Annotated in this window: 98 protein-coding genes, 2 tRNA genes and 2 pseudogenes (1 of these 102 only partly in view); 44 read left to right on the top strand and 58 right to left on the bottom strand. The window is 73.9% G+C overall.

Going from position 1 to position 113,841, the window contains the following annotated elements:
- The 7 genes from ACFZCD_RS08955 to ACFZCD_RS08925 all read left to right on the top strand — a co-directional run.
- On the top strand, positions 1-1,044 hold the 3' portion of the coding sequence (locus tag ACFZCD_RS08955) for an MFS transporter (protein WP_391829122.1). It extends 249 nt beyond the left edge of the window; the window shows 1,044 of its 1,293 coding nt (coding positions 250-1,293); its start codon lies beyond the left edge, outside the window; its stop codon occupies positions 1,042-1,044.
- Entirely contained in the window at positions 1,031-1,225 is a 195-nt protein-coding gene (gene iscX, locus ACFZCD_RS08950) for a Fe-S cluster assembly protein IscX (protein ID WP_391829121.1), read from the top strand. The genes ACFZCD_RS08955 and iscX overlap by 14 nt, the downstream gene beginning before the upstream one ends.
- 267 nt (positions 1,226-1,492) lie before the next feature.
- Positions 1,493-3,103: a M4 family metallopeptidase gene (locus tag ACFZCD_RS08945; RefSeq protein ID WP_391829120.1), complete on the top strand. Its 1,611-nt coding sequence runs from the start codon at positions 1,493-1,495 to the stop codon at positions 3,101-3,103.
- A 261-nt stretch (positions 3,104-3,364) separates the two neighbouring features.
- Positions 3,365-3,748 (top strand): hypothetical protein, encoded by a 384-nt coding sequence (locus ACFZCD_RS08940; RefSeq protein WP_391829119.1) that lies wholly within the window; start codon positions 3,365-3,367, stop codon positions 3,746-3,748.
- Complete coding sequence (locus ACFZCD_RS08935; RefSeq protein WP_391829118.1) at positions 3,745-4,539, top strand: transcriptional regulator; 795 nt, start codon at positions 3,745-3,747, stop codon at positions 4,537-4,539. Before ACFZCD_RS08940 ends, ACFZCD_RS08935 begins: the two co-directional genes overlap by 4 nt.
- A 150-nt stretch (positions 4,540-4,689) precedes the next feature.
- Positions 4,690-5,238, top strand: coding sequence for a roadblock/LC7 domain-containing protein (locus ACFZCD_RS08930; RefSeq protein WP_391829117.1), 549 nt, complete (start codon positions 4,690-4,692; stop codon positions 5,236-5,238).
- Positions 5,235-5,609: a hypothetical protein gene (locus tag ACFZCD_RS08925; protein ID WP_391829116.1), complete on the top strand. Its 375-nt coding sequence runs from the start codon at positions 5,235-5,237 to the stop codon at positions 5,607-5,609. The genes ACFZCD_RS08930 and ACFZCD_RS08925 overlap by 4 nt, the downstream gene beginning before the upstream one ends.
- A 60-nt stretch (positions 5,610-5,669) precedes the next feature.
- Here ACFZCD_RS08925 and ACFZCD_RS08920 read toward each other — a convergent pair whose 3' ends face one another.
- The gene (locus ACFZCD_RS08920) at positions 5,670-6,065 is read right to left on the bottom strand and encodes a rodlin (RefSeq protein ID WP_391829115.1); all 396 of its coding nucleotides are present in this window, start codon (positions 6,063-6,065) and stop codon (positions 5,670-5,672) included.
- Positions 6,066-6,268: 203 nt separating this feature from the next.
- Here ACFZCD_RS08920 and ACFZCD_RS08915 point away from each other — a divergent pair, with 203 nt between their 5' ends.
- From ACFZCD_RS08915 to ACFZCD_RS08900, 4 genes are all read left to right on the top strand, one after another.
- A complete protein-coding gene (locus tag ACFZCD_RS08915; RefSeq protein WP_391829114.1) occupies positions 6,269-13,855 on the top strand; it encodes an SDR family NAD(P)-dependent oxidoreductase in 7,587 nt (2,528 codons plus the stop codon).
- A complete protein-coding gene (locus tag ACFZCD_RS08910) occupies positions 13,849-16,188 on the top strand; it encodes an MMPL family transporter (protein ID WP_391829113.1) in 2,340 nt (779 codons plus the stop codon). Before ACFZCD_RS08915 ends, ACFZCD_RS08910 begins: the two co-directional genes overlap by 7 nt.
- Positions 16,185-16,772, top strand: coding sequence for a hypothetical protein (locus ACFZCD_RS08905; protein WP_391829112.1), 588 nt, complete (start codon positions 16,185-16,187; stop codon positions 16,770-16,772). Before ACFZCD_RS08910 ends, ACFZCD_RS08905 begins: the two co-directional genes overlap by 4 nt.
- 124 nt (positions 16,773-16,896) lie before the next feature.
- Positions 16,897-17,475 (top strand): TerD family protein, encoded by a 579-nt coding sequence (locus tag ACFZCD_RS08900; protein WP_391829111.1) that lies wholly within the window; start codon positions 16,897-16,899, stop codon positions 17,473-17,475.
- On the opposite strand, the gene ACFZCD_RS08895 is transcribed toward ACFZCD_RS08900, so the two are convergent.
- The gene (locus tag ACFZCD_RS08895) at positions 17,472-18,689 is read right to left on the bottom strand and encodes a serine hydrolase domain-containing protein (RefSeq protein WP_391829110.1); all 1,218 of its coding nucleotides are present in this window, start codon (positions 18,687-18,689) and stop codon (positions 17,472-17,474) included. The genes ACFZCD_RS08900 and ACFZCD_RS08895 overlap by 4 nt on opposite strands.
- A gap of 125 nt (positions 18,690-18,814) precedes the next feature.
- Positions 18,815-20,719 carry an ABC transporter ATP-binding protein gene (locus ACFZCD_RS08890; RefSeq protein ID WP_391829109.1) on the bottom strand — a complete coding sequence of 635 codons (1,905 nt, stop codon included), beginning with the start codon at positions 20,717-20,719 and terminating at the stop codon, positions 18,815-18,817.
- A 348-nt stretch (positions 20,720-21,067) separates the two neighbouring features.
- On the opposite strand from ACFZCD_RS08890, the gene ACFZCD_RS08885 reads away from it, so the two are divergent.
- A complete protein-coding gene (locus ACFZCD_RS08885; protein WP_391829108.1) occupies positions 21,068-22,066 on the top strand; it encodes a trypsin-like serine peptidase in 999 nt (332 codons plus the stop codon).
- A gap of 54 nt (positions 22,067-22,120) precedes the next feature.
- Here the strand turns inward: ACFZCD_RS08885 and ACFZCD_RS08880 are convergent.
- From ACFZCD_RS08880 to ACFZCD_RS08870, 3 genes are all read right to left on the bottom strand, one after another.
- Positions 22,121-22,194, bottom strand: a tRNA-Lys gene (locus tag ACFZCD_RS08880).
- The gene (locus ACFZCD_RS08875; RefSeq protein WP_391829107.1) at positions 22,185-22,610 is read right to left on the bottom strand and encodes a septal ring lytic transglycosylase RlpA family protein; all 426 of its coding nucleotides are present in this window, start codon (positions 22,608-22,610) and stop codon (positions 22,185-22,187) included. Before ACFZCD_RS08875 ends, ACFZCD_RS08880 begins: the two co-directional genes overlap by 10 nt.
- A 168-nt stretch (positions 22,611-22,778) precedes the next feature.
- The gene (locus ACFZCD_RS08870; protein ID WP_391829106.1) at positions 22,779-23,147 is read right to left on the bottom strand and encodes a hypothetical protein; all 369 of its coding nucleotides are present in this window, start codon (positions 23,145-23,147) and stop codon (positions 22,779-22,781) included.
- 101 nt (positions 23,148-23,248) lie between these two features.
- Here ACFZCD_RS08870 and sigJ point away from each other — a divergent pair, with 101 nt between their 5' ends.
- Positions 23,249-24,142: an RNA polymerase sigma factor SigJ gene (gene sigJ, locus ACFZCD_RS08865; RefSeq protein WP_391829105.1), complete on the top strand. Its 894-nt coding sequence runs from the start codon at positions 23,249-23,251 to the stop codon at positions 24,140-24,142.
- Between the two features lie 200 nt (positions 24,143-24,342).
- Here sigJ and polX read toward each other — a convergent pair whose 3' ends face one another.
- Entirely contained in the window at positions 24,343-26,070 is a 1,728-nt protein-coding gene (gene polX, locus ACFZCD_RS08860; protein ID WP_391829104.1) for a DNA polymerase/3'-5' exonuclease PolX, read from the bottom strand.
- A gap of 119 nt (positions 26,071-26,189) precedes the next feature.
- Here polX and ACFZCD_RS08855 point away from each other — a divergent pair, with 119 nt between their 5' ends.
- From ACFZCD_RS08855 to ACFZCD_RS08840, 4 genes are all read left to right on the top strand, one after another.
- The gene (locus tag ACFZCD_RS08855) at positions 26,190-27,179 is read left to right on the top strand and encodes a CapA family protein (protein ID WP_391829103.1); all 990 of its coding nucleotides are present in this window, start codon (positions 26,190-26,192) and stop codon (positions 27,177-27,179) included.
- Positions 27,180-27,270: 91 nt separating this feature from the next.
- Positions 27,271-27,774: a hypothetical protein gene (locus tag ACFZCD_RS08850; RefSeq protein WP_391829102.1), complete on the top strand. Its 504-nt coding sequence runs from the start codon at positions 27,271-27,273 to the stop codon at positions 27,772-27,774.
- Between the two features lie 274 nt (positions 27,775-28,048).
- Positions 28,049-30,106, top strand: a complete 2,058-nt coding sequence (locus ACFZCD_RS08845) for a phosphocholine-specific phospholipase C (RefSeq protein ID WP_391829101.1) — start codon at positions 28,049-28,051, stop codon at positions 30,104-30,106.
- A 43-nt stretch (positions 30,107-30,149) separates the two neighbouring features.
- Positions 30,150-30,836 (top strand): 4'-phosphopantetheinyl transferase family protein, encoded by a 687-nt coding sequence (locus ACFZCD_RS08840; protein ID WP_391829100.1) that lies wholly within the window; start codon positions 30,150-30,152, stop codon positions 30,834-30,836.
- Here the strand turns inward: ACFZCD_RS08840 and ACFZCD_RS08835 are convergent.
- From ACFZCD_RS08835 to ACFZCD_RS08795, 9 genes are all read right to left on the bottom strand, one after another.
- Complete coding sequence (locus ACFZCD_RS08835; RefSeq protein WP_391829099.1) at positions 30,805-32,199, bottom strand: FAD-dependent oxidoreductase; 1,395 nt, start codon at positions 32,197-32,199, stop codon at positions 30,805-30,807. The genes ACFZCD_RS08840 and ACFZCD_RS08835 overlap by 32 nt on opposite strands.
- Positions 32,189-33,208, bottom strand: coding sequence for an alpha/beta fold hydrolase (locus ACFZCD_RS08830; RefSeq protein ID WP_391829098.1), 1,020 nt, complete (start codon positions 33,206-33,208; stop codon positions 32,189-32,191). Before ACFZCD_RS08830 ends, ACFZCD_RS08835 begins: the two co-directional genes overlap by 11 nt.
- 5 nt (positions 33,209-33,213) lie before the next feature.
- Positions 33,214-34,719, bottom strand: coding sequence for a coproporphyrinogen-III oxidase family protein (locus tag ACFZCD_RS08825; protein ID WP_391829097.1), 1,506 nt, complete (start codon positions 34,717-34,719; stop codon positions 33,214-33,216).
- Positions 34,707-35,717, bottom strand: coding sequence for a 3-oxoacyl-ACP synthase III family protein (locus tag ACFZCD_RS08820; RefSeq protein ID WP_391829096.1), 1,011 nt, complete (start codon positions 35,715-35,717; stop codon positions 34,707-34,709). The genes ACFZCD_RS08825 and ACFZCD_RS08820 overlap by 13 nt, the downstream gene beginning before the upstream one ends.
- Positions 35,714-36,868 (bottom strand): AfsA-related hotdog domain-containing protein, encoded by a 1,155-nt coding sequence (locus ACFZCD_RS08815; protein ID WP_391829095.1) that lies wholly within the window; start codon positions 36,866-36,868, stop codon positions 35,714-35,716. Before ACFZCD_RS08815 ends, ACFZCD_RS08820 begins: the two co-directional genes overlap by 4 nt.
- Positions 36,869-36,876: 8 nt before the next feature.
- Complete coding sequence (locus ACFZCD_RS08810; RefSeq protein ID WP_391829094.1) at positions 36,877-37,719, bottom strand: SDR family oxidoreductase; 843 nt, start codon at positions 37,717-37,719, stop codon at positions 36,877-36,879.
- Positions 37,716-38,939: a beta-ketoacyl-[acyl-carrier-protein] synthase family protein gene (locus ACFZCD_RS08805; protein WP_391829093.1), complete on the bottom strand. Its 1,224-nt coding sequence runs from the start codon at positions 38,937-38,939 to the stop codon at positions 37,716-37,718. Before ACFZCD_RS08805 ends, ACFZCD_RS08810 begins: the two co-directional genes overlap by 4 nt.
- Positions 38,939-39,193, bottom strand: a complete 255-nt coding sequence (locus ACFZCD_RS08800) for a phosphopantetheine-binding protein (RefSeq protein WP_391829092.1) — start codon at positions 39,191-39,193, stop codon at positions 38,939-38,941. Before ACFZCD_RS08800 ends, ACFZCD_RS08805 begins: the two co-directional genes overlap by 1 nt.
- A gap of 139 nt (positions 39,194-39,332) precedes the next feature.
- A complete protein-coding gene (locus ACFZCD_RS08795) occupies positions 39,333-40,076 on the bottom strand; it encodes an SDR family oxidoreductase (protein WP_391829091.1) in 744 nt (247 codons plus the stop codon).
- A 237-nt stretch (positions 40,077-40,313) separates the two neighbouring features.
- On the opposite strand from ACFZCD_RS08795, the gene ACFZCD_RS08790 reads away from it, so the two are divergent.
- On the top strand, positions 40,314-41,174 hold the full coding sequence (locus ACFZCD_RS08790) for an enoyl-CoA hydratase/isomerase family protein (protein WP_391829090.1): 861 nt from the start codon (positions 40,314-40,316) through the stop codon (positions 41,172-41,174).
- Here ACFZCD_RS08790 and ACFZCD_RS08785 read toward each other — a convergent pair.
- Positions 41,128-42,603, bottom strand: a complete 1,476-nt coding sequence (locus ACFZCD_RS08785) for an MFS transporter (RefSeq protein WP_391829089.1) — start codon at positions 42,601-42,603, stop codon at positions 41,128-41,130. The genes ACFZCD_RS08790 and ACFZCD_RS08785 overlap by 47 nt on opposite strands.
- A gap of 375 nt (positions 42,604-42,978) precedes the next feature.
- Here ACFZCD_RS08785 and ACFZCD_RS08780 point away from each other — a divergent pair, with 375 nt between their 5' ends.
- Positions 42,979-45,576 (top strand): SpoIIE family protein phosphatase, encoded by a 2,598-nt coding sequence (locus ACFZCD_RS08780; RefSeq protein WP_391829612.1) that lies wholly within the window; start codon positions 42,979-42,981, stop codon positions 45,574-45,576.
- A 71-nt stretch (positions 45,577-45,647) separates the two neighbouring features.
- Here ACFZCD_RS08780 and ACFZCD_RS08775 read toward each other — a convergent pair whose 3' ends face one another.
- Together ACFZCD_RS08775 and ACFZCD_RS08770 are read right to left on the bottom strand one after the other, a co-directional pair.
- Positions 45,648-45,815, bottom strand: a complete 168-nt coding sequence (locus ACFZCD_RS08775) for a CsbD family protein (RefSeq protein ID WP_391829088.1) — start codon at positions 45,813-45,815, stop codon at positions 45,648-45,650.
- A 125-nt stretch (positions 45,816-45,940) separates the two neighbouring features.
- Positions 45,941-46,699 carry a hypothetical protein gene (locus ACFZCD_RS08770; RefSeq protein WP_391829087.1) on the bottom strand — a complete coding sequence of 253 codons (759 nt, stop codon included), beginning with the start codon at positions 46,697-46,699 and terminating at the stop codon, positions 45,941-45,943.
- A 195-nt stretch (positions 46,700-46,894) separates the two neighbouring features.
- Between ACFZCD_RS08770 and ACFZCD_RS08765 the strand changes: the two genes are divergently transcribed.
- On the top strand, positions 46,895-48,121 hold the full coding sequence (locus ACFZCD_RS08765; RefSeq protein ID WP_391829086.1) for an MFS transporter: 1,227 nt from the start codon (positions 46,895-46,897) through the stop codon (positions 48,119-48,121).
- Between the two features lie 96 nt (positions 48,122-48,217).
- Here the strand turns inward: ACFZCD_RS08765 and ACFZCD_RS08760 are convergent, their stop codons facing one another.
- Positions 48,218-49,030 (bottom strand): maleylpyruvate isomerase family mycothiol-dependent enzyme, encoded by an 813-nt coding sequence (locus ACFZCD_RS08760; RefSeq protein ID WP_391829085.1) that lies wholly within the window; start codon positions 49,028-49,030, stop codon positions 48,218-48,220.
- A 246-nt stretch (positions 49,031-49,276) separates the two neighbouring features.
- On the opposite strand from ACFZCD_RS08760, the gene ACFZCD_RS08755 reads away from it, so the two are divergent.
- The 9 genes from ACFZCD_RS08755 to ACFZCD_RS08715 all read left to right on the top strand — a co-directional run bounded on the left by ACFZCD_RS08755 (position 49,277) and on the right by ACFZCD_RS08715 (position 53,557).
- Positions 49,277-49,966 carry an HAD family hydrolase gene (locus ACFZCD_RS08755; RefSeq protein WP_391829611.1) on the top strand — a complete coding sequence of 230 codons (690 nt, stop codon included), beginning with the start codon at positions 49,277-49,279 and terminating at the stop codon, positions 49,964-49,966.
- Between the two features lie 103 nt (positions 49,967-50,069).
- Positions 50,070-50,375, top strand: a complete 306-nt coding sequence (locus ACFZCD_RS08750) for a gas vesicle protein (RefSeq protein WP_391829084.1) — start codon at positions 50,070-50,072, stop codon at positions 50,373-50,375.
- A gap of 57 nt (positions 50,376-50,432) precedes the next feature.
- Complete coding sequence (locus ACFZCD_RS08745; protein WP_391829083.1) at positions 50,433-50,840, top strand: gas vesicle structural protein GvpA; 408 nt, start codon at positions 50,433-50,435, stop codon at positions 50,838-50,840.
- Positions 50,840-51,556: a GvpL/GvpF family gas vesicle protein gene (locus ACFZCD_RS08740; RefSeq protein ID WP_391829082.1), complete on the top strand. Its 717-nt coding sequence runs from the start codon at positions 50,840-50,842 to the stop codon at positions 51,554-51,556. Before ACFZCD_RS08745 ends, ACFZCD_RS08740 begins: the two co-directional genes overlap by 1 nt.
- On the top strand, positions 51,553-51,768 hold the full coding sequence (locus ACFZCD_RS08735; protein WP_391829081.1) for a gas vesicle protein GvpG: 216 nt from the start codon (positions 51,553-51,555) through the stop codon (positions 51,766-51,768). The genes ACFZCD_RS08740 and ACFZCD_RS08735 overlap by 4 nt, the downstream gene beginning before the upstream one ends.
- Positions 51,769-51,787: 19 nt before the next feature.
- Positions 51,788-52,219: a gas vesicle protein gene (locus ACFZCD_RS08730; RefSeq protein ID WP_391829080.1), complete on the top strand. Its 432-nt coding sequence runs from the start codon at positions 51,788-51,790 to the stop codon at positions 52,217-52,219.
- Complete coding sequence (locus tag ACFZCD_RS08725) at positions 52,216-53,100, top strand: GvpL/GvpF family gas vesicle protein (RefSeq protein ID WP_391829079.1); 885 nt, start codon at positions 52,216-52,218, stop codon at positions 53,098-53,100. Before ACFZCD_RS08730 ends, ACFZCD_RS08725 begins: the two co-directional genes overlap by 4 nt.
- Entirely contained in the window at positions 53,097-53,294 is a 198-nt protein-coding gene (locus ACFZCD_RS08720; protein ID WP_391829078.1) for a gas vesicle protein, read from the top strand. The genes ACFZCD_RS08725 and ACFZCD_RS08720 overlap by 4 nt, the downstream gene beginning before the upstream one ends.
- Positions 53,291-53,557, top strand: a complete 267-nt coding sequence (locus ACFZCD_RS08715) for a gas vesicle protein K (protein ID WP_391829077.1) — start codon at positions 53,291-53,293, stop codon at positions 53,555-53,557. Before ACFZCD_RS08720 ends, ACFZCD_RS08715 begins: the two co-directional genes overlap by 4 nt.
- 179 nt (positions 53,558-53,736) lie before the next feature.
- Here ACFZCD_RS08715 and ACFZCD_RS08710 read toward each other — a convergent pair whose 3' ends face one another.
- From ACFZCD_RS08710 to ACFZCD_RS08700, 3 genes are all read right to left on the bottom strand, one after another.
- Positions 53,737-53,922 (bottom strand): hypothetical protein, encoded by a 186-nt coding sequence (locus ACFZCD_RS08710; protein ID WP_391829076.1) that lies wholly within the window; start codon positions 53,920-53,922, stop codon positions 53,737-53,739.
- 145 nt (positions 53,923-54,067) lie between these two features.
- Entirely contained in the window at positions 54,068-54,886 is an 819-nt protein-coding gene (locus tag ACFZCD_RS08705; RefSeq protein ID WP_391829075.1) for a hypothetical protein, read from the bottom strand.
- A 120-nt stretch (positions 54,887-55,006) separates the two neighbouring features.
- A complete protein-coding gene (locus ACFZCD_RS08700) occupies positions 55,007-55,519 on the bottom strand; it encodes a DUF3515 family protein (protein WP_391829074.1) in 513 nt (170 codons plus the stop codon).
- A gap of 102 nt (positions 55,520-55,621) precedes the next feature.
- On the opposite strand from ACFZCD_RS08700, the pseudogene ACFZCD_RS08695 reads away from it, so the two are divergent.
- Positions 55,622-56,014, top strand: a pseudogene (locus ACFZCD_RS08695) (serine hydrolase); the annotation flags it as partial.
- A 66-nt stretch (positions 56,015-56,080) separates the two neighbouring features.
- On the opposite strand, the gene ACFZCD_RS08690 reads toward ACFZCD_RS08695, so the two are convergent.
- From ACFZCD_RS08690 to ACFZCD_RS08665, 6 genes are all read right to left on the bottom strand, one after another.
- Complete coding sequence (locus ACFZCD_RS08690; RefSeq protein WP_391829073.1) at positions 56,081-56,995, bottom strand: universal stress protein; 915 nt, start codon at positions 56,993-56,995, stop codon at positions 56,081-56,083.
- Between the two features lie 169 nt (positions 56,996-57,164).
- Positions 57,165-59,195 carry a M6 family metalloprotease domain-containing protein gene (locus tag ACFZCD_RS08685; protein WP_391829072.1) on the bottom strand — a complete coding sequence of 677 codons (2,031 nt, stop codon included), beginning with the start codon at positions 59,193-59,195 and terminating at the stop codon, positions 57,165-57,167.
- A gap of 248 nt (positions 59,196-59,443) precedes the next feature.
- Positions 59,444-59,920 (bottom strand): hypothetical protein, encoded by a 477-nt coding sequence (locus tag ACFZCD_RS08680; protein ID WP_391829071.1) that lies wholly within the window; start codon positions 59,918-59,920, stop codon positions 59,444-59,446.
- 136 nt (positions 59,921-60,056) lie between these two features.
- Entirely contained in the window at positions 60,057-61,157 is a 1,101-nt protein-coding gene (locus tag ACFZCD_RS08675) for a chitinase (RefSeq protein WP_391829070.1), read from the bottom strand.
- Between the two features lie 133 nt (positions 61,158-61,290).
- Positions 61,291-62,394: a calcium:proton antiporter gene (locus tag ACFZCD_RS08670; RefSeq protein ID WP_391829069.1), complete on the bottom strand. Its 1,104-nt coding sequence runs from the start codon at positions 62,392-62,394 to the stop codon at positions 61,291-61,293.
- Positions 62,395-62,479: 85 nt separating this feature from the next.
- Positions 62,480-62,552: transfer RNA gene (locus tag ACFZCD_RS08665), tRNA-Ala, on the bottom strand.
- 183 nt (positions 62,553-62,735) lie between these two features.
- Here ACFZCD_RS08665 and ACFZCD_RS08660 point away from each other — a divergent pair.
- Positions 62,736-63,854: a PP2C family protein-serine/threonine phosphatase gene (locus ACFZCD_RS08660; RefSeq protein ID WP_391829068.1), complete on the top strand. Its 1,119-nt coding sequence runs from the start codon at positions 62,736-62,738 to the stop codon at positions 63,852-63,854.
- Between the two features lie 228 nt (positions 63,855-64,082).
- On the opposite strand, the gene ACFZCD_RS08655 is transcribed toward ACFZCD_RS08660, so the two are convergent.
- Positions 64,083-64,769, bottom strand: a complete 687-nt coding sequence (locus tag ACFZCD_RS08655) for a response regulator (RefSeq protein WP_391829067.1) — start codon at positions 64,767-64,769, stop codon at positions 64,083-64,085.
- Positions 64,766-66,064: a sensor histidine kinase gene (locus tag ACFZCD_RS08650; protein ID WP_391829066.1), complete on the bottom strand. Its 1,299-nt coding sequence runs from the start codon at positions 66,062-66,064 to the stop codon at positions 64,766-64,768. The genes ACFZCD_RS08655 and ACFZCD_RS08650 overlap by 4 nt, the downstream gene beginning before the upstream one ends.
- A 194-nt stretch (positions 66,065-66,258) precedes the next feature.
- On the opposite strand from ACFZCD_RS08650, the gene ACFZCD_RS08645 reads away from it, so the two are divergent.
- Positions 66,259-67,155 (top strand): CPBP family intramembrane glutamic endopeptidase, encoded by an 897-nt coding sequence (locus ACFZCD_RS08645; RefSeq protein ID WP_391829065.1) that lies wholly within the window; start codon positions 66,259-66,261, stop codon positions 67,153-67,155.
- Between the two features lie 61 nt (positions 67,156-67,216).
- Positions 67,217-67,933, top strand: a complete 717-nt coding sequence (locus tag ACFZCD_RS08640) for a lipoprotein (RefSeq protein ID WP_391829064.1) — start codon at positions 67,217-67,219, stop codon at positions 67,931-67,933.
- Positions 67,934-67,971: 38 nt separating this feature from the next.
- On the opposite strand, the gene ACFZCD_RS08635 is transcribed toward ACFZCD_RS08640, so the two are convergent.
- The gene (locus ACFZCD_RS08635) at positions 67,972-69,105 is read right to left on the bottom strand and encodes a permease (protein ID WP_391829063.1); all 1,134 of its coding nucleotides are present in this window, start codon (positions 69,103-69,105) and stop codon (positions 67,972-67,974) included.
- A gap of 199 nt (positions 69,106-69,304) precedes the next feature.
- Here ACFZCD_RS08635 and ACFZCD_RS08630 point away from each other — a divergent pair, with 199 nt between their 5' ends.
- Positions 69,305-70,522 carry a beta-ketoacyl-[acyl-carrier-protein] synthase family protein gene (locus ACFZCD_RS08630; RefSeq protein ID WP_391829062.1) on the top strand — a complete coding sequence of 406 codons (1,218 nt, stop codon included), beginning with the start codon at positions 69,305-69,307 and terminating at the stop codon, positions 70,520-70,522.
- A 160-nt stretch (positions 70,523-70,682) separates the two neighbouring features.
- Here ACFZCD_RS08630 and ACFZCD_RS08625 read toward each other — a convergent pair whose 3' ends face one another.
- On the bottom strand, positions 70,683-71,876 hold the full coding sequence (locus tag ACFZCD_RS08625; RefSeq protein ID WP_391829610.1) for a saccharopine dehydrogenase family protein: 1,194 nt from the start codon (positions 71,874-71,876) through the stop codon (positions 70,683-70,685).
- Between the two features lie 333 nt (positions 71,877-72,209).
- On the opposite strand from ACFZCD_RS08625, the gene ACFZCD_RS08620 reads away from it, so the two are divergent.
- Entirely contained in the window at positions 72,210-72,746 is a 537-nt protein-coding gene (locus ACFZCD_RS08620) for an RICIN domain-containing protein (RefSeq protein ID WP_391829061.1), read from the top strand.
- Positions 72,747-72,795: 49 nt separating this feature from the next.
- Here ACFZCD_RS08620 and ACFZCD_RS08615 read toward each other — a convergent pair whose 3' ends face one another.
- Complete coding sequence (locus ACFZCD_RS08615) at positions 72,796-73,509, bottom strand: MOSC domain-containing protein (protein ID WP_391829060.1); 714 nt, start codon at positions 73,507-73,509, stop codon at positions 72,796-72,798.
- Positions 73,510-73,592: 83 nt separating this feature from the next.
- On the opposite strand from ACFZCD_RS08615, the gene ACFZCD_RS08610 reads away from it, so the two are divergent.
- Positions 73,593-74,249, top strand: a complete 657-nt coding sequence (locus ACFZCD_RS08610; RefSeq protein WP_391829059.1) for a LysE family translocator — start codon at positions 73,593-73,595, stop codon at positions 74,247-74,249.
- Between the two features lie 15 nt (positions 74,250-74,264).
- Here the strand turns inward: ACFZCD_RS08610 and ACFZCD_RS08605 are convergent, their stop codons facing one another.
- The gene (locus ACFZCD_RS08605) at positions 74,265-75,875 is read right to left on the bottom strand and encodes an alpha/beta fold hydrolase (protein ID WP_391829058.1); all 1,611 of its coding nucleotides are present in this window, start codon (positions 75,873-75,875) and stop codon (positions 74,265-74,267) included.
- Positions 75,876-75,961: 86 nt separating this feature from the next.
- Between ACFZCD_RS08605 and ACFZCD_RS08600 the strand changes: the two genes are divergently transcribed.
- Positions 75,962-77,338, top strand: a complete 1,377-nt coding sequence (locus ACFZCD_RS08600; RefSeq protein WP_391829057.1) for an erythromycin esterase family protein — start codon at positions 75,962-75,964, stop codon at positions 77,336-77,338.
- A gap of 19 nt (positions 77,339-77,357) precedes the next feature.
- On the opposite strand, the gene ACFZCD_RS08595 is transcribed toward ACFZCD_RS08600, so the two are convergent.
- A complete protein-coding gene (locus tag ACFZCD_RS08595; protein WP_391829056.1) occupies positions 77,358-77,834 on the bottom strand; it encodes a hypothetical protein in 477 nt (158 codons plus the stop codon).
- A gap of 279 nt (positions 77,835-78,113) precedes the next feature.
- On the opposite strand from ACFZCD_RS08595, the gene ACFZCD_RS08590 reads away from it, so the two are divergent.
- Positions 78,114-80,564, top strand: a complete 2,451-nt coding sequence (locus tag ACFZCD_RS08590) for an Orn/Lys/Arg decarboxylase N-terminal domain-containing protein (protein WP_391829055.1) — start codon at positions 78,114-78,116, stop codon at positions 80,562-80,564.
- Between the two features lie 59 nt (positions 80,565-80,623).
- Here ACFZCD_RS08590 and ACFZCD_RS08585 read toward each other — a convergent pair whose 3' ends face one another.
- Entirely contained in the window at positions 80,624-80,797 is a 174-nt protein-coding gene (locus tag ACFZCD_RS08585) for a hypothetical protein (RefSeq protein WP_391829054.1), read from the bottom strand.
- Positions 80,798-81,042: 245 nt separating this feature from the next.
- On the opposite strand from ACFZCD_RS08585, the gene ACFZCD_RS08580 reads away from it, so the two are divergent.
- Positions 81,043-82,446 carry a hypothetical protein gene (locus ACFZCD_RS08580; protein WP_391829053.1) on the top strand — a complete coding sequence of 468 codons (1,404 nt, stop codon included), beginning with the start codon at positions 81,043-81,045 and terminating at the stop codon, positions 82,444-82,446.
- Between the two features lie 56 nt (positions 82,447-82,502).
- Here the strand turns inward: ACFZCD_RS08580 and ACFZCD_RS08575 are convergent, their stop codons facing one another.
- Positions 82,503-82,892, bottom strand: coding sequence for a hypothetical protein (locus tag ACFZCD_RS08575; protein WP_391829609.1), 390 nt, complete (start codon positions 82,890-82,892; stop codon positions 82,503-82,505).
- Between the two features lie 1,162 nt (positions 82,893-84,054).
- On the opposite strand from ACFZCD_RS08575, the gene ACFZCD_RS08570 reads away from it, so the two are divergent.
- Entirely contained in the window at positions 84,055-85,287 is a 1,233-nt protein-coding gene (locus ACFZCD_RS08570; protein ID WP_391829052.1) for an MFS transporter, read from the top strand.
- 143 nt (positions 85,288-85,430) lie between these two features.
- On the top strand, positions 85,431-86,372 hold the full coding sequence (locus tag ACFZCD_RS08565; RefSeq protein ID WP_391829051.1) for an SMP-30/gluconolactonase/LRE family protein: 942 nt from the start codon (positions 85,431-85,433) through the stop codon (positions 86,370-86,372).
- Positions 86,373-86,390: 18 nt separating this feature from the next.
- On the opposite strand, the gene ACFZCD_RS08560 is transcribed toward ACFZCD_RS08565, so the two are convergent.
- The 20 genes from ACFZCD_RS08560 to ACFZCD_RS08465 all read right to left on the bottom strand — a co-directional run bounded on the left by ACFZCD_RS08560 (position 86,391) and on the right by ACFZCD_RS08465 (position 110,851).
- On the bottom strand, positions 86,391-87,830 hold the full coding sequence (locus ACFZCD_RS08560; protein WP_391829050.1) for a DUF6519 domain-containing protein: 1,440 nt from the start codon (positions 87,828-87,830) through the stop codon (positions 86,391-86,393).
- Positions 87,831-87,885: 55 nt separating this feature from the next.
- Entirely contained in the window at positions 87,886-90,135 is a 2,250-nt protein-coding gene (locus tag ACFZCD_RS08555) for a hypothetical protein (protein ID WP_391829049.1), read from the bottom strand.
- Positions 90,132-93,365 (bottom strand): putative baseplate assembly protein, encoded by a 3,234-nt coding sequence (locus ACFZCD_RS08550; protein WP_391829048.1) that lies wholly within the window; start codon positions 93,363-93,365, stop codon positions 90,132-90,134. Before ACFZCD_RS08550 ends, ACFZCD_RS08555 begins: the two co-directional genes overlap by 4 nt.
- On the bottom strand, positions 93,362-96,400 hold the full coding sequence (locus ACFZCD_RS08545) for a putative baseplate assembly protein (RefSeq protein ID WP_391829047.1): 3,039 nt from the start codon (positions 96,398-96,400) through the stop codon (positions 93,362-93,364). The genes ACFZCD_RS08550 and ACFZCD_RS08545 overlap by 4 nt, the downstream gene beginning before the upstream one ends.
- Complete coding sequence (locus tag ACFZCD_RS08540) at positions 96,397-96,759, bottom strand: GPW/gp25 family protein (protein ID WP_391829046.1); 363 nt, start codon at positions 96,757-96,759, stop codon at positions 96,397-96,399. The genes ACFZCD_RS08545 and ACFZCD_RS08540 overlap by 4 nt, the downstream gene beginning before the upstream one ends.
- Before the next feature lie 7 nt (positions 96,760-96,766).
- Complete coding sequence (locus tag ACFZCD_RS08535) at positions 96,767-97,108, bottom strand: hypothetical protein (protein WP_391829045.1); 342 nt, start codon at positions 97,106-97,108, stop codon at positions 96,767-96,769.
- A 9-nt stretch (positions 97,109-97,117) separates the two neighbouring features.
- Entirely contained in the window at positions 97,118-97,651 is a 534-nt protein-coding gene (locus ACFZCD_RS08530; protein WP_391829044.1) for a phage baseplate assembly protein V, read from the bottom strand.
- Complete coding sequence (locus tag ACFZCD_RS08525) at positions 97,648-98,769, bottom strand: hypothetical protein (RefSeq protein ID WP_391829043.1); 1,122 nt, start codon at positions 98,767-98,769, stop codon at positions 97,648-97,650. The genes ACFZCD_RS08530 and ACFZCD_RS08525 overlap by 4 nt, the downstream gene beginning before the upstream one ends.
- On the bottom strand, positions 98,766-99,092 hold the full coding sequence (locus tag ACFZCD_RS08520) for a LysM domain-containing protein (RefSeq protein ID WP_391829042.1): 327 nt from the start codon (positions 99,090-99,092) through the stop codon (positions 98,766-98,768). The genes ACFZCD_RS08525 and ACFZCD_RS08520 overlap by 4 nt, the downstream gene beginning before the upstream one ends.
- Positions 99,093-99,116: 24 nt before the next feature.
- The gene (locus ACFZCD_RS08515; protein WP_391829041.1) at positions 99,117-99,758 is read right to left on the bottom strand and encodes a hypothetical protein; all 642 of its coding nucleotides are present in this window, start codon (positions 99,756-99,758) and stop codon (positions 99,117-99,119) included.
- Positions 99,755-100,069 (bottom strand): hypothetical protein, encoded by a 315-nt coding sequence (locus tag ACFZCD_RS08510; protein ID WP_391829040.1) that lies wholly within the window; start codon positions 100,067-100,069, stop codon positions 99,755-99,757. Before ACFZCD_RS08510 ends, ACFZCD_RS08515 begins: the two co-directional genes overlap by 4 nt.
- Positions 100,066-102,225 carry an ATP-binding protein gene (locus ACFZCD_RS08505; protein WP_391829039.1) on the bottom strand — a complete coding sequence of 720 codons (2,160 nt, stop codon included), beginning with the start codon at positions 102,223-102,225 and terminating at the stop codon, positions 100,066-100,068. The genes ACFZCD_RS08510 and ACFZCD_RS08505 overlap by 4 nt, the downstream gene beginning before the upstream one ends.
- Complete coding sequence (locus ACFZCD_RS08500; RefSeq protein ID WP_391829038.1) at positions 102,222-103,427, bottom strand: DUF4255 domain-containing protein; 1,206 nt, start codon at positions 103,425-103,427, stop codon at positions 102,222-102,224. The genes ACFZCD_RS08505 and ACFZCD_RS08500 overlap by 4 nt, the downstream gene beginning before the upstream one ends.
- The gene (locus tag ACFZCD_RS08495; protein ID WP_391829037.1) at positions 103,424-103,558 is read right to left on the bottom strand and encodes a hypothetical protein; all 135 of its coding nucleotides are present in this window, start codon (positions 103,556-103,558) and stop codon (positions 103,424-103,426) included. Before ACFZCD_RS08495 ends, ACFZCD_RS08500 begins: the two co-directional genes overlap by 4 nt.
- An 851-nt stretch (positions 103,559-104,409) precedes the next feature.
- A complete protein-coding gene (locus tag ACFZCD_RS08490; RefSeq protein ID WP_391829036.1) occupies positions 104,410-105,138 on the bottom strand; it encodes a hypothetical protein in 729 nt (242 codons plus the stop codon).
- A 4-nt stretch (positions 105,139-105,142) separates the two neighbouring features.
- Positions 105,143-105,667 carry a phage tail protein gene (locus tag ACFZCD_RS08485; protein ID WP_391829035.1) on the bottom strand — a complete coding sequence of 175 codons (525 nt, stop codon included), beginning with the start codon at positions 105,665-105,667 and terminating at the stop codon, positions 105,143-105,145.
- Between the two features lie 47 nt (positions 105,668-105,714).
- The gene (locus tag ACFZCD_RS08480; RefSeq protein WP_391829034.1) at positions 105,715-107,412 is read right to left on the bottom strand and encodes a phage tail sheath family protein; all 1,698 of its coding nucleotides are present in this window, start codon (positions 107,410-107,412) and stop codon (positions 105,715-105,717) included.
- Positions 107,413-107,557: 145 nt separating this feature from the next.
- Positions 107,558-109,855, bottom strand: a complete 2,298-nt coding sequence (locus ACFZCD_RS08475) for a DUF4157 domain-containing protein (protein ID WP_391829033.1) — start codon at positions 109,853-109,855, stop codon at positions 107,558-107,560.
- A 243-nt stretch (positions 109,856-110,098) separates the two neighbouring features.
- Complete coding sequence (locus ACFZCD_RS08470) at positions 110,099-110,290, bottom strand: RNA polymerase sigma factor (RefSeq protein ID WP_391829608.1); 192 nt, start codon at positions 110,288-110,290, stop codon at positions 110,099-110,101.
- Positions 110,291-110,395: 105 nt separating this feature from the next.
- The gene (locus ACFZCD_RS08465) at positions 110,396-110,851 is read right to left on the bottom strand and encodes an Lrp/AsnC family transcriptional regulator (RefSeq protein WP_391829032.1); all 456 of its coding nucleotides are present in this window, start codon (positions 110,849-110,851) and stop codon (positions 110,396-110,398) included.
- Positions 110,852-110,990: 139 nt separating this feature from the next.
- Between ACFZCD_RS08465 and ACFZCD_RS08460 the strand changes: the two genes are divergently transcribed.
- The 3 genes and pseudogenes from ACFZCD_RS08460 to ACFZCD_RS08450 form a co-directional block, all read left to right on the top strand.
- A complete protein-coding gene (locus ACFZCD_RS08460; protein ID WP_391829031.1) occupies positions 110,991-111,986 on the top strand; it encodes an asparaginase in 996 nt (331 codons plus the stop codon).
- Between the two features lie 52 nt (positions 111,987-112,038).
- The gene (gene aspA, locus ACFZCD_RS08455) at positions 112,039-113,475 is read left to right on the top strand and encodes an aspartate ammonia-lyase (protein WP_391829030.1); all 1,437 of its coding nucleotides are present in this window, start codon (positions 112,039-112,041) and stop codon (positions 113,473-113,475) included.
- Positions 113,476-113,535: 60 nt separating this feature from the next.
- Positions 113,536-113,841 (top strand): annotated as a pseudogene (locus tag ACFZCD_RS08450) (NAD-dependent malic enzyme); the annotation flags it as partial.

Here is a 113,841-nt window from a genome sequence, read left to right as displayed (position 1 = left end):
GACCGCCGCACGGTCCTGCTGGTCTGCGAAACCGGCCGGGCGGTGGCGAGCGCGGCTCTGGCGGCCGCCGTCCTCACGGGCTTCTCCCCGCTGCCGGTGCTGCTGGCCGCGGGCGTCGTGCTGGGCTTCCTCACGGCGCCGTTCAACGCGGCGGTGCTGCCGGCGGTCCGGGAGGTCGTGCCGGAGAGCAGGCTGGCCACCGCGCTGGCCGTCAACCAGGTGCGGGGGCAGCTCGCCTTCCTGCTGGGGCCGGTCGCGGGGGGCATGCTCTTCGAGGCGGCACCGAGCTGGCCGTTCTGGCTGGACAGCGCGTCCTACGCGGTCTCCGCCGGGTGTGTCCGCGCGCTCCGTACGCACACCGGGCCGCCCGGTCGGGAGGCGGCGGCCGGACACGAGGGCTGGTGGCGGTCGTTCACCACGGGCATCGGCTTCCTGTGGGGCGAGCGGGTGCTGCGCCGGCTGACCCTGATCGCCTCGGCGCAGAACTTCGTCTTCGACGGGGTGTACCTGGCGATCGTGGTGACCAGTGCCCGCGAGGGGGCGTCGGGGGGCGCGGTCGGGATGCTCACCGCGCTCTCCGCGGCGGGGGCGATGGCCGGGGTGCTCCTCGCGCCACGGGTAGGCCGGGCGCTGCCCCCTTCCAGGGTGTTGCTGACGACCGGGGTGCTGTGCGCGCTGCTCGTGGGCGCGATGGCCTTCGCGGCGAGTGCGCTGGTGCTGGCCGTGCTGCTGGCGGGGTGCGCGCTCGCCGTGGCCGTCGCCGGTTCGGTGCTGACGGTCGCCCGGCTGCTGCGGACGCCGGCCGGTCTGCAGGGCAGGGTGAACAGCGCGATCGGGCTGCTGTTCATGGCCACTCCCCCGCTGGGCTCGTCGCTGACCGGCCTCTTCCTGGACGAACTGCCCGGCTGGACGCTGTTCTTGTGCTTCGGCGGGGTCCTTGCGCTCCTCGCTTTCCTCGCGCCGCACGAGGCCGCGTTCGCCTCCGCCGACTCTCTGGACCGTTCGAACGGTGTAGGACACACTCGGGCCCATGCAATGGACTGACATCCAGCAGATCGCGGCGCGACTCGCCGCGCAGCACCCGGACCGCAAGCCGCTCGCCGTCGAATTCCCCGAGGTCCGTGACCTGGTGACCGGGCTGGAAGGCTTCAGCGACGACCCGGCCCGCTACAACGTACGCATTCTGGAGTCCATACAACTGGCCTGGTGCGACAGAACGGAGTGACCCGGTTCACCGCTCGCCGCCCGCCTGCCGTCACCGGCCGCCCGGCGGGCGGCCGGTGACGCCTTTACCCCGGGCCCCGGCCGCATCGACAGCATCGAACCGGACATCGTCGGAAAACTCCGCGCCAGATCCTTGTCGCGCACCTGTCAACTTACGGGGGAAGCTGGCACCATCCTCTCGATTCACTCCTGCATCAACGGGCAGTCCGCCCTGGGATGTCCGATCCCTCGCCGGGCCGCGGCCCGGCGCCCCTGCAAGGAGACAGAGTTGAGACCCATAACCCCCCGCAGCCGCACCCTCCGCACCACCGCCGTCCTCGCCTCCGCCGCCCTGTGCGCCGTCGCCGTCCAGACCGGCGTGGCAGGCGCCCAGGCCGAGCGCGGCCCCGGCGCCATGGCGGTCCAGCTGAGCCCGGACCAGCGCGCCTCCGAGATGCGCGGCGCCCAGGAACACGCGACCGCCACCGCCGGGAAGATCGGCCTGGGCGCCAGGGAGAAGCTGGTGGTCCGGGACGTCGTCAAGGACGCGGACGGCACCGTGCACACCCGCTACGAGCGCACCTACGACGGCCTCCCGGTCCTCGGCGGCGACCTCGTCGTCCACCAGGACACGGCCGGCCGGACCACCGTCACCAAGGCGACCGAGGCGAAGCTTGCCCTGGCCTCGACCGACGCCCGGCAGCCCGCCTCCGCCGCGGCGAAGGCCGCACTGTCGGCCGCCTCGTCGGCCCACACGGCGAAGCCCTCCGCCGGCACCCCGCGCAAGGTCGTCTGGGCCGCCTCCGGCACACCGGTCCTCGCGTACGAGACCGTGGTCGAAGGCGTACAGCCCGACGGCACCCCCAGCGAACTGCACGTCATCACCGACGCGGCGACGGGGTCCGAGCTCTTCCGCCACGAGGCGGTCGAGACGGGCACCGGCACCAGCCAGTACAGCGGCACCGTGCCGCTCACCACGACCAAGAGCGGCAGCAGCTACCAGCTCAACGACGGTGCGCGCGGCGGCCACAAGACCTACGACCTCAACCAGGGCTCCTCGGGCACGGGCACGCTCTACACCAACGCGACCGACACCTGGGGCGGCGGCCGCCAGACCGCGGGCGTCGACGCGCACTACGGCGCGGCCGTCACCTGGGACTTCTACAAGAACGTCCTCGGCCGCAACGGCATCCGCAACGACGGCAAGGGCGCCTACTCCCGCGCCCACTACGGCAACGGCTACGTCAACGCGTTCTGGAACGACTCGTGCTTCTGCATGACCTACGGTGACGGGACGGGCAACAAGAAGCCGCTCACGGCCATCGACGTCGCGGGCCACGAGATGAGCCACGGCGTCACCGCCGCGACCGCAAAGCTGATCTACAGCGGCGAGTCGGGCGGCCTCAACGAGGCGACCTCCGACATCTTCGGCACCGCCGTGGAGTTCTACGCCAACAACTCCTCCGACGTCGGCGACTACCTCATCGGCGAGAAGATCGACATCTTCGGCAACGGCAAGCCGCTGCGCTACATGGACAAGCCGTCGAAGGACGGCAACTCCGCCGACAACTGGTCCAGCGGCGTGGGCGGCAAGGACGTCCACTACTCCTCCGGCGTCGCCAACCACTTCTTCTACCTGCTCTCCGAGGGCAGCGGCGCGAAGAAGATCAACGGCGTGCAGTACGACAGCCCGACGGCCGACGGCTCCAAGGTCACCGGAATCGGCCGGGACAAGGCCACCAAGATCTGGTACAAGGCCCTCTCCACGTACATGACGTCCAGCACCAACTACAAGGCCGCGCGCACCGCGACGCTGTCGGCCGCGGGCGCCCTGTACGGCACCGGCAGCACCGAGTACAAGACCGTCGGTGCGGCCTGGAGCGCGGTCAACGTCAAGTAGGCCCCTCTTCTCTTCCCCGCTCCTCGCACCGCCTTTCCCGCTCGCCGCTCCATGGTCACCGCTCCTCCGGGCCCGCCCCCACCTCCACAGGGGGCGGGCCCCTCGCCGTGCCGCGGACCCTCCGGATCCGGCCATACACCGGCCCCTACATGTGCCGAGAGAAAATGCCAAAACTCTCCCCTCCCGGCGCTGTCATCGAATACCTTCCGTCGCAGCGGACACGCCGCTGGTAATCGGGCACGGGGGGCTGGAGAGGATCGTGTGACCGGTATCGACGGGTGCCTGGCCGAGGCCATGACCATTCCGGGCGCGCGGGGCGCGAGCCTCGTGGACTGGACGAGCGGGCTCGCGCTGGGCGAGGTGGGCGAGGGTCCCGGACGCGACCACGAGAGCGCGGCCGCCGACACCGCGGAGCTGGCCCGGCTCGCCTTCGAGAACAGCGCGTTCACCGGGGCGACGGCGCGCACGGGCCCCGTCGAGGACCTGATCGTCACCGCGCGCGGCAGCTACCACCTCGTCCGTTTCGTGGAGACGGATTTCGACAGCAGCGTCTTCCTCTACCTGTGGCTGGACCGCGCCGAGGCGAACCTCGCCGTCGCCCTGTTCCGGATCAAGAGCCTGACCGACAGGCTGGTCCTGGCATGAAGGCCCCCGGCTTAAGCCGGCCGGAAGCCCCCGGCGCCACCGCCGGGGACCTCCTGGACCGGCTCGCCGCCGAGCGGGCCACGGGCGCCCTGCACAGCTGCGTCGGCGCGCTCTACCTCGCCGACGGGGCGGTGGTGCACGCCGAGAGCCCGTCGGTGCCCGACCTGGGCCGGCGGCTGACCGCCGGAGGGCGGCTGTCGCCGCAGGCGTGGGAGGAGGCGGTCGCGGAGGGCGGGCCCGGCTACCGGGCGGGCAGCCTCCTCGTGGAGCGCGGCCGGCTGAGCCGCGGCGAGCTGGAACTGTGCCACCTCAGCGCGCTCTTCGACGCCGCCTACTTCGTCCTCACCCCGCTCGACCCGGCGCAGCGCGCCCCCGACCGCTTCCTCGGGGAGGCCCGGCACTGGCTCGGGCCCATCCGCCCCGTCGCCGTGGCGCTGCTCCGGCGGGAAGTCGCCCGCAGGCGGCGGCTGCTGGAACGGGCCTGGCCGCGGCCGGAGGTGGACGCCGCGCCGGTCGTGCCCACCGCGGGCGCCGGCCACGGAGGCCCGGCCCCGGCGAGCGGGCGGCAGGCGGTGCTCGCGGCCGCCGACGGCGTCCGCACCCCCGTGCAGATCGCGCGGGCCCTGGGGCGCCCGGCCTTCGCCACCCTCCTCGACGTGCGCCGGCTGGCGGCGGCCGGCCTGGTCCGCACGCCCTGCGCCGACGCCCCGCCCGCTCCGGAGCCACCGCCTCCCGCGGCTCCGGAACTCTCCCTGCTGTACCGGATCCGCGACGCCCTGGAGGCCCTGTGACGCTCCGCCTGGAGGCCCTGTGACGTTCTGTACGGCCCGCACGGCCCCTCCGACAGCAACGCCCCGCACGACCGTCCCGTACGCCGGCCACCCCCTGCCGGTCCCATGATGAGGCGCGCTTTCAGACCGTTCGCCGGAAGGAGACAGCCGATGACCGCCGCACCCGAGGTGCTCGCCGAGCTCCAGGGGTTACGGGCCCGGGTTCCGCACCTGACCGGGGCGATGGTGGCCAGCACGGACGGGCTGGTGATCGCGCACCTGGTCACCGGCATGGAGCCGGACGGCGTGGCCGCGCTGACCGCGGCGGCGCTCGGCGTGGGCGCGCGACTGGCGGACGCCGTGGGGCACGGCGGCTTCCGCGAACTGCTCGTCAGCGGCGACCACGGGTACGTGGCGACGTACGCGGCCGGTCCCTCCTCCGTGCTGACGCTGCTGGCCACGGCCGACGCCAACGTCGGCCGGCTGAACCTGGAGGCCCGGCGGGCCGGGGCCCGGATCGCCCCGCTGACCGGCGGGGCCCTGGAGCGCCGGGAGCGGGCACCCGCGCCGCCCCCGCCCGCCCGCTCCCCGCTGGCCCCGGCGCCCCCGGCGCCGCCTTCCCTGCCCTCCCCGCCTTCCCTGCCTTCCCTTCCGTCGCGGCCCGGCACCTCCCGGCCCGCGAAGTCCCGTCCCGACAACCAGAGCGGAACCGACTCATGACGAACACCGAAACGGCCCTCAAGGACGCGATGAGCTCGATCGAGGGAGCCCTCGGCGTGGCGCTCGTCGACTACGGCAGCGGCATGGCGCTGGGCACGCTCGGCGGGTCCCAGTCGCTCGACCTCAACGTGGCCGCCGCGGGCAACACGGACGTGGTCCGGGCGAAGCTGCGGACGATGGAGATGCTCAACATCCAGGACGCCATCGAGGACATCCTGATCACCCTCGGCTCGCAGTACCACCTGATCCGGCTGCTGACCGGCCGCGGCGGCAACGGCCTCTTCCTGTACCTGGTGCTGGACGCGCGGCGCGCCAACCTCGCGATGGCGCGCCACCAGCTGAAGCGGATAGAGGCGGAGCTGGAGGTCTGACGCCCCGGCGCCGGGGTGCCGGGTCCGGGAGCGCCCCGGCTCCCGGCTCCCGGCCTCCGGCTAACGGCGGTTGCCGCTTCCGTTGTGGTCCAGGAGCGAGATGCGGTCCGCGAGGTGCGACAGCGGGTTGTTGCCGTTGCCGGTCACCGATCCGCTGGTGCACTGCTGCTGTTCCTGCGAGGTGAGGACCGGCACGTCCTGCACGCCGATGTTGATCAGCAGGAGCAGGGACTGCACGCCGAGCTTGCCGACGCCGATGCAGAGGTCGTTGAGCGTGCCCTGGACCGCGCTCAGCTGCGGGCTGCCGTGACCGCCGGTGAGCGTCCCGCCGACGCCGGTCCGCGCGCCGTTGGCGTTGGCGACGTCCCGGCTGTCGCCGATGGCCGCCGCAGGGCCGGCGAACACGCCGACCGCCGAGGCCGTCAAGGCCGTTGCGGCCATCACCTTCTTGAGCACGTCAGCGCCTTTCGCTCGGTCCGCGGTTCCCCGTGGGGACGCGCACTGAACAACTCCCCCATGTCGTAAATGTTCCGTGTTGTCACCCATTCGACCTCCCTCAGGCGCCGGGCCGCTTGCCTTCACAATGCGTAGTCGACAAGATGCGGTGCGTCATCAACCGTGCGGGCTCGTCTGCCGGGCCCGGGCCGCCAGGAAAGGTCGTGCGCGTGCAACCGGAGGGCTCAGAGGGTTCAGCGGAGGACGACCGGGCCGTGGCCGTCGTGGGGGTGGCCTGCCGGCTGCCCGGCGGCATCAGTGATCCGGCGGCGCTGTGGGAGGCCCTGGAGCAGGGGCGGGACCTGATCACCCGGGTGCCGGAGGACCGGTTCGAGACGGCCCGCTTCGTGGACGCGTCGGCGCCGCGCCCCGGCAAGAGCTACACGGCGGCGGGCGGTTTCCTGGACGACATCGCGGGCTTCGACGCGGGCTACTTCGGCATCTCGCCCAGGGAAGCCGCGCAGATGGACCCCCAGCAGCGGCTGCTGCTGGAGCTTGCCACCGAGGCCTTCGACGACGCCGCGATCGACCCGGCGTCGCTGGCCGGCTCGGACACCGCCGTGTACGTGGGGATCTCCGACACGTCCTACGCCGCCCGGCAGATGCTGCGGATCGAGGGCGTCGACGCCTACACCATGACGGGCGGCGCGGCGTCGATCGCCGCGAACCGGATCTCGTACGCCTTCGACCTGCGCGGCCCCAGCATGGCCGTCGACACCGCGTGCTCGTCGGCGCTCGTGGCGCTGGACCGGGCCTGCCGCACCCTGCGCGAGGGCACCAGCCGCACGGCGGTGTCCGCCGGCGTCAACGTGCTGCTGAGCCCTTACCCGTACGTGGGGTTCTCGCAGGCGTCGATGCTCTCGCCGAACGGGAGGTGCGCGGCGTTCTCGGCCGCGGCCGACGGCTACGTGCGGGCGGAGGGCGGCGGTGTCGTGGTCCTCAAGCTGCTGCGGGACGCCCTGGCCGACGGCGACCGGGTCCACGGGGTGATCCTGGCGACGGCCGCCAACAGCGACGGCCGGACGGCGGGGCTGGCGCTGCCGAACCCGCGGGCGCAGGAAGAGCTGTTGACGACGGTGTACGCGCAGGCGGGCGTGGACCCCGACGAGGTGGTCTACCTGGAGGCGCACGGGACCGGGACCTCCGCCGGGGATCCGGCCGAGTGCGAGGCCATCGGCCGGGCGCTGGGGACGCGGCGCCTGCGGGGGCCGCTGCCGGTGGGTTCCGTCAAGTCCAACCTGGGCCACCTGGAACCGGCTTCGGGGATGGCCGGGCTGCTCAAGGCGCTCCTGGTGCTGCAGCACCGCAGGATCCCGGCCTCGCTGCACGCCCTGCCACTCAATCCGGGGATCGACTTCGCGGGCCTGGGGCTGGCCCCGGCCACGGAGGCCCGGCCGGTCGAGGGTGACGCCGGACGGCCGGTCGTCGGCGTCAACTCGTTCGGTTTCGGGGGCGCGAACGCCCACGCCGTGATCGCGGCCGCCCCGCAGCCGCCGCCGCGTGCCCGGGGGACGGGCGGGCGGCGGACGCTTCCGTTCGTGGTGTCCGCCCGGACGCCCGAGGCGCTGGCGCAGGCGGCGGCGCGCGCCGCCGAGCAGCTGGGCCGGGCCCGGCCGGGCGACTTCTACGACCTCGCGCACACCAGTTGCGCCCGCCGCGGCAAGCACCCGTTCCGTGCGGCGGTGCTGGCCGACGGCCCGCGGGAGGCCGCGCAGGCGCTGGCGCGGCTCGCCCCGCGCGCCCCGCTCCCCCCGCAGCCGCCGGCGGCGGCCCCGGCCGTGGAAGCCGTCACCGGCGAGGCCGTCCGGCGGGGCCGGATCGCGTTCGCGTTCTGCGGCAACGGCGCCCAGTGGGCGGGCATGGGAGCCGACTTGCTGGCGGCCGACCCCGTCTTCCGGTCGGCGGTGGAGGCCGTGGACGCGGCGCTGGCCCCGCGCCTGGGCCGGTCCGTGGTCAAGGAGCTCAAGGAGGCGTCGCCCGAGCGCATGAGGGCCACGGAAGTGGCCCAGCCGCTGCTGTTCGCGCTGCAGACCGGCGTGGTGGCCGTGCTCCGCGCCCACGGCATCGCGCCGTCGGCCGTGCTGGGCCACAGCGTCGGCGAGGTCGCGGCCGCCCACGCGTCGGGGGCGCTGGACCTGGAGCAGGCGGCGTGGGTGATCGCCGAACGCAGCCGGGCGCAGGCGCCGCTGGCCGGCTGCGGGCGGATGGCGGCCGTGGGCATGTCCCGGGAGCGGGCCGAGGAGCTGCTGGCCGGGTATCCGGGGCTGGAGGTGGCGGGGGTCAACTCCCCCCGGGACGTGACCGTCGCGGGCCCGCAGAAACAGCTGTACCGGCTGCTGGGCGACCTGGCCGGGCGGGGCGTGGTCTGCGCCGAACTCGACCTGGACCACGCGTTCCACAGCGCCGCCATGGACCCTCTGCGCGCCCCGCTGCACGAGGCCCTCGCGGGCCTTCGCCCCGGCCCCGCGCGCGTACCGCTGCTCTCCACCGTCACGGGCGGCCCGCTGGAAGGGCCCGAGCTGGACGCGGAGTACTGGTGGCGCAACGTCCGCGAGCCGGTGCTGTTCTCCGGCGCCGTCGAGGGGGCCCTCGCGCAGGGCGCCGACATCCTCCTGGAGATCGGCCCGCAGCCGGTCCTGCAGAGCTACCTGCGCCGTATCACCGCCGCCCACGAGGCTCCGGGGCCCCGGACGGTGGCCCGTACGCTGCGCAAGGGCGACGACGGGGCGCGCGCGCTGCGCACCGCGGTGGCGGGCCTGCTCGCGGCCGGCGCGGAGGCCGACTGGAGCGCGTGCTTCCCGCGGCCCGGCCGGGTGGCGTCGCTGCCGGCCTATCCCTGGCAGCGCGAACGGCACTGGAGCGGCGGCCCGGAGTCGTGGGTGCGCAGCAGCGGGGACGGCCGTACGGAACATCCGCTGCTGGGCGAGCGCATGCCGGCACCGCTTCCGGTGTGGCACGGCGCCGTCGAGCCGGCGCGGCTGCCGTGGGTCGCCGACCACCGGCTCGGCGGGTCCGTCGTCATGCCCGCGACCGCCTACGTGGAGATGGCGCTGGCGGCGGGCCGCCGGGTGCTGGACACCGCGGTGGAGGCCGACCATCTGGAGTTCGTCCGCCCGCTGTTCGTGCCGTGGAACGAACCGGGCCGGGTGCACACGCAGGCGTCGTTCGACCCCGAGGACGGGGTGGTGCTGATCAGCAGCACGGACGACCAGACCACGGGCCAGAGCCGGCACGCGCGCGGGCGCGTGCGTGCCCGCTGGGGCCGGCCTCCGGAGCCGGTCGACCTGGCCGCCGCGCGCGCCCGCTGCGGCCGCCATGTCAGCGGGGAGGAGCACTACCGGCGGGTGGGCGAGGCCGGGCTCGGCTACGGCCCGTGCTTCCAGGTGCTGACCGGCCTGTGGGCGGGCGAGGGGGAGGTCGTCGCGGCCTACGGCGACCCGGGCCCCCTGGAGGGCTGCGAGATCAGCCCGGCCCTGCTGGACGGGGCGGTGCAGACGGGAGCACCGCTGCTGGACGACGAGATCCTCGCCGGGCACACGTACTTGCCGACGGCGATGGACGCGGTCCGCGTCTGGCGCGCTCCGGCGGCCACGGGCATGGTGCACGTGCGCGAGCGCGGCCGGACGGCGACGGAGGTGTGCTGGGACATCGCGGTCACCGACGAGGACGGCACGGTCGCGGTGGAGCTGCGGGGCTGCCGGCTGCGGCGGCTGACCGGCGTCCGCAAGACGCCCGTGACCCGGCAGCGGACGGTGCTGCGGGCCGCGCCGTCGACCGTGGGCCCGCCGGGTTCCTGGCCCGTGGCGGCCCCGCGGGAGATCGCCGAGCGGGCCGCGAACCGCATCCTCGCGCTGCGCCGGGACTGGCGCACGACCGGCTATCCGCGCTTCGCCGCCCGCACGCACGAGGCCACGGCCCATGCCTACGCGGCCGCTCTCGGCGGCCTCCTGGAGGGTGCGGGCGGTTCCTTCACGGTGGGTGACCTGGTGGCGGGCGGCATGCTGCCGCGGCACCGGCAGGCCGTCGAGCTCATGCTGGCCTCCATGGCGGAGTACGGGCTGGTGCGCCAGGACCCGGACGGCCGCTGGCGCCCGGAGGGCGAGCCGCGGTGCGCGGTGGGGATGCTGCGCGAGGCGATGCGGGAGCAGCCGGCGTTCACGGCGGAACTGATGCTGCTGGCCCGCCAGTTCCTGCACCTGGGCGACGTCCTGCGGGGCGCGCGCGATCCGCTGGACCTGCTGGGCGTGGACGGCGCCACGTCGTCGCTGGAGCAGCTGTACGACGTGGCGCCGGTGCTGCGCTTCCACCACCGCGTCGCGCAGGCGCTGGTGCGCGAGGCGGTGGCGGGCCTGCCGGCGGACAGGCCGCTGCGCGTGCTGGAGATCGGTTCGGGCACCGGCGGGGCGACCGCGGCCCTGCTGCCCCTGCTGCCGCCCGAGCGCACCCGCTACCTCTTCACGGACGCGTCGCCGTCGTCCTTCACCCGGGCCCGGCAGCGCTTCGGCGCGTACGACTTCGTGGATTACGCCGTGTTCGACCTCGACGCCGACCCGGCCGCGCAGGGACTGCCCGAGGGCGGCTTCGACCTCGTGGTCGCGGCCGGCTCCCTGCACGGGAGCAAGGACCTGGAGGCGGCGGTGCGCCGGGTGGCGTGGCTGACGGCCCCGGGCGGGCACCTGCTGCTGACCGAGGCCCACGACCCGCTGTTCCTGCTCCCGCTGTTCGGTGCGCCGGAGAGCTTCTGGGACCGTACGGACACCGGGCTGCGGCCCCGCTCGCCGCTGCTCGGCCGGGAGGAGTGGCCCGGTCTCCTCGCCCGCTGCGGTTTCACCGGCACGGTGCGGACCGGTGACGACGCGGAGCCCGCCCGCGACGACTTCTCGGTGTTCCTGGCCGTGCGCGACGCCCCGCCGCCGGAGCGGCCGGCGCTGCCCGCCGCCGGCATCGGCACCGCCTGGATCGTGGCGGCGGAGGGTCCGGAGGAAGACGGGCTGGCGGGGGCGACGGCGGGCCTCCTGCGGGCGGCCGACGGCTTCGAGGTGCACGCCACGGTGGCGAGTGAGGACCCGGACGTGTGGGCCCCGTTGCTGTCCCGGGAGACGGTGATCGTCCTGGTGCTGGCGCCCGCCGGGCCCGACGACCCGCACACCGTCGTGGAACGCGTGACGCGGCGCAGTGCGGTGCTGCGGGCCCTGGCGGCGGCGGCACGGCGGCGGTCCGGCGCCGGGAGCATCTCCCTGTGGCTGGTGACGCGGCCCTGCGGCGCGCTGCCGGAGCCCCATGTGACCGAGCCCGCCCTGGCCGACGCCGCCACGTGGGGCGCGGCGCAGTGCTTCGGCAACGAGCACCCGGCGCTGACGACGCGCCGGGTCTCCCTCGCGCGCACCGGGGACACGGCCCTCGACGCCGACCGGCTGGCCCGCGAGCTCCTCGCCCCGTCGGACGAGACGGAGATCGTCCTGACGCGCGGCGGCGGCCGGTTCGTCCCGCGCGACGAGGAGTTCCCCCGCCCCCGCGTGCCCGCGGCCGCCGCGGACACCTTCGCCCTGGAGGTGCGCGAACCGGGCCTGTCGTTCCGGCCGGTGTGGGTGGAGACGGAGCGGCCCGCGCCCGGCCCCGGCGAGGTCCTGATCACCGTACGGGCGGCCGCGCTCAACTACCACGACGTGGTCCTGGCCACCGGCGTCCTGGCCGGCGAGGAGTCCGCCGGCGGACGCTTCGAGGCGCGCTACGGGCTGGAGTGCGCGGGGACGATCACGGCCGTCGGGCCGGGCGTCAGCGGATTCGCCGTGGGCGACCGGGTGTTCGCCAGCGGCACGGACTGCCTCGCCTCGCACCTGGTCACCGCCGCGGACGCCGTCGCCCGCATCCCCGGCGACATGGGGTTCGCCGAGGCGGCCACCCTGCCCGCCGTGTTCCTGACCGTGCACTACGGCCTCGGGTGGCAGGCCCGGCTCGCGGCAGGGGAGACGGTGCTCGTGCACGGCGGGGCGGGCGGCGTGGGGCTCGCGGCCCTGCAGTACGCGCGCCTGCACGGAGCGCACGTCATCGCCACGGCCGGCAGCCCCGCCAAGCGCGACCTGCTCCGCGCGCTGGGCGTCGAGCACGTCCTGGACTCGCGCAGCCTCGCCTTCGCCGCCCGGGTGCGGGAGCTGACCGGCGGGCGCGGAGTGGACGTCGTCCTGAACTCCCTGGCGGGCGAGGCCGTCCCGCGCAGCCTGGAACTGCTGCGCCCCGGCGGCCGCTTCGTCGAGCTCGGCAAGCGCGACATCCTGGAGAACAACCGGCTGCTGCTGCGCCCGTTCGAGCGCGACCTCGCCTTCTTCGGCGTCAACCTCCTGGCCCTGCTGGCGGACCCGGACCGGGCGGCGGCGCTGTTCGCCGAGGTCGGGGAGCGGATCGGGGCGGGAGAGTACCGGCCGCTGCCGCACACGCTCGTGCCTGCCGCCCGCGTCGAGGAGGCCTTCCGGCTTCTGCAGCACTCCCGGCACGTCGGCAAGGTCGTCGTCGCCTTCGACCCGCTCGACGAGCCCGTCCCCGTCGAACCCCGGGCCCGCGGACCGCGCCTCGACGCCGACGGCACGTACCTCGTCACCGGCGGCCTCGGCGGGTACGGAGCCGCGGCCGCGCTCTGGCTCGCCCGGCACGGCGCGCGCCACCTGGCCCTCGTCGGCCGGCGGGGAGCGGAGACCCCCGGCTGCGAGGAACTGCTCGAGGAGCTCGCCCGGCACGGGGCGCGGGCCGTGCCCCACGCCGCGGACGTCACCGACCTGCCGTCCATGCGGAAGGTCGTGGAGGAGATCGACGCGAGCGGGCACCGGCTGCGCGGCGTGGTGCACTGCGCGATGCACCTCGACGACGCCCCGCTGGAGGAGCTCACCGACGACCGGTTCCGCGCCGTCCTGGCCCCCAAGGCCGCCGGCGGGGCCGTGCTCGACGCGCTCACCCGGGGCCGCGAGGACCTGGACCTGTTCTGGATGTTCTCGTCCGTCGCGGCGCGCGTCGGGCAGCTCACCCAGGCCCCGTACGCGGCGGGCAACCTCTGCCTCGAAGCGCTCGTCCGCCGGCGCCGCGCGGCCGGCGAAGCGGGGCTGGCCGTCGGCTGGGGCGCCCTCGGCGGCACCGGCTACGTGGCCCGCAACGGCCTCGCCGCGTCCCTGGCCCACGGCGGCCTGGAGACCCTCTCACCGCGCGAGGCGTTCGACGCGGCCGGGGTGCTGCTGGGCGACGGTACGGACGTGGCCGGCGTCGCCCGCTGCAACTGGGCGCGCCTGCGCGCCTTCCTGCCCTCGCTCGCCGCGCCCCGCTACCGCCGGCTCGTCCCCGAACCCGACGAGGAGACCGGCCGCACGCACGCGGAGATCGTGCAGTCCCTCACGACGATGGATCCCGAGAACGCGCTGCGGACGCTCACCGGCCAGCTGGTGCGGATCCTGGCCGGCATCCTCCACCTCGACCCCGCCCGGATCGACCCGGGCCGGCGCATCGAGGAGTACGGCGTGGACTCGCTCATGGCCGCCGAGCTGCTCGCCACGCTGCGCCGCCGCTTCGACGTCCAGGTGCCGCCCATGGAGCTGATGCGCGGCGGCGGCACGGCCGCCGACATCGCGCGCATCGTCCACCTGCGGCTGGGCCTCGGCACGGGCGCCGCCGCGCAGCCGCCGCCGGCCGGGGCCGCGGCGCCTCTCCCGGGGGTCCCGGCGCAGCCCGGGCCCGCCGGGGACCCGGCGGAGCAGGCACCGCCGTGCTGACGGCCCTGGCCCGCTTCAGCACGCGGTACCGCCGGGCGGTCCTCGCCGTGGCCGCGCTCGCCACCGTGGCCTGCGGGCTGCTCGGCCACGGCGTGGCGGCGCGGCTGGCGGGCGGCGGCTGGACGGCGCCCGGCTCGCCCTCGGCCCGCGCCGAGGCCCTGCTGTCCGGCCGGTTCCACGCGGGCGCGCCCGACGTCGTCCTGCTGGCCCGCGCCCCGGAGCAGGTGGACGCGCCCGCCGCCCGCGCGGCGGGGCTCGCCCTCGTCGGCCGGCTCTGCCGGGAGCCGGGGGTGACCGGCGTGGACTCCTACTGGACCGGCCCCGTCACCCGCGGCTCGTGCCCGGCGGGGCGCGGCGGTGACAGCGGCGTCGACGACGCCGCGCTGCGCTCGGACGACGCCCGTACGGCGCTCGTGGCCGTACGCCTGGAGGGCGGCGGGCGGGCCGCGCGGGCGGCCGTCGAACGCCTGCTGCCGCTCGCCACCGCGCCGCGGGGTCCCCTGCGCGTGCAGGCCACCGGGCACGCCGTCCTCGACCGCGCGCTGGAACGCTACAGCGAACGCGACCTGCTGCGGACCGAACTGCTCGCGGTGCCCGCCACCTTGCTGCTCCTGCTCTTCGTCTTCGGGAGCGTGGCCGCGGCCTGCCTGCCGCTCGCGGTGGGTGCGGTCGCGGTGGCCGGCACCCTGGCCGTGCTGCGCGTCCTGACCGCCGTGACCGAGGTGTCGACATTCGCGCTGAACATCACGGCCGCCGTGGGCCTCGCGCTCGCCGTCGACTACAGCCTCTACCTGGTGGCGCGCTACCGCGAGGGAATCGCCGCGGGGCAACCGCCCGAGGAGGCCCTGGAGGGCGCGGTCCGCACGGCCGGGCGGACCGTGGTCGTCTCGGCGGCGGCCGTGGTGCTGTGCCTGCTCGGGCTGCTGCTGTTCCCGCTGTACTTCCTGCGCTCGATGGCCTTCGCCGGGGCGGCGGTGGTGCTGCTCGCGGCCGTCGCCGCCCTGCTGCTCGTCCCGGCGGCGCTCGCCTGCTTCCCCCGTGCCGTCGGCCGGGGGGACCTGTTCGCGCGGTGGCGCCGGCCGCCGGGCCGGGCGCGCGACGGGTGGCGGCGGCTGGCCCTGCGCGTGATGCGCCGCCCGCTGCTGGTCACGGCGGTCACCACCGGGGCGCTGCTCGTCCTCGCGCTCCCCTTCCGGCAGGTGGTCTTCGGCTTCAGCGACGACCGGGTGCTGCCCCGGGAGGCGCCCGAGGTGCGGGCGACCCGGGCCCTGCGGGACGGCTTCCCCCAGCTGCGCAACCCCGTCGAGGTGGTTCTGCCGGGGTGGCGGCCCGACGGCCGCGGCCGGGTCGCGGAGCTGGACGCGTACGCCCGGCGGCTGTCGGCCCTGCCCGGCGTGCTGGCGGTGCGGACGGCGACCGGCTCGTACGTCCAGGGCCAGGACGTCCCGCTCGCCTGCCCGGCCGACGCGCCCACCGCGCAGGGTGTGCTGCCCGGCTGCCCGGCCCTGCGGCACTTCGCCTCGCCCGCCGGCACCTGGCTGGCCGTCAGCGGGGAGGCCGACCCGTACGCCCCGGAGTCCACCGCGCTCGCCGGCCGGCTGCGGGCGGCGCGGGCACCGGCGCCGGTGCTGCTCGGCGGGCCCACCGCGCAGTTCCAGGACGCCCGGGACGTCCTCGCTCGCCGGATGCCGTGGACGCTGGGCGCGATGGCCGCCGCCACGTTCCTGCTGCTCCTGGCGTTCACCCGGAGCCTGTTCCTGCCGCTGAAGGCGCTCGCGGTCAATCTGCTCAGCCTGACCGCGACGTTCGGCGCCATGGTGTTCATCTTCCAGCAGGGCCACCTCAAGTGGCTGGTGGGCGACTTCACGGCCACCGGCACGGTCAGCATCGTCGTGCCCGTCGTCGCGTTCTGCCTCGCCTTCGGGCTTTCCCTGGACTACGAGATCCTGCTGCTGGCCCGGATCGGCGAGGCCCACGCCCGGACCGGCGACACCGTGCGCGCCACGGCCGCCGGGCTCCAGGCGGCGGCGCCGCTGTTCACCGCCTCCGCCGCGCTCGTCCTGGTGGTGCTGCTCGCCCTGGCCACGGCCGAGGTCGCCCTCATGAAGCTCCTCGCCGTCACCACCGCCCTGTCGGTCGTCCTGGACACGGTGGTGATCCGCCCGCTCCTGGTGCCCGCCGTGATGCGGCTGGCCGGGCGCGCCAACTGGTGGCTGCCGTCCCTGCCCCGGCAGCGCTCGCGGACGGCCGGAACGACGACCGGCCTCCCCGCTCTCCCGGAGGCGGCCGATGCCCGCCTCCTCGGTACCTCACGCCCCAAGGAGCTCCCATGACCCCGGACCGGACCGTCCCCCTCGCACGCCGCCTCACCACGATTGCGGTGTCGGCCCTCCTTGCCCTCGGCGCGCCCGCCGCCACCGGGCGGGCCCCGGAGGCCGCCGCCAGGGCGGCAACGGGCCACCTCACGTGCTCCGTACGGACCGTGCCGGGCCGGCCGTTCACCTTCACTCCCCCGATCGGCGCCGTGCCGCGCCCCGTCCGCGCCGCCGGGACCGTCCTGCTGGACGGCTGCTCCTCGCCGGACGGCAGCCTGCCGCGCATCGCCTCCGGCGTGCTCGAACTCCAGGGCAACGCCCTGGCGAGCTGCACACGCGTGACCGGCGCCCGCGGTACGGGCCGGATCGTCTGGTACGGCGCCGCCGGGCGCTCGGGCCGCGCGCTGGGCACGTCGGTGCTCACCCTCACTCCGCAGGCGGGTTCCTCGGCGGTGTCCAGCGCCTTCCTCTCCGGAACGGTCACCTCGGGCATGCTGATGCACCAGCAGGCGAGGGGGCGCGTCTCGGCTCCGGGGTCCGAGCGCTGCCTCACGCACGGGCTGCCGGCGGTCGACGCCGCGGGGAGCGTCTCCTTCGCCTGACCGTGATCTCCCCGGGGCTGCGGCGCAGTTCGCAGCTCCGGGGGCGCACCCGGGGTAGCGGCGCCGGTGGTTCCGGCGGCAAGGTGGGGGAAGCATGAGGAACGGAAGCTGGAGGGGACATCGGGTGAGCGGACTCAACAAGGGGACGGGCAACAGCGTCAACGAAGGGACGGGCAGCAGCCTCAGCAAGGGGCTGGGCAAGGTCCAGGTGTCGCTGAAGTGGGATCCGAGCCCGCTGGGCATGCCCGACAACGACCTCGACATCATCGCCGGCACGTACACCGCTGAGGACCCGTACGGCAAGCCGGCCTATCTCGTCCACTTCGACAGCCGGTTGTCGCCCGACGGCACGATCATCCTCAACCGTGACAGCCGGACCGGCATGGGCTTCGGCTCCGACGAAGTGATCACGCTGGAGCTCGACCGGCTCTCGGCCTCGTACGCCCGTGTCGTCGTGGGGGTGGCCATACAGCAGGGCGACGGGCGCAAGACCTTCGGGGACGTGCCGAACACCGGGGTCCGGGTCGTGGAGGGCTACACCGAGCTCGTCTCGGACGACTTCTCGGAGGTCGCCGGGGCGACGGCGGCGACCGTCGTCGAGTTCGTGCGCAACGACGGAGGCGTGTGGCAGTGCCGGCGTGCCGTCCGGGGGTTCGACGCCGACCCGGAGGCCTTCGCCGCGGCGATGGGCCGCCGCGGCTAGCGAGCCGCAGCGGCGGCGCAGAACTCCGCCTTGATCACGTCGCCGGCGGCGTCGGTGTCGCCCAGGGCGTCGGTGCTGAAGTTGAAGACGAGGCTGCGCCGGGTGTCTGCGGAGACGTAGGCGACGCTCTGCGTCCCGGGGAAGAAGCCCGTGTGCCCCCACAGCTCCGTGCCGCAGAGCGTGAAGTGGAACAGCCCCAGGCCGTACTCCACGCCCTCGCCCTCGCCGGTGGGGACGGTGGTCTTCAGCTCCCGCTGCTGCGCCGGGGGCAGCAGCCTGCCCTGCAGCAGGGCGGTCAGGAAGCGGTCGAGGTCGGCGGAGGTGCTGATCAGGTCGCCGGTGGCCCGGATCACCGACGGGTCGAAGTCGGTGACGTCGTACATCCCGTGGTCCGGGTCGTCGGTGAACCGGCTGTAGCTGCGGCCGGCGGGGGCAGGGATGGTGCGCTCGTGGCGGGGCAGGTGGGTGGCGTGCAGGCCGAGCGGCGCGATGATGCGGCGCTCCGCCTCCTCCTCGTAGGAGCGTCCGGTCGCCTTCTCGGCGACGAGGGCGGCGAGGACGTATCCGGTGGAGCTGTAGGAGAAGCGGGTGCCGGGCGGGAAGTCCGGCGCGTGGGCCGTCGCGATCCGCACGAGCTGCCGGGGCGTCCAGCTGTCGTAGCGGTGCTCCAGGAAGGCGGTGGTGGTGAGGTTCCGCACGATGCCGGGGTCGTCGGTGTAGTCGTGCAGTCCGCTGGTGTGGTGGAGGAGCTGCCGCAGCGTGATCCTGCGGCCGTCGTTGCCGTGCCCGGTCACCAGGCCGGGCAGCCACTGCTCGACGGTGTCGTCCAGGGAGAGCCGGTGTTCGGCCTCCAGCTGGAGGAGGACGACGGAGACGAAGGCCTTGCCGATGCTGCCGGCGCGGAAGTGCTCCCCCGGCAGCCGCGGGCGGCGGGTGTGCAGGTCGCCGACGCCGGCGGAGCCGCGCCAGGTGCCCTGCGGGTCGCGGGCGAGCGCGAGGGCGCCGGGGACGCCCGCTTCGACGGCGGCGTCCAGGGCGGCCCGGGTGCGCTCGTGCCCTCCGAGGCGCGCGGCGGGGACGGCGGGGACGGCGGCGCCCGCCGGAGCGGGTGGCGCCGGCGCGGCCCCGGCCAGTGCGGCGGTTGCCAGGAGGGCGGCCAGTGCGGCCAGTGCGGCTCTCACCGCGCCGGTCGCCCTCGGCGTGCGCTTGGTCATGGCGGGCCTCTCTGTCCGGGGTGGGCTTCGGGGGTCGGCTTCCGGAGGCCGCTTTGGGGGCCGGCGGATCCCGGTGTGCGTACGGGGTGACGCACGGGGCGGCTGCGGGTCGGCTACGGGGGCGGTCAGCGCACGGTGCGGCCGGCCTCCTCGTGCTCGGCGGGGCCCCGGTCGTTCTGCAGGGACCACAGCTCCCGGAAGAGCCCCGGTTCCTTGACCAGCTCGGCGAACGTGCCCTGCTGGATGACCCGGCCGTGGTCGAGGACCACGATGCGGTCGGCGACGGCGACGTTGGCGAGGCGGTGGGTGACGAGGACGACGGCCCGCTCCTGGGCTACCTTGCGCAGCCCCGCGAAGATGCGGTGCTCGGCCCGGGCGTCCAGAGCGCTGGTGGGCTCGTCCATGACGAGCAGGCCGGCCGGGCGGTAGAAGGCGCGGGCGATGGCGATGCGCTGCCACTGGCCGCCGGAGAGCTCCACTCCGCCGAACCACTCGCGGGCGAGGAGCGTGTCGAGCCCGCTGCGGAGCTCCTTGACGACCTCGTCGGCGCCCGCGTGCGCGGCGGCTTCGAGGATGACGCCGTCCCCTTCGTGCGCCTGCCCGAGGGTGATGTTGTCGCGGGCGGACAGGGGCCAGTGGGCGAAGTCCTGGGGGACGACGGCGGTCTGCCGCCACAGGGCCTGCGGGGCGAATTCGCCGGTGTCGGTGCCGTCCCAGGTGACCTTGCCGCCGGTGGGCAGGTACAGGCCGGTCAGCAGCTTGCTGAGGGTGGTCTTGCCCGAGCCGTTCTCCCCGACCAGGGCCAGGACCTCGCCGCGCTGCACCTCCAGGCTGACGTCCTGCAGCGCCGGGCGGTCCGAGCCGGGGTAGCAGAAGGTGAGGGACTCGGCCCGGACCGACTTGGGGGCGTCGGGGGCCAGGGCGCCGCGCTGCATGCGGTGGCCGCCGGCCTCGTCGATGAACTCGGCCCAGTCGTCCAGGTAGAGGCCGGTGCGGAAGAGGCGTGCGCCGTAGCCGACCATGCCGCGCAGGGACGAGCCGACCGACCGCAGCGCGAAGACGGCCGTGCCGGCCGAGGCGAGCGACATGCGTCCCGTGCCGAGCAGCAGGGCCAGTGCCCCCCACACCAGGCCGGAGGCGATGCCGCCGGCCACGGCGCCCACGAGGGCGTACCGGGCGCCCTGGTGGACGGCCCGGTCGGTGGCGGTGTGGATGCGGTCGCCGATGGAGCGGTAGCGGCCGAGGAGGAACCCGGCCATGGTGCCCGAGCGCAGCTGGTCGGCGAAGACCTTGTCGGTGACGTGCCACCGCAGGTGGCTGAGGACCCGGCGGTCCGCGCTCAGGGCGCGCGAGGTCTGGTAGTGGACCCGTGCGGCCTTCACGCTGGCGATGCCCTGCGGGAGGGTGGCGAGCAGCAGGAGCGGCAGCAGGACCGGGTGCAGGAGCGTCACCACGCCGGCCGCGGCGACGAGGGAGGCCAGGCAGGCCATCAGGTCCTGCGACTCGGTGAGCAGGTCCTGGGCGACGTCCGCGCCGCGGTCCGCGGCCTCGCGCTTGTCGTTGAAGCCGGGGTGGTCGTAGGCGGCGAGCTCGGCGTTGATCGCGGCGTCGAGCATCTGCAGCTCGGCCTCGCGGGAGATCCGGGGGGCCAGCCGGCTGGAGATGTTGGTGACGGCGATGGCGAGCAGGGCCCGGACGCCCGCGGCGCCGGCGAGGAGGCCGATGGACGGCAGGGCGTCCACGAGCCGGTCGTGGATGTGGCCCGAGGTGATGAGCGCCGTGATGGTGCTGCTGGTGGCCAGCAGGCCGAAGGCCTCGAAGGCGCCGGACAGCACCTGGCAGACGAGGAGCGTCAGGACGGCGCGTCTGTCCACGCGCCAGGCGAGGCCCAGCGCCTTGCGGACGAGCTGGGGCAGGCGCCGGCCCATCGCGCGGGCGGTGAGCGGGCTCTTCTGGAAGGCGGTCAGCGTCGGGGAGCGGAAGCGTAATTCCTCATGTACCTCGGTGGTCTCGGTGGTCTCGGCGGACAACGTGAATCCCCTTGCTCGCGGCTGGTGACGACGGGCTCCGGACAGTGATCGTCTGCACCATGGCGCATGCGGCGGTCGCGATAGGGGTGAACGCCCTTAATCCACTCGAACGTGGTCCTTCTGAACGGTCGTCACGTACGGATCCCGGATGAGATTGACGCGCCCCTGTCAAATACTGGCCGCCCGTGGCACCCTGCCTCACGCACCCCGCTCTTCAGCGCTCTTCGATGCTCTTCAGTGCTTGATGCTCTTCAGCGCTCTTCGATCCGCTCTTCGATCCGCCCTTCGATTCGCCCTTCGATCCGCTCTTCCTCGGCTCGCCGTATCCCCACCGCAGAAGGAGGACGCGTGAGACGATCCCGCCGAACGACCGCAGGTGTGCTGCTGGCCGCCTGCGCCCTGGCCACCGCGGGCACCCAGGCCGCGGCGGCCGGAGCGGCCCGGGCCCGGGCCGCGGCGCCCGCCGTGCACGTCGCGGCCGCCACGCCGGCTGCGCAACACTCCGTCAGCGACTACTGGACCCCGGAGCGGATGCGCACGGCCGCCCCGCTCGACCTGCCCGCCGCCGCCCCCGGCACGTTCTCCGCCCCGGCGGCCCGGGGCGATGTCCGCACGGTCGCCGCCACCGCACCGGCGGCCGCTTCCCCGGCGTCCCTGGCCTCCTTCCCGCAGGCGGGAGGGCCGTGGACCGGCGGAGGCGCCGTCGCGAAGACCTCGGGCCGGGTGTTCTTCTCCTTCAAGGGCCGCAACGCCTCCTGCTCGGCCGACGCGGTCACCAGCCGGAACGCGAGCACCGTGATCACGGCCGGGCACTGCGTCAAGTACCAGAACAGCTGGCACACAAACTGGACCTTCGTCCCCGGCTACCACGACGGGCAGGCGCCCTACGGCACCTGGACGGCCGTCAAGACGCTGTCCACGCCGCAGTGGGTGGCCAGTGAGGACATGAACTACGACGTCGGCGCCGCGGTCGTGGCCCCGCTGGGCGGCAAGCGGCTCGGCGACGCCGTCGGCGGCCAGGGCCTGCAGTTCAACGGGGACTACAACAAGGCCATGTACGCCTTCGGGTTCCCGGCGGCGGCCCCGTACGACGGCACGAAGCTCATCCACTGCAGCGGGAACTCCACCAAGGACTTCCTGCTCACCAAGGACCACGGCCTGAGCTGCAACATGACCGCGGGCTCCAGCGGCGGCCCCTGGTTCGCGTCGTTCGACGAGGCCACCGGCACCGGACTCCAGGCGTCCGTGAACAGCTTCGGTTACACCTTCCTCCCGAACACGATGTTCGGCCCGTACTTCGGCGACGAGGCGAAGGCCCTCTACGACCAGGCACAGCAGACGAGCTGACGCACCCCCACGGCACGAAGGGCCCCCGCCATCCGGCGGAGGCCCTTCTTCGCGTGCGCCACCAGGGACTCGAACCCCGGACCTGCTGATTAAGAGTCAGCCGCTCTGACCAACTGAGCTAGCGGCGCGGGAGAAATACTACCGTACGAGGGACGGTGATATTCACCCGGACGAGTCCCTGGTCGAGGTCGGCGATCGCGCCGAACGCCGCCCGGGTCAGATCGATGCAGCGGCCGGCGGCCCACGGCCCCCTGTCGTTGACCCGTACCGTGACCGCGGCGCTGGTGACGGCGTTCGAGACACGTACGACGGTGCCGAAGGGCAGGTCACGGCTGGCGGCGGTCATCGCCTGCGGGTCGAACGGCTCGCCACCGGCGGTGGTCCGGCGGCCGGGCCGGTCCTCCGGGGCGCCGTACCACGAGGCGATGCAGGTCTGCGGCAGGTCGCCGCCGCGCGCGCGGGCCGGAAGCGCGGCGGAGGGGGCCAGGGCGGCGGCCAGCGCGACGACGGCCGCGACACGGCCGGGCGCCCCGGGACACGTCATGGGCTTTCCGCTCCGCTGGTTCGGGGCGGCGGTCCTGCCACCCGCACGTACGGGGAATCGTGACCGCTGCGGCCGCATTCCAGTCCCCGGGGCACACCGGAGCAGCCGATCGGCGCACGCCCGGCTGCCCCGCGCGCGACGCGGAATCCCTCGCCGGGAGGTGTGGACTCAGCGCCGGGCCAGCGCCAGCACGCTCAGCCCGAACATCAGAACCCCCAGCGGCAGATGGACCGACGGCACGTGCGCGACGCCCAGCACGACCTGGGCCGAGGCCAGTACGAGGAATCCCGACGCGTGCCGGACGTGCCGCGCCGAACCGCCGCCCCGCTTCCACGCCACCACCGCCGCGAGCAGGTAGAGCATCGACGCCCCGTACATCACCCGGGCTCCGACGCTGTGCAACGTCTCTCCGTAGGACGAGGTCAGCAGCAGCCCGGCGGAGACGGCCTGGAGGAAGATGGTCAGGGTCTGCAGGGTGATCGCGATCCGCAGGAACGAGGCGCCGCGTCGCGCGTTCGCCGCCGTCTGAGTGGCCATGTCACCGTCTCGTTTCCGCCCATCGGGCAGTAGATCGATAGGGTCTCACCGGTTCGACGAAGCGGGCCTGCGGAAGGTAAGGCGAGGGGGCGGCCGGAAGCATGGGGACTGTGGGGGCGGGCGCGGGCGGGGCAGCCGGCGAGCGACGCCGGCTGATCAATGTGGCGTACCGGTTGCTCGGTTCGGTGACCGAGGCCGAGGACGCCGTACAGGACGCCTACGCCCGCTGGTACGGGCTGCCGCGGAGCAGGCAGGAGGAGATCCTGTCGCCCGGCGCCTGGCTGACGACGGTGACCAGCCGCATCTGCCTGGACCTGCTCGGCTCGGCTCGGGCCCGCCGTGAACGCTATGTCGGGGCCTGGCTGCCCGAGCCGCTGCCCGACCGCACCGAGTGGGACCACGCGGGTGGCGCCGACCCCGCCGACCAGATCGTCCTGGACGAGTCGGTGGACATGGCCTTCCTCGTCGTCCTGGAGTCGATGACGCCCGCCGAACGGGTGGCGTTCGTCCTGCATGACGTCTTCCGGTACCCGTTCGCCGAGATCGCCGGCGTTCTCGGCCGCACCCCCGCAGCCTGCAAGCAGCTGGCGTCCTCCGCCCGGCGACGGGTGGGCGCCGAGCGCGCCCCGGCGCCGGCGGCCGGCCGGGCCGACGTGGTGCGGCACGTCAAAGAGGCCTGGGAGACCAAGGACATCGCGGCCCTCGTCAGCCTCCTCGACCCGACCGCCGTGATGACCGCCGACGGCGGCGGCATGGCCGGCGCCGTCCTGCGCCCGCTCGAGGGCGGCGCGCGCATCGCCCAGTACATGGTCGCCATCGCCGACCTGGCTCCGGGACTGGAGCTCCTGGAGCGGTCGGTCAACGGTGTACCGGGCCTGGTGGCCCGGCGCGCCGGCGTCGTCGCGACCGTGGCCTCGTTCGATGTCACCGACGGCCGCGTCACCCGCATCTGGGTGGTCCGCAACCCGGAAAAGCTGCGGCCGTGGGCACGGTAGAGCCGGGCGCAATGCCAGTGATTCAGAGACTTTTTCGGCGCGCGTCGGCGGCAAGGCCTCCGGGGCGGCTGGTGTCGTTCCTCTCCGGCTCGGTCCGTCGGCCGGCCACGTGGGCGGCGTTCGAGCCGAACGAAGAGCGGTTGGGGGCAGTGTCCCAGCAGTCGGTGCCACGCCGCGCGGACAGGGGGAGCCGTCAGGAGTCAGGGGCGTACAGCCGGTCGCAGGAAGCGGCGTAGCTTCTGGAGCGGCCAGGTGTTGATGACGTCGTCCTTTGTCAGCCAGCCGCGCTGGGCCGTGCCTACCCCGAAGCGCATGTAGGGCAGGTGGACGACGGAGTGTGCGTCCGTGTTTACGGCGAACTTCACGCCGTAGCGCTTGGCGCGCAGGATCTCCTCGTCGCCGAGGTCCAGGCGCTCGGGGTGGGCGTTGATTTCCAGGGCGGTGCCGGTGCGGGCGCAGGCTGCGAAGACGGCGTCGAAGTCGGCGTCGATGGGCGGGCGTTTGCCGATCTGGCGCGTGGTGGGGTGGCCGATGATCGAGACGTGCGGGTTCTCGCAGGCTCGTACGAGGCGGCGGGTCAGTTCCTCGCGGGTCTGGTTGAAGTGCGAGTGGACCGAGGCCACGCACAGGTCGAAGCCGGCCAGGAAGTCGTCCGGCCAGTCCAGGTCGCCGTCCGGGCCGATGTTGAGTTCGGTGCCGTGCAGCAGCCGCATGCGGCGGTGCTTGCCGTCCAGGGCCCGCACCTTTTCGCGCTGGGCCAGGATCTTCTTGTCCGTCATCCGCTGCATGTACAGATTCGGGGCGTGGTCCGTGACGGCGAAGTACGCGTAACCGCGCTCTGCCGCTGCGGCCACCATGTCTTCCAGGCGGGACACCCCGTCGGTGAGGTCGGTGTGCGTGTGGAGATCTCCGCGGATGTCGCCCTCGTCGACGAGCTCGGGCAGTTCGTCCTTCAGGCCCGCGGCGATCTCGCCCCTGTCCTCGCGCAGCGTGGGCGGGATCCAGGGCAGGCCGAGGCGGGCGTAGACCTCCTCCTCGGTCTCCGAGACGATCTTCTTGCCGCTCTTGGCGTGGAAGAGCCCGTACTCGGAGAGCTTGTACTTGTGGCGGACGGCGATCTCGCGGATGCGGATGTTGTGCGCCTTCGAACCGGTGAAGTAGAGCAGGCCCGCTCCCCAGGCGTCCGGCGGCAGGACGCGGAGGTCGACCTGCAGGCCCTTGGTCGTCCGGACGGAGGTCTTCTTCTCGCCGTGCGCGATGACCTCGGCGGTGACCGGCAGTGCGGTGAAGGCCTCCATGAGCGGGGCCGAGCGGTCCGCGGCCACGAGGATGTCGACGTCGCCGATCGTCTCGCGCATCCGGCGCAGCGATCCCGCGTAGGCGCAGCGCTCGCAGCCGGGCACTCCGGAGAGCTCGCCGGTGATCTGTTCGGCGACGTCCATGGCGGCGTCGATCAGGATGCGGCCGCCCGCCTGCTGCAGCAGGGCGATGCCGTGCAGGATGTTCTCCTCGGTCTTGGGGCCGAAGCCCTTGAGGCCGCGGAGCTTCTCGGCGTGGAGGGCGTCGAGGAGCTGGTCGACGGAGGAGATGCGGAGCTCCTCGTAGAGGACCATGGCCTTCTTCGGGCCGAGCATGGGGATGCCCATGAGCTCGCGCACGCCGGCCGGGATGACCGCCCGGGCCTCCTCGATCATGGAGACGTGGCCGGTCCGCAGGTATTCGAGGACCTTCTCGGCGATCGACTTGCCGACGTTGGGGATGTCGAGGAGGCCTTTGAGGTCGAGGCGGGAGACGTCGGCGTGGTGGCCGCCGATCGCGCGGGCGGCCTTCTCGTAGGCGCGCGCCTTGTAGGCGTCGCCGCCGGAGATGGTGACGAGGTCGGCGTACTCCTGCAGCAGCGCCTCGACCTCTTCGTTGGGCCGGGCCATGGGTCTGCTGTTCCCCGTCGGCCCGCGCTCCACACATTCCACACGAAATCCTGCCATTCCTACAATGAAGACAGAGCTGTGGGGCGTGGTTGAACCATGAAACGGGAGGTGGTTGAACCATGAAGCTCGCACTCGCGGGGGACACGATGCTGGGCCGCGAGGTCGCCGGGCGGCTCGCCACCGTCCCGCCGGAGAGCCTGTTCGCCGACGAGGTGGTGGCCGCCGCGCACGAGGCCGACCTGTTCGTGCTCAACCTGGAGTGCGCCGTCTCCGCCCGCGGCGAGCGCCGGCACGACCCCTTCAAGCCGTTCTTCTTCCGTGCGCCGCCCGTGGCCGTGCGTGCTCTGCAGCACCTCGGCGTGGACTGCGTGAACCTGGCCAACAACCACGCCCTGGACTACGGGCCCGACGCCCTGCTCGACACCGTCCGCCATCTGGCCGGCGCCGGGATCGCCTCGACCGGTGCGGGCCGGGACGAGGAGGCCGCGCGGCGGCCGGCGGTCGTGGAGCACCGCGGCTTGCGGCTGGGCGTCGTCGGCGTCACCGACCACCCGGAGGACTTCGCGGCGGGCCCGGACCGGCCGGGCGTCGCCTACGCACGGCTGGAGGCCGGCGCCCCGGCCGGGCTGCTGCGGACCGTCACCGGCCTCGGCACGGACATCACGCTGGTCACGCCGCACTGGGGCCCGAACATGACCCGGGGCCCCTCCGCCTACATCCGCCGCGCGGCACAGCAGTTCCTCGCGGCGGGCGCCACCCTCGTCGCCGGGCACTCCGCGCACGTCTTCCACGGCGTCGCGGACCGGGTGCTCTACGACCTCGGGGACTTCATCGACGATTACGCGACGGACGACGAGCTCCGCAACGACCTGGGCCTGCTCTTCCTCGTCACCTTCGACGGCCCCCGCCCCGTGCGCGTGGAGGGGGTGCCGCTGGCCCTCGACTTCTGCCGCACGCGGCTCGCCGGCGCAGCGGAGGCCCGGTGGATCGCCCACCGGTTCCGCCAGGCCTGTGCCGCGTTCGGTACGGAGGTGACGGAGGAAGGCGGCCGCCTCGTCGTGGAGTGGAGCGGGCCGCCGGAACAGGCCCAAAGGCAGCCGGACGAATAGGCCGTCGTCGAATAAGTCGTCGACGAATAGGCCGTCACATATCGCGCAGAGTGGCTGCTTCCGCCCCGGCGCGCCCCCTACCATCGGGCGGGTGAGCCACCCCCTGCCCCTGACCGCCCGCGTGTACGTCACCGAAGAGACCGGTGAGGAGCGGCGGAAGGCGCTGACCGACGGCCTGGCAGGGCTGGGGCTGGAGACGCACAGCGCCACGCTGGGAGCCCTCCGCGGCGATCCGCTCACCTGGCTCGTCCTCGTCGTGCTGCCGCTCAGCGGCTTCCTGCAGAACGTCGGGCAGCTCCTCGCCCAGGACGCCTGCACCGCTCTGAAGAGGGTCCTCGGCGGTGCGCTGCGCCGCTCCCCCGGCGAGCCTCCGGTGCCGCCGCAACCGCTCCTGCTGGAGGACGAGCGCTCCGCCGCCCGGATCGTCATCGAGGCGGACCTCCCGGCCGGCGCGTACCGGCAGCTCCTGGAGCTGGATCTGGAGCCCTGCGCGGGCCGCACCCTGTCCTACGACCGGGCACGCGGCCGCTGGTCCGCCTCCCCGGAGCTCCCGGAACTCGCAGAGCCCCCGCATTCCCCCGACACGCACGGCTGAGCACGGTCCCTGCACCGCCGGGCCCCCGCTCCGTGACCGGCCCGCGCCGTGACCGGCCCGCGCCGTGACCGGCCCGCGCCGTGGCCGACCGGCGCCGTACCGCGGTCCGCGCAACCAACGGTGTCCCGTCCCGGGTCTCCCCTTGCCACGCACCGTCCGCTACGTTCGCCTCGCGTACCGCCGCCCGTCACACCGACGACACGGCCCCTTCCCCGGCACTCGCTGCTCTTAGAACTCCGGCCCCAGCCCCGACTCCCAAGAGGTCATCGGACACATGCCTGAACTCAACCGGCGGCGGTTCCTCCAGATCGCCGGCGCGACCGCGGGCTTCGCGGCACTGTCGCACAGCATCGACCGCGCCGCCGCCATCCCCGCCCACCGCCGAGCCGGCACGATCCAGGACGTCGAGCACATCGTCGTCCTGATGCAGGAGAACCGTTCCTTCGACCACTATTTCGGCACGCTCCGCGGTGTGCGCGGCTTCGGCGACCCGCGCCCCGTGACGCTGCCCGGCGGCAAGCCGGTCTGGCACCAGTCGGACGGGACCCGGGAGGTCCTGCCCTACCGCCCGGCCGCCAAGGACCTGGGCATGCAGTTCATCGCGGGTCTCAACCACGACTGGCAGGGCGGCCACAAGGCCTGGAACCAGGGCCGGTACGACCAGTGGCTGCCTGCCAAGGGCACCGGGACGATGGCCTACCTGACGCGCGAGGACATCCCGTTCCACTACGCGCTCGCCGACGCCTTCACGGTGTGCGACGCCTACCACTGCTCGTTCATGGGGGCCACCGACCCCAACCGGTACTACCTGTGGACGGGCCACACGGGCAACGACGGCAAGGGCGGCGGACCGGTCCTCGGCAACGAGGAGGCGGGCTACGGCTGGACGACGTACCCGGAGCGGCTGGAGAAGGCCGGCGTCTCGTGGAAGGTCTACCAGGACCAGGGCGACGGCCTGGACAAGGCCGGTGGCTGGGGCTGGACCGGGGACGCCTACCGCGGCAACTACGGCGACAACTCCCTGCTCTACTTCAACACCTTCCGCAACGCCAAGCCCGGTGAGCCCCTCTACGAGAAGGCGCGCACCGGCACCGACGTCAAGAAGGGCGGCGGCTACTTCGACGTCCTCAAGGCGGACGTCAAGGCGGGCCGGCTACCGCAGATCTCCTGGATCGCCGCGCCCGAGGCCTTCTCCGAGCACCCCAACTGGCCCGCCAACTACGGGGCCTGGTACATCTCCCAGGTCCTGGACGCCCTCACCGCGAATCCCGAGGTGTGGAGCAAGACCGCCCTGTTCATCACCTACGACGAGAACGACGGCTACTTCGACCACGTCCTGCCGCCGTTCCCGCCCGCCGACGCCGGCCGGGGCGCCTCCACGGTGGACACCTCGCTCGACGTCTTCGCCGGCAACGCCCACTACGGCGCCGGCCCCTACGGGCTCGGCCAGCGCGTGCCCATGCTCGTGGTCTCCCCCTGGAGCACCGGCGGCTTCGTGTGCTCGGAGGTCTTCGACCACACCTCCGTCATCCGCTTCATGGAGCGCCGCTTCGGGGTGCGCGAGCCCAGCATCTCGCCCTGGCGCCGTGCGATCTGCGGTGACCTCACCTCGGCGTTCGACTTCAGCCTCCAGGACACGCGGCCGGTCTCCCTGCCGGACACCAAGGCGTACGAGCCGCCGGACCGCAACCGGCACCCCGACTACGTGCCGAAGCCGCCCGCCGGCCCGTCCCTGCCCGGCCAGGAGAAGGGCTGGCGGCCCACGCGCCCGCTGCCGTACGCGCCGCTCGTGGACGGCTCCGCGACCCCGTCGACCGGGCGCTTCACGCTCACCTTCAGCGGGGGCGAGAAGGCCGGTGCGTGCTTCACGGTCACCTCCGGCAACCGGACGGACGGCCCCTGGACGTACACGGCCGGGGCGGGCAAGCAGCTCTCCGACACCTGGAACACGGCCTACTCCAAGGGCACGTACGACCTGTCCGTGTTCGGCCCGAACGGCTTCCTGCGCACCTTCCGCGGCCCGGGGAAGACCGCGGGGCCGGAGGTGACGGCCCGCCACGACGCCGGCACCGGCGGGATCACGCTGACCATGACGAACGCCGGCAGAGCCGCCTGCAGCCTGACCGTCACCGACGCCTACGGCGGGGGGAAGCAGACGTTCCGCGTGCCTGCGGGCGGCCGCACGGTCCATGCTGTGAACCTGCACCGCAGCAAGCGCTGGTACGACCTGACCGTCGTGTCCGACACGGACGCCACGTTCCTGCGCCGCTTCGCCGGGCACGTCGAGACCGGCGGGACGGGAGTGAGCGACCCCGCGATCCGCGTGGCGTAAGGGAGAGATGCGGAGCAAGGCGCGGGCAGAGAGGGGGCGCGCAGTGACGGGGGACCCGTCGTGCGGGGTGCGCGTCACCGTGTGGGCCGCGGTGCTGCGCACCGGCGCGGACGTTCCCCGGGACACCGCGGGCAAGCGGCGGATGCGCGCCGAGGCCCGGGCCTGGGTGCGCGACCGGCTCGCCGAGCGGCTCCGCGTCCCTCCGGCGCGCCTGGAGTGGGAGCGGAGCCGGGCCGGGAAGCCGCGCCTCGCCGGTGACCGGGGGCTCCACGTGAGCTACAGCCACTCGGGCGGTGCGGTGGTGCTGGCCGCGTGCGCGGGAGGCCCCGTGGGGGCCGACGTGGAGCACGTCGTCGCCCGTCCGCACCTGGACGAGCTCGCCGCCGGGTGTCTGGCGCCCCCGGAGCTCGCCGCCTGGCGCAGCGCGGCGCAGGAGCGGGCCGCGGACGGGTTCGCGCGGCTGTGGACCCGTAAGGAGGCTGTTCTCAAGGCCTGGGGGCGCGGCTTTCCGGGCTCGCTCGCCGAGGTCGTGACGGGACCGGGCGGGCGGTCCGGGGAGCCGGCCGTCCTGGCCCTGCCGGAGGCGCTGGGCCCGGCGGGGCTGTGGACGGTGCGCGATCTGCCCGCGCCGGACGGCTACCGGGCGGCGGTGGCCTGCAGGGCTCCCGCCGCCCGGGTGGTCGTCGTCCCGGCGGAGGTCATCCGGAGGCCGGGCGCGGCACGGGCATGAGCGTCCGGACGAGGGCGTCCGTGCGCTCGTACGCGCCCCGGAAGCAGGCCTCGACGGACGCGCCCCGTACGTAGTCGCCCGTCAGGGCCAGGCCCTTCAGCTCTCCGGTCAGTTCGCCGAGGGCCCTGAGCGTCGTGGAGTGGAAGGCGGAGTAGGCGCAGAGGCCGCGGTCCCAGTGGGCGGACACGGCGGCGGTGCGGCGCGGCGCGGAGAGGTCGACGTGTGCGCCGAGCTCCTTCTCGGCGAGGGCGGTCAGCTCGTCCGTGCCGTGGGGCAGGGCGCGGCCGGCCCGCCCGCTGAAGGTGTAGCGGACGATGTGCCGGTCCCCCACCCCGTACGCGCCCGCGTTGCTCAGGGGGCTGCCGGGCGGGAAGGTCAGGGCACGGACGCGCTCGCCGAAGACCGGCCGGTCGTACGCGGCGACGACGACCGAGACCGGGAAGTACCGTACGCGGCCCAGCAGCCCGGCCAGTTGCGGGTGGTGCGGGGCGAGCAGCTCGGCGGCCGCGGGGGCCGGGAGGGCCAGGACGACGGCGTCGGCGGTCAGCTCGGACGGGGTGCCGGCCGTGTCGGCGCGCACGCCGGTGATGCGGTTTCCCTCGGTGGTGAGTCCCGTGACGCGGGTGCCGGTGCGGGTTTCGACGGTCGCCGCGAAGCGGCCGAGGATGCCGTCGAAGCCGCCGGTCAGCTGGTCGAAGCTGTCGAGGAGCATGCCGAGGTTGGTGCCGAAGGTGCCCAGGTGGGTCTCGTCGGGTTCGGCGCCGTTCATGCGGACGACGGCCGGGCGCAGCAGCCGCTCCCGCAGCACCGGCCCGAAGTACGCCGACAGCGCGGGGTCGCCGGTGCGGGCCGCCAGGCGGTCGAAGCCGGTTCCGGCGAGGAAGGCGTTGGCGCGGTCGCTGCGGACGCAGCGGGCCAGGCGCAGGATCCTGGCCAGGTCGCGCGGTGGGATTCCGCGCAGCAGCCCGGCCAGGCTCGCGGCCTTGCTGGTGCTGTCGACGGTGCGGATCCGGCCGTGCTCGATGCGGGAGGAGTTGATGCCGAAGTGCTCCCAGTCCGCTTCGCGGGCGCCCATCGAGGCGGCGAACGCGCGGAAACAGGTGTACTTGCGGCCGATGTTCTTGCCGCCGAGGGTCACGGTGCGGGAGCCCAGCGGGGCCGAGGCGGAGCGGCCGCCGAGGACGGGCCGGTCGTCGAGCAGCACCGGGCGGGCGCCGGAGCGGTGCAGGTTCCAGGCGGCGGCGATGCCGGACCAGCCGCCGCCCACGACGATGACGCGGGGCGAGCCGCGCTCGGCGGACGGCTCGACGGGCGACTCGGCGGGCGGTCCGGCGGGCGGTTCGGCGGGCGGCTCATCGGGCATGGGGATCGCTCCTCTTGTCGTACGACTGGCCGTCGTCCGGCTGAAGGTCGTCCGGCTGAAAGTTTTCCGGCGAGCCGGTCTCCGATTGGGCGGTCTCCGGCCGGGCTGTCTCAGGCCCGCCGGTCTCCGGACAGCCGGCGGTGGCCTTCCGCACCCACTGCGCGACGTGCGCGGACAGCGCCGCGTTGTGGCGTACCCACCGGAAGTGGTCGACGGGCTTCCCGCCGGCGGCGTCTCTCGTGTACTGCCAGCGGTCGAGCGCGGCGCGCGGCACCTTGGACAGCAGGTGTTCGCGGGAACCGGGCGGGGCCAGGGTGTCGTTGTCCACGCCGACGGCGAGCAGCGGCAGGTCGAGCCGGCCGAGCGCCTTCTCGTAGTCGGTGGTGCTGCCCTTGATGCGGTAGCGGCCGGTGCGTCCCTGCCGGGCCCAGTCGCGCATGACTCCGGCCGCTTCGGTGCCGCCGAAGCCGAACCGCTTGCCGGGCCAGTAGCCGATCAGGGCGGCCAGGGCGGCGAACAGCTGGCTGGCGGCGAGGTTGCGCAGCCCGCGCGGGCCGCCGAAGCTGCGGTACCAGACGGACCCGGCGGCGACCAGCACCACCGCGTCGACGGACTCGCGCCCGGCCGCCGCGTGCAGCAGCGCCAGCTGCCCGCCGAGGCTGTGGCCCACGAGCACGACCGGGCGGCCCGGCAGTGCCGCGCGGACGGCGGCGACGACCGCCGGCAGGTCCTCCTCGGCCATCTCGCGGTAGCCGAACCGCACGCCCCGGGCCACGGCCGGCGTCGCCTCGCCGTGCCCGCGCAGGTCGACCGTGACCACCGTCAGGCCCTCCTGGTGCAGAGCCCGGGCGAACGGCAGGTAGAAGCGGGCGGCGGCGCCCATCGCGGGCAGGAGCACGGCCACCGGCCGGCCCGGTTCCGGCCGGTGCAGGACGCGGGCGACCAGCGTGACGCCGGGCGCGGGCCCGATCCGGGCGAGGACCGGCAGCGGTGCGGGAGGCTGCTTCATGGGCACTACTTCATCAGCCTCGGGTACTCGGCGTCGTGTTCCTTGATGTAGACGGTCTCGGGCGTCACCTCGAAGCGGTCCTCGTTGTCGAAGTCCGCGCGGGTCTCGGTGAGGTGGTTCATCAGCACCTCACCCTTGGTGTTCAGGGTGTGGCGCAGGTAGTCGGTCTGCAGGTTGCCGTGCCAGATGACGCCGAGCTTGTTGACCGTGTACTGGTCCTCGTGCTCGTCGATGACGCCGGCCGCCACGTGCCCGTCGATGACGTTCTGCACGCGCGCGAACGCGTCCTCGCCGACCCGGTCGGCGTAGCCGTTCAGCAGCTCCTTGTCCAGGGACTTGTAGCGGGGGAACATCACCATGATCCGGTCGAGCACGCCGTCGGGGCCGATGGACTGGAGGGTCTCGGTGGAGGCGCCCTGTTCGTCGACGTTGGCCTGCCACTGGTCGACCTTCTCCGGGTTGATCGACACCATGTCGCGGAGGTTGCCGCGGGCCGCGCAGCCGACGCCGATGATGTCCTGCCGGGCGCAGTGCGCGGTCTGGTACTGGGACCGTTCGGGGTTCTTGGACCAGGTCTCGGCGATGGTGTTGTGGTAGCCGGCCGCGCTGAGCGTGTCGTAGAGGTGCTCGCGCATGGCGAGGAGCTGCCAGGGGCTGCCGGGCTGTTCGACCCTGCCGTCCATGATGAGCTTGTGCAGCGGGCGGTAGGGGAGGTAGATGGTGGTGAAGAGGTCGATCTCGGCGGGGTCGTAGCAGTCGAGCAGTTCGGCGAGTTCGTCCTGGAAGCCCTCCAGGGTCTGGCCGGGCAGGTCGTACATCATGTCGACGCAGGTGTCCGCCGTGTAGCCGAGGTCGCGCATCCGGTTGAAGACCGCGTCCACGTCGTCCCGGGTGTCCAGGCGGCCGATCTTGCGGTGGATCTTGGCGTTCAGGGTCTCGATGCCGAAGGTGACGCGGTCCCAGCCGTGGTCCTTGAGGACGTCGAGGAGGCCGGGCCGGCGCAGGGTGCGGGGCTCGCCGGTGAACGACTTCTCGATGGTGTCGAAGTTCGGGACGACCTTGCGGAGGTGCTCGCTGAGCCGCTCGACGGCGGACACGGGGAGGGTGGACGGGCTGCCGCCGCCTATGTAGACGGCGGTGAACTCGCGTGCCTGGACGTACGGCTGGCGCATGTACCAGTCGATCTCCTTGATGAGGTAGTCCGTGTACTTCTCCAGCCGCTCCGAGTCCTGCTTGGGGTAGTGGTACCGGTTGAAGTTGCAGTAGTGGCAGAACGACTTGCAGTACGGGACGTGGATGTACATCATGATCCGGTCGTTGAGGTTGCCGCCCGGGTCGCTCAGGCTGCGGATGTTCTCGACGACCTTCTCCCGCGGGACCTGGTGCCAGTCCATCGTGGCGAAGTTGGGCATGATGTAGTGCGAGACGGTCATGACGCCGTCGAACGGGACGGGGCGCGACGGGTTGTCGCCCAGGTAGTACGGCTCCGGGTGCGCGGTCAGCGGTGACACGGTTCCTCCTGCTGGTGGGGTGTGTGCTCGGGGTGCGCCGGGGCTTCCGGGGGCAGCGCCTTCCAGCGGATGACGCCGGCGCCCCAGACGAAGCCGGCGCCGAACGCCGCCATCGCGATCCGGTCGCCGGGGCGCAGGCGGCCGCCTTTCCTGGCCTGCCGCAGGGCGAAGGGGATGGACGCCGACGAGGTGTTGCCCACGTGCTCGATGCTGATCTCGGTACGGGACGCGGGGACGCCGAGCTCGGCGGCGACCGCCCGCAGGATCCGTGCGTTCGCCTGGTGGCCGATGAACAGGCCGACGTCGGCGAGGGACAGGCCGCAGCCGGCGAGCACGGCGCGGGTCTGCTCGACCATGGTGCCGACGGCGAACTCGTACACCTCGCGGCCGCTCATGCGCAGGAGACGGTCGGTCGGGTCCGCGTACAGCAGGTCCTCGTGGCGGCCGTCCGAGCCGAGGCGGAAGCTGGGCCGCTCCCCGCTGCCGGGCCCGGCCGGGGTGACCACGACGGCGCCGGCCGCGTCGCCGAAGAGGACGGCGGTGGACCGGTCGGTGGTGTCGGTGATCCGGGACAGCGCCTCGGCCGCGCAGACCAGGACGCAGCGGGCGCGGCCGGACTCGATCTGCGCGCAGGCGTGGTCGAGGGCGTACAGGAAGCCGGCGCAGGCGGCGTTGAGGTCCAGCGCGGGCGGGTTGGGCGCGCCGAGGCGGGTGGCGAGCCCGGGGGCGATGCCCGGGGTGATCCGGTCGGGGGTGACGGTGGAGACGACGACGTGGTCGACCTCGCGGGCGTCGCGCCCGGCGTCGGCGAGCGCCTCCCGGCAGGCCTGTTCGGCGAGGCCGGCCAGGGTTTCGCCCGGTCCCAGCCAGTGGCGGGTGTGGATGCCGGTGCGTTTGACGATCCACTCGTGCGAGGTGCCGAGCGGGATGAAGTGGTCGTTGCCGAGGACGGTGGCGGGCAGCGCCGCGCCGACGCCGGCGATCGTGGCGGTGGTCACGGGGCGCCCCCGTTCTCCCGGGGCGGCGCGGGAGGGGCGGCCTCGTGCTCCGGGCGCTCCGTCGCCGGTACGGCGTCCACCGTGATCTCCAGGTGCGCGGCCGGCTCGCCGTGCTGTTCCACCGTCACCGCGACCGTGCCGGCGCCGGTGGGCCGGGCCCGGCAGCGGACCGGCCCGGAGAGCTCGGCGAACGCCGCGAAGCGGGCCCGGCAGGACGTCGCGAGGAGCCGCCCGGCCGGTACGGCGTGGGTGCGCGCCCAGGTGGCCAGGGCGGTCTGCCGGGCGGCCTCCATCAGCAGCATGCCGGGCAGGTGGTCGAGGGCGTGGTCGAAGAAGACGGGGTCCTGCGGGTCGGCCACGATGTCGGCGACGGTTGCGGTCCCTTCGGTGCGCAGGCCGCCGATGACGACGTTGCGGGGGTCGGTGCGGCCCACGGCGGCGGGGGCGCACCGCGGCGGCGGCACGGTCCCGGCGTCCGCGGGCGGCGGCGTGACGCTGTCGGCCGTCGCAGCCTGCGGAGGGGCGCTGTCCGCGCGCAAGTCCTCGTAGGACTCTCCGGCGAGGAAGAGCAGCGTGCCGGTGAAGCGGGCCGCGTCGCGGCCGCCGATGCGGCAGGCCGCGGTGCCGCGCAGGCTGCGCACGGAGCCGTCGCGGCGGCGCCGCAACCGGCCGGGCTCCAGCTCCACGTGCAGATCGGCGGGGGCGGGGCCGGTGCGCACCGCGTCCAGGCCGGTGAGGGCGATGCCCAGGTCGCTGATCACGAACCGGGCGTCGAGGGGCACGCCGAGGAGTTCGTGGACGATGGCCTCGACCGTCTGGCGGGCCGCCTCGCCGATGAGGAGGAGGTCGTAGTACGGGGCGCAGGTGTCGTTGTAGTGGCGGTGCAGCCGCGGCAGCTGGGCCGTGCCGAGCAGCCGCCCGCCGGTCTCCGCGACGGCCGTGGTCAGGACTTGTTCGACGGCGCGCTTGTGGACGAGGCGGCGGTGGACGGTCCGGTCGGCGGTCAGGGCGGGGGTGATGTCATGCAGGGTGCCGGCCGCCTTCATGGGGGCGCCGGTGGCGTGGGTGGCCGAGGCTTCGCCGTCAGCCACGCCGTCGCCGGCCGTCTCAGGGCTCGCCGTCTCGGCATTCGCCGTACCGGAGTTCGCCATGCCGGATTTCACCCTCGTTCGCCTCCCCCGGACCCCTCGCCTGCGGCACCGCCCCCGGTGACGGGCGGTCCCATGCCGGCGGCCCGCATCCCGCCGTCGGCGTGGAGCACTTCGCCGGTGATGCCCCGGGCCAGGCCGGAGAGCAGGAACAGCACGGGCCCGGGCACCACCTCCGCGGCCGCGGTCGTGCTGTCCCAGCCCAGGGGCGCGTCGCGGGACCAGCGTGCGTCGAGGGCGTCGAAGGTGGCGACGCCGCGGCCGGACACGGTGTCGACGGGGCCGGTCGCCACGAGGTTGACCCGGGTCCCCTGCGGTCCGAGGTAGAGGGCGAGGTAGCGGCACACGGACTCCAGGGCGGCCTTGGCCACGCCCATCCAGTCGTAGCCCGGCCAGGCGCGGGAGCCGTCGAAGTCGAGACCGACGACGCTGCCGTGGCCGGCTCCGCGCCGCAGGAGCGGGGCGAGGGCGGTGACCAGGGCGTGCAGGGACGCCGCGCTGGTGCGGAAGGCCAGTTCGGCGCTCTCGGCCGGGGTGGTGAGGAAGGCGCCGCCGAGCGCGTCGGGCGGGGCGCCCGCGATGGCGTGGACGGCGCCGTCGAGCGCGGGCCAGCGCTCCTCGACCGCCGCGGCCAGGGCGGTGAAGTCGCCGGGGCGGGTCGCGTCGAGGTCCAGGACGCCGGCCGGCTTCGGCAGGTCGGCGGCGGCGAGTTCGGTGATCCGGCGGCTGCGCCCGTGGCCCGTCAGCAGGACCTCGGCGCCGGCCAGCTGGAGCTCCCTGGCGATGTGCCAGGCGATGGAGCTGCTGGTGAGGACGCCGGTGACCACGTAGCGGCGGCCGGGGAGCCGTATCACGCCGCCCTCCCGTCCGGGGCCGCCCGCAGGACGAGGACGGCGTTGTGGCCGCCGAAGCCGAAGGAGGTGGACAGGGCGGTCAGCGGGCCCCGCCCGTCCGCCGTCAGGGGGCGGGCGGTGGTGACGTGGTCGAGCGGTCCGAGCTGCGGGTCGGGGTGGCGCAGGCCCACGGTCGGTGGCGCGGTCCGGTGCAGGAGGGCCATGACGGTCGCGACCGCCTCCACGGCCCCGGCCGCGCCGAGCAGGTGCCCGACGGACGACTTGGTGGAGGAGAGCGGGATGCGGGCGAGGGCGTCGCCGAGGCTGTGCCGGAGGGCGGCCGCCTCCGCCTGGTCGTTGAGGACCGTCCCGGTGCCGTGGGCGTTGATGTAGTGCAGGCCGGCGGGGGTGAGGCCGGCGTCGGCGAGCGCGCCGCGGACGGCCCGGGCGGCGCCCTCGCCGGCCGGGTCGGGCGCAGTGAGGTGGTGGGCGTCGGTGCTTGCCGCGTATCCGGCGAGCTCGGCGAGGACCGGGGCGCCGCGCTCGCGCGCGGCGTCGGCGTCCTCCAGGACGAGGATGCCGGCGCCTTCGCCCAGCCGGAAGCCGTCGCGGTCCCGGTCGAAGGGCACGGAGGTGCCGGTCGGCGAGAGGGCGCCGGCGTTGAGGAAGGCGGCGCGGACGATGGGCGAGGTCGCGGCCTCGGCGCCGCCCACCACCGCCGCGTCCGCCTCGCCGGACCGGATCAGGCGCAGCCCCGCGCCGATGGCCTGGGCCCCGGCGGAGCAGGCGGAGATCACGCAGTGGCTCTCGCCGCGCAGCCCGTGACGCAGGGCGATCTGGGCGGCCGCGGCGTTGGCCATCATCATCGGGACCATGAGCGGGGAGACGGCGTCGGCGCCCTCGGCGGCCAGGACGGTCTGCTGGTGCTCGAAGGTCTCCAGGCCGCCGACGCCCGATCCGACGAGGCAGGCCACGCGCTCGGGCGCGTACGGGAGCTTGCCGTCCCAGCCCGCGCGGCCCAGCGCTTCCGCGGCGGCGACGAGGGCGAACTGGCAGAACCGGTCGGTCCGGCGGGCCTCGCGCCGCGACAGGGCGGGGGCCGGGTCGAAGTCCGTGCAGCGGCCTTCGCCGCCGGTGAAGGCGCTCTCGCCGGCCACGGCCCGCCGGTGGAGCGGGCCGGCACCGGTGCCGAGGGAGGTGACCGCGCCGACCCCGGTGACGGCCACGGCGCGAGGGGCCATCAGATCCCCGCGGTGCGGAAGATGACGTCGAGGGCCTCTCCCACGGTCTTGACGCCGTCCATGTCCTTCGGGCGCACCTGTATGCCGAAGCGCCGTTTCACCCCCTGGCCGAGTTCCACGAGATCCAGGGAGTCGATCTCCAGGTCCTCGAAAGTGGCGTCCGGGGTGATGAGGTCCGGTTCGGCACCGAAATCGGTCAGTGACTCGGTGACGAATGCCGTCAGGGAGGCACGGTCGGGCGCAGTGGTGGTCATGCGGAACTCTCCGATTCGCTGGCGCGTGAGAACGCGGAAAGGAAAAGGGCGAAGAGACGAAGGGGTGACGGAACGAGGAGGCAAAAGGCCGGGAAAGAAGTGACCGTAAGGGCCGGAAAGCGGAGTGGCTTCGGTGGAATCAGCCGTGGGGCAGTTGCGGGACGAACGCCGCCGCGGAGAGCCCGCCGTCGACCGTCAGGGTGGTGCCGGTCACGTATCCGGCCTCTGGGGAGGCCAGGAAGCGGACGCACGCCGCGATTTCGGCGGGGTGGGCCGCCCGGCGTACGGGGATCGCGGTGCGCGCGGAGCGTCTGAGGAACTCGACGTCGCGGACGAGCCCGGTCTCGACGAGGCCGGGTGCCACGGCGTTCACGGTGATGCCGCGGCGCGCCGTCTCGATCGCTACCGACCGGGTGAGGCCTTCGAGTCCCGCTTTGGCGGCGGCGTAGTTGGCCGTTCCGGGCAGGGACTGCCGGCCGAGGACGGAGCCGATGTTGACGATGCGCCCGAAGTGCGCCCGGGTCATGGCGGGCAGGGCCCGGCGCATGGTGCGGTAGACGGCGCTGAGATCGGTGTCCAGGACCGGCTGCCAGTCGGTCTCCTCCATGGCGGCGAAGACCTGGTCGGAGCGGATGCCCGCGTTGTTGACGAGGACGAGGACCGGTCCGTGGCGGGCCTCGGCGGCGGCGAAGAGCGCTTCGACGGCCGCGGGGTCGGTGACGTCGGCGCGGACGGCGAGGGCGGTGCCGCCCGCCTGCTCGATCTCCGTCACGACCTCCTTGGCCGCCGCCTCGTCCTGCCGGTAGCAGAGGGTGACGGGCCGGCCTTCGGCGGCGAGGGTGCGGGCGATCGCGGCGCCGATGCCGCGGGAGGCACCCGTCACCAGGGCTGATCCTTCGGGCCGGGAGGCGGGGCGGGGTGCCGGTAAGGAATCGGGACAGGACTGAGCGTTGCGCGACATGCATTTCCCCCGTAGCGGGCAGCGCTGTTCGGCAAGCCCTATGGACCGTGCTGAGCCCTTTGGGCGTTGCTGTCTGGACCATAGAACGGTGATCTTGGAAAGTCACTAGTTGTTCTTGACTTCTTGTCGGTTACAGCTGTCCTGTCTAACCTCGCCCCCATGGAAGAGAATTCGGCGGCGGAGGCGGTGGGGGCGGCGGATTTGACAGGTGCCGGACCACCGCAATCGCGGTGCGTGCAGGTGCAAACGCAGGACAGGATCGCCCTGCTGACCCTCAATCGCCCCGCTACGGGTAATGCCATGAACGCGGAGCTGCTCGTAGAGCTGCGTTCCGCATTGCGGGAGTTGGCGGCGCAAACCGCGCTGCGCGGCGTTCTGCTCACGGGCGCCGGGAAGGCGTTCTCGCTCGGCGGTGACGTCCGCGCGTACCACCGGGCCCTGTCGAGTGACTCCTTCGACGCCGCCGCCTACGGCGATCGTCTGACGTCGCTGCTCGCCGACGTCGTGCTCGCCGTACGGTCCATCGGCTGCCCGGTGCTGGCCGCGGTCAACGGCCAGGCGGCGGGGGCCGGTTTCTCGCTGGCCCTCGCCTGCGACCTCCGCCTGGCCTCGCGGCGCGCGTCGTTCCACTTCGCGTACGGGGCGATCGGCGCGTCCACCGATGCGGGGATGGCCTGGTTCCTGCCCCGCGTGGTGGGCTATCCGCGCGCGCTCACCCTGCTGCTGGAGCAGCCGGTGCTACGGGCCGCCCAGGCGCTGCGGGAGGGGCTGGTGAGCGCGGTGGTGGAGCCGGACGAGCTGATCGGGGCGGGCCTGGCGCGGCTGCGCGAGCTGGCGGACGCCGCGCCGCACGCCGTCCGCAGCGCCAAGCGGCTGCTCGACCGGAGCCTGTCGACCGGCCTCGCCGACCATCTCGAACTGGAGCGGAGGGACTTCGCGGAGGGCGTCGCCTCGCAGGACATGCGGCACGGCATCACGGCTCTGCTCGACGGAGAGTGGCCGCGGTTCCGGGGGCACTGACCTCCGCGGCGCCGGGTGCCCGGCCGCTCCGGCCCGTCCGGCCCGTTCCGCCGGTCAGGCAGAGGGTGAGGACGATCGCCGGCACCGTGCTCGCCGCGGCGAGCAGCCAGCCCCGCTGCAGCGCGTGGCGCAGGGCGTCCGGAGCGGGCGTGCCGACCGCCGCGACCAGCAGCGCGACCCCGAGCACGGCGCCGGTCTGCCGGGCCGCCGAATTGCCGGCGGTGCCGACCGCGAACCGCGCCGGAGGAACGTCGGCGAGGGCCGCCGCGCCCAGGGCGGGCAGGCTCGCCCCGGCCCCGAGCCCGGTGAGGGCGCTGACCGGCAGCCACTCGCCGAGGAAGTCGGGGTGCGGCCCGATCCACGTCCCGTACAGGCAGGCGCCGGCCGCGAAGACCAGCATCCCGGCGACGCAGACGGCCCGGAAGCCCGCGCGGCGGGCCAGCCGCTCGGCCGGCAGGGCGACCAGGGACGCGGCGATCGGCGCGGGCGTGACGGCGAGGCCCGCCCGCAGCGCCGAGTAGTCCCACACGGCGGTCAGGTACAGGACGTTGCAGAGCAGGGTCGCGAAGAACGCGACCGCGAAGAGCAGCGACGCCGCGTTGGCCACGGAGAAGGACCGCAGCCGCAGCAGCGCCGGGTCGACCACCGGAGCGGCGTGGCGCGCGGAGCGCAGGGCCACCGCGAGCAGCGCCAGGGCGGCGAGGGCCAGGAAGCCGAGCGTGGGCCACGACCCCCAGCCCCAGTCCTGGCCCTTGACCGCGGCGACGGCCAGGGCCCCGACGGCGGTCCCCAGGGCGGTGGCCCCCGCCAGGTCGGGGAAGGACAGGCCGCGCGGCTCGCGGCTCTCGGTCAGGAGCCGCAGGCCGGCCGCGGCGGTCACGGCGCCCAGCGGCAGGTTGACCAGGAACACCAGCTCCCAGCCCCGGGCGGCGACCAGCACGCCGCCCACGGACGGACCGATCCCGGCCGCGGCCGCCGAGGCGGCTCCGTACGCGGCGACGGCCGCGGCCCGGCGGCCGGCCGGGAAGACCTCCAGGAGCAGCGCCAGCGACGTGGGGACGAGCAGGGCGCCGCCCATCGCCTGGACGACCCGCGCCGCCACGAGCACCGGCACGCTCCCGGCCAGGGCGCACAGCCCCGAGGCCACGGTGAACACGCCGAGGCCGAGGAGGAAGGACCGCTTGCGGCCCCAGCGGTCGGCGAGCCGCCCGAAGGGGACGAGGAAGGCGGCGAAGGCGATGTTGTAGCCGTTGAGCACCCAGGAGAGGTCCCCCAGGGAGTCGTGCGGGAAGGACGCCGCCATGTCGGGGACCGCGATGTTGACGATCGTCGCGTCGAGGAAGGCCACGAACGCCCCGACCAGGGTGACGGCGGCGACGGACCTGCGGCGTAAGGGGCGCGAGGGGGGTAACGGGGGCTGGCTGCTCACGGTGACCTCACCAAGAGGACGTCGGGCACAGGCCGGGGAACGTGCCCCTGGCGGAGGGCGGACACTCTATGACGCCGGTCCGGGCCCGGCAAGGACGCCCGGGCCTCCCCGGGGGTAACGATTACCCAAAGTCATGGCGTCGGGGGCGCGTGGAGAGCGCCCCGGCGGCCCCTCCCGTTCGCGCCGCGGGGGTCGGCGGGGTAGACATGGGATATGGCCCGAATCCGGGACCGCTCCTCGGGGCCCTCGGGCCGCTGGTTCACCGGTCGGCGCCGAGACAGCACGCGTGAGCCGCGGCAGACGCGCCACGGCTCGCGAGTGCCGCCGGCCGGACGTCTCCGGTCGGTGGCGCGCGGCCGCAGCGTCGCCGGTCAGATGTTCCTGCTGCAGCTGCTGATCGTCCTGCTGCTCGTCGTCGCCGCGGTGGTCACGCTCGTGCTCCAGGCGCGGAGCGACAGGTTCCAGGCGGCGCGCGACCGATCGCTCGCCGCCGCACAGGCGTTCGCCCACGGCCCGGGTCTGGTGGCGACCCTGCACGGGCCCGACCCCAGCAAGGTGCTCCAGCCGCTGACCGAGGCCGCCCGCAAGGAGGCCGGCGTCGACTTCATCGTCGTGATGAACCGGGACGGCATCCGCTACACCCACCCCCGGCCCGAGCTCATCGGCAAGCCCTTCATCGGCACGATCGGGCCCTCCCAGGCCGGTCACGTCACCATCGAGAGCGTCCACGGCCCCCTGGGCGAGGAGGTGCAGGCCGTGGTCCCGGTCGAGGACGACCGCGGCAACGTGGTGGGCCTCGTCTCGTCCGGGCTGAAGGTCAGCTCCGTGAGCAGCGCCGTCGACCGGCAGCTGCCGCTCGTCCTCCTCGCCGGCGGCGCCGCGCTCGCCCTGGCCACGGGCGGCGCGGCCCTGGTCAGCCGGCGGCTGCGGCGCCAGACGCACGGCCTGGGCCCCTCCGAGATGACCCGGATGTACGAACACCACGACGCGGTCCTGCACGCGGTGCGCGAGGGCGTGGTCATCGTCGGCGGCGACGGCCGGGTCCTGCTCGCCAACGACGAGGCGCGCCGGCTCCTGGACCTGCCGCAGGACGTGGAGGGGCGCCCGGTCGCCGGCCTCGACCTCGACCCCCGGATGGCGGAGCTGCTGGGGTCCCGGCGCGTCGCCAACGACCAGGTGCTGCCCGTCGGGGACCGGCTGCTCGCGGTGAACAACCGGCCGACCGACCACCGGGGCGGCCCGCCCGGCAGCGTCGCGACCCTGCGCGACTCCACCGAGCTGCGTGCCCTCGCGGGGAAGGCCGAGGCCGCGCGCGAGCGGCTGAAGCTGCTGTACGACGCGAGCGTGGCCATCGGGACGACCCTCGACGTGCAGCGCACCGCCGAGGAGCTCACCCTGGTGGCCTCCCCCCGCTTCACCGACTACGCCACCGTCGACCTCGCCGAACCCGTCCTGCGCGGCGACGAGCCCCGCTACGGGGCCGGCGGCGACGCGCCCGAGCTGCGCCGGGTGGCGCTCGCCGGCGTCCGCGACGACCACCCCCTCTACCGGGCGGGCGAGCTGCACCGGTTCGCGGCGCCCACGCCGCAGGCCATGGGCTTCCTCAGCGGGAAGGCCGTCCTCGTGCCGGACCTCGCGGCCTCGTCCGGCTGGCGCACCCAGGACGTCGAGCGGACGCAGGCCATACTGGACTACGGCTTCCACTCCATGATCACCGTGCCGCTCAAGGCGCGCGGCGTGCTGATGGGCATCGCCAACTTCTGGCGCACGCAGGGCAGCGACACCTTCGAGGAGGACGACCTGTCCCTGGCCGAGGAGCTGGCGGCGCGGGCGGCGGTGTGCATCGACAACGCCCGGCGCTTCACCCGCGAGCACGCCATGGCCGTCACGCTGCAGCACAGCCTGCTGCCGCGCGGCCTGCCCGAGCAGAACGCCCTCGACATCGCCTACCGCTACCTGCCGGCCCAGGCGGGGGTGGGCGGCGACTGGTTCGACGTCATCCCGCTGCCGGGGGCGCGCGTCGCCATGGTCGTCGGCGACGTCGTCGGCCACGGCCTGCACGCGGCCGCCACGATGGGCCGGCTCCGTACGGCCGTGCAGAACTTCTCCGCCCTGGACCTGCCGCCGGACGAGCTCCTCGGGCATCTCGACGAGCTGGTCGGGCGCATCGACCAGGAGGCGTCGGACGTGGACGGGGAGGTGCCGATCGCCGGCGCCACCTGCCTGTACGCGATCTACGACCCGGCCACGGGCACGTGCGCCATGGCCCGCGCCGGGCACCCGCTGCCGGCGCTCGTCCACCCCGACGGCACGGTCGAGTTCCCCGAGCTCCCCGCCGGGCCGCCGCTGGGGCTCGGCGGGCTGCCCTTCGAGGCCGGGGAGCTGCAGTTGCCCGAGGGCAGCAGTCTCGTGCTCTACACCGACGGCCTCATCGAGGACCGAAAGAGGGACATCGACGCGGGTCTCGCCATCCTCAGCGACACGCTGGCCCACCCCGGCCGCACGCCCGAGGAGACCTGCGACGCCGTGATCAGTGCCCTCCTCCCGGCCCGGCAGCGGGACGACATCGCCCTCCTCGTCGCCCGCACCCGCCTCCTGGCGCCCGACCGGTCGGCCGAGTGGGAACTGCCCTCCGACCCCGCGGTCGTCTCCCGCGCCCGCGCGGACGTCACCCGGCAGCTGTCCGAGTGGGACATGGACGAGGCCGTGTTCACCACCGAGCTGATCCTCAGCGAGCTCATCACCAACGCCATCCGCCACGCCTCGGGCCCGGTCCGCGTCCGCCTGCTCCGCGACCGGACCCTGATCTGCGAGGTCGCCGACAGCAGCAGCACCTCACCCCACCTGCGCTACGCGGCGGCGGAGGACGAGGGCGGCCGGGGCCTGTTCCTCGTCGCCCAGCTGGCCGACCGCTGGGGCACGCGGTACACGCCGGAGGGCAAGGTGATCTGGGCGGAGCAGCCGCTGCCGTGAGGCAGGCGCCGGGGGGACAGCGAAGGACGGGCCGGCGGAACCGGCCCGTCCTGGAAGCACCCCGCAGGCGCCTAACGCCCGCGCATGGACTTCTTGGTCTTCTCCGCGGACTCCTGCACCTTGCCCGACAGCTTCTCGGCCCGGCCCTCGGCCTCCATCTTCTTGTCGCCGGTCGCGCTGCCCGCGCTCTCCTTGAGCTTGCCCTTGACCTGCTTGGCCTTCGCTTTCGCCTTGCCCATGACCGGGCCTCCCTGTGTGCGGTGAGGGGTTCTGCCGCAATCAACCCTCTGACCGGTCCCCCCGGCCCGCAACCGCAGCGCCGGGCGCGCACGGAGCCGGCCGAGCGCGGGTGCCCGGCGCCGGGCTACCGCTCCCCCGCCGCCTGCAGCTGACGCAGCGTCCAGCCCCGGCCGCGCGGGTCCAGGGGGCGGGTGGCGGCGGTGAACGCCTCCGCGGCGCGGCGGTAGGAGAGGCGGCCGCGGGCGGTGGCGAACAGCGGCCCGCCGACGCGGCCGAGCGTGAGCAGGGGGAGCAGCCGTGCCGTGCCGTCGCCCCACTGCAGGGGCGGGTGCCTGCGGGTCCTGGTGCGGCGGCCGGGGAGGTCGAGGTCGTCGACGTCGAGGGCGAGGAGGCGTTCGACCGGGGCGCGGGTGTCGTGCAGCAGGTGCCAGAAGGCCTGTTCCCGCAAGGGGGCGGGCAGGGCGAGCACGGCGGCGGCCTCGGACGGGGCCAGCGGGCCCGCCGTGTCCTGCCGCTTCGGCACGGGCAGCGGGCGCAGCCCGGCGACCGGGTCGCCGGACACCCAGCCCCGGGCGCGCCACCAGGCGACCGCGGTGCCGAGGACGGACAGTTCCCGGTTGGCGGTACGGGGGCCGACGGACGCCGAGCGGGCGAGGAAGGCGGCGCGCAGCCGGGCGGCGGCGTGCGGGGCGTCGAGCAGGGCCAGCGGGACGGACGGGGGCAGGGCGTTGCGGCGGTCCTCGCCGACGGGCGGTGTGCGGTCGGCCAGCGCCCAGGCCCAGGTCGCCAGGGCGATGCCGTAGATGCGGCGCGAGCCGGCTCGCAGGGCGGAAGCGGCGAGGTACCGCTCGACGGCGACGGCGTACTCGACGGGACGGTTCACGGCGCCCTGTCCTCCGGAGGGTCGAACGGCTGGGAGACCGCGGCAGCGGCCGGCGGACCGCGGTAAATGATCCCGTGGACCGCAGTAAACAACTCCTCTGGCGGGTCTGACAACAGCATAAGTTGACCCTCCTCGGCTCAGCTTCATTTCGCCGGGTCCTAGCGTGTCCGTTCGCGGGCCTTGCACCCTGCCTGCATGTCACTTGATCTCCGTCCGCCCGCGGTGCTGCGCGAGCGGCCCTTCCGCCTCTTCTTCACCGGCTACGCCACGTCGCTGCTCGGGTCGTCGATGGCCTCGATCGCCCTGTCCTTCGCGGTTCTGCGGGCGGGTGGCGCCGGGAGCGAGCTGGGCTGGGTCCTCACGGCGCGCATCCTGCCGCTCGTCCTCGTCCTGCTCGCGGGCGGCGTCGTCACCGACCGGCTGGGCAGCCGTCAGGTGATGCTGGCCGCCGACGCCCTGCGTTGCCTGACCCAGGCGGGGCTGGCCCTGGCCCTGCTCGGCGGACTTCCGCGCCTCGGCCTGCTGGTCGCTCTCGTCGCGCTGTGGGGTGCGGCGGAGGCCCTCTTCACCCCCGCGCTGGACGCGCTCGTGCCCCGCATCGTCCGCGAGGACTCGCTCTCCGACGCCAACGCCCTGCTGGGCGTGGCGCGTTCGGCGGCGTCCGTCGCGGGGCCCGCCCTGGCGGGCGTCCTGACGGCGGTCGCCGGGCCGTCCTGCGTGCTCGCGCTGGACGCCGCCAGCTACGGGGTGAGCATCGTGGCGCTGGCCCTGCTGCCCGGTCCGGGCCCGCGGACGGCGGGCAGCGCCTCGTTCGCCGCAGAACTGCGGGAGGGCTGGACCGAGTTCCGCTCGCGCACCTGGCTGTGGGTCACGTCGGCGCACGTGTGCCTGTTCAACCTCTTCGTGTGGGCGCCGCTGCTCGTGCTCGGCCCGGTCGTCGCCGAGGAGCGGCTGGGCGGCGCGGCGGCGTGGGGGCTGGTCATGGCGGCGTACGGGGCGGGCGCGGTGGCCGGCGGCGTCGCCGTGCTCGGCCGCCGGCCGCGCCGGCCGCTCCTCCTGGCCACGGCCGCCACGCTGGGCTGGTCGCTGCCGTCCGCCGCGCTCGCCACCGGGCGGCCGCTGCCCTGGATATGCGCCGCGGCGCTGGCCGCGGGCGCCGGCACGGCGCTCAGCGGGATCTTCTACGCGACCGCCACCCAGCGCCAGGTGCCGCCGGAGGCGCTGGCGAGGGTCAGCGCCTACGGCTCGTTCGGGGCGTTCGCCCTGGGGCCGGTCGGGCTGGCCGCGGCGGGGCCGCTGTCCGTGCTCCTGGGGACGCAGGGGGTGCTGGGGTTCGGAGCGGTGTGGCAGCTGGTGGCGGTCGGCGTGGTGCTGGCGCTGCCCGCGATACGGGCGGCGGCACCGCCCGGCCCCAAGCCGTAGGGCCACCCGAGCCGTAGGGTCCGCCCGAGCCCTAGGGCGTCCCCGCCCGCAGGAAGACGGCGACTCACCCACCGCCCGTCCCGCAGAGCACCCCGGTCACTCCTTCAGCCAGAATCCCGCGCGTTCCAGCCACAGGTCGAGCAGGGGCTCGTCGCCGAGGATCTCGACGCCGCCGCTCCCGCCGGGCGTGGGCCGCCGGTAGAGGAACAGCACGAGGTCGGTCAGCGAGCCGCGTACGGACACGGCGGCGTTCGCGTGGCCGCGGCTCCAGCGGGCGGTGGCGCCGGTGAGGTCGACCAGCCACTCCCCCGCGGTCGTGCCCGGCGCCGGGCCGGTGGCGTGGAAATGCAGCGTACGGCCGGGCCCGAGCAGGGCGGGGGCGCCCGGCGGGGCCTCGACGGCCTCGGGGAAGGTGCTGAACGTCATCCACTCGTCGAGGGCGTCGAGGGCGACGTCCTCCCCGAGGTCGTAGTCCGTGCCGGCGGCCAGCGCGGCGTCGGCCCGGTGGACGGCCGTCTCGTGCGTCATGCGGCGGGCCCAGAAGGCCGGGGTGCGCTCTCCGGTCACCGACCACACCTCCGCATCGGGCCCCGCCTCGCGCAGCGTCCGCGCGAGGCGTTCGGCGCCCTCCGCGAGCCACGCGTCGAGCACGGCGCCGTCCTCGTCGGCGTGGCGGGCGAGGGCGGCGTCGCCGACCAGGTCGTCGGGGACGGGTCCGGTGGCCCTGGTCCGGACGATCTCCTCGGCCCAGCGGTGGGCTCCGCCGACGTGCCGCAGCAGCTGCCCGAGGTTCCAGCCGGGGCAGGAGGGCACGGGGGCCCGCATGCCGGCGCCCTTGACGTGCGACCTCAACAGATCCGTCTGCGCGGGGATTTCGGCGCAGAAGCGGTCGAAGTTCAGGGGACTCATGGGGCCACGGTACGGTCCGGGACCGTCCCGCGGGGAACCTGCCCGGCCGGGCGGCCGCCCCGCACGCCCGGGGGCCGTACGGAGTACGGGCGGCGGGCGTCCGCCCGGAGGATGTGCCAGCGTGGCGGGGCGTGGCCCCTCCCCGCTCACCCGGGGAAGGGGGAAGATCCTCCCCGCTCATCCGGGGAAGGGGAAGACCGTCCCCGGTCACCGGCGAAGGAGAGCACCGTGACGGCTTATGACGACATGACCACCGCCGCCCGCTCCCCGCACCCGAAAGCGGCGGTCTTCGACGTGGACGGCACCCTCGTCGACACCAACTACCTGCACGCCGTCAGCTGGTGGGAGGCCTTCCGCCAGGCCGGCCACCGGGTGCGGATGACCGACATCCACCACACCGTCGGCATGAGCTCCGGCCGGCTGATGGACCGGCTGCTCGGCGAGGACCGCGACCGGGAGCAGGACGAGGCCCTCAGCGCGGCGCACAAGACGCTCTACGCCACGTGGTTCGAACGGCTGCCCGCTCTCGAGGGTGCCGCCGCGCTGCTGCGCGCCCTTGCCGACCGGGACTGGTCGGTCGTCCTGGCCACCTCCGCCGAGGGGTCCGAACTGCGGGCGCTGCGCCGCGCGATCGGCGCCGACGACGCGATCCTCGCCGCCACCAGCGCCGACGACGTCGACGCCGGCAAACCGGCCCCCGACCCCGTCCACCGGGCGCTGGAGCAGGCCGGCGTGCCGCCGCACCGGGCGCTGTTCGTCGGTGACACCGTCTGGGACGTCAAGGCCGCGCGCGCGGCGGGCGTGGACTGCATCGCCCTGCTCTCCGGCGGCATCGGCAAGGCCGAACTGGAGGCGGCCGGGGCGGTCGCCGTCTACCGGGACCCGGCGGCGCTGCTCGCCGGCCTGGACGACAGCCCGTTCGCCCGCATGGAGTAGGGCCGGCCCGCGCCGCGCCCGGCGTCTCCTCGCGGTCCGTGGGTTTGGAACACCAGAGCGGTGGTAGCCGGAGAGCAAGGCCCCAAGAGAGATACGAGGCCCCATGACTGATCCGAAGCCATCCAAGGAATCCCCCGGGCCGGACCAGCCGGCCCTAACGGCACCGCAGGTTCTGCGCGCGGCCCACGAACAGTTCGCCGAACTGACCGGACTGCGCCCGGAAGGCATCTCCCGGTTCGAACGCACCGAAGACGGCTGGGAGTTGGAGACCGAGGTGGTCGAGATCGCCCGCGTCCCCGAGACGATGAGCGTGATCGCGCTCTACGAGGTGACCCTCGACGCCGAAGGCCTGCTCACCGGCTACCGCCGCGTCCGGCGCTACGAACGCGGCAGGACCGGATCCCGCTGACACCTGCGCGCGCACCGGGCCGGTCCGGCCCCCGGGGGCGAGGGGAAGCTGTCCGAGATGAGTGTTGTCCCTGTGGAGCAGGGCGGCGGCGCAGGCGGCACCAGCGGCCTGTACGACGTCCTGGAACTCGTCCTCGATCGCGGACTGGTGATCGACGCGTTCGTCCGCGTCTCGCTGGTCGGCATCGAGATCCTGAAGATCGACGTACGTGTCGTGGTCGCCAGCGTCGACACGTACCTGCGGTTCGCCGAGGCGTGCAACCGCCTCGACCTGGAGGCCGGCCCGCACAAGAGCGCCGGGCTCCCCGACGTGGTGGGCCAGATGACCGAGAGCGGGGCCCGCGGGAAGACCAAGGGCGCGCTCTCCGGAGCCGCGCAGACCGTGCAGGACACCGTCCGCTCGGTGCGCGGCAAGGACACCTCGAGCAGCCGCTCGGCCGCCTCCCGCAAGAAGGAGGAGGAGTAGTGAGCACCTACGTCTACGGCATCGCGCGCCCGGGCGACACCAGGCTGCCCGAGGACCTCACCGGGATCGGCGACCCGCCGCTGCCCGTGCGCCTGATCACCCACGACGACCTGGCCGCGGTGGTCAGCGACTGCCCCGAGCGGCTGCGCCCCAAGCGGCGCGACCTGCTGGCCCACCAGAACGTCGTCAGCGAGGTCGGCCGGCACGTCCCCGTCCTGCCCATGCGCTTCGGCAGCCTCTCCGACAGCGACGACCGCGTCCGCGGCGTCCTCGACGAGCACGCGGACCGCTACCGCGAGCAGCTGACGAAGCTCGACGGCCGCTTCGAGTACAACGTCAAGGCCGTCCACCGGGAGGACGCCGTCCTCCACCTCGTCCTCGCCGAGGACGCGGGCCTGCGCAGCCTGGCCGCGGCCAACCGGGCCGAGGGCGGCGGCTCGTACGAACAGCGGCTGCGCTTCGGCGAGCTGGTCGCCCAGAAGGTGCGCGAGCGCGAGGGGCGCGACGCCGCGCTGGTGCGCGAGACGCTGGCACCGCTGGCGGAGCAGGAGCGGACCGGGCCGGAGAACTCCGGGTGCTTCCTCAACGCCTCCTACCTCGTCGGCGAGAGCGCCGCCCAGAAGCTGGTCCAGGAGGTCCGCCGGCTCGAGAAGGCCCACCCCCAGCTGGAGCTGACGGTCCACGGCCCGCTGCCGCCCTACAGCTTCGTCGAATGATCGGCTTCGTCGGCTGGGTGCTGCGCCGCGTGGTGGAGGAGGCGGAGCGCCTGTACTACGACCCGGCCGTGGTGCGCGGCGAGCTCAAGGCGCTCGAGGAGAGCAGGGCGGCGGGCCGCATCGACGACGAGGAGTTCGACCGGCTGGAGGACGCCCTCCTCGACCGCCTGGAGCACGTGCGCGGGCCGGTCGGCGGAAACGGGGCGACATGAGCGGCGGAAGCGGAGCGACATGAGCGAGCGAACGGCGGCGGTGCCCGCGCAGGGCCCGGCGAATCTCGCCGACATCCTCGAACGGGTGCTCGACAAGGGCATCGTCATCGCGGGCGACATCCGCGTCGACCTGCTCGACATCGAGCTCCTCACCATCCGGCTGCGGCTGATCGTCGTCTCCGTCGACAAGGCGAAGGAGATGGGGATCGACTGGTGGGAGAGCGACCCCTCGCTCTCCTCCCGCGCACGCCGCGCGGAGTCCGTGGAGAGGAACGGTGACGACATCGGCCGCCTGGCGGCGCGCGTCGCCGAACTGGAGAAACGGACCGGACCGGAGGAAGGGACCGGGCCTGAAGAACAGGCCGGGCCTGAGGAACGGACCGGACCGCGGAAACGGGCCGGGCGGCAGAAACGGACCGGGCCGGAGGAACGGCAGGAGGAATCAGGGTGACGAGCACCGCCCCGCGCTATCTGTACGCCTACGCCGTCGTCCGGGCGTCCGGCGCCGTCGCCGGCGCCCTGGACACCGTGTCCGGCGTCGCCGGCGGGCGCGTGCGCGCCCTGCACCACCGGGACCTCATGGTCCTCGCCGGTCCGGTGCCGGCGGCGGACCACGGCGAGGAGCAGCTGGCGGCGAATCTGGAGGACCTCGACTGGCTGGAACGCACGGCCCGCGCCCACCAGCGGGTGATCAGTGCGGCCGCCGACGTGGCCCCGGGCGTCCTGCCGCTGCGCCTGGCGACGGTCTTCCACGACGAGGCGGGCGTCCGCGCCATGGTGGACGCCCGCCACGAACAGCTGCGTGCGGCCCTCGACCGGCTGGACGGCTGCACCGAATGGGGCGTCAAGGTCTACGCCCTCGGCACGGCGCCGCCCGCGGAGACGGCCACCGCGCCACGCGGGAACGGACCGCACGAGAACACGCCGCGCGCCGCCACGTCCGGCCGCGACTACCTCCGCCTCCGCGCCGCCGAACGGCGGGCGGCCCAGGAGGGAGCACGGCACGAGGACGAGGTCGCGCGTGGTATCCACTCCGCCCTCACGGCCCTCGCCCGGGAGAACCGGCTCCACCCGCCGCAGAATCCCCGGCTCTCCGGCCGGACGGGACGCAACGTCCTCAACGCCGCCTATCTCGTGGGCCGCGAGGACGGCTCCCGCTTCACGTCGGCCGTAGCCCGGCTGGCGGAGCGCGCCCCGGACGACGGGATGCGCGTGGACCTGACCGGCCCCTGGGCCCCGTACTCCTTCGCCGGGGCCGCCGGGACTGCCGGGACCGACGCTGCCGGGACTGCCGGGGCCGACGGGGCCGGCATCACCGCGGAGGTCCCGTGACCGGCAGCGACCGGCCCGCCGAACGCGGCCCCGCCCTGGTCGACCTGCTCGACCGGCTCCTGGCGGGCGGCGTCGTGATCGCCGGCGACCTCACTCTGCGGATCGCCGACGTCGACCTCGTCCGCATCGACCTGCACGCCCTCATCAGCTCCGTCAACGCGGCGGTGCCCGCACCGTGGGAGGCCGGGTCATGACGCGCCGGGTGGAGCTGGACCGGGACACGGCGGAGCGCGATCTGGCCCGCCTGGTGCTGACCGTCGTGGAACTGCTGCGGCAGCTGATGGAACGGCAGGCGCTGCGCCGCGCCGAGGCGGGCGACCTCACCGAGGAGCAGGAAGAACGGATCGGCCAGACCCTCATGGCCCTCGCCCGGCACATGGAGGAGCTGTGCGCCCTGCACGGCCTCCGGCCGGAGGACCTCAACCTCGACCTGGGGCCGCTGGGAACACTGCTATGAGCCTGTAAGCCTCGCTGCTGTGAGCCTTCGGGCAGGCGGCGCCTCCAGGAACAGATCGCTTCCGGGATCCTTGACGCGGTGAGCGCGGCGCCCGGCGGGACGGACCGCCCGCGCGACGCGCGACGCCGGGCCGGTTGTCACCAACCGGCCCGGCCCGCGTTTCCCGCTCCAGTCGCCCCCTAAGCGCCGCGCTCGCCGGCCCCGGGTGCTGCGCCCGGCTCGCCTTCCGGCTCCTCGATGGCCAGGGGTTCGGCGTCGCGCCACTCCTCGGTCCGGGTCGGCCGGCCCGACCGGGTCAGTTCCTGCACTTCCCTCTTCAGCTCGTCGTCCCGCTTGGCGCCGTGCTTGCTGCTTCCCCGGTCCATCGTGCGTTCCTCCTGGTGACCACAGGTGCTGGAACCCGTCGGGTGCCCGGGCTCCGCCCGCCTAAACCGGCCGGCGGCCCCCGCGGACCGGCCTGCGGCCCCCGCCGGGAAAGCACGGACCGGCCGGGTCAGGCATACCCGCTGGTCAATCGCACCGGGATGTCGCGCAGAGCTGCCACTGTGCCGGCCACCATCCGCGCGGCATGCCGTCATCCGGGGCCGCTTCGGTGATCTGCCAGTAGCGGTCGCGGTTCCACTCGCGGGCGGTCACCTTCAGCCGGCGGTCGGGCAGTTCGGTGACGGTGCTCGGCTGGCCCAGGCCCACGATGTCCTCGGGCACCTTGCCCATGGCGGCCACCGGGCGCCAGACGCCGTCGGAGCTCAGCTGGGTGCGCGACTCCATGGACCGGTCCGGCTTGCCGGAGGACGCCATGGCTATGAGCGTCCCGTTCGACCTTTTGAAGAGCACGAGGAAGCCGTGGTAGGGCGACGGCTGGAGGCCGAAGTCCTCCGGCGCGGACCACGGCCCGCCCGCCGCTCCCTGCACGGAGTGGCAGAAGCCGCCGTGATCGAGCCAGAAGACCTCCAGGCCGCCCGCGGCGTTCTCCGTGGCGGTCACGAAGCTCGCCTTGGGGCCGACCGTGCCGGAGCTCACCCGCTCCCAGGCCCCGTAGGGCCCGCCGGGAGCGTTCTGCCCGCGGTGCCACACGAACGGCAGTCCTTGCGTCGCGGTGGCGTCGTAGAAGACCTGGAACTGGTCGGTCCGGCCGTCGGCGCGCGGAACCTCCACCGGGCCTCCGGACGGAGCCGTCGCAATGCCCTGCGCAGCCGTGTCCATGCTGCAGGCGCCCACTGTCGCGGCGGCCTGGGCGGCGGGCGCCGCGGGCGCGGCCGCGAGGGCTCCGGCGCAGGCGACGGCGAGCGCGACAGCAGCACGAGTGACTCTCCGGAAGGCTCTCCCCATGGGCCAGGTCCTACCCCACCAGGCCCCGTCCGTAAACGAGTTCGCACCTCACCGCGCGCGAACCGGCAGCACCGCACCGACCGGGCGTCGGTACCCTCCGGAGCGCACCTTGAGGCCGCGTCAGACGTAGCCCTCGGGGATCGTCTTCGCAACGGCTGCGGCGAGTGCGGCGAGGACGCCGGGCCCGTCGACCTCCCCCGCGCCACCGGTGTACTCCTTCGGCAGGGTCACCTCGACCCAGGCCGCGCGGTGGGTGGCCAGGAAGCGGACGCCGCCGTCCTCCTGCTGCTCCGGGAACCACGCAATGCCGCCGATGTCCCACGCCGCCGCGTACCGGTCGTAGCTCCTGGAGCCGACCATGAGGACTTCGGGGTGCGGCACTCCGCAGCGCAGGAAGACGGCCGGTTCACCCCACTGCGCCGTGAACTCCGACGCGGGCCGGGAGGCCCGCCGCTCCAGACCCGCCACGGCGGTGGGCAGCGCGGCATGCAGAGCACGGCAGTGGGCGGCCTCCCGCGCCGACGGCCGGGGCACGGCACGGGCCGCGGCACCGGCCGTCGACGACGAGCCGGCGACCACGAGGAGCGCCCCGACGACGGACAGCCCGCCCACGCGGCGGCACCAGTTCTTCACCGCGTGATCATATGCCGCCACAAATGAGGCCGGACGGCACTTAAGTGGAACCAGTCGGTCCATCCGGGGCGGATGCGCCGGGCGAGGAACTCGCCGTCGCGGACCCGGCTCGACCGGTGGGAGCCGGCGCTGAACTCGGCGGAGCCCGACCGCAAGGCCGACGTCACCAGCCCCCGCGCCATCGGCCGGACCTACGCGCGCCTCGTCCTCGGCGACGTGCTCGACCCCGCGGACCGCAAGCGCCTGACCGGCTGGCTGCTCGCCAACACCACCAGCACCGAGAAGTTCAGGAAGGGCGTCCCGGCGGGCTGGACCGTGGCGGACAAGACGGGCGCCGGCTCGTACGGGACGAGCAACAACGTGGGCATCGTCCGGCCCCCGAACGGGGCGCCGATCGTCATGTCCGTCCTCACGACCAAGCACGAAGCCGGCGCCCAGGGGGACAGCCCCCTCGTCGCCAGGACCGCCGAAATCCTGGCGGCGGCCCTCGGCTGACGGGAACGGAGTCCGCACGGCTCCTGACAGCCCGGCACTCGCCTCCGACGGGCCGTCAGGAGCCGTTCACGGATGGGGAACCACCGCTACGGGGCACGGCGCGTGGTGCAGGACCGCATGGGCCACGTGCCCGATGCGCTGGATGCCGTAGAGGCCGGAGACGTGGCGTCCGACGACCATGAGGGAGGCGCGTCCGCAGACGGACAGGAGCACTTGCGCCGCGCTCCCCATCTCCACGTGCTCGACGATGCGGACCTGCGGGTACCGCGCGCGCCACGGCCCGAGCGCGTCGGTCAGCCGCTTCTCCTCGAGCGCGGCGAGGCCCCCGGATTCGTCGGCCAGCCGCATGGAGCCGGGTCCCCAGTCGGTGACCGGGGGAAGCGTCCAGGCGCGTACGGCCCGCAGCGTCGCTCCGCGTGCGGCCGCGGCGGCGAAGGCGAACTCCAGGACGCCGTCGGCCTCCTCCCCCACACCGGCCAGCACCTCCTCGTCCGCCGTCCCCGTCTCCCCCGGCCCCGCTTCCGCCGTCCCCGTTCCGATCGCCTCGGCCGCCTCCTGCGCCCCGCCGCGGCTGCGCACGAGGACGACCGGTCCTCTGGCCTGGCGCAGCACGTGCAGGGCGATGGAGCCGATCAGATAGCCGATCAGTGCTCCGTGGCCGCGCGAGCCGAGGACGAGCATGTCGGCCTCGGCCGCCTCGGCGACGAGCGCGGGCACCGGGTCGGCCGGCAGGAGCCGGGCCGTGACGGGCAGGCCGGGGCGCTGCCCGGCCACCCGGGTCACGGTCTCCCGCAGCAGGCTCTCGGCCCAGCGCTGCTGCGCTTCGGTGTCCACGGTGACCGGGAGGTCCAGGGGCCGCCGGACCCAGGCGTGGACCAGGCGCAGCTCCGTGCCCCGGCGCGCCGCCTCGGCGGCGGCCCAGTCCGCCGCGGCTCCGCCGTGCTCGCTGCCGTCCACGCCAACGGTGATCACGCCGGTCACAGGGCCTCCATGGGGCGGGCGAAGTTTTTCTCGTCCCGGCCACTGTCCGGCCGCGGGCGGCCCCGGGGCAGGGGCCGCAGCGACCGGCCACACGGACGAGTGACTCCGCCTGGACATCACGGCACCCGGCAGCTCCGGATGCCGCCGGCCGGCGGAACGGGTCCCGGCGTCACCTCCCCGCCTTCGACAGCGAGCACGTGGCCTTCGCCGTCTTGCCGGGGTCGCTCTCGGAGCGTGCCGTGAGGGTGACGGTTCCCTTGCGGTCGGCGCCGGGCTTGGCGGTGACGGCGACGTCGACGGGGACGGAGGTGCCGGAGGCCGCGGCGGACAGGCGGTTGGGGAGCCAGGCGGACCAGCCGCGCCCCGTGGCCGTGGCGGACAGGCGGTAGACGTCGGAGGACGGGGCCGGATCGCCCTGCGGAGCGGCCTTCCCGGTGTTGGCGAGGCCGAAGGTGCACACGGCGCGGCCCCGCTCGGGTCCGCGCTTCACCGTGCCCTTGCCGAGGGCGACACCGCGGACCTGCGGCCCCGCGCCGTCCAGGGACTTGACGCCGATGTCGTAGGAGAGCACGCCGGTGGCGTCGCGCTGGACGTTCAGGACGTAGAAGTGCAGCCGGTTCGCCTCGTCGGTGTACTCGTAGGAGCTGCCCGAGTCGGCGCCGGCGTGGAAGAGGGCGTCGCTGAGCTGCCGGTAGTCCCCCACGGTGATCTTCTGCGGGGTGCCGTCGGGGCGGGTGAAGTCCACCAGGCCGATGTCCTCGGGGTGGGCGTCGACGACCCAGGCGAACGGGGCGCGGTCGGCGTTCTTGGTCTTGCTGAGGAGGACTCCGCTGTCGGGGGTGAAGGAGTCCGTGCCCATGCGGTCGACGACCTCGACGGTGTAGTTGTCGTAGCCGCCGCCGTCGCACAGGGGGTCGGTGGTGCGGTCGCACGCCGGGGACAGGTCGCGGCCCATGCTGATGTTGACGCCGGTCAGCCCCTTCTCACCGGGCGGGGCGGAGCGGGCGGTGACGCGGGCGACGACGAGGCCGGAGTTCTTGAGGGCGTCGCGGTCGAGGCGGAGGACGTTCTTCTCGTCGACGATGCCGAGTTTCATCTTGTCGCGCAGGACGTGCTGGGCGCCCATGGAGCCGCCGGCGGTGGCGGGTATCTGCCAGCGGTTGTGCGGTCCGCCGGGGCCGTTGAACGAGCCGCGGGAGAGCATGCCCCAGATGCCGGTGTAGGAGCGGCTGAGCGGCGTCCCGTAGGGGTTGTTGTAGTTGTCGCCGATGCCCAGGATATGGCTGAGTTCGTGGGCGAAGGTGGCCATGCCGGAGCTCTCGGCCTGGGTGGAGGAGCCGTCCGCGGCGTTGGGCCAGATGCGGGCGGCCGCCTGCCAGGACGTCCACGGCACGTAGCGGGTCTTGGCGGCGTTGAGGCCGGAGGCGAGGGGCGACGGGGGTCCCCAGGCGGCCGGCACGTCCTGTGCGGACCGGAACTTCATCGGCCCGAACTCCTGCCAGGCCGAGGACTCGTCCACGCCGGCGGTGAGGTAGAAGACGAAGTCGAACTCGCTCGCCCTGCCGGCGCCCACGTCGGCGATCCAGGCCCGTTTGCCGTCGGCGCGGATGTCCTTGCCGCAGGTGTCGCCGACGGGGCAGGCGCCGGGGTTCATGCCGGGCTCGATGCCGTACTGGTACGACTTCCCCGGCATGCGGTAGGCGCCGAAGGCGGTCAGGCCGACGCCGAAGCGGCCGCCGGAGTCCTCCATCCAGTACTCGTTGATGGTGTGCCCGTGGTTGAGCGCACCGGGCTTGTTGAGGAAGTCCTCGTAGAACCGGGCCAGCCGGTCGCGCGGGATGCCGGACGCGCTGGGCAGCGGGTTGCCGAACCGGGCGGCCCCGGCGGGCTTGGTGACCGAGAAGTCCTCGTCGGGGTAGTCCAGCAGGACGAGCGCTCCCTTGAACTTGCGCTGCGTGGGCACGCGGGCGGGGTTCGCCCAGTCCGTACCGGGGACGGAGCGGTACTCGGCCCAGGTCATGTCGTCGGGGTTGCGCCAGTGCTGCGGGTCGATCGGCTGGACGAGGGGCAGCGGGCCCCGGGAGGCGGCGTCGGGCGTCGCCCGGGCGGGCCCGGCGGCGACGGCGGCGACGACGCCGAGGAGGAGGGCGACGACACTGAGTCGGCGCAGTCGACGGGCGCGTCTGCGGCGCAGGAACACGGCTCACCTCTTGCCTGGAGTCATCGGTCACGGGTGGCGGGACGCGGGAATGACGGGCAACAGCAGGGCGGGGCGCGGAACGTGGGACACAAGACGCCCGGTGGATGTCAAGTTCATGACAAGCCCTTGGCTTCGGCGCGGAGAAACGCGCCCGTGCCCACGGGCCACGGTAGAGCCGGGGTCAGGTGCGACGCCAGAGCGCCTACGTGACCCCGGTGCTGCCGCGCGGCACCCTCAGCGGGCTCCGCTCACCCGCCGTTCAGCACGATCCGGTAGGCGCAGAGCCCGGCCACGCCGACGACGCACGCGATCACGACCCAGGAGCCGAAGCCCGTGTGGCGGCTCCGTCGCCCGGAGCGGTCCTTCGGGGCCTTCGCCTTCTTCCCGGCCTTCGGGCGGCCGCCCCTCGCCGCGGCCGGGTCGCTCGGCGCGGCGGCGGCCGCGGTGTCGGCGAGGAGGCGGCGGCAGGCCGCGGCGAGCTCGCCCATGCCCGCCGACAGCGGCACGACCGCCTCCGAGCGCGCCGGAGCGGTGGTGCCGCCGTCCAGGATGCGCCCGGCGCGGACGAGGATCTCGTCGCTGCCGCCGCTGGGAGCGAGGCTGATCCAGCGCTGCACGTGCTCGCCCCGGATCACCACCTCCCCCGCCCGGTCCCGGTAGACGATGTACTCCCGCCACAGCAGCCCGGCCAGCTCTTCCGCGGTCTCTCTCAGTCTCGCCCTCATGTGGTCCCCCCACGGCTCATCGATTCGAACAAACGCCGCATTCTAGCGGTGGGCTGACGGACCGATGACCGATGGGCCCCGGCGCGACGGGCTTCCCGGCGCGCCCGGGGCCGAGGGAACGCCGCATGGGGCGGCGTCAGCGCCCTTGCAGCGCTTTCACGTTGTCACCGAAGCTCCACCCCTTCGAGCCGTCCCAGTTGACCGACCAGGTCATGAGCCCTTTCAGGCCGTTGCGGTACGCGTTCCAGGCCTGCGCCACCAGTCCGGGCGTCATGTAGCCGCCCCCGGCGCCGGGTTGCGCGGGCAGGCCGGGAACCTGCTTGTCGTACGGAACCCTGATCGTGGTGCCCTGGACGACGAGGCCCTTGTCGAGGCAGTCGGTCTGCGCGGTGAAGCCCTCCACCGTCCCGGCGGAGTACGAATCCCCGGAGCAGCCGTACATGTTGCCGTTGTAGTACTGCATGTTCAGCCACCAGAGGCGGCCGTTGTCGGCGTACTTCTTCACGACCGGCAGGTAGGCGCCCCAGATCGATCCGTACGTCACGCTGCCGCCCGTGACGTACGCCGTCTCCGGCGCCATCGTCAGGCCGAAGCCCGCGGGCATCCGGGCGAGCACGCCGTCGATGATGCGGATGAGGTTGGCCTGCGAGGCCGACAGGGTGCCGATGCTGCCGCTGCCGGTGAGGCCGGTCTCGATGTCGATGTCGATGCCGTCGAAGTTGTACGCCTTGAGGATCGGCACCACGGTCTCCACGAACCGGTCGGCGACCGCACTGGAGCCGAGGTCGATGCCGGCCGCCGCACCGCCGATCGACATCAGGATCGTGGCGCCCGCGGCCTTGGCCCGGCACATCTCGGCCGGGGTGGGGACCTTCACCGTCGCGTCCATCCCGTCCTCCCACAGCACCGTGCCGTCCGGGTGGATGACGGGGAAGGCCGCGTTGATCACGTTGTAGCCGTGCTCGCGGATCCGGGGGTCGGTGACCGGAACCCAGCCGAACGGCGGGTGGACGCCGTTCGCCGCGCCGTCCCAGTTCTCCCAGTAGCCCTGGAGCACCTTGCCCGCGGGTCTCGGCTGCACGGGACAGGTGCCGGCCCCGGGCACGTCACCTGCCGCTTGCCGATGCGCCGTCACCTCCGTACGCGCCTCGGTCCGCACGCCTTGCGCCGCCTGCCCGAGGAGGGCAACGGCCGCGACCAGGCCGGCCCCCAGCAGACGCACCATCCGACCGGTCATGCCCGACCCCCTCGACGAGGACACTCGAAAGGAGTCGCACGCTAAAACCGCTCCAGGCCGCCGTCAATAGGTCTGGACCAAGCCGGAAGGGTCAAGGCCGGAAGGGGCAAAGCCTGATGGGTGGCCGGAGGGGTCAGGGGCTGACGGCCAGGACGACGTAGGCCGCCAGGAGCGAGAGGTGCAGCCCGCCCTGCAGCGGGGTCGCGCGGCCGGGGATCACGGTCAGGGTGCCGACGGCGACCGTGAGGGTGAGGAGCACCATGTGCGTGGCGCCGAGGCCGAGGACGAGCGGGCCCGGGAGCCACACGGAGGCCACCGCGACCGCGGGAATGGTCAGGCCGATGCTGGCCATGGCCGAGCCGAGGCCGAGGTTGAGGCTGGTCTGGACGCGGTCGCGGCGGGCGGCGCGCAGGGCCGCGATGGTCTCGGGGAGGAGGACCAGCAGCGCGATGACGACGCCGACGACCGAGGCCGGCAGGCCGGCGGCGGCCACGCCGGACTCGATGGCCGGGGAGACGCCCTTGGCCAGGCCGACCACCGAGACCAGGGCGACGCCGAGCAGGCCCAGGCTGGTGAGGGCGGTCCGGGCCGGCGGCGGTCCGGCGTGGTGGTCGCCGGAGTCGATGACCTCGCCCTCGGCGGTCACCGGCAGGAAGTAGTCGCGGTGCCGTACGGTCTGCGTCGCGACGAACAGGCCGTAGAGGACGAGCGAGGCGGAGGCGGCGAAGACGAGCTGGGCCGGGGAGAACCGCGGCCCGGGCGTGCTGGTGGTGAAGGTCGGCAGGGCCAGGCTCAGGCCCGCCAGCGTCGCCACCGTCCCGAAGGCGGCGCCGGTGCCCTCCGCGTTGAACACCGCGACCCGCCGTCTGAGCGCGCACACCAGCAGGGACAGGCCGACGATCCCGTTGCAGGTGATCATGACGGCGGCGAAGACCGTGTCACGCGCCAGGGAGCTGCTCTTGTCGCCGCCGTCGGCCATCAGCGTCACGATGAGGGCCACCTCGATGATCGTCACCGCGACGGCGAGGACGAGCGACCCGAACGGTTCGCCGACCCGGTGGGCGATCACCTCCGCGTGGTGCACGGCGGCGAGCACCGCCCCGGCCAGGCAGCAGCTCACCAGGGCCACCAGCCCGGCGGACAGCGACCGTCCCCACGTGAGCGCCAGCACGAGGGCGGCGAGCCCCGGTACGACGGCCGGCCAGCGCTCGGCAAGCAAGCGGAACCGAGAGTTCATAGGGGCAAGCTTCGCAGATCGCCCATCGACTCCCGGCACAACGGAAGAGAGGCCGTCCGTGGTGGACGGCCTCTCTTCGAGGACGTGGAGCTAAGGAGAATTGAACTCCTGACCTCCTGCATGCCATGCAGGCGCTCTACCAACTGAGCTATAGCCCCGTGTTCAGATGTTCTGCTTGCCGCCCGGTTTCCCTGGCGACGCAGACAATATTACATGACGGCAGCGGGCCATCGGCACTGCAATTGACGGTGCTCCGTACGCGTGACGGTGCCCGGTGCCGGGGCCCGGATCGCCGATACGGCAGGTGTGCGGGGAGGTCACCGAGAAGGTAAGCAGTACTCATGCCCCTTCAGCGCAGGTTGTCCGGCCTCGGACGGTGGTGGCGCGCCGGCCACTCGCTGGTCCTCGTGCCCCTGGGGCTCATCGCGCTGGTCGTGGTCGTCGACCTCCTGACGCCGCCCGACATCCACCTGGGCCCCCTCCTCGTCGCCGCCCCGGCCATCACCGCGGCCTTCGAGGGACCCGCGCTGACCGGCCTCATCGGGGCCCTCGCCGTGACCGCCCAGGTCATGATCGGGATCTTCCACGGGGGGCTGACGACCCCGAACCACCAGGCCCAGGTGGCCGCGCTGCTCCTCATCTCCGTCTTCCTGGTGTTCTTCCGCCGGGCCCAGGCCCGGCACGAGCAGCAGCTGAACCAGGCGCGCTGGGTGGCCGAGGTGGCCCGGCAGGTGCTGCTGCGGCCCGTCCCGTCGCGGCTGGGCCCCCTGCGGATCGCGGCGCTCTACGCCCCCGCCGAGGCCGAGGCCCGGATGGGCGGCGACCTGTACGCCGCCGCGCGGACCGACCAGGGCACCCGGGTCATGATCGGCGACGTGCGCGGCAAGGGCCTCCCGACGATCGGGGACGCCGCCTCCCTCCTCGGCGCGTTCCGCGCGGCGGCGCACCGCAACCCGCCGCTGCCGCGGCTGGTGGCGCACCTGCAGAACGCCACCTACTGGGACATGGCCGAGCCGCGGAACGGTGCGGCGACGGGAGAGGGCTTCATCACCGCCGCGGTCGTGGACATCCCCGACCACCAGCCGGTGGTCCGGCTGATCAACTGCGGGCACCCTCCCCCGCTCGTCCTCGGCCGGGACGGGGTCGCCACCCTGGCGGTGGCCGAGCCCGCGCTGCCGCTCGGCCTGGCCGGCGGTCTGACGGAGGAGGACTACGAGTCGGAGTCGTTCCCGTACCGCCCGGGCGACGTCCTGCTGCTCTACACGGACGGCGTCATCGAGACCCGGGACGCCGCCGGACGGTTCTACCCCCTCGCCGACCGGGTCGCCGCGTGGAAGGAGTCCGGCCCGGACGGGATCGTGCAGCGCCTCCACCGCGACCTGATCGCCTACGCGGGCCGGCCGCTCGACGACGACGTGGCCGTCATGGCCATCGAGCGCCTCCCGCAGGACTCCGCGTGACGTCTCGCGCGCGTCTCCGCCGTCACCCGTTTGCACGGACGGCACCAGCCGAAATGCGCGCGTCCGGCGCGGGGCCCGCGAGGCCGCCGGGACGGCTGCAACAGCGGCAGCCGTACGTATCGGTATGCGCATGCGTGCCGGCCTCGCAACACCGGACCGCGTCCGGACAGCAGCGTCGCGGTCAGCTTCCGGCGCGGGGCGCCGCACTCCCGCCGGCGCGTGCCGGCCTCAGCCGGCCGGGGTCTCCGCAGGGCCGCCCGCACCCGGGATCACGAATCCGCACTCGTAGGCGAGGATCACGGCCTGCGTGCGGTTGCGGGCGCCCAGTTTGGCCAGGAGGTTGCTCACGTGGGTCTTCACGGTCTCCAGGCTGACCACGAGCGTGCCGGCGATGTGCGGGTTCGACAGGCCCCTCGCCATGAGGCGGAGGATCTCGGCCTCGCGGGCCGTGAGCGCGGGCACGCCGCGCGCGGGGCGGGGCGGCGGGCCGGGGCGGGCGGCCACGAGGCGGCGGACGGCGTCCGGGAAGAGGACGGAGTCGGTCGTGGCGACCAGGCGCAGGGCCTGGGCGATCTGTTCCGACGGCGCCCGTTTGAGGACGAAGCCGCTCGCGCCGGCGCGCAGGGCGTCGTACACGTACTCGTCGTTCTCGAAGGTGGTGATGACCACGACCTTGGGCGGCTCGGGGAGCGCGTCCTGCAGCCGCCGGGTGGCCTCGATCCCGTCGACGCCGGGCATGCGGACGTCCATCAGCACGACATCGGGCCGCAAGGAGGCGGCGAGGGCCAGCGTCTCGGCGCCGTCGGCGGCCTCGCCGATCACGTCGAGGCCGGGGCGGGCGGAGAGCAGGGTCCGCAGGCCGGTGCGGGGAAGTTCCTCGTCGTCGGCGATGAGGACGGTGACGGTCGTGGTCATGGGGCCGACCGTAGCGGGATGCGTGCCGTGAGCAGCCAGCCGGTGCCGGCGGGGCCCGGGCCGCAGGAGACCTCGCCGCGCAGGAGGTGCACGCGCTCGGCGATGCCGGTGACCCCCTGCCCGCCTCGCGCCGCTCCGGTACGGGCGCGGCCTGCGCTGAGACGGCCGGCCGGCGCGGCGAACCGGCGGCCGACCGGGTCGGCCGCCGGGTTGGCCACCTCCACCTCCAGCCACGCCGCCGTCGCCGCGACCCGCAGCCGGACAGGAGCGGAGCGGCCGCCGTGCCGCAGGGCGTTGGTGAGTCCTTCCTGAACGATCCGGTACGCCTCGCGGGACACCGCCGCGGGTACGGCCGTCAGGTCACCGGTGATGCCGGCGTCGACGTCCGTCCCGGTCCGGCGGACGCGGTCCACCAGGGCGTGCAGGTCGGTCAGGGAGAACGGCGGTGCCGTCCGGGCGACCCGGCCCTCGCGGAGGACGCCGAGGACGTGGTCGAGGTCGTCCATGGCCGCGCGCGAGGCCTCCTCCAGGCCCGTGAGGGCGCGGCGGGCTGCCGCGGGGTCGGTGTCCATGAGCTCCTTCGCGACCGCGGCCTGGATCGTGGACGCGGTCAGGGCGTGGCCCATCGAGTCGTGCAACTCCTGGGCGAGCCGGTTGCGTTGCGCGAGCAGCCGCACGTGTCCTTCGAGTGCGGCGAGCCGCTCGTCGGGGCGCGGCCCGAGCAGCGGCGGGGCCGCCAGCCGGAGCAGTGCGGCCGCCCCCGCGCCCGCGCCCCACGCCGACGCCAGAAGCGCGGCGGCGGCCACCGGTGTCCACAGCCCGGCCGCACCGCCCGCCACGTCGGTGGGCACGAGCAGGGTGATCCGGTCTCCGCCGCGGAGCCAGACGGCGGGCAGGGCGACGGCGGCCATCACCAGGAAGACGGTGACGACGAGCGACGCGCCGCCCACGAGCGCGTGCAGGACGAGCCACACGCCGGTACGGAAGCGGTGCGGCCGCGCGGCCCCGTCCTCCGCCGGTCCCGGAGCGCCGAGTTCCGTACCGAGCAGGCGGTCGGCCAGGCGTACGGACAGGGAACGGGAGGACGGCAGCAGGCCCGCCGCGCCGCAGAGCACCGCCCAGACGGCCAGGAGGAGTCCGGCGCGGACCGGAGCGGGCGGGCCGGCCGGGACAACGGCCGCGATCACCGGGACCGCCACCGCGAGCGGCAGGAGTCCGAAGGCGGCGCCGAGCAGCGGATGGAGCCGGCGTCCGAGGGCTTTCGCGCCGGACGGCAGGGATATGAGCGTGCGCACGCCGCGGAGTATCGCACCCGCGTCCCGGCGGAAACCTCCCCCGCAAGAGCCAGATGCGGTTTCCCCCGTGGCCGGGATGTGCGGCCCGCCCTTTCCCGGCGAAGGTTGCCGGGCACTGCACACGGCACGAACAAACAGAAAGCGGGGGCGCGTTCATGACGCCGGAGACACGGCCGGAATACGGCAGGAGGAGCATGACGAGCAGGACGGGAAAGCAGGGGGTGGCCGCTTTCCTGGTGATCTGCTTCGGGGCCAGCTGGGCCTACATCTTTGCGGCCCGTTTCGCCTGGGGCCTGTCGCTGCAGAACCCTCTGGTGCAGCTTCCCTTCGGCCTCATGCCGGCCGCAGCGGCGACCGTCGTGCGCCGCTGGGTCACCAGGGAGGGCTTCGCCGATTCCGGCCTGCGGCTGCGGTGGCGGCGCGCGTGGCCCTATTACCTCGCCGCGTGGCTCGGCCCCTTGGCCCTTACGGCCGCCACCCTCGGGCTCGCGGCGGCACTGGGGCTGTGGGCTCCGGACCTCTCCCCCCTCCGGGAGTTCGCCGGCGGAATGCCGCCGTGGGCTTTCATTCTCGTCCTCATGGCCGTGGTGCCGCTGCTGACGCCGGTCTACGCCGGTGAGGAATTCGGCTGGACCGGCTATCTGAGGCCCCGCCTGTGCCCCGGCCGCCCCGCGAGGGCCACCGCGGTCACAGCACTCGTCTGGGCGTCCTGGCACTTCCCGCTGGCCTTCACCGGGTACATCGAATTCTCCGGCGTCCCGGCGGGCCTGCTGTTCTGGACGGTTTCCTTCCTGTTCCAGGAAATGATCCTGGTCCGGCTGTACGCCGGCAGTGGGAGCGTCTGGGTCGCCAGCCTCGCCCACGCCGGGAACAACATGGTCCTCTCCCTCGTCTCGGGGGTTCTGCTGTCCGACGGCGCGGGCCTGGGCACCACATCGGTCACCCTCCTGATGACCGCCCCGATGGCCGCCACGTGCGCGGCACTCTCCGTCACGGCGAAGCTCCGGAAACGCGGTGCGCGGGAGAGCGCCGGTCCGCAGGGCCCGAACAGCGCGGACCCCGCGCACAGCGCCCCGGAGGTAACGGTTTGAACAGACCACTCCCGGAGAACTAGCTTTTGCCTCGTTAGTTCGATTAGCGAGGAAATACTTCATGCGCAAGCTCACGTCGGGCGCCGTGTCCGCCGTCATCACCATCGGCATGCTCACCGGCTGCTCGTCCACCGCCGGCAAGGGCGGTGACACCGACGGGAAGTCCCCGGCTCCGGCCGGGGCGGCGGCGCAGCAGAGCGAGAAGCCGAAGCGGGAAACCGGTAAAGAAGCCGACCCCACCGGAAAGGACGAGGCCGGCAAGAAGAAGGCCGCCGAGTGGAAGGACGGCGGCCGGGTGGGGAACGCCGGGGCGGCGTGCGAGTTCCCGGCGTCGTTCGAGGTGGCGAAGGCCTGGCAGCCCAAGGGACGTTCGGGCGAGGACGCGAAGCTGATGGCCGCGTGGCTGGGTCACAAGTCCTTCCGGGGCGCCTGTGAAATCGACGCGAAGCCCGCGGGCATGATCGGCTACATCCGCGTATGGGTGGCCCAGCAGGACGACATGTCGCCGCGCGGGGCGATGGAGGCCTTCATGGCCGAGGAGAAGCACGTCACCGAGAAGGAGTTCACCGACATCAAAGCCGGTGAATTCCCGGCCGTCGAAGTCGCCTACAAGGTGAAGAGCCCCCTTCTGGACGAGCCGAACGAGGAACACGCCTTTGCCGTGACGACGCCTAAGGGCACGACCGTCGTGCATCTCGGCGGGTTCGACAGCGCGGAGCACCGGGAGATGCTCCCGGCGTACGAGCTCGCCAAGAAGACGCTGGCCCCCGCTTCCTGAATCACGCGTGCCCGCCGAGGGCCGGCTTTCCCCGGCCCTCAGCCCGGGTCGCCGCCCATCATCCGCAGCATGTCCTTCCCGCCCGTGCGGAGGAAGCGCACCAGCAGCGCGGCGGCAAGGGCGAGGAAGGCGATGTTGAGCCAGGTGGTGTAGTTCCAGCTCACCCCTTCCGCGGGAATCGTCGCATGCGCCCGGTCGGGGACGAGGCCCAGGCCGCCGAAGGCGAATTCGACGGCGTATCCGGCGAGGACCGCGGCCACGTAGAACGTGCCCAGCAGGAAGAGGGCCGTCCGGGCGCCGTAGTACTTCCGGTAGATGTTGAGGATCGGCAGGATCAGCAGGTCGGCGAAGATGAACGCGACCACGCCGCCGAAGCTGATGCCGCCCTTCCACAGCACCACGGCCAGTGGCACGTTGCCGATGGAGCACACGAACGAGGCGATCGCGACCAGCGGGCCGACGAGCGGGCCCCAGAGCTTGGCCGCCCCGGGGTCGTCGGTGAGGAAGAACGCCTGCCAGAAGGCGTCGGGCACCCAGGCCGCGATGGCTCCGGCGATCAGCAGGCCGGCCAGCAGGTCGCGCAGGATCGCGGCCCATTCCATGACGAAGATGTGCGCGGTGGACGTGAAGCCCTCGCCGGAGAACAGGCGCCGCGCGAAGGTGCCCTCGCGCCGGACGGACATGTCCATGGACGCGTGGCCCTCCATCGAGCCGGCCACCCCGCGCCGGGCCTGCGCACGGGCCTGGCGCAGCAGCGACGGGCGGAGGAGCAGCCGGAAGAGCACCGCCAGGACGGCGATCATGAGGGGGCCGCCCACGAACTCCGCCAGGGTGAACTGCCAGCCCATGAGGAGCGCGAGGATCACCCCGAGCTCGACCACCAGGTTGGTGGAGGCGATCTCGAAGGCCATGGCGGCGGTGAAGTCGGCGCCCTTGCGGAAGAACGCCCGGGCCAGCGCGACGGCCGCGTAGGAGCAGGACGAGGAGGCCGCGCCCAGCCCCGTGGCGAGCGCCAGGGTGCGGGGGCGGGCATCGCCGAGGAGGGCGACGACGGTGGACTTGCGCACCACCGCCTGGACCACCGCGGACAGGGCGAATCCCAGGACCAGCGCCCAGGTGATCTCCCAGGCCATGGACCCGGCGATGGACAGCGCGTGCAGGATCGCCGGCATGCGCCCCAACCCTTCTCCCGGCTGACGTGGCACCTACGGCATTGTTCTGATCTTACAGATTCCGGCCTCCGATTCCGTGGGCCTGATCGAACAGGGATTCCGGCAACGTGCTGGCAGTGTCGTCTTCGTGCCGGTGGATCAGGAGTCCGGGTTCGCGCGGCAGCTTGTTGATTTCTCACTTACGCATGGAGGGGCGAGGATGAGCAGCAGCACCAGCGAGGCAGTCGTGACGGGCGTCGGGGGGATCACGCCGCTCGGCGCCGGCATCCCGGAGACGTGGCGGGCCATGGTCGCCGGGGAGTCCGGGGTGACCCGGCTCGGCGAGGAGTGGGCGGCGGGCCTGCCGGTGCACGTGGCCGGGTCGCTCCCGGTGGATCCGGTGTCGCTGCTCGGGCGCGTGGAGGCGCGCAGGTGGGACCGGTGCGAGCAGCTCGCGATGATCGGCGCGCGGGAGGCGTGGCAGGACGCCGGGCAGCCGCAGGTGGAGCCGGAGCGGCTCGCCGTGGTCATCGGCACGGGAACCGGCGGCATCCTCACCACGCTCGGGCAGGACGACGTCTTCGAGCGGTCGGGGCCGCGCCGACTCTCCCCGTACGCGGTGCCCATGCTGATGCCCAACGGCCCGGCCGCGTGGGTCAGCATGGAGCTGGGCGCGCGGGGCGGCGCGCGGACGCCGGTGAGCGCGTGCGCCTCCGGGGCCGAGGCCATCGCGATGGGCCTCGACCTCATCCGGGCGGGGCGGGCCGACGTGGTGGTCGCGGGCGGCGTGGAGGCGTCCCTGCACCCGTTCTGCATCGCCGCGTTCGCGCAGATGAAGGCCCTCTCCACGGACGACGGCGACCCCCGGGCGGTCTCGCGGCCGTTCGACGCGGGCCGCAGCGGCTTCGTCATGGCCGAGGGCGCGGGCCTGGTGGTGCTCGAGCGCGCCGGGTTCGCCCGGGCCCGCTCGGCCCGTACGTACGGGCGGCTGGCCGGTGCGGCCGTCTCCTCCAGCGCGCACCACATCACCGCCTCGGACGCGGAGGGCCAGGTGCACGCCGTCCGGACGGCCCTGCGCGACGCGGGCCTCGCGCCGCAGGACGTCGACAACGTCCACGCGCACGCCACGTCCACGGAGTCGGGGGACCTGGCCGAGGCACAGGCGATCACGGAGGCGCTCGGCGGGCACGTGGCGGTCACAGCGACGAAGTCGGTGACCGGGCACATGCTGGGGGCCTCCGGCGCGGTGGCCGCGGTCGCCGCCCTGCTCACGCTCCGGGACGGCGTGCTGCCCCCGGTCCGCAACTTCGGGGAGCCCGGCCCGGGCATCGAGCTGGACGTGGTGCACGGCGAGGCCCGCGCCGGGAACTGGTCTGCCGGGCTGGTGAACTCCTTCGGCTTCGGCGGGCACAACGTCAGCCTCGTCGTGACCCGGTGAGCGCATCACGCCATAACCGGATAAATTTGGGGGAAGTCCACGAGAGGAGACGGCATGTCCTCGAAGCGACGCCGCAAGAAGAGGGCCCGCCGCAAGGCGGCCAACCACGGCAAGCGCCCCCAGTGCTGAAGGCGGCGCGTCCCGGGCGGGCGGCGGCGCGTCAGCCGCTGTGGGCGACGCGGAAGCGGATGCCGGCGGCCTGCAGCCGTCCGGTCAGCGCGTCGCCCATGGCCGTGGCCGTCGTGACCTGCCCGGACGTCACCGGCAGGTCGTCCAGGGCCAGGCACAGCGACGCTTCCGCCAGCATCTTCGCCGTCTCGTCGTAACCCGCGTCTCCGCCCGAGACCTCGGTGAACACGCGCCGGCCCCCTCCCTCGCCCACGGCCCGCACCCGGAACCAGGCGCGGGCCCGCTGCTCCGCGTCCGGGCCCCGGCCCGGCGCGTAGCGGCCCGCCAGCCAGGACCGGAGGGGCGGCACCTGCGCGGCCACGGCCAGCACGCCCACGCCGGCCGGCCCGGCCAGGGCCATGGGCAGCGTCTTCACGGACGCGTAGTGGCGGTAGCGGAAGTCGGGGCCGTAGCGGTCCAGGGCCGCGGCCGAACGGCGGACGACCTGGGGGTCAAGCGTGGGAAGCGGCAGCGCCCACGTCCCCGTCTCCTTGCTGAACCGCGGCGCGCCCAGCGGGGCCCGGACCCGGCGCCCGGCCGGCCGCGGCTCGCACCGGCTCCGCTCGCGCGCCACGGCCAGCGCCCGGCGCTGCCTCGCGGCGATCGCCAGGGACGTGGTGAACGTCCCGCCGGAGATGAGGCCCGACGCCCGGACGAAGCCGTCGACCGTCAGCGGCACGCCTTCGGGCAGTTGCCGGACGGTGAAGTACGCGAGGAGGTCGTGCGGCATCGAGTCGAAACCGCAGGCGTGCACGATCCGGGCGCCGGTCTCCGCGGCCCGCGCGCCGTGGCGCAGGTACATGAGGTCCACGAACTCCGGCTCGCCGGTGATGTCCGTGTAGTCGGTGCCCGCTTCCGCGCACGCGGCCACCAGCTCCTGGCCGTACCAGATGTACGGGCCGACGGTCGAGGCGACGACGTGCGCGGACCCGGCGAGCGCGCGCATCGCGCCCGGGTCGCCCGCGTCCGCGGTCACCAGGTCCACCGCGGCGGCCCGTACGGGGTCGAGCGCGGCGAGCCGCTCCCGCAGCTGTTCCAGCTTCGCCCGGCCGCGTCCGGCGAGCGCCCACCGGCAGCCTTCCGGCGCGTGCGCGAGCAGGTAGGCGGCCGTGAGCTCCCCGACGAAGCCGGTCGCCCCGAAGAGCACGACGTCGTACGGCCGTTCCGGTCCTGACTGCCGGTTCATGGAGCTGCCGGCTGCTGCGATCGAAGTCACCGGTGGTGCGTCCCTTCTCGCGTGCGTTCCCGTGTCCCCCCGCTACCGGAGCCATTCTGCGCACGAAAGGCCGCCGCGGGGTACTGCGTTCGGGCAGCATGCCCGCCGCACGCCGGGCGCCCGCGAACGCGCGGCACCGCCGCTGCGCACCCGGCGGAGCCGTATGCCCATGCACGAACCGGTGGTGGGGGACGGTTCCGGTGGGTACGGAACGGCCGCTGGCTCATGCTCATTGCCGACAGTGCGGTTCTGAGGCGAACCGTTCGCCTTCTCGAAACCACGCGCAGAAACGGCAGGACGACCATGCCAGTGCACCCGCTCGCCCGGCGGTCCGCGATCCTCGTGGCCGCAGCAGCCCTGGTGGCCCTGGTCCCCGGGACGGGCCAGGCAGACTCCCCCTCACCGGCACCGATCAAGAACGAGGGGGCCGGGTGGTACCTCGACAGCGGCAGTGACACCTCCTCGGCCAAGGCCCCCGCGTACACCTCCAAGTACTCGGGCGAGGCGGCGTCGGCGCCCGGCAACCTCAAGTGGTCCTACGACCCCTCCACCAAGCTCATCAAGAACGAGGCGAACGGCTGGTACCTCGGCAGCGGCGGTGACACCTCGTCCGCCAAGTCCCCCGCGTACACGACGAAGTACACGGGCGACCCGGCGTCCGCGCCCGCGCAGCTGAAGTGGTCCTACGACGCCTCCACCAAGCTGATCAAGAACGAGGCGGAGGGCTGGTACCTGGGCAGCGGGGGCGACGACTACGGCAAGGCGCCCGCGTACACCACGAAGTACTCCGGAAGCCCGGCGTCGGCGCCGGCCCAGCTGAAGTGGGCGATAGCGTCCTAGGTTTCCCGCACGGCTCCCGGCGGGCGCCCGGCGCGGCGGCCGGGCCCGGTCAGACGAGGCGGACAGTGTCCCCGGCGCTCACCGGGCCCGGCCGCACCACCGTGGCCAGGGCGTCCAGCCGGGCTTCGTGGGCGGCCGCGATCGCCCGCAGGACCAGCGGGGAGTGCGGCAGGTCCTGCTGGGCCTGGTTGGTCATGACGCACCGCTCGCTGGAGCGCACGAACTCCACGCACAGTCCGTCACCGATCCGCGCCGTACGTCCGAACCACTCGTCCTCCACGAACGGACGTGTGCCCGGCGGGGTCCTCACCAGCAGGTTCGGGCGGAAGCGGCGCTCGTCGACCGGGACGCCCGGGACGGCGGCCCGCACCCAGCCGAGTGTGGCGGTGGTGAGGACGCTGAGGGGGAGCTGGTCGAAGTGGGAGACGGTGCCCTCGCGGGCCAGTTCCACGTCGTCCCGGCCGAGGTAACGGCGGAGGTAGGCGTCCGGGTCCGGTACGGCGGTGCCGTGCGGGTCCAGCAGCCCGGGGCGGCCCGCCGGCCCGTCCGGGTAGCGGGAGCGCAGGTGCAGCAGGCCGGGCATGCGGCGGAAGCGGCGGGTGTTCTTGCCCGAGCCGAGCTTGCCCTCGGCGTCCCGCACGGCGAACAGGCGGTCGCCTTCGAGTCCGCGCGTGCCCACGTCCGCGCGCGGCAGCCGCTCACCACCCGTTGATTTGACGGGATAGCGCCAGATCGCCTCGATCGTTCCTATCACTCCGGTCATTCGAGGGACGATACTGCATGCCTCCTGCCCGATTCCGGGCAGGAAATGGGGAGTTCAACGTTCCGGCGGTACAGTGACCGTCCATGATCACTCTCTCCGCCCTGGGATCCTTCGCCCTGATCGTGGGGCTCCTCACCCTCACGCCCGGCCTCGACACCGCCCTCATCCTGCGCACCGCCGCCCTCGGCCACCGCCGGCGCGCCTGGGGCGTGGTGCTCGGGATCCAGACCGGCACCCTCGTCTGGGGCGTGCTCAGCTCGCTGGGCATCACTGCCCTGCTGACCGCCTCCCACCTCGCCTACACGGTCCTCCGCTGGGCGGGTGCCGCGTATCTGGTGTGGATGGGGGGCCGGATCCTGATACCGGCCCTGCGCCGGCGGGGCGGTGCGGAGTCCGGGTCCGCCGCCGCGGACACCGCGGAGGAGTCCCCGGACGCCGGTGACGGCTTCCGGGCCGGCTGGCGCCGGGGCCTCGTGACCAACCTGCTCAACCCGAAGATGGGCGCCTTCTACGTGGCCGTCCTGCCGCAGTTCATCCCGGCGGGCGCCCCGCACGTGGCGACCGGCACCCTGCTGGCCTGCGTCCACATCGTGTTCGCCTCGCTCTGGGCGGCCGTCCTGATCGCCTTCGCCCGGGCGCTCCGCACCACTCTGCAGAAGGCCTCGGCGCGCCGGGTCCTCGACCGGGTCACCGGCACCGTCATCGCCGCCTTCGGCGTCCGGCTCGCCCTCGGCGACTGACGAGCCGGACGTCCGTCAGGATGCCTTTCCCGGCCCGCCGGAACCGCCGCCGGAGCCGTCCGCGGCCTCCGGCGCCGGGCAGGTGAGCTCTTCCGGGATCTTCGTGCTGATCAGGTACGCGGTCTCGCGCCCGCGCGCGCAGGCGGAGTTGTACGAGGAGACGTGGCCGTTCACGTCCGTGACGAGCAGTTCGCTGCCGGCGATCTGGTGCTGGAGGCGGCGGCCTCCGGCCAGGGGCGTGGACGGGTCGTGCGTGTTGGCGGCGATCAGGACGGGGGGCGCGCCGCGCACCGGCGTCGGCTGCCACGGGCTGGTCGCCTCGACGGGCCAGTCCGCGCAGCTGGCGGAGATGACCCAGCCCTCGACGGCCGCGCCGGTGCGCGGGGCGGCCTTGCGGGCCCGCGCGAGGCGGTCGGCCGCGTCGGCGTAGCCGGTGAACTGCGGCGGGAGGTCCAGGCAGGAGACGGCGGTGTAGGCGCTGTCCTGCTTGCCGACGTAGCTTCCGCCTTCGACGAGGCCCGTGGCGTCGTTGTGCCGGTCGGCGGCGGCCAGTTGCTCGGCCAGCTTCGCCCACGCGTCGAAGCCCAGGGCGTCCTCCAGCAGGCGGACGCGCACGAGCTGGTCGGGCAGGGCCATGCGGATCCAGTCCCCGTTGACGGCGGGCCTCCCCTGCGCTCCGGGTGCCGGGATCGGGGCGCGGTCGGCCCGGGCGACGACCCGGTCGTAGACCTTCCCCGCGTCCTCACCGTGGAGGGCGCACGCGGTGTCCCGGGCGCACCAGGCGGCGAAGCGGTCGAACTCGCCCTCCATGACGGTGGCTTCTTCGAGCATCAAGCGGGCGGCCCCCGAGGCGTGGTCGAGCGGGCCGTCCAGGACCATGGCCCGGACCCGGTGGGGGAAGAGCCGGGCATAGGTCGCGCCGAGGTAGGTGCCGTAGGACACGCCGAGGTAGGTGAGGCGCCGTTCACCGAGCGCGGCCCGGAAGGCGTCCATGTCGCGGGCGACGGAGGCGGTGTCGACGTGGCGGACGAGGTCGCCGTGCCGGGCCAGGCACCGCTCGCCCCGGGCCCGGCTGTTCCGCTTCATCTCCTCGAACTCGCGGGCGCTGCGGGGCAGGACGACCTGGCCGGGGTCGAGGACGGGTCCGCAGTCGAGCGCCCGGCTGCCTCCGGTGCCCCGCGGGTCGAGGCTGACGATGTCGAACCGGTCCCGCAGCGGCTCGTCGAACAGCATGTCCGCCCTGCCGTAGGCGAGCATGGAGGCGCCCTCACCGCCGGGGCCGCCGGGGTTGAAGAAGAGTGAGCCGATGCGGTGCGCCCGGTCCCGGGCCGGAACCCGCGTGACCTTGACGTCGGTCCGTTCTCCGGCCGGCTTCTTCCAGTCGAGCGGTACGCGCATCGTGCCGCACTCGACCGGGTGTCCGGCAGGTGCCTCGGCGCACGGCCGCCACGCCACAGGCGACGCCGGGGCGGGAGCCGCCTGAGCTGCGGAAGCTGCTTGAGCGGCGGGAGTTGCTTGAGCGGCGGGAGCGAGGGCGGTCGTCGCGAGCAGGGTCAGGGCACCGAGGGCCACGCCGTGGCGTACGGGCCGCGAGGTGCGCCGTTGCCCGGTCTCCTTCATCACCATGGGCCTATCCCAGCCGGGTTGCGAGCGCCCGGCAAGCGTGATTTGCGGCACCTTGGGCGGCAACGGCACCCTGTATAACAGCCTGCATGGCACACATATCAGTACGGCGTTCCCTGGCACCGGCGTTGAGCGCGACGCTCGCCCTGACCGCACTCCTGGGCCCGGCGGCCGCCGGCGCGGCGGCCACGTCCGCGACCGCTGACCGGACCGCTCCGGCCGCCGCCGACGACCGCGCCGTGGTGGCCGGCCTGGAGCGGTACGCCCACCCGCTGCGCAGCGCCGGGCCCGGCGGTCCCTCGGACGACCTGGACGCGTTCGGGGCGATGACCCGGGGTGCGTCCGTCGTCGGCATCGGTGAGGCGTCGCACGGTTCGGAAGAGCTGTTCACGGTCAAGGAGCGGCTGTTCCGGCAGCTGGTCGAGCGCGAAGGCTTCTCCGCGTACGCCATGGAGATCAGCTGGTCGGCGGCCACCCGGCTGAACACGTACCTTCTGACCGGCAAGGGCGACGTCCGGCAGATCATGCGTGAGGAGTTCCAGGACGGGTACTCCCTGCTGAACACGGAGGAGCTCGCGCACCTGTTCGGCTGGATGCGGGAGCACAACCGCACGAGCCCGCGCCAGGTCCGGGTCGTCGGCATGGACTTCTCCGACGCCGGTCCCGAGCAGCACGAGCGCATCCTCACCTGGGCCGAGCGCAACGAACCCGCCCTCGCGCCCGGACTCCGCCGCCACTACGCCGCACTGCGCGCCCTGCCCACCGGGGTGGCCACGCGCATGGCCGCCTACAACGCCCTGCCGCTCGCCGACCGGAAGTCGATCGCGAAGGACGCGGCGGCCGCTTACCGGCTGCTGGCCGGGGCCGCGAAGCAGGACCCGTGGGTGCTGCAGGAGGCCCGGGTCATCGCACACATGGCCACCGAGTACACCACCGACTGGAACGACCCGGCCCAGGCGAGGGCCGCGAGCCGCAACCGCGACCGGATCATGGCCGAAACCGCCGTGTGGTGGCAGCGGCAGACCGGCGAGCGGATCGTCGTCTCGGCCCACGACGGCCACGTCTCCTACGAGTCCGTCATGCCCGAGGTCTACCCCGTCACGATGGGCGCCGACTTGCGCGAGCTCGCCGGCCGCGACTACCTCGCCGTCGGCACCTCCCTCTACGGCGGCGACTACCGCGCCAGGACGGCGACGGGCGGCTCGGGGACGTACAACGTCGGTCCCGCGGCACCCGGCAGCAACGAGCACACCCTCGACCAGGTGCGCTACCGCGACTTCTACGTCGACCTGCGCAAGGCCGGCCGCGACCCGGTCACCGGCGGCTGGCTGAACACGGCGCGCCCCACGTTCGTCATCCCCGGCCGCTACCCCAACCAGCCGGCTCCGCCGCTCGCGCTGGGCCGCGCCTTCGACGTCGTCGTGCACCTGCACCACGTGCACGCGTCCGTGCCGGCGCCGGAGTAGCCGTGTGCGCGGCCCTGTCTCAGGACAGGGCCGCGGCCCGGCGCCGTACGAGGAGCCACTGCACGACGAGGGTCACGGTCACGTACAGCCAGAGGGTCGAGGGCCCGAGCAGCCCCGTACCCGTGGTGTGGTCGATCCACTTGTCGAAGCCGATGTGCACCGCGACGGAGACGAGCCACAGGGCCGTGGTGGCGGGCGTCCCCTGACGCATGGCCTCGCCGCCGGGCGCTCTCCACACCTTCACGGTGCGGGCCCGCAGCACGCCGAAACCCGCCGCCACGGCGAGGCTGACCGCCACGACGGCGACGGTCGCGGCGCCCAGCGGATGCTCCTTCACCACGGAGGCCACGCCGAAGGCGGCCGCGGCCGCCCCGAGCACCCCCAGGAATCCCAGCAGCACCACCGTGCTCCTCGCGCGCACCGGCCGGGTGCGCAGCTGCCGCCGTATCACCAGTGCGGCCACCACGAGCGTGATGACGACGCTGCCTTCGTTCATTGCCGGGTTCCCCCCGTTACACCGTTCATGACGGCCCGTGAGCACTTGTGGAGGAGCGCCGCGTGAGCCATGCGCAGAGGTGAGCGCTCCGTAGACGTATCAGATCATCACGAGGCACACGAGTTCCCCCTACGGGGTGGTTTCGACTCCGGTCACCGGCTGCCACCCGTGATCTTCCGGTTGTCTCTCCGGGGCCGCGCATTCGCGCGGATCAGCGGACCGTACGCCGATAGGGCGGTACGGCCGATGCGCCCGACGCAGAGGAGCAGAGGGACACGCATGGCAGACGGGACAGTTCTCTTCGCGGTACGGGAGACCCCTGAGAGCGGGAGCACGGGGGCGGAACAGCTGCGCCGGATCCGCAAGGAGCTGGAGGCCGCCGGGTACGAGGTGCGCTGGGCCTCCACGAGCGACGACGCGCGGGCGGTGCTGCGCACCGAGGCCGGTCTGGCCGCCGCCGTCGTGGACTGGACCCTTCCGCGGGGCGGTGACCGGCCCTGGGGCGAGGCGGCGAACGAAGCGGAGGACGGGGCGAAGGACGGGGCCGGCGGCGATCCGGGCGGTGCGGACGTGCTGCGCGTGGTGGGCCGCCGCTTCCGGGACCTGCCCGTCTTCCTGATCACCCCCGGCGAGGACCTCGACCACCTGCCGCTGTGGGTGGCCGAGACCGTGATCGGCTACATCTGGCCGCTGGAGGACACGGCGCCGTTCATCGCCGGGCGGATCGCCCGGGCCGCCCGCGGCTACCAGGAGGACCTGCTCCCGCCGTTCTTCAAGGCGCTGCGCCGGTTCGACGACACGCACGAGTACTCCTGGCACACCCCGGCCCACGCCGGCGGCGTCGCCTTCCTCAAGTCCCCGGTCGGGCGGGCCTTCCACGACCACTTCGGGGAGCGGCTGCTGCGCAGCGACCTGTCGATCTCGGTCGAGGAGCTCGGCTCCCTCTTCGAGCACACGGGCCCGGTCGGCGAGGCCGAGCGCAACGCCGCCCGCATCTTCGGCGCCGACCGCACCTACTTCGTGCTGCACGGCGACTCGACCTGCGACCGCATGGTGGGGCACTTCAGCGTCACGCGCGACGAGATCGCGCTGGTGGACCGCAACTGCCACAAGTCGGTCCTGCACGGCCTGGTCATCTCGGGGGCGCGGCCGGTCTACCTCGTGCCCACCCGCAACGGCTACGGCCTGGCGGGCCCGCTGCCGCCGGCCGAGGTCGGGGCGCAGTCGGTCGCCTCCCGGATCGCCCGGAACCCGCTGACCCGGGGCGCCGTGTCCCCCGAGGCGCAGTACGCGGTGCTCACCAACTCCACCTACGACGGGCTGTGTTACGACACGCTCCAGGTCGCCCGGGCCCTCGCCCCGAGCACGCCGCGGGTGCACTTCGACGAGGCCTGGTTCGCGTACGCCCGGTTCCACCCCCTCTACGCGGGGCGTTACGGCATGGCGGTGGGCCCCGGCACCTTCCCCGGGCCCGAGCGCCCCACCGTCTTCTCCACGCAGTCCACGCACAAGCTGCTGGCCGCCCTGTCGCAGAGCGCCATGGTGCACGTCAAGCCCTCGCCGCGGGCGCCGGTGGAGCACGAGCGGTTCAACGAGGCGTTCATGATGCACGGCACCACCTCGCCGCTGTATCCGATGATCGCTTCCCTGGACGTGGCCGCCGCGATGATGGACGGGCCGCAGGGCCGCTGGCTGATCGACGAAGCGGTGACCGAGGCCGTCCGTTTCCGTCAGACGGTGGTGCGCACCGGCCGGCGCATCGCGGCCGCGGGCGACCGGCCCGGCTGGTTCTTCGGCGTCTGGCAGCCCGACACGGTCACCGACCCGGCCACGGGCGACCGGCTGCCCTTCGCCGACGCCCCGGCGGAGCTGCTGCGCACCGAGCCGTCCTGCTGGCAGCTGGAGCCGGGCGCCGACTGGCACGGCTTCCAGGGGCTGGCCGAGGGCTACTGCCTGCTCGACCCCGTCAAGGTCACCCTCACCTGCCCCGGCATCGACGCCGCCGGCCGGATGTCCGACCGCGGCATCCCCGCCCGCGTGCTGACGGCCTATCTGGCCACCAGGAACATCGTGGTGGAGAAGACCGACAGCTACACCACGCTCATCCTGTTCTCCATGGGCATCACCAAGGGCAAGTGGGGAACGCTGATGGACGCCCTGATGGACTTCAAGGCGCTCTACGACCAGGACGCGCCGCTGGAGCGCGTGCTGCCCGGCCTCGTCGAGGCCCACCCCCGGCGCTACACCGGCGGGACGCTGCAGGGGCTGTGCCAGGAGATGCACGGGCACCTGCGCGAGACGAACCTGGTCGAGCTGCTCGACACCGCCTTCCAGGACCTGCCCGAGCCCGTCACTCCGCCCCAGCACTGCTACCAGCAACTGATCCGGGGCGGCACCGAGCGGGTCCGGCTGGCCGACGCGGCCGGCCGGGTGGCGGCCGCGATGGTCACGGTCACCCCGCCCGGCATCCCGGTCCTGATGCCCGGTGAGAACACCGGCGGCCCGGACGGCCCGCTGCTGCGTTACCTGGGCGCCCTGGAATCCTTCGACCGGCGGTTCCCGGGCTTCCACAGCGAGGCCCACGGCGTCACGATGGACCCGGACAACGGCGACTACCTCATCGAATGCGTGCGCCGCATCCCGGCCCAGCAGTCCGGGCACGCGGCCGGGGAAGGGCGGGAGGCCGCGTCGGCGGCGGACCCGGCCGGGTCCGGGGCGGGCGCGGACTGATCCCGGCCGGGGCGGCGGGGGCGGCGAAGCGGCTCAGCGCGTCTGCGGCCGTACGCCGATCACCGCCGTGCCCGCAGCGTGCGTCGCCCGAGGCGACCGCCGTCGTGGAGGCGGTGCCGCACCGCCTCCACGACGGCCGGCACGGCGGCGTGCGGGCGTACGGTGTGCGCCTGTTCCGGGAACAGCTCGTCCCGCGCGGCGACAGCCTCCTCGACGGACCTGGTCAGGCTCACGCCGCGCTCAAGGACTGACACTCTGTCCGCGGCAGCGCTCCGCACCAAGCCCCACAAGCCCCGCGATAGCCGCCGGCGGCCGACCCGGCGGGTCTGGAAGGATCCTCCGCATGACCTACGGAATCGAGTCCCACCCCGCCTGGTGAGCAGCCAGGAAGAGCGCAGCGCGCTCACCCCTCGGATCTCCCTTTACACCTACGCCCTGCAGTTGCACGACGCAGAGCCCGACGGCCTCCTCCCCAGGGGTGGCTACCGCCTGCCGGACCCTGATCCGGCCACGGCGACCACGGCCCCGGCCCCGCCCGGGCGGCCCGGCAGCGTCGACCGGGCCGAAGCCCGGGCGGCCCGGCAGCGTCGACCGGGCCGAAGCCCGGGCGGCCGCGACGGACGCCATCGTCCCGCTGCTGACCGAACCCGACACGGTCCGCGCCGCCGACGAAGTGCACCGCCGCCTCCACGAACTGGGCGCAGGCGTCAGCCACGTCCGGCACGCCCTCGCCGAGCTGCCCTTGAAAGATGAAGCGGCGGCCCGCGCCCTCGGCCGCTGTCTGGTCCGTACGGGCACGAGTGCACCGGCCGTGAGCGTCGGACTCGGCCTTCTCGCCCGTCTCGGCGAGCCCGAGGACGTCCCCTGCCTCAAGGTCCTCGGCCTCTTCCGGACGTTCACCCGCCCGGTCATCACGGCCCTCACCTCGATCGACTGCCCGGCTGCGGCCCTGGTGTGGCTGAGCCGGTACATCGAGGGCCGGGAGCTGCGCCGCCTGGTCGACGCCCTGCTCGCCCACGACGACCGGGCGGCCCGCGCCGGTCTGCTGGCCGTCTCCCTCGACCGCCGCGCCGTGGGGTCCGCAACCGCCCGCAGGATTGCCGAGGCCGTCATGCTCGACGATGTCATCAGCGATGATCCCGTCGACGCCCGCCCCCTCGCCCAAGCGGGACGCCTGCTGTCCAGGATGGCCGGGGCGGGCACCTACCAGTGCGAGATCCTCGCCTACGACCGGGCCGTCGCCGCGTACGAGGCCTTCGTCACCCGTGCCTGCCGGCTGCGCCCCGGGGTCGACCACTACGCGATCCTTCTCTCCGTCGCCCTCGACCTGCACAGCGGACCCGGTGTTCTCCTCGACTGGCGGCCCGGGCGACGCGAAGCGCTCCTCGACATCCTGGAATCCCTGCTGACCTCACCCGCCTGGGCCGCCGCCGTACCGGCCGGCGACCCCGCAGATCCCACCGAGCCAACCAAATGCGCCGACCGCACCGACCGCCGCAGGGTCCACTGGATACGCCGTGCGGCACGGCAGCCCTTCACACGCCCGGCGGCCCTGCGGGCCACGGCAGAACCCCGGGAAGTGCAGCTCACCGAGGCGTACTGCACCGAGGGCTGCTGCGGCGCCCCCTACGTCACCATCCGGCGCGACGGGGACCACGTGGTGTGGAGCGACTGGCGCCACCCGGACACCCTGCCGTCCGAGCAGCCCGCGCCCGTGCTCCCCGAGTACCGCTTCGACGCGCCCGCCTACGACGCCGAGATCGCGCGCCCCGAGAACGACCACTCCTGGGCATGGCCGGCCCGGAACGCCGCGCGGCTGATCACCGCGGGGTTGCGGGACCGGCCCGGCATCCTCGCCCGGTGGGACGCCCGGATGGACTGACGCCGGGAGCCACGGAGCCGGCCCGCACCCGGGCGCGCGCCCTGACTGTCGGGCCGTCAGTGCCGGGGCGCGACGCGGTGCCGCGCCCCGTGCCCGCGCATGGCTGCTGCCTGTTGCTGGAGGAGGGCCGCGATGTGGTTGAGGTCGTCGAGGATGCCCAGGAGGCCCTCGATGTCGGGTGCGGAGGCGCCGTTGACACCGATGAAGAAGGTGTGGCGCCGGCCGTGGCCGGTGTCGAAGTAGCCGGCCAGGGTGTCCCCGCCCACGGCCCCCCGGTCGTTGACGGCGTCGAAACCCGCGACCGTGCCGGGCTTGACGAAGACCTTGCCGTGGGCCGGGCAGGTGGCCGCGCGGGTGCAGGAGCCGGCGAGCGAGCCGTCCACGCCCAGGATCGGCAGGGCCCTGCGGAACCGGGCCGCCTCGGGGGTGCGCTCCCGGAACCGCAGCAGGCGGGGGAACGCCCCGGGGTGACGCGGTCCACGGGGTTGCCGCCGCGCCCGTCCAGGAGTTGCAGCTGACGCGGGTCGACCTCGGCCTTACGGAGGAAGGCGGTCAGCGACCGGAAGCCGTCGTCGCAGCGGTGGCTTCCGGCGTGCACGGCCATCAGGCAGATGCTCAGGTTGGCGCCGAGGTTGTGGCTGACCTTGAGGATGACCTTGGCGTATTCGGTGTAGGGCGGGGACACGTACGCCGCGACGCGCTCCGTGCCGCTCCGGGCGCGCCGCAGGAGGCCGGCCGGGTTGGGCCCGGTCGCGGGTGCGTGGACGGTGACGCCTGCGCGGCCGAGCGCCTCGATGAGGGCGATCCGCCCGGTGCCGGTGCCCCACGGCCAGCACGGGTGTGGTGAACCGCTGGCCGCCGCCGAGGGTCCGCCAGGTGGCCGAGACACTGAACAGCTTGGCCGCGGAGCCGGGGATGAAGAACTCACCGGCCTTCTCCGACCGGACGGTGCGCCCCTTCTCGTCGACCTCCAGCAGGCCCCACCGTGCGTGCGCGTACGCGGGTTTCCGCATCACCGCCTCGACGGCGGCGCCCGGCCCGCGCTCCCGGCCCGCCACCACGGGTCCCGCGGACGCCGCCGTCACCGCGGTGATCACAGCGATAGCGACCCCCGCCCGTGTCCGCCATCCCCGCGTGAAGCCTCTCATTGCGCCACCGCCGCCTGTTCCCGGTCCGGGCTCCGCCACGGACACCGGGTCCGCGCCGATTGCGGCAGCCGTACCGCGCGAGGCGGCCCGCCGAACCTCCCGCCCGGCATCTTCACCCGCGTGAGCCGGCCCCGGCGGGAGGGGCAAACACCGTCAGCCCAGCGGGCACGCGCCAGTCGGGACGACCCGCGTGATACAGCACGTCAGACGGACCGTCACGCAGGCACGGCCGCCCCGAGCGAGACCGACGCCCGGTGGGCCACCTCGGCGGGGGCCGCGGCGATGACGCCGTCGAGCGCGGCCCGGGAAGTCTGCAGGTCGGTGATGGCGCGCGTGATCCGGTCGCGTTCCCTGCAGAGGTCCGCGAGCAGGTCGGAGCAGGTGGGAACGAGCCGCTCGCCCTGCGGATCCCCACGACTACTTGACCCTTACATCGATGTCAGAGTCTAGCGTCCGCGGCATGAGCAAGAGCTTCCTCCCGCTCGCCGCCCTGAGCGCGAGCGTCTTCGTCGTCGGCACGGCCGAATACCTGATCTCGGGCATGCTGCCGCAGGTCGGATCGGACCTCGGGATACCGGAGGGGACGGCCGGGCAGTCCGTCACCGCCTACGCCCTCGGCGTGGTGATCGGCGGCCCGGCGATCACGATGCTGACCTCCCGGCTGCCCCGCAAGCGGCTGGCCGTGGGGCTGATGCTGCTGTTCGCGGCGGGCAGCGTGGTCTGCGCCCTCGCCCCCTCCTTCGGCGTGCTGGTGACCGGGCGCGTGGTCTCGTCCCTCAGCCACGCCGCTTTTCTGGCGGTGGCGATGGTGATCACGACCGGTGTGGTGCCGCCGGAGAAGACCGGAACGGCCATTGCGACGGTCGCCTCCGGCTTCGCGGTGGCCACTCTGCTCGGCGTACCGCTGGGCTCGTTGCTGGGGCAGAGCGCCGGATGGCGGGCTCCCTTCTGGGCGTTGACCGCCCTCGCCCTGACCGCCGCCGCGCTGCTGGCCGCCGTGCTGCCCGAGCAGCCGGCCCCGGCGACGCGGCTGCGGCCGCGGGACGAACTCCGCGTGGTCACCCGCAGGCCCGTCCTGCTGGCCATCGCCGCCACGGCGGTCGGCTTCTCGGGCGTGACCACCGTCTTCACCTACCTCGCGCCGCTTCTCGGCCGGGTCGCGCACTTCTCCCCGGCAGCCGTCTCCGGGCTCCTCCTCGCCTACGGCGCGGGCAGCGTCCTGGGCAACCCGGTGGCCGGAAGGCTGACCGACAAGTCCCTGTCCGCGACCGTACGAGGCGTGTTCGGCAGCCTGACCGGCGTCCTGGCCCTCGTGCCCTTCGCGGTCGTATGGCAGCCCACCGCCGTGCTCGTGGTCCTCGGGCTCGGCCTGCTCGCCACGGCCACCATCGCCCCGCTGCAGGGACTGATCCTGCGGTATGCGGGGGCCGCGCCCACCCTGGCCGTCGCGGTCAACGCGGGCGCCTTCAACCTGGGAGCGGCCGCCGGATCCGCCCTGGGCGGGGTGCTGGTCGCGGCGGGTGCGCTGCGCTGGACCGGCCTTGCCGGGGCCTTTCTGAGCGCGGCCGGCCTGGCCCTGACCTGCCTCGTACTGCCACGGGCGGCCGGGAGCGGCAGTCCGGACCGGCCGAGGCACGCCTCGCCCTGCTCGCGCAGCCGCTCGGCCGGCGCGTCGGGGCCGAAGCCCTATTGATAGTTACTGCTCAGTTTTTCTATAGTCGAGCCCGGCTCAGCTCAACTCAACTCACCCCCGGTTCCTCTCAGTTGAAAAGGCCAGGTCGTGACGCTTCGGCGACGGCTCTGCCCCCCGATCTGCCCCCGACGAACGGAATGACGGTGCGCATACGCAAGGCGCTCTTCGCGGCAGGCCTGGTCTCCGCGCTCCTGGCCGGCGGCTCGCAGGTGCCGGCCGCCGCCGCGGGGGCGCCGGCCCCGGCCGCGGCCCGCCTCGGGTCGTGCGAGCGGCAGGCGAGCGTGGAGGTTTTCCGCAAGGGCGGCATCCCGGTCCTCGACTGGCGGGAGAACCTGGAATTCGACGGCCGCGGCATGCTCTGGGTGTCCCACCTCGTCAAGAACCGCGTCGAGGGATACGCCCCCGACGGGACGCTGAGGACCAGCTTCCCGGTGAGCGGCCCCGGCGGTCTCCGGCGCGGCCCCGACGGCATGATGTACGTCAACTACGGTGTGAGCCCGCTGGCGACGGACGGCGGCATCATGCGGTTCGACCCGGCCGCGGCGACGCCGGTGCCCGAGAAGGTCGTGGGCGGGATCCGGGGCATCAACGGCCTGGCCATCGATGCCGCCGGCAACTTCTACCTCAGCCGCGAGCTCACCACCGGCATCGTGAAGGTCCGCCCCGACGGCACGAGGGACGAGGAGTGGACCCGGGCCGCGGATGTCTTCGGCGCCAACGGCCTGGAGATCGCCGGCGACCTGCTGTACGCGAGCGCGATCACCGACACTTCGTCCCCGGTCTTCCGCATCCCGCTGAACGACCCGGCCCGCCGTACGACGGTCACGCGGCTCAGCAGGAACCTCCTGGACATCAAGCTCCTCGACGACCTCACCTACGCCGACGGGAGCCTGGTCGTCGCCTCCTTCCGCAACGGCCAGCTCATCCGGGTGTACCCGGACACCGGCCGCTCCTGCGTCCTGGCGAGCGGGCTGCACATGCCCAGCAGCGTCCGGGTCGCCCGCGCCTTCGGCGAACACAGCGCCCAGCACGCCCTGTTCGTGGTGGAGGCCTCGGGCCGCATCCTGAAGGTGACCCTCCGCTGATCCCTCGACCCCTCCGGGTTACTGGTCGGGCTGGCCGGGCTGGTCGGGTCCCATGGGTTGCGGGGCGGGCTGCCGGAACGGCGTGCGGAGATCACTCACGTTCCGCTTGCCCTCGCCCGCGGCGTCCCTCACCAGACCGAGCGGGGCGTAGTGGTACTCGACGCCGTGCGGCTCCCTCTGGTCCGGCTCTCCCTGCTCGTCCTTCGGCCACTCGGCTTCGCCGGTGACCACGCGCGCCGGGATCAGCCAGTGATCACCGGTCCGGTACTTCTTTGGCGTCTTCGCGTCCTGGTCCGCACCGAAGCGGATCCGGACGCCGTCCTCGAGGTCGATCCAGCCGTTCTGCTCGACGAGGAGTGTGTGCCGGCGCACGTGCGGCTGCTCCTCGGCCCCCTCCTGTGCCTTCTTCGGCTGCGTCGGCTCCGGGCGGTGGTCCCAGCGGCGCAGGACGGGGTGCAGCGCGGGGTCGGTGCCGAGGCCCGGCTGATGGTGGTCCTGCGAGGGGTCGGCGTGCAGGACGACCTGCCGGGCGGTGTGGTCGGCCTCCACGACGCGGTACAGGCTGGTGTGCGTGCCGGGGATCTCGTCCGCGGCGGCGCGGCGGACCGTCGCGTCGTCGACGATCTCGACGACGTCCCCGGCCTCCACGCCCAGCCGCCCGTCCCGGCCGAGGGACTCCAGCTCCAGCGTGGCGCCGGCGGCCGATCTGATCGGGAGGACCACCGAGGCGTTCTCCCTGGACCATTTGAACGTCGCGGTGCCCGCGGTGCCGCCTTGATGGATCTCCACGCGGTAGAGCTGGTTCTCCGGGCCGCGGTAGCCGGACTCGGGGGGCAGGTCGCAGGGGGCGGCGCCCTCCTCGGGACGGGTGACCCCGGCGGCGAGCGTGCCGCGGGGCTCGAACCGTTCGTCCAGCTTGCTCTTGAGGAAGAGCCCGGCTTTCAGGGAGAAGATCGTGGGATCGGCCGGCATCCAGTCGAGCTGCCAGACGACGCGGGTCCGCACGCTCGTGTCGGGGCCGTGCAGGCCCAGGGCGACCTCCCGCAGAGACGGTTCCTGGGCCGCTGTGACCAGCTGTTCCCAGACCCTCAGATAGACCAGGAACATCCCCTCGGGGAACTTCTCGGCCTGCTCCGGGTCGCGGGGAGGGTCGGGCTGGCTCCGGAAGTCGGTCGGCTCGCACTCGCACAGAATGCCGTCGACGTACATGCGGCCTCTCGTCACGGAGAAGGTGCCGTTCTCGAACGCGACCTTGAAACCTCCGGCAAGGTTGCCGTCCGGACCGGTGGAGTACACGGCCGGGCCGAAGAGGTCGGTAACGAGGGTGCGCATGTAGTGCATCAGGATGGCGGTCTGCTCGTTGAGGTCCGCGTCGAGCTGGACGCGTCCCTGCTGGGCCAGGACGGCCGAGAACCGCCGGTCCTTGTCGAACGTGACGCGGGAGAAGTCGCCTTGCATGGGTGTTCGGGCTCCCTGGTTGAACCGCGGTGGGGGCAGGTGGGTCAGATGGGGGTCAGGTGGCGAAAAGGAGGGCGGGGTCGCAGCCCGCGGGGGCGTACTCGGCGAGGCGCGTCCGCAAATTGTCCTCTCGCTGCGGCTGGAAGAGGTCGTGCAACGCGCCGGGTTCGGATCCGTCGTCCGCACCGCGGCGGATCGCGTCCGGGCAGCGGTCGGCGAGCTGGAGGTATCCGGGGGTTCCGTAGCGGGTGCTGGTGAAGCGCAGCGGCGCGGCCGCGGCCGTGCCGGAGTACTCGGGTTCGCAGTGGAAGCGGCGCGGGGTGCGGGATCCGGGCGGCAGCCAGCAGAACCGTACGCAGCCGGCCGCCCCGTGCACCACCTGGACGTCCCCGTCGAACAGGCAGTTCTCGGCCAGGTCGACGGAGTGGACGTGCACGGTGCCGATGACCGTGGTGCGGTGGGCAGTGAGGACGGCGGGGGCGGGACGGTCCTCGGGGCCGGTCAGGGCGGCGGAGGTCCGTGCCGTGGCGTCGAGGGCGCTGTCGGAGAGGTGGATCCGCTGGAGCTCGTCGGCCGGCTCGTCGCGGCGGACGACGACGGTCCCGAGCACGCTGTGCTCGACGCGCACGTCGGCGGGGGTGTCGACGAGTTCCAGGCTCGGTTCCTCGGGCTGCCGCGGGCCGCACCGCTCGTCGAGGTCCCAGCCGGGCACGAGGGTGCAGTGCCGGACGAGGAGTTCCCCCACGTCGCCGCGGACCCGGATGCTGCGCCCGGTGATCATCAGGCCGTCGAGGACGACGCAGGGCGCGGGCCCCTTGCCCCTCCCGGTGCCGGTGATGCGGAGGGCGTCCGGGCGGCTGCCGGACCAGTCGAGGAGGCGGAGGACGGGGCGCGCGCCGTCGGCGGCCCTCAGGACGAGCCGGCGGCCCCGGTCGAGGGAGAGGTCGAGGACGTCCTGGTGGATGTCGTTGCCGCTGATCTCGATGATGTCGGAGGGCTTCGGCCCGGGCTTCCGGGGCGGGGCGGGCCGGTGCCCGGCGCGGAAGCGGCCCTGATGCGGTCCGGTCTCCTGCTGCGGTGTTCCTCCCGCGGCACCCTGCTGCCGGGCCGATGCTTCGTGCCACCGGTCGTGGTCGGCGCGCCACTGCTCGACGGCGTCCATGATGCAGGCGTACTGCTCGCCGGGGCCGACGCGGTAGGGCCGGGACTCACCCTCGGATACCACCGCGTACGGGCGCGGGTACTCGCCGCCGCCCAGGTCGCTCGCGGCCCCGTGGTGGTAGGTGACCCGGACTCCCTGCTCCGGGGCCTGCCGGGCGGGGAAGGCGATGCGGCCGAGGACGGGGTCGACGGCGACCTTCCCGTCCGGGGTGCGGTAGTCCCAGCCGGACAGGTCGGCGGAGACGATCCGCTCCGGGGCCACCGGCGGTGCGTCCTCGTCGCCCTCCCACACGCAGATGCTCTTGCCCGGCCCGTAGTAGTCGTGGAGGCGCTCGGTGAGGGAGCGCCGGCCGATGGGAGCCGGGACGTTGAGTTCGCCCGCGATGTGGCAGGGGGACGGCTCGGGCACCGGCAGGGTGAACAGCTGCGTGTCGTTGCCCAGCACGCTGAACGTGAAGCGGTACGCGGCCCGGTCCAGGCAGAAGGCAGGGGCCCGCGTCTGGGAGTGGGCCCGCAACCGCCAGACGTGGAGCCCGAGTCCGGGGATGGTGTACCGGCCCGCCCGCCGGGTCCCGCAGGCGCGCGCCACCTCGGCCGTGTGCGCGAGCTCGTCGAAGGGACCGTCGGCCCGGTTGAGCGGCTCGGTACGGCGGAGGTCGGCCAGCCCGCCCCGGCGCAGGCGGCGCGCGGTGTCGTGGCCGTCGGCGGTGAGGCGCCGCACCGGCTGCGTGAGGGCGAGCAGCCGCCGGTGCTCGACAGCGCGCGCGGGCCAGTCGGCGACGTCGGCGGCGAGGTCCTCCAGGAGTGCGAGGGTGCCCTTGCGGCGGCGGTTGGCGACGGTGTCGGCGACCTCGCGGCGCGGCGCGGCGGAGGCGAGGAGCCGGTCGCCGCACTCCCTGCTCTCGGTGAGGGCGGCGGCCGCGCCGGGCGGGAGGGCGTAGCCGATGAGGGCTCCGAGGTAGGGGACGACCCACTCGGCGCAGGTCTCGACGAACCAGTCGTCGTACATGCGCTCGATGTCGGCCTCGACGACGCTTGCCTGTTCGGCGATGACGGACAGCAGGGCGCGCAGCTGACCGCCGTTGCGTTCGTCCATCCTGCGGTGGACGGCGGGCAGGAGCTCGTAGAGCCGGTCGGGGTTCACTGGATCCTCCGCAGGACGAGCGTTTCGGGCACCGCGGGGTCGAGGACCACGAGCTGGGCGGCGCGCAGACCGCGCCCGACGATGAGCTTGGTCCCGAGCTTTTCCAGATCGTCGGTGGGCACGGCGCCGGGGTTGAGGGCGACGAGGCGGTCGAGGCTCAGTCCGTAGCGCAGGGCGACGGAGGTGAGGGTGTCGTGCTCGAAGACGAGGGCGGGGGTCTCCCGGTAGCCGGCGCCGCGGGCCGGGACACATGGGGCCGGCCGGGCGAGCTGTTCGGGGAGGTTCGTCAGCCCGAACGTGTCGATGTCGTCCGGGATGCCCCCGAAGACGTCCACGTCGACGTGGTCGACGCCCGGGACGGCTTGGGCCTCGGCGATGACGGTGCTGAGGTGGACGGGCTGCGCGAGTTCTGCCCGCGCGAAGCCGAGGGCGTCGTGCAGGGCGCGGCGCACGGCGGGCTCGACGTCGTCCCACGTGTGGTTGGGCAGGACGCGGATGCCCGCGGAGACGACGAGGAGGACCCGCTCGCGCAGCGCCACGACGACCGGCAGCGCCGGGTCCCCGTAGCGGTTGAGGGCGGCTTCTAGGGAGGTGAGGAGCGGCGAGGCGGGCCCGACGGAGGTGTCACCGGCGGTCGCGACGGTGACCTGGACGACGCGGCGCCCGGTGTCCTGGCAGTACTGGGCGGAAGCCTTGCCGATGCCCGCGTAGGAGCGGGCGAAGTCCTCGTGGTCGCGCAGCGACACGATCCGGTCCAGGGCGCGCAGCCGCAGGGGCACGCGGCTGCGGGTGTCGTCCGGGCCGTCGGCGTCCGCCCCGCCGGTCGCCGGGACCGGGTTGGTGACGGCACTGACGCCCAGGGGTCTGCTGACGACCTGGTTGACCTGGCCGGCGGGCAGGTTGCCGCCGCTGCCCGCGCCGACGCGGTACGTGGCGGAGACGTTCTCCGTCCCGGTGTGCAGCCGCGCCCCGTGGACGCCGTCGCCGAAGGTGACCGCGGCCTCGCCGTCCGGGCCCGTGCGCAACCGGTATCCCTGGTCGGCGGGTCCGAGTTCGGTGAGGTCGTCCGTCTCGTGCCAGGCGACACCGCCGACCCGGACGGTCAGGGTGCCGCCGGCACCGGTGGGCGTCGCCGCGGGCAGCCAGGTCAGGGGGGTGCGGCGCAGTGCGAAGGTCTGCCCGGCCTGTGCGGCGTCGCCGCTGCCGATCACCTCCCCCACGCTCTCGCCCGCCGTGGCGGGGACGACGTTGCCCTGGATGACCACGCTCTCCCGCCGGTAGCTGTAGGCGAGCTCAGTGGTCAGGACGAGGGTGGTCCGCAGCCGGTCGCCCGGGCGTTCGAGGTCGGTCCGCTGGTGCACTCCGCCGAGCATGACGAGTTCGGTGCCGCGCACGCCCGTGGCGTACGGGACGTCGGTGCGTTCGCCGGAGACGACGAGCCACCGCCCCGGGGCGAGTCCCTCGCGGGTGTCGTCGAGGGTGATCTCACGGCCCATGACGTCGCGGGTCACGGGCACTTCGGCGGGGGTGAGCGGCTCGCCGGCGGCCCAGACGGTGACGTCCTGCCGGTTCTCGCCCATGTACTCCGGGGGAAGGTCCGACGTCAGGGTCAGGCGGGTCACTTGGAAGACCAGGTTCCCGCTGTTGGCGCGCACGGCGTGCCGGGTCACCGAGTCCACGGTGCGTACGAGCGAAGGGACGGCGTCGCTGCCGCTTTCGAGGACGATCGACGTGCCGGGAAGGATGGTGTCGTAGACGGCGTCGAGGGTGAGCCGGCGCGCGTTCTCGCCGTCCAGCTTGATGGCCTCGTCGTCCAGCTTCTTACCGATGGTGGCGCCGTAGGGCGCGGCTTTGACCCGGAGCCACCGGATCTCTTCAAGGGCCCCGACCGGTGTGACGGACGCCGTCCCCATGGCCTGGTAGAGCTGTCCGGCGAGCTGGGGGCGGGTGGCGGCCAGCAGCCTGAGCGGAACGTCGGAGCCTGCCTCGTACAGGTTGGCGATGGACGTGGTCAGCTCGCTCCGGCCGGCAGGGGGGCGGGAAGGGGGCCGGGCGAGGGCGGCGAGGACGGGGGTGAGGCCGAGCAGCGCCTGGCCCTCGCGCCCGCCCTCGCGGGTCTCGCCGCCGTTGCCCCCTGCCGGCGGTTGGCCGAGGTGGATCAGGGCATCCAGTTCGGGAGAGTCCGTCGCCCGGGCCGCCGCGATCCGGAGCCCTCTCGCCGCCGCCGCGACCGGATCGAGCAGCTCCGAGGTCGCCTGGTCGCCCTGCTTCCTGGCAATGGCGAGGTGCTCGTCGAGCCGGTTGAGCGGTTCGAAGAGGTCGGCGAAAGAGGCCGGCTCCCGTCGGAAGCCGGCTCCTTGGGGGGCGGCTCCTCCGGTGCCGGCCTGCCGGATCGGTTCGAGCACGTTCGCCGTGACCGTGTCGCCGACTGCCCGCTGGGCCATCGCCTCGCCGACGGCCGTGCCCAGGGCCGCGGCGGCGTCGGCGTATTCGTCCTCGGGCGTGGCCGACGCGAAGTACACGGTGGTGCGCTGGTGCTCCGGGTCGGCCTTGCTGTCGTGGACGGTGCGGACGGTGAAGACTTCCGGGTCGGGGAAGGAGAACAGCACCCGGTCACCGGGGCGCAGGCCCGCCTGGAGGCCGGCGAGCTCCATGGAGCGCATCGTTTTCAGATGTTCGACGTCGAGGTCGGGCGGCTCGGTCCGGCGGACGGGCAACTGGTTCCATTCGGCGCGGGCGTGGAGGTCCTCCGACGTCTCGAAGGTCTGCGGGAGAGCACCCGGCAGGGGCGTGCTCTTGACCTGCGACCCGGCCGGGATCGTGGCGCGGCCGCCGGGATCGAGGGTGTACGCGAGGAAGGTGCCGGCGCCCAGCGCGGGCCGCGGGCAGTGGCCCACGAGCCGGCCGAGCCGGGTCAGGGACTCCGGTTCGGTGGCCGTGCCGAGGTAGCCCTCGTTGGTGATGCGTTCCTGGTAGAAGGTCAGGATGTCGCCGATGACGGCCCAGGCGTCCAGCAGCGCGACGGACGGGTCGTCGGCCTCACGGTGGGTGAGACGGGCGAGCTGCCGGCGGTCCTCACCCGACAGGCGGGCGAGCATGGCGTCCAGGAACTGTCCGTGGGTGCCGGCCCGGCAGGACAGCGCGGGCAGGCCGGGCCGGTTCCAGATACGCGCGGGGCCGGCCGGGCCGGTGGCGGTGCGGCAGCCGCAGCGGCAGGTCGGGCTGCTCATCGTCCTCCTTCGAAGGTGAGGTCCAGCAGGCCGTTCTCCGGCCGGGCGCTGTCGTCGTCGAGCCGGGCGATCTCCAGCGCCCCCACCCGCAGCACTCCGTCGTCCGGGACGGCGGGGCCGGTGCCGTGCAGACGGCGCAGGCGGGTCACTCCGGCGTGCCGCACGCCGGGGACGGCGACGACCGCCGCGATCAGCCGGCCGGCGGACACCGGGGTGCCGAACGACAGGGCGTCGGGGTCGAAGAATCCCCGTCCGCCGCCGGGCAGGGGGCCGGGGCGCAGCGCGCTCAGCACGGCCTGCTTGACGTGCCCGGCGATGTGGTGGGGATCCACCCGCACCGTCAGGGCGACGTCAAGGGGCACTTGGACGGCCCGGCCGGTGACGACGTCGTGGCCGATGCGGCGGTAGCGGTACAGGGCCTGCCGGACGCCGTCGAGCAGGTCCTGCGGCACGTCCGCGGTGCCCTGGGCGTCCAGGGCGACGTCGGCCTCGTACCAGCTGCCGTTCCAGCGCAGGGCTGCGGCCGCACGCTGGACGCCCGGCTGCTGCTGGGCCAGCGCGGCGTAGTCGTCGGCGGTGATGGCGCGCAGGAGCCTGCGGAAGGGTTCGCGGGGCGCGGCGCGGCGGACGTCGGCCACGGGTTCGGGGTCGGTGCCGCCGGTGGCGGGCAGGGGGTTGCGGACGCGGAGGATGCCGCCGGGCCGGAGCGTGCGGAAGGCGACCCGGTTGACCGCCTCGGGGCCGACGTTCCCCGCGCGGCCGTTGCCGACGCTGTACTCGGCCCGCAGCCTCGTGCCGGGGGCGGGCAGGCAGCCCGCCCTCCCGTCGCCGAACCTCAGGGTGATGACGCCTTCGTCGTCGGTCTCGGCCACGACGTTCCGGGTGCGGGGGCCGCAGCTCAGCAGATCGCGGCAGGGTGCCCAGGGGGTGGGGTCCCCGGTCTGCGTGCGGGCCGGCTGCGCCGTGGGGTCCGCCGGGGGCTTGCGGTTCTTGCCGTGTCCCGGCCGCTGCCCCTGCCCGTGGTGCCCTGGTTCCTCCTCTTCCGCGGGAGGCAGCGGGCGGAGGAGCAGCCGGGGCAGCGCGGCGCGGGGGTCGGTCCGCAGGGCCCGGACGGCCGGTCCGTGCAGGAGCGGGGAGCCGGGGAGGAGGGCTTCGGCGTCCGGGCCCCAGCTCCGGGTGAGCTCCCCGGACACGTCCTCCTCGGACAGGACGTATCCGGAGCGGGCCTGCTGGATCAGCGTGGCCAGGCGCCGGAGCTTGGCGTCGAGGAAGTGGTCGAAGCGGGCGAGGAGGGTGGCGAGGGCACGCCGGCGGTCCTCGTAGAGGCCGGCCGCGCGCAGGGTCTCCTTTCCGAAGAGAATCGCCAGTGCGCGGTCGTCGTCGGTGGTGGCGGTGTGCCCCGCTGCGGTGTCACCCGCGCCGTAGCGCGGGGAGCCGAACCCGGCGTCCTCCCGGGGGTGGCTGCGGGAGCCGGCGTCCGCGTCATCCCCGGGGTACGTGTCGTCTCCGGGACGGCTGCGGGAGCCGGCTCCGGCGGCGCTCCCGGCGGCGCCCTCGGCATGCAAAAGGTTACGGATCCGGTCGCGCGCCCGTTCCGGCAGCAGCGCGAGCTGCCGTGCCTGTGCGGCGGCGATGCCGGCAGGGTCGGGAAAGGGGGCGGACCAGGTGATGCCGGTATCGGGCAGGAGCGGGGCGAAGGGCCTCCCGTCCGTCCGGGGGCCGGGTGCGGTGAGCACCGGTGCGGTCGCGCCCGTCCCCCAGGTGTTGTCCAGGCCGTGTTCGACGAGCACGGCGTTGCCGCGGGCGACGGCCAAGGGGAGGGTGCTACCGCGGGTGTTGAGGTGGAGGGGGAACGTCAGGGCGTCCTCGGGGTCCCAGGCGACGTCCACGACGGGGACCTGCTCGACGGTGTCGATGCGCGGCGTGACGCTGGTGAGGCGGACGGCCTGCCGGTGGGCGGGGTCGGCGTCGTCGACGGAGCCGGTGGCCGGGCCGCGCTCCTCTTCCAGGATCAGGACGTCGCCGGGTACGAGGTGCAGGATCCGGCGGGGATACCCGTCCTCCCACGTGCCGTCCCGCAGGGTGGCTTCGGTCGCGCCCACGGGCAGGTGGCACTGCTCGTTGCCCCAGGCCCACAGCTCGATGCGGCTGTGGGCCGCGCGGAGCCGGATCCTGCGGTCCTCCAGCGCCCGGAAGCAGACCTGCTCCCGGGCTCGTAGGGCATCACCGGCGATCACGGGTTCCGTGTCCGGGAGCCGCCCGGGGGGCACGACGGCGAAGGCGAGTTCCGCGGGGTGGGCGACGTTCACGTCCGTGCTGGTCTCCACGCAGACGAAGGTCCGGGCGGCGCAGCCGTCGTGCATGGGGTAGTCGACCAGGCGGGCGTGCCTGCGGACGGAGGTCCGCAGCCGGGCGGTGTCCAGGTACGCCTCGGCGGCGACGGCGTCCTGCTGGTAGCTGAGCCGGTCGCCGACGTGGGCGAGGATCTCCACCAGGGTGATGCCGAGGTCCGGCACGTGGCGCTCGGTCCAGTCCGGCATGGTCAGGGCGAGCCGGTCCAGGAGGAGGCGCCGGAAGCCGGCGTAGTCCTTGGCCAGGTAGTCGATGGCTGGCGCCGGGCGGCCCGGGGGCGGGGGCGGGCCGCCGCCGGGCCGGCAGTCCAGGCCGGTGGGGCACTGCTGACGGAAGCCGAACTCGTGTACGGCGTAACGGGGGTCGAAGGCGTCGCCGAGAGCGACCAGCCGGTAGGTGGAGATGTCGCCGCGCCGGTCGAGGGCGAGGTGCACGTCGGTGACGGGGTCCCCGTCGGCACAGCCGTGGAGCGTGGCGGCGACGATCCGGATGCCGGTGACGCGCCGGCCGCCGTCGATGCGGAAGCTGTGCCGGTCGATGCCGGGCGGAACGGCGCCGAACAGTGTGACGGTGATTCCGTGCTGGTCGGCGTCGACGGTCACCGAGTCGATGCCGGCCAGCCCTGCCCGGCGCAGGGAGGCGCGGCGCCGCTCGTCGTCGCAGACCGGGCCCGGAGGGTTCATGCCGCGGTCCCCCCGTCGACGACGATGCTGTGGCGCTGCCCCGTGGCGGCGAGCCGGTAGCTCAGCGAGACGGTGAGGACCGACTCCTCTGCGGTGACGACGAGGGACTCCACGGAGAGCAGGTCGCCGAGCCAGCGCTGCAGTGCGGCCTGGGCGGTCAGCTCCACGGTGGCCGCGAGCTCGGGGCCGTTGGGGGCGAAGACCAGGTCGAGCAGCCCGCAGCCGAAGTCGGGGCGGTTGACGCGCTCGCCGGGAGTGGTGAAGAGCACGATCTCGACCATGTCGCGGACGTGGTCGGCGTGGCCGGTCTCCGCGGTGCGGCCGCGCTCGTCGATGCGGTAGGGGAAGTCGATGTCCACGGTCCGCTCAGCTCGCTCTCACCTTGATCTGCATGGCCTGGACCATCGGGGGTCCGGGGGCGGGCACACCCGTGCCGGCGCCGGGCCCCGGGGGCGGGGACGGCTGCACGAGGACGGGGCGGCCGCCGGCCAGCACCCGCGCGGAGAACTGGAACCAGCGCACCGTGGCGCACGGGGCCGTGGGGGAACCGGTCAGGCCGCACCCCCCGACCACGAGGACGTCCGCGACCGTGGCGACCGGCTGGAGGCCGGCCAGCACCTTCAGCTGGGTGGGCGCGGGCAGGGTCACGACGCCCGGCGGGTGGGCGCACATCATGACGGCTCCGGCGTGCAGGACCAGTCCGGGCATGACCCACCCTCACCCCACGACCTGCAGCGAGGTGCCGTTGATGCTCACGACCGGCCCCTCCAGCTTGATGCTGGCCAGCCCGGGCCCGCAGGAGAGCTCGATGCCCAGCGCGGTGATCTTGATGTAGGGCCCGGCCTCGCCCAGGAACTGCAGCTTGATGCCGCCCATCGGCGCCTGCGCGTCGCTGATCACCAGAGCCTTCTGGCCCGGGGTCGCCAGCACGATCTGCGGGGTCCCCGGAGGCGAGGTACGGGCGGCCGGGGGCACGTCCCCCGCGCCGCCGCGCCAGAACCCCACCCACACCGCCCGGTGGGGATCGCCCTCCAGGAACTGCACCCACACGCCCGAGTTGACCAGCGGCACCACGTACATGCCGCTGGCGATGCCCGCGACGGGCGACAGCGGCGAGGCCCAGATGCCGGGCTTGTTGCCGAGCACCTCGGGGACGCGCACCAGCAGCCGCCCCTCCTGGAGCGGATCCTCGTTGGACACGACCACGCCCTGGTGCAGGCCGTGGAACCGCTTCGTCGTCGGGGCTGTCATGGGATCACCACCGGTGTGTTCGAGACGAGGCCCTCGCGGGTCAGGCTGAAGCTCTGCTTGTACTCGCCGCGCTTGACCTCGTGCGTGACGCTGCTCACGTACCACAGGCCGTCGTAGGCCAGGCCCGCGCCGCGGACGCCCACCAGGCGCCGGGCGCTCAGGACGTGCCCGTAGCGCAGGACGTCCAGCCGGCCCTGGGCAGTGACGACGTCGCTGGACCGGGCGCTCTTGCCCAGGCCCATCAACAGGATCTCCGGGAGGGAGCGGCCGGTCAGGTCGGGCAGCGGCTCCTCCTTGAACGCCGGCGCCGGGCGTACGGCGAGGGGCGGCCGGAGGGGGGTGGCGTCCGGGACCGGAACCGGGATCACCTGCTTGCTGATGGGCTCCGTGACGCCGATCGTATAGGCGGTGCGGCCCAGGCCGTCGTAGCCGAAGCTCAGCGATTCGACGTTGGTCGCGGCGTCCGAGTCCACGGTGAGCGCGGGCTGCGGCACGCCCGCCCGCACCTCCGGCCCCCAGTAGGCGATGTTGGCTCCCGGGAGGGGGCCGGAGTCGATGTAGAAGACGTAACCGACGCTCGTCGCGAGGGACTTGAGGTACACCAGGTCGGTGTCGCACTGGACCGGCGGCGTGTCGAGCGGGTTCGGGAGGTTGTCGAACAGGGGAGGGACGGCCAACGGCACGATGCCGTACTCCATATAGGCCGAGCACACCGTCATGACCTGCAGCGCGGACGCCTGGGCGGGGTAGGACTCCTGCTTCGCCTTCTGGTCCATGACGATGGAGATGTCCTGACCCGTGACCGTGAGCGTGGAGCTCCCCGGAGACGATCCGCATGCCTGGTCCTGACGTGTGATCAGGCCGTCCGTCAGCACGTGCGGCGTGCCGCCGACGACGGCCATCACGATGATGCGGGTCTGCGGGTCCAGCATCCCCAGCGGGAGCATCTCCCGCATCACGGCCGACCGCTTGCCGAGCGCGAACGTCAGCTGGAAGCCGCTCGCCCCCTCGCTCGCGGTTGTGACCTGCACGGACCGCAGGGCGTCGAGGAGCGAGGCGGGCGCCGGGGTGGGCACGTACTTCCCCGTGAGCAGCATCAGTTGCAGGCTGTGGGTCATCCCGGGGCGCCCCCCGCCGCGTACGCGCCCGGCACCCCCGCGGGCAGGGTGATCCGCAGTCGCCGCCCCGGCAGAGCGGTGAGGTCGTCGGGGCGCAGCACCCGGTGGCCGTCGGCGATCCGCCAGTCCTGCTCGGGGTCGCCCAGGTGCCGCGCGGCGAACACGTCGAGCCGCTCGCCCACCCCGACCGCCTCCTCGCGGACGGTCACCAGCTCCTCGGGGTGCGGCGGGAAGCGGCGCCGGACGTAGGCGACGGTCCGCCCGTCCGGGCCGGTCCAGGTGGCGGTGGGGAGCCCGTGGTAGCGGCTCGTGGACTCGAACATCGGCGTCTCCTCGGTTCCCCGCGCTCAGATCCCGGTCAGGCCGACGGCGTCGGATCCGTACGCGCCGAGGGCCGCGAAGTTCTCCTTGCCCTGGTGGTAGCGGAGGTAGAGCGCACCGGCGCGGTGGTCGAAGCCGACGTCGTCGGTGGTCAGGGTCCGCACCGACAGGGACACCTTGGCCCGCACCGGCTGGAGGGCGCTGTCGTACGCCTCCTCCGTGACGGACATCTCCGTGATCCGCACGGGGACGACCCGGCGCCGGCCGAGCACGAGGACGGTCAGCGGCGACTCCACCGGGGCGATCTCGATCATCCCCATGGACGACAGCCGGTCCGACTCGCGCAGCTGCGCCCCCGTGGGGTGGATGGCGCTCTCCAGCGCGGAGAGCACCGCGAAGAGCCCGGTGCCGGCCGCCGGGTCGGGCCGGCCGCCCTTGTCGGTCCGGTCGGCGGCGTCGAACTCCGCCTCGAACCTGAAGGTCTCCTGCGGCGGGCCGCTGAGCCGCAGCGCCTCCAGCCGGTCCCCGCCCTCGGCCCCGGCGCCGCGCGGCTGCAGGCTGCGGGTGAGGGTGTCGGGGTTGTACTGGAACGGCGTCACCCGCAGGACGCGGCCCTGCTCGGGGTCCAGGAACACGAATCCGCCGCGCAGGGCGAGAGGGGGCGTCACCGGGGCGTCTCCCGGTGCGCGGCCGCGGCCGTGGCCGCGGTGCCCGGAGCCGTGGCCGCCGGGCCGGTGCCGGGCGTCACGAGGGCCTCGTGGACGGCGTAGGCGATGCCGCGCCCGAGGGCGGTGGGGTCGGCGGTGGCGCGCACCGGTGCCGTCACGGCGCGGCGCAGGTGGAGGTCTCCCAGCCCACGGGGCGGTGCGGCGGTGAGCAGGGTGCCCAGTTCCGCCTCCAGGGCCCGGCGCAGGGCGGCGGCCCGGTGGCCGGGGACGCCCTCCAGCACCAGCCGCCCGACGGACAGTTCGACCTTCATGGGGTCACCTCCGGCTCACCGTCCCAGGAGAAGTCCGCGCCGGGCAGCGGCATGTCGGCCTTGCGCAGTTCGGCGCGGGCCGCGACCAGCACGGCCGGCATGCCGATGCGGGTGCCCGCGGATGCGGCGGTGAAGGCCGCGTTGAGCGCGATGTTGCGGATCATCCCGCCGCTGAGCGGGAGTTCGGCCAGCCGTTCCGCGTCGAGGGCGTCGACCGGCGCGGCGGCGGGGAAGGCGCGCTCCCACATCCGGCGGCGTTCGGCGGGGCCGGGGAAGTCGAAGGGCACGATGAAGCGCAGGCGCCGCACGAACGCCGTGTCCAGCGCGTGCCGCTGGTTCGTGGCCAGGATGGCGAGGCCCCGGTAGGACTCCATGCGCTGCAGCAGGTAGCCGACCTCGATGTTGGCGTAGCGGTCGTGGGAGTCCTTGACCTCGCTGCGCTTGCCGAAGAGCGCGTCGGCTTCGTCGAAGAAGAGGATGGTGCCGCCGGGTTCGGCGGCGTCGAAGAGGCGGCGCAGATTCTTCTCCGTCTCCCCGATGTACTTGCTGACCGCCGCGGAGAGGTCCACCCGGAACAGGTCGAGGTGCAGGTGCCGGGCGAGCACCTCGGCGGCCATGGTCTTCCCGGTGCCGCTGGGCCCGGTGAACAGGGCGCTGATCCCCAGTCCCCGGCCGGTGCGCTGCCCGAACCCCCAGGTCCGGTACACCGTCTCGCGCTGCGCCACTTGGGCGGCGATCTGCCGCAGCAGCTCCGCCTCCCGCGCGGGCAGCACGATGTCGTCCCAGCCGGCCCCCGGCTCCAGGCGCTGGGCCAGTCCGCCGAGGCGGGGGCGGGTGCGCACCAGGCAGGCTCGCCAGGCGGCGTCCGGGTCGCCGCCCGCGGCGGACGCGATCTCGTGGATCGAGGGCACGTCCAGGGCGAACTGCCCGGCCAGCCGGTCCGCGTCGGCCGGGGGGAGCAGCGCGCGCCACGCGGCGGCCCGCTCCGCGGGCGGTGGCGGAACGACCTCCACCACCGCGGTGGGGGCCGGCACGTCGGGCCGGGTCTCCTTGGTGGCCACGAGGCACGGGCCGCCGACGCGGTCGAGGAAGCGGCCGAGCCGCCCGGCCGCCTCCCCTCCGCCGGGTCCCTCGCCGTCGGCGCGCCCCTCGTCCTCCGCTTCGATCCACAGGGCCAGGGGCAGCAGGCGGGATTCCCGCTGCCAGAGCCGCGCCACCGTGTCGAGCTCCGCCGCCGCTCCCGGCAGGAGGCCGGCCGGCATCCCGTACAGCAGCAGCCCCGCCGCGGCGGCGGCCTCGACCGCCACGGCGCGCTTCGTCTCCCGGTCGGGCCCCAGGAGCTGGACGACCGGCACGCGGCCGCCGGACCACGCGGGTGCGTGCTGCCAGTGGCCGAGGATCTCCTCCGCTGCCGGATGGCCCGAGCCCTCGGCGCCGGAACCGGAACCGGCCGCACCGGGTACCGGCCGGAGCAGGGTGACCAGCGATTCGAGGCGCTCGTCGAGGTAGTCCAGCCCCTTGAGGTGGTTCACGAGCCGCTCGTCGGCGCGCAGGGGGCTGGTCACCAGCGTCCGGCCCGCCGCCCGGTCGACGTCGACGAGCCGCCAGTACCGCAGTCCCCGGTAGGGGGAGAGCACGTCCCACGCGGGCTCCGGCAGGACCGACAGCGCCAGGGCGAACGTCGCGCAGGGCAGGCCGGGGTCGCCCTGCGCCGCCGCGCACAGCCCGGCGAACGCGGGGTCCAGCTCGGGGGCGGCACACAGCAGCAGTGTGTACCGCTCGAACGCGGACAGCCCCAGCAGCCCGCCGAGGGAGACGAGGGCGGGCGGCGGGTCGGTGGCCGCGGCGCGCTCCATGGCCGCGGCGGCCGAGGCGAGTTGCTTGCCGGTGACGGGCCGGGTGCCGGCGCCGCCATGTCCCTGCGGGGCACCAGGAGAAGCGCTCCGCCCGGGTGCCGGGGTCCTCGCGGCCCGTTCTCCCTCCGCCCGGTCTCCCCCGGCCCGGGCGCGCAGCAGGAGCCGCAGCCACTCGAGTCCGGCTTCCAGATAGCGCTCGTTGACGTCTTCCCACGTTTCCGGCGGGGCCTGTGCCCCCGCGTCCACCGTGGGCGCGGCACCTGCGGGCGCGGAGGTACGACCCGGCTTGACGGGGGTCACGTCACCACCACCGCCAGGTCCGCGTCGATGCGGGGCGGGGTGGCCTCGCCGTCGACGACGAGGCTGTCCACCCCGTCGACGCGCAGCCGCAGCACGTGGCGGCCGGGCCCGGTGGCGGGGAAGGAGAAGGTCAGCGTCTTCTCGCGCGTCCCCCGGAAGGGCGTGACGGGCACGGGGCGGTCCCCGACCAGCAGGTGGACCCGCTGGCCGGCCGCGACCGGCAGGTCGCAGGGGACCTTGAGTTTCACCGTGCCGTTCGCGCTGCGCCGTGCCGACAGCGGCAGGGAGGATCTGGCGATGCTCGGGGCGACCGCCAGCGGGAGTGCCCGCGTGACCTGCCGCGTGCCGTCCTCGCCGGTGAGGACGACGGTCACCGACCACGGCCCCGGGACCAGCCCGCCGGCCTCCTCGAAGGTGGCCCGCACCTCGTGCTCGCTCACCGCGGTCGTGGTCAGGGGGACCGCGCCGAACAGCGGGTGGGTGAGGTGGACGGCCGGCGTTCCGGCGTCCAGCTTGCTGCCGGTCAGGACGAGTTCGTCGGTGAACGCCGCGACCTCCGGGGTCACGCCGGTCAGTGCGGGGTGCGGATCGGAGGGGTCCGGTGCGGCCACGGGTCCCCGCCCCGCGGCTCCGCGCCGCACCACCGGCAGCGGGGCCCGGGCAGGACGGGCGGTGTCGAGCAGCACGATGCGGGCCTCGTACGCGACCGAGACCCGGTACCGGCTCTGGAAGGCGCTCCACAGCTTGGACATGTCGTCCACGGACAGGTCCGCCGGAGTGATCCGTACGGGCTCGGGCTGCAGGTGCGCGTCGCCGAGGCCCGCCTCCTTGTCGTAGTCGTCCGGCCCGAGTTCGCTGTGGTCGTGCAGGGCGGCCATCGCCGCGCCGAGGATCCGAAGGGCGACCAGTCCCTGCGGGTCGTCCGTCGTGTAGGGGGTGAGGAGGTAGTGCAGGACGACGGGCAGGGCGGGCCGCCCGGTCTCCCCCGGCCGGGTCCCGGGCGGGTCCGTGTTGCGCCAGTTCCCGTCGATCGTCGTCCGGTACAGGAACAGGTTCAGGGTCGCCTGGAACTGGTGGTCGGCCGCGGCCTCGTCGGGCGTCTTCGAGGTGACCCGGATCCCCGGGATCCCGCGGTCGAGCGCCTTGCCCAGGACCACGTGCAGGGCGTTGGTGACGGCGGCGACGGCGGCGGAGTCGCTCATGTGCGGCCCCGCAGGTACTCGTCGAGGCCGGGGCCGGCTTTCCGGGTGCGCCCGGCGTCCTGCGGGTGCGCCGCGGGGGACGCCGGAGGCGCCGCCCGGACCTCCAGCCGCTCGATGCTGATACGGACCACGGTCTCGGCGTCCCGTGCGCCGGGGGCGGGTCGGCGCGGTCCGCTCCGGCCGGGTTCCGCGCGGGGCCTCCCGGCGGGGACGGGCCCCGGCGTGCCGGTGCGGACGGGCGAGGGGACGGCTGGTGCGACAGGCCGGACGGGGTGGGCACGAGGGGAAACCGGCGCGTCGCCGGATGTGCGGCGGGCGGGAGGCGTTGCCGCGGCGGATGCCTGAGAGCGGGACGGCTGCCGGGGTGCAGCGGGGGGCTCGGGGAGCTCCGCCGGGTGCCGCGGCGTGGGGGATGCGGCGCCTGCGGCGGTCGCTGGATCGGTGACAACTGACCGGTGCACGGCGGGAGGTGGTGCCGGGGCGGCGGAGGGTGCCGGGGGCGGCCAGGGCTGTTCGCGGCCGGGGACGGCGGCGTTGCGGGGGCGCGCCGGGGCCGGGGCGACGGGCTCGTGGACGTCCTTCTCTTCGGGAGAGGCGTCCGGCGAATCCTCCGCCTCGGCGCTCCCCGGGCCGGACGGCCTTCGGCCCGGCGCCCTCGCCCCGGTGGGTGACGCTCCACGGGAAGCGGGACGGGAAGCAGCGGCGCCCGCCTCATGGGTCCCCTCGGCAGGCGACGGCCCGGCGGACGAACGGCCCGGCCCGCCGCCGGGCTCGCCGGCGCTTCCGGAGTCCGCATCGTCGCCGCGCGGGGACCGCCGGGCGTGCCCCTCCGCACTGGCAAGTCCTTCGGCCCCGGCCTCGGACCCGGCCGTCTCCGTTTCCTCCGGTTCACGCAGCCGGGGAGGCTCCGGGTCGAACAGGGACGGGAGCCGGGGACGGAGGCGCGGGCCCGGCGCGCCCAGCAGACGGCCCACGAAGTCGCTCACCCGGCCGCCTCCAGGTAGAAGCGGCGGCGCGCGGGGCTGACGGCGAGGACGTCCTGCTCCGTCCAGCCGTAGGCGCGGGCGAGCGCGTGCACCTCGTACAGCAGGCGGCGCGCGTACCCCTCGATCTCGGCCCACAGGTGCCCGGCGACGTCCAGCTCCGCCGACCAGGAATGCCCGCACCCGGGACATTCCAGCGCCACCGTCGTCTCCGCGCCCGGATCAACGCCGGGCAGCCGCCGGGCCACCTCCTCCAGAACGTGGCCCGGCAGAGGTCCCTCGTCCGGGGTGGTGCCGACGACACAGCGCTGCAGCAGGGCCCGGCGGGAGTCACGCCCGCACCCGGCGACGGCCAGCAGGTCGCGCAGGGTCAGGGCACGGTACGTGACGTCGCGGCCCGCCGCGCGGAAGGTCCCCGTGGGCGGCACCGTGCGTGCCCCGGGAACCCCCGCCGGGGCGGGCGGACGCAGTTCGGCCGTCTCCACGGCGACTTCGAGCGGTTCCCCGCACGCCGGGCAGTCGGCTGCGCAGGGCAGCGAACTGCCGAACGCCCGCTCCCGGAAACCGAGCAGCAGGGCGTGGAGAGCGGCCAGGGCGAGGTCGGCGACGGGCTCCGCGTCCCCCGCGGCGGTCCTGGCCAGCAGCAGGGCCCGGTCCCGCGGGCCCTGCCCGCTCCCGGACTCCCACACCGACAGCAACTGCGCCTCGGTCAGCTCGGCCACCACCACGCCGTCACCCCGATGCGGTGTCGGTGAACTGCGGGAGCTGCGGCGGGGTGGTGGGCTCGCGCACCCACCCGTGGTGCTCCAGCTTGATGTGCTCGAAGGCGACGGCGTTCGCGTTCGCGTCGAGGTCGGGGAGCGCCTGGTACTCCGACACCCAGCAGTCGTGGACGGAGTACGACAGCACCTGCTGCCCGGCCTCGTCGAACACGTCGATGATGAGGTCGCGGCGGAAGTCCTTCAGCGAGGTCTCCAGCCCGCCGGCCGACTTGCGCAGGCTCCACGCCTTGTTCGCCCACTCCTCGAAGGCGGTGTCGGCAGTGCAGCCGCGTTCCAGGGTGATGGCCTCGTACTCGGTGCGGCCGGGCAGCTTGCGGCTGGTCCCCGGGTCGCCGCCGTCGCGGTGCTTGACCACCTCGGTGGTCCGCTTCAGACCACTGACCTTGCTGATCCCCGCGATGTACGCCGTCCCGCCGCCGAACTTCACCCGAAACCGGAAGTTCTTGTACGGGTCCCGGCGTGTGATCTCCGGCATCGTCCTCGCTCCTCCTGCCTCCTGCGGCCCGGAACCGGGTCCTGTACCTAGACCTGGACCTGGCCGGCGAGCTGCTGAATGTGGATGATCACGAACTCCGCGGGCTTGAGCGGCGCGAACCCGACCTGGATGTTGACGATCCCGCGGTCGATGTCGTTCTGCGGGTTGTTCTCCCGGTCGCACTTCACGAGGTACGCCTCGGCCGGCGTCCGGCCCTGGAACGCCCCCTCGCGGAAGAGGGAGTTCATGAAGGCGCCGATGTTCAGCCGGATCGAGGCCCACAACGGCTCGTCGTTCGGCTCGAACACCACCCACTGGGTGCCCCGGTACAGGCTCTCCTCGACGAAGAGGGCGAGCCGGCGCACGGGCAGGTACTTCCACTCGTCGGTGAGCTGGTCGTTCCCGCGCATGGTGCGGGCACCCCAGGCGACCGGGCCCATCGCGGGCAACTCGCGCAGGCAGTTGACACCCCGCTGGTTGAGCCGGCCGTTCTCCAGATCGGTCAGCGGCATCGTCAGCCCCTGGACGCCGTTGAGCGACGCGTCGGTACCGGCCGGGGCCTTCCACACGCCGCGCTGCGCATCGGTCCGGGCCATCACGCCGGCCATGACCCCGCACGGCGGGAAGTCCCGCACGAGACCGCCCCGCGGCAGGTCCGTCGCCAGCACCCGGGGGAAGTAGACGGCGGCGTTGCGGGCGGAGTTGCCGGTGACCGGGAGCGTGCGCGCCGCATCGGCCACGCCACCCGCCGTGGCAGCCTCGTTCCACGCGCTCGGGGGATCGACGAGCAGCACGGCTCTGTGCTCGCTGCAGAATTCTGCGGCGGCCAGGACCAGGTCTTTGGAACCACCCTCCGCGGTCAGCTTCTCCGTGGCATCAGGGATGCAGAGAAGATTGAAGATGTCAGCCTTGAGCAGCGCTTGGAGACCGGTCTTCGACACCGGATCGCCTTCGTAGTCCGCGAGAACGGGAAACGTGTCCTGGGCGGGAAGGTTCTCGACCTTCGAGAAGAAGTCTTTCGGCTTCGCATTCGAGTGCCCCGCCCCTCCGGCATCGTGCCCGGCCTCGCCATCGCCGGCAGGCCCGTTGCCGTTGGAGGGGTGGTTACCGCCCTCGTCCTGGTGGCCGCCGGCGGGGTCGGGCACGTCGTTCTTCTCGGGCGGACTCTCGCCGTCGCCGGCCCATCTGACGAGTTGAGAGCCGGCCAGGACCCTCTTCAGGCTGCGCGGGCTGTCCGGATCCGTACTGATGTTGAGGTAGGTCTCCTCCACACCGGTTCCGGTGTCGGTGAGCGTCAGATTGTAAACGCCCTTCTTTTCCGTCTTCGGGTCCTCGTCGTCCTCGACCCCCGTGACCCGTGCTTGAAGGTCCTGTGCCCATACCCCGGGTCCGATGGGAACCAGAGTGGGGCGGGAGTCCTTCCCGGACTTGGGCGCCTTCCCGATCCGGAGGACCGGTGCCTTCTCGTTCTCCGCCCGGGCCGCCACCACCCGCACGATCTCCGCCTCCGCCCCACCGTTGCGGTAGAACTGCTCGACGGCGTAGCTCATGGGGCTGTCCTTGTGCAGCCCGCCGAACTGCATCTCGTAGTCGGCCCACGAGGTGATGTGCACCGGCCCGTCGGCAGGCCCGCGCGGCGCCCAGCCGACGAAGGCGGCGATCGACGTCGGAACGCCGGTGATCGTCCGTACGGAGCTCTTGACCTCGTCGATGTAGACGCCGGGATAGGAGATCTGCACCGGCATGAGGCCTCTTCTCTCTGACGGTGGGGAGTACGAGGGGGACGTGATCCACCGTAGGAGCGGTTGGTCGGCGGAAGATTGCCGGAGAGGTCGTGTCTCCCCCGGTCAGGGGATCCGCCAGGGCCGTACGGCGCAGTCGCTCGGCCAGCTACCGCCGCGGGGCGCCGGGCCACGTCTTCTTGACCGTGGCCCCGAGCAGGCGACCGTCGGGGCTGTACAGCGGTATCCCCGCGGGCACTTCGATGACCCAGCCGTTCCCGGTGGCCCGGGCCGTCACGGTGCCGGAACCGTGGTACCGCTGCCCGGTCTTCTCGTCCTGGCCGATGAGGGTCGCCGTGAACGTCATGCCGTCGCGGAGGACGAGGTCCTTCGGGCCGAAGATCAGGTGCGTACCGGGCGAGAGGGAGGCCCAGCGGGCGGGCGGGACCGCACCGGCCTCCGCGTCGCCGCCCGGCTTTCCGCGGAGCGCCTCCAGCGCCTTGCGAACGGACGCGAGGACTTCCGCCGCGCCTTCGCCCTTGGCGGCGGGCCGGACCCGGGTGATCAGGTTCTGGATCTCGGCCTCGGTCAGTGGTGGCTGTTGCCCCGTCAGCAAGGTCCTCAGCTCGGTCAGCTGCGCCGCGCTGAGCGGGGCCCCTCGGCCTGCCCGGGTCGCCAGCTCGCCGATGAGCCGTTCGACGCGGCGCTGGGTGAGCGAGCGCTTGAGGTCGTCGGCCGCCGCCCCCGCTCCGGGGACGACGCTGCGGTGCGCCTCGCTGACGCGCAGCAGGTCGCGCAGGTCCTCGTCGCTGAACTCGCCGCGGTTCTCCGCGACGGTGCGGGTCAGTTGTTCGCCGAGGCGGCGCTGGGCCTCCGTGACGTCGCCCGTCCTCGCCATGTCGTCCATGATCTTCCGGAGGGCGGGGTCGTTGCGGATGGCTTTCTTGAGGTCGTCGGGGACCGGGGTTCCCTTCTGGGCGGCCCTCGCGCACAGAGTGTCGAGGATGTCGTCCCCGCTGAGGCCGACGTGTGCTTCGGCCCCGTCGGCGACGAGCACGGCGGCCGCCAGGACGACGGCAGGGGGGAATACGCGTGCCCCCGCGGCCTTACCGGGGGCCTTGCGGAGTGCCGCCGCGGCGAGCCCGAGTGCCGCCAGGAGCGCTGCTGCCTTGGCGGCGTCCTCCGGGGAGGGGCCGGTGGCCCCCGGGGCCGCAGGTGCTGTTGCGGGCGCCGGCGCGTCCTTGGTCGCGGGCGCCTCCTTGGCCGCGGGCGCCGGTTGGCCCGACGGCACCGTGACGCCGGGCGCGGCGGCCCGTTCCTGCTTGCTCTCCTGCCGCTTGCGCGCGGGCGTCTTCTCCGTGGCCCTGCGCCGTCCGCGCTTCTCGTCACCGCAGCGGCAGATCCTGCGGGCGACGCTGAAGGGAGGCACGCACAGGTACGTGTACACGCCCTCGACGGGAGGGTTGACGACGACCATCTGCCGGCACGTCGGGGACTTCGCCTCTGTGAAGGGGAAGGGCCGGGGTGGCGGCGCGTCGAGGGGTTCCACGCGGAAACCGGCCGGTGTGCCGGCCCGCTTGCGGAAGAACTCACGGAAGAGCCGCAGGTAGATCTGCATCTTGGCGGCGCCTTCGAAGAATCCCTCCGGGTTGGCCGGTTTGATCTCGCCCACCTGGATGCCCCAGGGGGTGGCCCGGACGAGGTCGGGGATGCCCGCGTTGAGAATGTAGGGCCACTTGCGCCGGTCGAACTGCACCCTCACCTCGCGGAACATGTACGGCCCGTACATGCGCTCCATGAGCTTCTGGATCTGGTCGTGGACGTCCCTGCCGACGGCTCGCACGTCACCGCGGTAGCAGATTCCGCAGCCCCCTGCGGCGTCGAGCGTCAGGTACGGCCCCCCGATCGACATCCGCTGCACCCCGGCCGCGGAGGCCCGCCCGGTGACCTTGGGCCGGCCGCCCCGGGCCACGGTGTCGGCCGCGGCATGGGCCTCGCGCTCCAGGGAGCCCTCGGCGGGGAGCACCTCCGCGGCGTGCTGCACGGTCCCGGACGTGTGCCGCTGCTGGACGACGTGCGCCAGTTCGTGGGCGAGGACGCGGTCCCCGCCCGGGGTCCCCGGCCGGTACTGCCCGGCCCCGAAGACCACGTTCCTGCCCACGGTGTACGCGAGGGCGCCGACGGCCCGGGCGGACTCGCCGGCCCGGGGGCCGGTGTGCACGCGTACCTTGCTGAAGTCGTAGGCGAAGCGCTCCTCCATGCGCGAGCGGACGCCGGGATCCAGAGGGCGGCCGGCCGACCGCAGGGGCTCGCCCACCGCGGTCGGCCCCGTGGCCGCCTCCGCCGTGCGCCGGCAGGCACCGGGCGGGCAGGGGACGGCTCCGCAGCGCTGCAGGACGCCGCCGGGGAGGGCGGGCCGGGGAGAAGCCGGTGCTCGCGTCAGGGCCGACGCTGCGGAGGGAACCACCTCCGCAGCCGCCCGAGCTGCTGTCGTGTGCACGCCCATCGTGCATCACCCCGTACGCGGCGGGACCGCGGAGCCGAGTGTCTGGCACTCCCATTCTCCGCCGCCGCCGGCCCCGGCGCGAACCCGCGAGCGAGCCGGCGGCGGAGAACGCGCTGGCGCCGGCCGCCTGGGTGTCGGCCATGGTGTAAGGGGGCCGGACGAGCCGTACCCGGGCCAGTGCCGGCTCGAGCGGGGTGTGGCCGGTCACCTGTCCGTCCCTCCTTCGTCGCCGGAGGGGCCCTGCTCGAGGCCGAGGGCGCGCTGGAGGCGGTGGCGGGCGAAGCGCGCGGCGGAGCGCACGCCGGCGGGGGTGATGCCCATGATGCCGGCGGCCTCGCGGGTGGAGTGGCCGAGGACGTGGAGCAGGACGATGACGTCGTGCCGGCATTCGGGCAGGGCGTGGACGGCGTCGGGATTCGTCCGGTCGTCCGTCCGATCCCCGGCCCGGTCGTCCCGTTCCCCGGTCGAGCGGGGCGAGCCGTACGAGCGCCGGCCCCGGCGTCACGGCCCGACCGGCAGTCCCCTCGGCTCCTTGACGCGCTTCATGATGATCTGCGAGTTCACCTCGGTGATGCCCGAGAGCGTGGTGAGCCGCTCGATCCACAGCCGCTCGTACGCGGTGAGGTCGGCGACCGCGATGCGGAGCAGGCAGCCGGGGCTGCCGAAGAGGCGGTAGGCCTCGACGACGTCGGGGATGTCCTGGAGGGCGGCCTCGAAGGCCTCCACCGCCTCGCGGTCCCGCTTGACCTCGATGGAGACGAGGACCTCGAAGCTGCGGCCGACGGCCTCGGGGTTGATGACCGCCCGGTAGCCCTGGATCACTCCGTCCTGCTCCAGCTGGCGGACGCGGCGCATGCAGGGGGACGGGGTCAGGCCGACGCGGTGGGCGAGCTCCTGGATGGTCAGCCGGCCGTCCTCCTGGAGCTCGCGCAAGATATTTCTGTCAATGCGGTCCACGACGCAATTATCCACCACACAAATGGGCCCGGCTCGCTCATTTCAGCGAACCAATTGCGCGCGATTCGTCCTATTGTTCCCCTGCCCGGCCGACACGCCCCGTGGACGGCCGTACTGATCTTGAGAAGGGCGGGCACCCGTGGGACAGGTCGTCGTCATCAGCACCGGCGGAACCATCGCCAGCCGCTGGCAGGGTTCCGGCTTCGCCGCCGACGCGCGGGGCGGGGACGTGCTGGCCACGGCCGCGGTGCCCGAGGGCGTCACCGTCCGGGTCGTCGACCTGATGAGCGTGAACAGCGCCCGGCTGACCACCCGCGACCAGCTCGCCCTGCTGCGGACCGTGCACGAGGTGCTGGCCGACCCCGGCGTGGACGGCATCGTGGTCACGCACGGCACGGACACCCTGGAGGAGTCGGCCTTCCTGCTCGACCTCCACCACGACGACCCCCGCCCGGTCGTCTTCACCGGCGCCCAGCTCCCGCTCGAAGCGGCGGACGGGGACGGCCCGCGCAACCTCCACGACGCCCTGCTGGCGGCGGGCTCGGCCGAGCTGCGCGGCCACGGCGTCCTGGTCGCCTTCGCCGGTCGGATACACGCCGCCCGCGGCACGATCAAGGTGCAGACCCTGGCGGCCGACGCGTTCGCCGACCCCTCCGGCAGCCCCGTCGCGGACGTCAAGGACGGCCGCGTCCTCGTCCACGGGCGGCCCGAGCGCCCGGCGCCGCTCCCCCTGCCGGCCGCCGGCGAGGACCTCCCGCGGGTCGACATGGTCATGCACCACTGCGACGCGGACCCGCTGCTGTTCAACGCCGCCGTCGCAGCGGGCGCCCAGGGCATCGTCCTGGTCGCCACCGGCGCGGGCAACGCGACCCCCGAGGTCGTCGCCGCCGTCGAGGCGGCGGTCGCCCGCGGCGTGCTCGTCGCGCTCACCACCCGCGTCCCGTCCGGCCCGGTCGCCGAGATCTACACCCAGGGCGGCGCCGTCGACCTCGCCGCCGCCGGGGCCGTGCTGACCGGCACGCTCCGCGCCGGGCAGGCCCGTATCGCCGTCCTCGGCGCCGTGCTCTCCGCCGCCGGCACGGACGAGCGGACGCACACGCTGCGCCGCCTCGTCGGCACCCCTGCCGCCGCCTGAGCCCCCTCCGCACCACCGCTCCCCCACTGCGCACCCGATCGGAATCCCCCCCATGTCGGCCTCCGTCCCCGGCCCCTCCCGCACCGAGCACGACCTCCTCGGCGACCGCGACGTCCCCGCCGCCGCGTACTACGGCGTCCACACGCTGCGCGCCGTGGAGAACTTCCCCATCACCGGGACGCCCATCTCCGCCTACCCCGACCTGATCACGGCGCTCGCCTCCGTCAAGCAGGCCGCCGCCCTCGCCAACCGCGACCTGGGCCTGCTCGACGGCCGCAAGGTGGACGCGATCGTGCGGGCCTGCGAGGAAATCCGGGCCGGGCAGTGGCACGACCACTTCGTCGTGGACGTCATCCAGGGCGGCGCCGGCACCTCCAGCAACATGAACGCCAACGAGGTCATCACCAACCGGGCGCTGGAGCTCCTCGGCCACGCCCGGGGCGAGTACAAGCACCTGCACCCGCTGGAGGACGTCAACGCCGGGCAGAGCACCAACGACGTCTACCCGACAGCCGTCCGCCTCTCGCTGCAGCTCGCCGCCCTCCGCCTGCTGGAGGCCATGGCCGTGCTGCGCGAGGCCTTCGCCGCCAAGGCGGAGGAGTTCGCGGACGTCCTCAAGATGGGCCGCACCCAGCTGCAGGACGCCGTGCCGATGACGCTGGGCCAGGAGTTCGCCGCCTACGCCGTCATGCTGGAGGAGGACCGGGCCCGGCTGGCCGAGGCGTGCGCCCTGCTGCGCGAGATCAACCTCGGCGGCACCGCCATCGGCACCGGCCTTAACGCCCACCCCGAGTACCCGGAGCTCGCCTGCCGCCACCTCGGATCGATCACCGGCATCCCGGTCACCGTCGCCGGTGACCTCGTGGAGGCCACGCAGGACATGGGCGCGTTCGTGCAGCTCTCCGGCGTCCTCAAGCGGATCGCCGTCAAGCTCTCCAAGACCTGCAACGACCTGCGCCTGCTCTCCTGCGGCCCGCGCGCCGGCCTCGCCGAGATCAACCTGCCGCCCGTCCAGGCGGGTTCGAGCATCATGCCCGGCAAGGTGAACCCGGTGATCCCCGAGGTCGTCAACCAGATCGCCTTCGAGGTCATCGGCAACGACGTGACGGTCACCTTCGCCGCCGAGGGCGGCCAGCTGCAGCTCAACGCCTTCGAGCCGGTCATCGCCCACAGCCTCCTCAAGAGCCTCACGCACCTGCGTGCCGGCTGCCTGACCCTGGCCGGGCGCTGCGTCACCGGCATCACCGCCAACCGCGAGCACCTGGCCCGCCTCGTCGGCCGGTCGATCGGCCTGGCCACGGCGCTCAACCCGCACATCGGCTACGAGCAGGCCACCGCCGTGGCGCAGGAGGCGCTGACGACGGGCGCCTCGGTCCACGACCTCGTCCTGGCCAAGGGCCTGCTCACCCCGGAGCAGCTCGGCGAGATCCTCCACCCGGACAACCTCGCCCGCCCCCACACGCACACGGCCACGGCCGTACGCGCCTGAGACAGTCCCGCACGACCCGGACACCACCCGAGCACAACCCCAGAAAGAAGAAGCAACCCCATGGCAACGGCGCCAAGCGTCTCCTACTCGATGACGGTCCGGCTGGAGGTCCCCGCGAGCGGGACCTCGGTCAGTGAGCTGACCACGGCGGTGGAGAGCTCGGGCGGCTCCGTGACCGGCCTGGACGTGACCGCTTCCGGCCACGAGAAGCTGCGGATCGACGTCACGATGGCGACGACGTCCACCGAGCACGCCGACGAAATCGTGGAGAAGCTCCGCGGTATCGAGGGTGTGGTGCTGGGCAAGGTCTCGGACCGTACGTTCCTGATGCACCTCGGTGGCAAGATCGAGATGGCGTCGAAGCAC

The sequence above is a fragment of the Streptomyces sp. NPDC008001 genome, assembly GCF_042958085.1.
Lineage (GTDB): Bacteria > Actinomycetota > Actinomycetes > Streptomycetales > Streptomycetaceae > Streptomyces.
The sequence above is the reverse complement of the archived record's forward strand: the minus strand, read 5'-3'. Positions and strand labels throughout refer to the sequence as shown.

Excerpts from the sequence above, each read along its gene's own strand:
- iscX (WP_391829121.1), top strand. The coding sequence starts at position 1,031 with ATGCAATGGACTGACATCCAGCAGATCGCGGCGCGACTCGCCGCGCAG.
- ACFZCD_RS08935 (WP_391829118.1), top strand. The coding sequence starts at position 3,745 with ATGAAGGCCCCCGGCTTAAGCCGGCCGGAAGCCCCCGGCGCCACCGCC.
- ACFZCD_RS08930 (WP_391829117.1), top strand. The coding sequence starts at position 4,690 with ATGACCGCCGCACCCGAGGTGCTCGCCGAGCTCCAGGGGTTACGGGCC.
- ACFZCD_RS08925 (WP_391829116.1), top strand. The coding sequence starts at position 5,235 with ATGACGAACACCGAAACGGCCCTCAAGGACGCGATGAGCTCGATCGAG.
- ACFZCD_RS08905 (WP_391829112.1), top strand. The coding sequence starts at position 16,185 with ATGACCCCGGACCGGACCGTCCCCCTCGCACGCCGCCTCACCACGATT.
- ACFZCD_RS08895 (WP_391829110.1), bottom strand. The coding sequence starts at position 18,689 with ATGACCAAGCGCACGCCGAGGGCGACCGGCGCGGTGAGAGCCGCACTG.
- ACFZCD_RS08875 (WP_391829107.1), bottom strand. The coding sequence starts at position 22,610 with ATGACGTGTCCCGGGGCGCCCGGCCGTGTCGCGGCCGTCGTCGCGCTG.
- ACFZCD_RS08870 (WP_391829106.1), bottom strand. The coding sequence starts at position 23,147 with ATGGCCACTCAGACGGCGGCGAACGCGCGACGCGGCGCCTCGTTCCTG.
- sigJ (WP_391829105.1), top strand. The coding sequence starts at position 23,249 with ATGGGGACTGTGGGGGCGGGCGCGGGCGGGGCAGCCGGCGAGCGACGC.
- polX (WP_391829104.1), bottom strand. The coding sequence starts at position 26,070 with ATGGCCCGGCCCAACGAAGAGGTCGAGGCGCTGCTGCAGGAGTACGCC.
- ACFZCD_RS08855 (WP_391829103.1), top strand. The coding sequence starts at position 26,190 with ATGAAGCTCGCACTCGCGGGGGACACGATGCTGGGCCGCGAGGTCGCC.
- ACFZCD_RS08845 (WP_391829101.1), top strand. The coding sequence starts at position 28,049 with ATGCCTGAACTCAACCGGCGGCGGTTCCTCCAGATCGCCGGCGCGACC.
- ACFZCD_RS08835 (WP_391829099.1), bottom strand. The coding sequence starts at position 32,199 with ATGCCCGATGAGCCGCCCGCCGAACCGCCCGCCGGACCGCCCGCCGAG.
- ACFZCD_RS08830 (WP_391829098.1), bottom strand. The coding sequence starts at position 33,208 with ATGAAGCAGCCTCCCGCACCGCTGCCGGTCCTCGCCCGGATCGGGCCC.
- ACFZCD_RS08815 (WP_391829095.1), bottom strand. The coding sequence starts at position 36,868 with ATGGCGAACTCCGGTACGGCGAATGCCGAGACGGCGAGCCCTGAGACG.
- ACFZCD_RS08805 (WP_391829093.1), bottom strand. The coding sequence starts at position 38,939 with ATGGCCCCTCGCGCCGTGGCCGTCACCGGGGTCGGCGCGGTCACCTCC.
- ACFZCD_RS08800 (WP_391829092.1), bottom strand. The coding sequence starts at position 39,193 with ATGACCACCACTGCGCCCGACCGTGCCTCCCTGACGGCATTCGTCACC.
- ACFZCD_RS08790 (WP_391829090.1), top strand. The coding sequence starts at position 40,314 with ATGGAAGAGAATTCGGCGGCGGAGGCGGTGGGGGCGGCGGATTTGACA.
- ACFZCD_RS08780 (WP_391829612.1), top strand. The coding sequence starts at position 42,979 with ATGTTCCTGCTGCAGCTGCTGATCGTCCTGCTGCTCGTCGTCGCCGCG.
- ACFZCD_RS08775 (WP_391829088.1), bottom strand. The coding sequence starts at position 45,815 with ATGGGCAAGGCGAAAGCGAAGGCCAAGCAGGTCAAGGGCAAGCTCAAG.
- ACFZCD_RS08765 (WP_391829086.1), top strand. The coding sequence starts at position 46,895 with ATGTCACTTGATCTCCGTCCGCCCGCGGTGCTGCGCGAGCGGCCCTTC.
- ACFZCD_RS08760 (WP_391829085.1), bottom strand. The coding sequence starts at position 49,030 with ATGAGTCCCCTGAACTTCGACCGCTTCTGCGCCGAAATCCCCGCGCAG.
- ACFZCD_RS08755 (WP_391829611.1), top strand. The coding sequence starts at position 49,277 with ATGACCACCGCCGCCCGCTCCCCGCACCCGAAAGCGGCGGTCTTCGAC.
- ACFZCD_RS08750 (WP_391829084.1), top strand. The coding sequence starts at position 50,070 with ATGACTGATCCGAAGCCATCCAAGGAATCCCCCGGGCCGGACCAGCCG.
- ACFZCD_RS08745 (WP_391829083.1), top strand. The coding sequence starts at position 50,433 with ATGAGTGTTGTCCCTGTGGAGCAGGGCGGCGGCGCAGGCGGCACCAGC.
- ACFZCD_RS08735 (WP_391829081.1), top strand. The coding sequence starts at position 51,553 with ATGATCGGCTTCGTCGGCTGGGTGCTGCGCCGCGTGGTGGAGGAGGCG.
- ACFZCD_RS08730 (WP_391829080.1), top strand. The coding sequence starts at position 51,788 with ATGAGCGAGCGAACGGCGGCGGTGCCCGCGCAGGGCCCGGCGAATCTC.
- ACFZCD_RS08715 (WP_391829077.1), top strand. The coding sequence starts at position 53,291 with ATGACGCGCCGGGTGGAGCTGGACCGGGACACGGCGGAGCGCGATCTG.
- ACFZCD_RS08710 (WP_391829076.1), bottom strand. The coding sequence starts at position 53,922 with ATGGACCGGGGAAGCAGCAAGCACGGCGCCAAGCGGGACGACGAGCTG.
- ACFZCD_RS08705 (WP_391829075.1), bottom strand. The coding sequence starts at position 54,886 with ATGGGGAGAGCCTTCCGGAGAGTCACTCGTGCTGCTGTCGCGCTCGCC.
- ACFZCD_RS08680 (WP_391829071.1), bottom strand. The coding sequence starts at position 59,920 with ATGAGGGCGAGACTGAGAGAGACCGCGGAAGAGCTGGCCGGGCTGCTG.
- ACFZCD_RS08675 (WP_391829070.1), bottom strand. The coding sequence starts at position 61,157 with ATGACCGGTCGGATGGTGCGTCTGCTGGGGGCCGGCCTGGTCGCGGCC.
- ACFZCD_RS08670 (WP_391829069.1), bottom strand. The coding sequence starts at position 62,394 with ATGAACTCTCGGTTCCGCTTGCTTGCCGAGCGCTGGCCGGCCGTCGTA.
- ACFZCD_RS08660 (WP_391829068.1), top strand. The coding sequence starts at position 62,736 with ATGCCCCTTCAGCGCAGGTTGTCCGGCCTCGGACGGTGGTGGCGCGCC.
- ACFZCD_RS08655 (WP_391829067.1), bottom strand. The coding sequence starts at position 64,769 with ATGACCACGACCGTCACCGTCCTCATCGCCGACGACGAGGAACTTCCC.
- ACFZCD_RS08645 (WP_391829065.1), top strand. The coding sequence starts at position 66,259 with ATGACGAGCAGGACGGGAAAGCAGGGGGTGGCCGCTTTCCTGGTGATC.
- ACFZCD_RS08640 (WP_391829064.1), top strand. The coding sequence starts at position 67,217 with ATGCGCAAGCTCACGTCGGGCGCCGTGTCCGCCGTCATCACCATCGGC.
- ACFZCD_RS08635 (WP_391829063.1), bottom strand. The coding sequence starts at position 69,105 with ATGCCGGCGATCCTGCACGCGCTGTCCATCGCCGGGTCCATGGCCTGG.
- ACFZCD_RS08630 (WP_391829062.1), top strand. The coding sequence starts at position 69,305 with ATGAGCAGCAGCACCAGCGAGGCAGTCGTGACGGGCGTCGGGGGGATC.
- ACFZCD_RS08625 (WP_391829610.1), bottom strand. The coding sequence starts at position 71,876 with ATGAACCGGCAGTCAGGACCGGAACGGCCGTACGACGTCGTGCTCTTC.
- ACFZCD_RS08620 (WP_391829061.1), top strand. The coding sequence starts at position 72,210 with ATGCCAGTGCACCCGCTCGCCCGGCGGTCCGCGATCCTCGTGGCCGCA.
- ACFZCD_RS08615 (WP_391829060.1), bottom strand. The coding sequence starts at position 73,509 with ATGACCGGAGTGATAGGAACGATCGAGGCGATCTGGCGCTATCCCGTC.
- ACFZCD_RS08610 (WP_391829059.1), top strand. The coding sequence starts at position 73,593 with ATGATCACTCTCTCCGCCCTGGGATCCTTCGCCCTGATCGTGGGGCTC.
- ACFZCD_RS08605 (WP_391829058.1), bottom strand. The coding sequence starts at position 75,875 with ATGGTGATGAAGGAGACCGGGCAACGGCGCACCTCGCGGCCCGTACGC.
- ACFZCD_RS08600 (WP_391829057.1), top strand. The coding sequence starts at position 75,962 with ATGGCACACATATCAGTACGGCGTTCCCTGGCACCGGCGTTGAGCGCG.
- ACFZCD_RS08595 (WP_391829056.1), bottom strand. The coding sequence starts at position 77,834 with ATGAACGAAGGCAGCGTCGTCATCACGCTCGTGGTGGCCGCACTGGTG.
- ACFZCD_RS08590 (WP_391829055.1), top strand. The coding sequence starts at position 78,114 with ATGGCAGACGGGACAGTTCTCTTCGCGGTACGGGAGACCCCTGAGAGC.
- ACFZCD_RS08570 (WP_391829052.1), top strand. The coding sequence starts at position 84,055 with ATGAGCAAGAGCTTCCTCCCGCTCGCCGCCCTGAGCGCGAGCGTCTTC.
- ACFZCD_RS08560 (WP_391829050.1), bottom strand. The coding sequence starts at position 87,830 with ATGCAAGGCGACTTCTCCCGCGTCACGTTCGACAAGGACCGGCGGTTC.
- ACFZCD_RS08550 (WP_391829048.1), bottom strand. The coding sequence starts at position 93,365 with ATGAGCAGCCCGACCTGCCGCTGCGGCTGCCGCACCGCCACCGGCCCG.
- ACFZCD_RS08545 (WP_391829047.1), bottom strand. The coding sequence starts at position 96,400 with ATGAACCCTCCGGGCCCGGTCTGCGACGACGAGCGGCGCCGCGCCTCC.
- ACFZCD_RS08535 (WP_391829045.1), bottom strand. The coding sequence starts at position 97,108 with ATGCCCGGACTGGTCCTGCACGCCGGAGCCGTCATGATGTGCGCCCAC.
- ACFZCD_RS08530 (WP_391829044.1), bottom strand. The coding sequence starts at position 97,651 with ATGACAGCCCCGACGACGAAGCGGTTCCACGGCCTGCACCAGGGCGTG.
- ACFZCD_RS08525 (WP_391829043.1), bottom strand. The coding sequence starts at position 98,769 with ATGACCCACAGCCTGCAACTGATGCTGCTCACGGGGAAGTACGTGCCC.
- ACFZCD_RS08520 (WP_391829042.1), bottom strand. The coding sequence starts at position 99,092 with ATGTTCGAGTCCACGAGCCGCTACCACGGGCTCCCCACCGCCACCTGG.
- ACFZCD_RS08510 (WP_391829040.1), bottom strand. The coding sequence starts at position 100,069 with ATGAAGGTCGAACTGTCCGTCGGGCGGCTGGTGCTGGAGGGCGTCCCC.
- ACFZCD_RS08500 (WP_391829038.1), bottom strand. The coding sequence starts at position 103,427 with ATGAGCGACTCCGCCGCCGTCGCCGCCGTCACCAACGCCCTGCACGTG.
- ACFZCD_RS08485 (WP_391829035.1), bottom strand. The coding sequence starts at position 105,667 with ATGCCGGAGATCACACGCCGGGACCCGTACAAGAACTTCCGGTTTCGG.
- ACFZCD_RS08480 (WP_391829034.1), bottom strand. The coding sequence starts at position 107,412 with ATGCCGGTGCAGATCTCCTATCCCGGCGTCTACATCGACGAGGTCAAG.
- aspA (WP_391829030.1), top strand. The coding sequence starts at position 112,039 with ATGTCGGCCTCCGTCCCCGGCCCCTCCCGCACCGAGCACGACCTCCTC.